Genomic DNA, 114,443 nt, shown 5'->3' with positions numbered 1-114,443 from the left:
TTCGCAGGGGCGGGGTGCTGTTACCACGAAAACCCCTCCTTTTAGTGGCCGCGCTGCCGGCGACTCCCCCCCACCCCGGGGTGATCACTTGAGACCGTGCGCGGCGCACGCATCGGCGTAGGCCGCGGTGCAGATCTCGTCGATCGTGTACAGCTCGTCAGCGACGACGGTGTCCTTGATGTTGTCGACGGTCACCGCGACCGGCTTCAGCAGGAACGACGGGATCGCGTCGCCGCTCCCGGTGTCAGCGGTCGTGTCTGCCTTGGGCGACTCGCCCTTGGTCAGCGCGACAGCCAACTCAGCTGCCTGGTAGGCCTCGGGCTTGAATGCCTTGTATACGGTCATGAACTGGTCCCCGGCGAGGATGCGCTGGATGCCGGCAAGCGAGGCATCCTGACCCGTGACGGGAGGAAGCGGCGTGATGCCGCCGCCCTTCAGAGCCGCGATCGCGCCACCGGCGGTGTCGTCGTTGGCGTCGTAGACACCGGTGATCTGGTCACCGAACTTGGTCACCTGACCGGCGACCCAGTCCTGAGCCTTGGGCGGCTCCCATCCGGGCGTGTCGTACTCGGCGAGGACGGTCAGCCCGGATGCGTCGATGACGCTGTGCGCACCCTTCTTGAACTGCGCGGCGTTCGGGTCGGTCGGCGATCCGTTGACCATGATGATGCCCGAGTCCTCGGGCAGGCCGAGAACGCCCATCTGATCGACGAGTGCCTGAGCCTGCAGTTCGCCGACCTTCTCGTTGTCGAACGAGACGTAGTACGACACATCGGGGCTGTCGATGAGGCGGTCGTACGAGACGACAGGGATGTCTTTGGCCTTGGCCTGGTTGACGATCGCCGCGGCGGCCTTGCCGTCGAAGGGATCGAGCACCAGCACGTCGACACCCTGCGTGAGCATGGACTCGGCCTGCTGCTGCTGCTTGGCGGCGTCGCCGTCAGCGTTCGCGTAGAGCACGGTGCAGTCGGGGCAGAGCTCGGCGACCTTCTCTTCGAAATAGGGCTTGTCAGCGCTGGCGTAACGCTCGGTGACGTTGTCGGGAAGCAGGAGCCCGATCGTCGCGGCGGAGGCATCCCCAGTCTCGGCAGGAGCGGCATCGCCGGTCTGTGTGCCGTTGGAACACGCAGACAGCATGCCCAACGAAAGCGCGAGCGCGGTCGTAGCCACCAGCGCTCGCTTGGTTGTGTTCTTCATTGAAAACCTCCGTAGCTGTGCCGACCACTTTGGCGACATCTGAGCATGACAGGATTCAGCCATTGGCGTCAAGACTTGAATTCAAGCCATGAGAAGATCCGATTCGCGCACATTGGTCTCGTCGATCGCACGGACTGCGGCGCCCCTCGCAGCCGCTCCGATGCCCAGCTGTCCTGGCACGACGTCGGCAACGCCCTGACCGCTGACGATCATGGTGTTCTCCATCACCAGCCTGATCGGCCCGAGCAGCAGCTCCCCTGCGCGCGCGAAGTCGCCGCCGACGATGATCCGCTCCGGGTCGAACAGGTTGCAGAGGTTACCTGTCGCGAGCCCGATGTGCCGACCGGCCTCAGTCAGCGCGCGGATGCAGTCGGGGTCATTCGCCATCGCCCGAACGACGACATCGCCGACCTTGGTGATTCCCCCGGCATCCCCGAGCTTCTCGAGAATCGCAGGTCCCCCAGCGATCGCTTCCAAGCACCCCCGGTTGCCGCACCGGCACAGCGGACCATCCTCGAGAATCACCGTGTGCCCAAGCTCTCCGGCGGTGCCGTTGTGACCGCGCAGCAGCTGTCCGCCGAGCAGCAGGCCGGCGCCGATGCCGTCATCCACGTCGATGAAGACCACGTTCTGCTTGCCGCGCCCCGCGCCCAGTCGCGCTTCGGCGAGCGCTGCGAGATTCGAGGCGTTGTCGAGGAAGATCGGCTGCCGCAGCCGCCGATGCATGACATCCGCGATGTCGACTCCGGTCCAGCCGCGCAGGATGCCGCGCCCCGCGACGCGCCCCGTGGCCCGGTCGATCGGCGCCGAGATCGCCACCCCGACACCGCGCAGCTCATCGATGCCCGACTCGAGGTTCGAGAGGATGTCGGCGAGCAGGAGAGAGGCCCGATCGAGCTCGTTGTCGGCGCGGTGATCGCGCGCGAGCGGCATGTGGTTCTCGCCAAGCACGCTGCCGTTCACATCCGCAACGATGACCCGCAGATGGCGGGCGGCGACATGGATGCCGGCGACGAGACCCACTGCACGGGCGAAGGACACCAGCGTCGCTCGTCGTCCACTGCGAATGCTCGGCGTCGTGCGCAGGATTCCGGCCGCCGCGAGCTCTTTCACGATGTTCGAAACGGATGCTGCCGAAAGCCCCGTGACCGCAGCCAATTCGACCTGCGTGAGGCTGCCCTGTTTCTTGATCGCGGCCACCACACGGCGCCGGTTGGCTTCACGCAGTGAAGACTGTGAGCCCGGAGGACGCCTTTGTGATGTCACGACGACACTTTATCCGCGTCAGGCGCGGATACGCGAGCATCCGGCATTTCGCCACGCGCAAGGAATGTATGACCACACCCGCATGTTCACCTCTGTGATGACTGCTTCAGCCCCCGCTCTGTCCGTGCTCGACCTCGTTCCGGTGCGCACCGGCCAGACCAGCGCAGAGGCGATCAACGCCTCTCTATCGCTGGCCGAGACCGCCGACCGGCTCGCTTATCACCGCTACTGGTTCGCCGAGCACCACAACATGCCGGCCGTGGCATCCACGACCCCACCCGTGCTGATCGCGGCCGCCGCCGCGCGCACCAAGACCATGCGTCTGGGTTCCGGTGGCGTCATGCTCCCCAACCATGCGCCGCTCATCGTCGCCGAGCAGTTCGCGGCGCTCGAGGCCATCGCGCCCGGGCGCATCGACCTCGGGCTCGGTCGGGCTCCGGGCAGCGACCCCGTCATCACTCAGCTTCTCCGCGGCTCGGGGACGACCAGTGACGTGGAGCAGTTCCCCCGCCACGTACAGGACATCACGATGCTCCTCAGCAGCGAGGGTGCGACGGTGCGCTTCACGTCGGGCGGCGAGTACATCGTGCATTCGACGCCGGCAGCCACGAGCACGCCGGAGGTCTGGCTGCTGGGCTCGAGCGACTACTCGGCTCAGCTCGCGGCATCCCAGGGGCTACCCTACGTGTTCGCCAACCATTTCTCGGGCCAGGGGCTGGAGCGCGCGCTGGATCTGTACCGCACGAACTATCAGCCGAGCGAGGCGCACCCGGCACCTCGGACCTTCCTCACCGTCAACGTCGTCGCCGCCCCCACGCCCGAAGAGGCCGAGGCGCGGGCACTGCCGCAGCTGCGCATGATGTCGCGGCTGCGGTTGAACAAGCCGCTGATCGCGCTCGAAAGCGTCGACGAGGCGCTGGCCGCGGCATCCGACCCCGCGACCGATCAGGTCGTCGAGGCCGCCCGCTCACGCTGGTTCGTCGGCACCGGCGCGCAGGTCGCGACCCAACTGCGCGAGTTCGCGACGAAGTTCGGTGTCGACGAGGTCATGGTCTCCCCTGTCGCCGGCGCGTACGAGACAGAGCCGATGGATGCTCCGGCCGGCCGAGCCCAGACGCTCGAGCTCGTCGCCGCCGCGCTTTAGCGTCGGCGGCCGGGCGCGGGGCGCGGCGGGGGCGCGCGGGATGCTTTTCGCGGCTCGCAGGCCGGTTTAGACCCGAGATCCATCCCGCGCGCGCCAACCGACCCGGCCAACCGGCGCGACGAACGAGAACGAGCGGGTCAGGCCTCGGGCTCGCCGGCGATGAGGGCGCGCAGCCAGTCGCGCGCCTCGACGAACACGTCATCGGCGTAGCGCTCGGGGTACTGCACGATCCGGCGATCGGCCCGCGGGTACGACCCGAGGTAGACCACGCGTGGGCTGAAGCGGCGGATGCCGAGCAGCGCATCGGCCATCCGCTCATCGTGCACGTGTCCGTCCGCATCGATCACGAAGCGGTAGCGTCCGAGCGAATCCCCGATGGGGCGGGATTCGATGAGCGAGAGGTTGATGCCACGGGTCGAGAACTGCTCGAGCATGTCGAGCAGGGCTCCCGGCTGATCGTTCGGGAGCTCGACGATGAGCGAGGTCTTGTCTGCCCCGGTCGGATCCGGCGCTGTGGTCGTCCGCGTGACCAGCACGAAGCGGGTGACGGCCGACGTGTTGTCACCGATCTCGGAGGCGAGCACGTCGACGTCGTAGTGCGCCACGATCCCGGGAGGTGCGATCGCCGCCTGCGCGGGGGAGGTTCCCTCGAGCACGCCGATGGCGGATGCCACGTTGCTCGCTGCCGGAACATGGGAGTGGTTAGGCAGATGCTCGCCGAGCCAGGCGTGACACTGCGCGTAGGCCACGGGATGCGCGGCGATCGCAGAGACGTCCTCGAGCTTCGTTCCGCGAGGGGCGACGAGCACGAAATTAACCTTGACCAGGTATTCACCAACGATGCGCAGCCCCGGGAGCGTCGCCAGAGCATCCTGAGTCGTGGAGACGCCGCCCTCGATGGAGTTCTCGATCGCGATCATCGCCGCGTAGCTTCGCCCTTCGAGCACGTCCGCGAGCGCCTCGCCGACGTTGTGCACCGAACGGCGATCGTGCCCCCGAGCCTCGGCCACCTGATCGAGTGCTGCTTCGGTGAAGGTACCCGCTGGCCCCAGGTAGCTGTAAGTACGGCGTTCAGTCACGCGTTTCACCTTAGCCCCGTCCTCCCCTCACCCGCCTCATCATTCAGGATGCGCGCGCGCCCGTATCGGGGCACACTGGAAGCATGACCAGCCGTGCCGGCCTCCCCGCGGAGGAAAAAGACCTCATCGATGTCGACGCACTCATCGCCGCCTACTACGACCGGCACCCTGATCCCGCTGACCCCGCACAGCGCGTGGTCTTCGGCACGAGCGGCCATCGCGGCTCGTCGCTGGCCGGCAGCTTCAACGAGAACCACATCCTCGCCACCACGCAGGCGATCGTCGACTATCGCCGCACTCAGGGCATCACCGGCCCGCTCTTCCTCGGTCGCGACACCCACGCCCTCTCACTCCCCGCCGAGCGCAGCGCGATCGAAGTTCTGCTCGCAAACGGTGTGGATCTGCGCGTCGACTCCCGTGATTCGTACGTGCCCACCCCGGCTCTCAGCCACGCGATCCTCACGTACAACCGTGACCTGCCCTCGGATGCTGCCGAACGAGCAGACGGCATCGTCGTCACCCCTTCGCACAATCCGCCCCGCGACGGCGGCTTCAAGTACAACCCTCCGCACGGCGGCCCCGCCGACACGGATGCCACGAGCTGGATCGCAGACCGCGCGAACGAGCTGATCGAGGCTGGCATGGAAGGCGTGCAGGCCACGAGCTTCGCCGACATCGACTGGGACGCGCTGCAAAACTACGACTTCCGCGACGCGTACGTGCGCGACCTGCCCTCGATCATCGACCTCGACGCGATCAAGAACGCCGGTGTGCGCATCGGCGCTGATCCTCTCGGCGGAGCATCCGTCGACTACTGGGCCCTCATCAAGGAGATGCACGGCCTCGATCTCACGGTCGTGAACCCCGAAGTCGACCCGACCTGGCGCTTCATGACGCTGGATTGGGACGAGAAGATCCGCATGGATCCGTCCTCGCCGAGTGCGATGGCATCGCTCGTCGCGCGTCGCGCAGATTTCGACGTCCTCACTGGAAACGACGCCGACGCCGACCGCCACGGTATCGTCACTCCGGATGCCGGGCTCATGAACCCCAACCACTACCTCGCCGTCGCGATCGACTACCTGTTCTCGCACCGTGCGGAATGGCCGCGGGATGCCGCAATCGGCAAGACCCTCGTCTCGTCGATGATCATCGACCGCGTCGCCGAATCCCTCGGGCGCCGCCTGCTCGAGGTTCCCGTCGGGTTCAAGTGGTTCGTCCCAGGACTCCTCGATGGATCGGTGGCCTTCGGTGGCGAAGAGTCGGCCGGAGCATCATTCCTGCGCCGCGACGGATCCGTCTGGTCCACAGACAAGGACGGCATCCTGCTGTGCCTGCTGGCCGCCGAGATCATCGCGGTAACGGGCAAGTCCCCGTCGGAGCGCTATGCGGAGCTCGAGGCCGCGTTCGGAGCATCCGCGTACCAGCGCGTCGACGCACCGGCGACGCCGGAGCAGAAGGCGACGCTCTCTCGCCTCGCCCCCGAGTCTGTCACCGCGACGACGCTTGCCGGCGAGGAGATCACCGCCAAGCTCTCGAACGCTCCCGGAAACGGTGCGGCGATCGGCGGGTTGAAGGTGCAGACCGAGCACGCGTGGTTCGCCGCGCGCCCTTCGGGCACGGAGGACGTCTACAAGCTCTATGCCGAGAGCCTGCGCGGACCCGAACACCTCGCCGAGGTGCAGGCCGAAGCCCGCGCCGTGGTCTCGGCCGCGCTCGGTTCCTGAGGCAGGCGCCCGTCAGGTCGCCTCGGCGCCCGTCCAGGTCGCGGGCGCTTAACCGTTCGCAGCGCGCTCCGCGAGCGCCTCGCCGGCGGCGCGCAGCCAACGCGCCGGGTCGCGAAGAGCGGATGCTGAAGACCCCGCGAGATCAGTCAGCGAAGCGGATGCCGCGAAAAGCCCCGTGTCGGCATCCTCATCGATGCGTCCTGCGACGAGCATCGGCTTCACGCCGGCCTCCGCAGCAAGCGCAGCGACGAACGACGGCACCTTGCCATCACCGGACTGTCCGTCATAGGCGCCTTCGCCGGTCACGACGACGTCGCTGCCCGCGATCGCATCGGCGAGCCCGATGAGATGCGCGACCTCGGCGGCCCCTGGCGCGAGGCATGCACCCCAGACGATGAGTGCGCCGCCGACCCCGCCGGCAGCTCCCACTCCTGGCCTGTTGCTGTCAAGGCCCAGCAGGTCAGCGAGCTGCGCGAGGGCGGCATCCGTTCGCTCGATTTCGCCGGCGTCAGTGAGCCCCTTCTGTGGGCCGAAGACGGCCGCCGCCCCGCGAGGACCGGTCAACGGATTGGTGACGTCGGTGAGCACGTGCACCTCGGGAGCCGCGCGCAGACCGCTCAGGTCGGCGTGCGCGATGGCGGACAGTCCGCGCGCACCGAGAGGGACCTCCGCTCCGGACTCATCGAGGAATCGCGCGCCGAGCGCGCGCAGCATCCCGGTGCCGCCATCCGTCGATGCGCTGGATCCGATGCCGAGCACGACACGGGAGACTCCGTGGTCGAGAGCCGCGCTGATAGCCTGCCCGAATCCCGTGGAGTCGGCATCCCATGGGCGGAGCTCGTCCAGAAGCTCGATTCCCGATGTGGAGGCCATATCGATCACGGCCGTACCCGCGGGCGCCTCATCCGAGCCGGGCAGGAGCAGCCAGCTGGAGTCGATCGGGCGGCCTGCCGGTCCATCGACGCGCACCGGTATGCGCTGGACGCCCGCAACCGCGGCCTCGAATGCCGCGACGGTGCCCTCGCCGCCATCAGCCATCGGACGCAGAGTGAATTCGGCATCCGGATCGACCCCCAGCCAGCCCTCCGCAAGAGCGGATGCAGCCGCCAGCGCGGTGATCGTGCCCTTGAAACTGTCCGGTGCAAGAACGACCCTCACGAAGCGACTCCCTTCACGGACCACCCGGCACGGGTGTGCGTGGAGGTCATGAGCCGAGCCTACCGAGGTGTCCCGCCCGCGTAAGAACGCAAAGTCGCGGCCTCTGAAGCCAGCAGCGCGGGGTGATCATCTCGCACGAACTCGAGCAGCACCTCGCGCGGCGGTGTCTGCGCCGCGCCCACCGCCTCGAAGAACCGCCGCCACAACGACTCGCGCTCTTCGAGCAGCAGCCGCTGCGTCTGTGGCCACCACGAGAACGCATGCACGGCGCTGGTGTGCGCGGCGACAGCACGGTACTCGTCCAGCGCCGCGGCGTCGTCCGCGCCCACGCTCGGCTGCCAATAGGTCGTGAGCGCCTCAGGCGCCGCACCGACACCCGCGAGCAGGCGCAGCACGGCATCCGGGTTGTCAGCGAGAGTGCCGCGATGGAACTCGAGCGCCAAAGAGATCTGACGAGCGGATGCTTCGGCCACAGCATCCTTCAGCCTGCCGACGACCCGCGCGTACTGAGCGGGGGTCGCATCTCCAGAATCCACATCTCCGGCCCAGATGCGCACCCGATCCGCACCCAGGGCCTGTGCGCTGTCGAGGATCGGGGTGAGAGGCTCATCCGCACCCGCCCGGAAGTATGAACCGTAGGAGCAGACGTCGAGTCCCGCATCCCTCGTCCGCGCAGCGACCTGCGTTGCGCGCTCCGGATCTCCCGGCGGCACGTGCACGTCGCCGCCCCACTCGATGACCTCGAGTCCAGCTTCTGCGGCGAGCGGCACGATCTGCTCTGGCGCGAGGTGGCGAAAAGTCACCGAGCACAGTCCGAGCCGGATCGTCATGAGCTCATCTTCTCGTGCTCGCGCGCTCTACCAGGCGCGTCGGGATCAGTATCGAGGGCGTCGATTCTGCGTGCTCGATACCCGCGATCAGCGCGGCCACCGCGGCCTCGGCGAGCGCGGGAAAGTCCTGCCGGATCGTCGTAAGGGGCGGACGGTAGTTCGCGGCATCCGGAACATCATCGAAACCGATCACGCTGACGTCTTCAGGTACGCGGCTGCCGTGTTCAGCAAGAGCGCGCATGAGCCCGAGCGCCATCTGGTCGTTCGCGCAGAACACCGCAGTCGCGCTCTCGAGAGCGGCCGCTGCGGTATAGCCCGACTCCGCCGACCAGTCACCGCGAACGATCGCTGGCGCATCGATCCCGGCATCCTGCAACGTCTCGCGCCAGCCACGCTCACGCTCGGCCGCGGCGAAGGAGTCCGCCGGGCCCGCCAGGTGATGCACGGTCGCGTGCTCTCCCTGCAGCAGATGACGCGTCGCCTGGGCGGCGCCGCCGGCATGATCGCTGCTCACCGTGCTGACGAAAGCAGGCTCCGAGGCGTCTGACGCACCGTCGACGACCACGAGCCGGAGCCCTGCCGGAGAGTCCGCCGCCCGAGTGAGAGCCGACGCCTCGTTCAGAACGATCGCGCCATCAACGCCCTGATCCTGCAGCCTGTCGAAGGCCTCGGCGATGCTGCCCGCGGCGGTCACGACCAACAGTGCGTAGCCACGGCGTTCAGCCGCTTCGGCTGTGGCCTGCAGCATCCGGGAGTTGCCGACCGTCGCGAGCGTCGTCACGACCAGTCCGATCGTGTGGGTGCGCCCTGTACGCAGCGCGCGGGCGGCGCGATGGGGTCGGTAACCGAGCTCGGCCATCGCCTTCTCGACCCGCGCACGGGTGGCAGGGTCGACTCGGGGGCTGTCGTTGACGACGCGCGACACGGTCTGCCCCGAGACTCCGGCTCGGCTGGCCACCATCGCCATCGAAACGCGCCCGGGCACAGCACTGCGGCGCTTTCGGGGCGGTTTCTGGCCGAGTAGGTCGTCGGTCACCGGCATCCTCCGCTCACGATCTGCTCGCACAACTCCTGAATGTTGACGTTACCACCGCTCGCCGGGTAACGTGTTTACGTGAACATCGAAGAATCTCCGGAGTTGTGCACGCCGACCGAGCTCAGCGCCGGCGTCATCAAGCGCTCCACCCGCCTCGCTGATGGCCGAGAACTGTTTTACTACGACGATCCGAGCACCTCGCTCGGCGCCGAGCGCGCCATCGACGCCCGCGCCCTCGACCCGCGCCCGGACAGCGCGAACATGCGCCTCGATGTGCTCACCGGCGATTGGATCACCGTCGCCGCGAACCGCCAGAACCGCGTCATGATGCCCTCGGCCGACTCCGATCCCCTCGCACCGCAGTCGCCGACGAACCCGTCCGAGGTTCCTTCGCTCTACGACGTCGCGGTGTTCGAGAACCGCTCCCCCGCCTTCGGACCCGCTCTAGCCGAGGCTCTGGGCACCGCCCCCGCCGCATCGAACCCGCCCCGCGGCCTCGACGATCTCGCCGCGCTCAGCCTCGGCCGCACCCGCACTTCCGTCGGCCGCTGCGAGGTCGTGTGCTTCAGCCCTGACCACTCCGGATCTTTCGGAACCCAGTCGGTCACCCGCGCCCGCACCGTCATCGAGGCCTGGGCTGATCGCACGGCCGCGCTGTCGAAACTTCCTGGCATCGAGCAGATCTTCCCGTTCGAGAACCGCGGCGAAGCGATCGGCGTCACCCTTCCCCACCCCCACGGACAGATCTACGCGTACCCCTACGTCACGCCGCGCACGACCCGCGCACTCGAGAGCATCGACCGCACCTCGCCGGATCTGTTCCAGCGCATTCTCGAGTCGGAACGGGACTCCGAGCGCGTCGTGTTCCGGGGCGAGCACTGGACCGCCTTCGTGCCCTTCGCCGCACGCTGGCCCCTCGAAGTGCACCTCATGCCGAACAGGCAGGTGCCCGATTTCGCTGAGACCACCGTCGCTGAGCGCGATGAGCTGGCTCCGCTGTACCTGAAGCTACTCAAGGGCGTCGATGCGCTCTATGACACCCCCACCCCGTACATCGCTGCGTGGCACCAGGCGCCGGTGAACATCGGCCGCGACACGGTCCGTCTGCACCTGCAGCTGACGAGCCCACGCCGCGCTGCCGACAAGCTCAAGTTCCTCGCTGGATCCGAGGCCGCCATGTGGGCCTGGGCCGCTGAAGTCACCCCCGAGCAGGGCGCGGAGCGGATCCGCGAAGCCATCGCACGCGCAGAATCAGGTAACGCATGACCACTCAAGAAGCCGCTCTCGCTCTGTTCGCCGAGCTCACCGACAGTGCTCCCGCCGGCGTCTGGTCGGCGCCGGGGCGCGTGAACCTGATCGGTGAGCACACCGACTACAACGATGGTTTCGTGCTGCCGTTCGCCATCCCGCATCGCACATATGCCGCTGTCGGCATCCGTGATGACGCACGCATTCGCGTCGCATCCACCTTCGCCGAAGCACCCGTCGAAGTCGCCCTTGATGAGCTGAACGCGCTGTTCCCGACAGCATCCGGCACTGAGCCCGCCGTCCCGGAGTGGGCCGCATATCCGCTCGGCGTCGCTTGGGCGCTGCAGCTGGCCGGTGCCACGGGCGCAGGCGTCGACATCGCGATCGCCTCTGAGGTCCCCGTCGGTGCCGGACTGTCATCCTCGGCCGCGATCGAGGGTGCTGCCGCGGGCGCGCTGAACGATCTGTGGAACGCCGGCCTCGACCGGACGGCCCTGGCCCGCATCGGCCGCCGCGCCGAGAACGAGGCAGTGGGCGCACCAACCGGAATCATGGATCAGATGGCCTCCATGCTCGGCGAGCGCGATCGCGCACTGTTCCTGGACTGCCGCACGCTCGAGACGAATCTCGTCACGCTCGGGATGGCTGATGCGGGCCTTGAGATCCTCGTGATGGACACGCAGGTGAAGCACGCACACGCCACCGGCGGCTACGGCGAGCGCCGGGCGTCCTGCGAGCGGGGCGCAGCCCTCATGGGCACCACCTCGCTGCGCGACGTCTCGATCGACGACCTGGCTCGTGCGGAAGAGATCATGGACGACGTCACCTTCCGGCGTGTGCGCCACATCGTCACCGAGAACCAGCGTGTGCTCGACACGGTTCGCCTGCTGGGTGAGAGCGGAGCGCACGCGATCGGCGATCTGCTCGTCGCTTCCCACGAGTCGATGCGCGATGATTTCGAGATCTCGACGCCCGAGCTCGATCTCGCGGTCGCGACGGCGCTGTCAGAGGGCGCTATCGGTGCGCGAATGACGGGCGGCGGCTTCGGCGGTGCGGCGATCGCACTGGTCGAGCACTCGGCCGTCGAGCGCGTGTCGAGCGCCGTGATCGCAGCCTTCTCAGCATCCGGATTCACTGCACCGCACATCTTCTCGGTGGCTCCGGCCGCCGGTGCCCACCGCGACGTATGATCTGCGAACCCGCAACACCACGCCGAGACTCACACGATTCGCCGCCGGTTCGGCGTGGTGTTGCAGTTTCGGGGAGAATATAACGGACCTAGTGGAGGAACATATGTCCTGGATCGTCACCGGCGGTGCCGGCTACATCGGAGCACACGTCGTTCGTGCCCTCGCGACAGCCGGGCTCACCCCCGTCATCATCGACGATCTCTCCAGCGGGCAGACGTCCTTCATTCCCGAGGGCGTGCCGTTCGTCGACGGCAGCATCCTCGACCGCGAACTCGTCGAAAAGACGCTGCGCGACCACAACGCCGAGGGCGTCATCCACGTCGCCGGTTTCAAGTACGCCGGTGTTTCCGTGCAGCGTCCGCTGCACACCTACGCACAGAACGTCGAGGGCACCCGCGTGATCCTCGAGGCGATGGATGCCGCAGGCGTCCAGAACATCGTGTTCTCCTCATCCGCCGCGGTCTTCGGCACGCCTGACGTCGCGCTCGTCGTCGAAGAGACCGCGAAGAAGCCGGCGAGCCCGTATGGCGAGTCCAAGCTGATCGGCGAGTGGATGCTGCGCGACCAGGCGATCGCGACGGCCGACAGTGGGGCGCCGCTGCGCCACACCTCGCTGCGCTACTTCAACGTCGTCGGCTCCGCAGACCCGACGGTCTACGACGTCAGCCCGCACAACCTCTTCCCGATCGTGTTCGAGAAGCTTCTCGCGGACGAGATTCCGCGCATCAACGGCGACGACTACGACACCGAAGACGGCACGAATGTGCGCGACTACGTGCACGTCGGCGACATCGCAGCCGCCCACGTCGAGGCTGCGAAGCGCCTCGCGTCCGGAGCATCCATCGAGGCCGCCTACAACCTCGGCTCCGGTGATGGCCTCTCGGTGAAGCAGATCATGGATGCCATGGTCCGCGTCACCGGCATCGATTTCACGCCCGAGATCGGGCCCCGCCGCGCCGGCGACCCCGACCGCATCGTCGCAACAGGAGAGCTCGCAGCCCGCGATCTCGACTGGAAGATGCGCTATTCGGTCGACGAGATGGTGCGCACGGGCTGGGACGCCCGCCGCAACGCCGGCTGAGCGATGCTCATCCGGCCTGCCGCACTCGCGGATGCCCGCGGCATTGCCGCCGTGCACGTTCGCTCCTGGCAGTCTGCATATCGCGGTCTCATGCCGCAGCACGTACTCAACGCACTCGTCGTCGAGGATCGCGCAGAGCGCTGGCGTGGAATCCTCACTGACCCACACCCGCTGACACTCGGCACGTTGGTTGCCGAAAGCGACGGTGAGATCCTCGGCTGGGTATCGTTCGGCGCGGGACGCGATGAGGGCGCGGATGCCGACGGCGAGGTGTACGGAATCTACAGTGACCCCCGCTCCTGGTCGGCCGGAGTCGGGCACGCACTTCTCGCCGCCGCTGAAAGGGCGCTCATCGAGGCTGGATATCGCACAGCGTTTCTCTGGGTGCTCGATGGCAATGAGCGGGCAGACTCTTTCTACGAGCGCCAGGGCTGGACGACAGATGGCGCGACCAAGATCGAGGAGCGTCCGGAGCTGACTCTGCGCGAGCATCGGCGCATCAAGCCGCTGCACTGATGCCGAACCGGACGCGAGGCTACTCTGACAGAGACTAAGGAGCACGCGTGACCGACTCCCCCATCGTGCAGACCGCTTCCGGACCCGTGCGAGGTTTCTGGCGCGATCACGGAACGCCCGAAGCCTCCGCTGCCTTTCTCGGCATCCCGTTCGCGAAACCGCCCGTCGGCGACCTGCGTTTCGAAGCACCCACGCCGCCGGAGCCCTGGACACAACCGCTGGACGCCACCGCCTACGGCGCGACCGCGCTGCGCATCTCGGGCGTCGACAATCTGATCCCCGAACCCGCGGTCCCGGGCAAGAGCACGCTGAACGTGAACGTGTTCACTCCGGCGCTCGGTTGCTCGCTGCCTGTGCTCGTCTGGATCCACGGCGGCGGCTACACCGAGGGATCCCCCGCGAGCCCCTGGTACGACGGAGCACGGTTCAATCGCGACGGCGTCGTCACCGTAACGATCTCGTACCGGCTCGGTTTCGACGGCTTCGGGTACATCGAGGGCGCACCCGCGAACCGCGGGGTGCGCGACTGGATCGCCGCCCTCGAGTGGGTGCAGCAGAACATCGCCTCCTTCGGCGGCGACCCGTCGCGCGTCACGATCGGAGGGCAGTCCGCAGGTGGTGGTGGTGTCCTGACACTGCTCGGGATGCCGCAGACGCAGCACCTCTTCCATCAGGCGATCTCGCTCTCGGGTGCCCTCGCCGATGTGCCGCTGCCGACAGCCCGTGCACGCGCCGAGCGCATCGCCGAGCTCGGCGATGTCGCGCCCGACGTCGACGGATTCCGCCGTCTCACCGAGCGTCGGATCCGGCAGCTGCAGCCGAAGGCCGCAACGCCTCGCAAAGGCATCGGGATGGTGCGAGATCTACTGACCGATGGACTTCCGTGGGGGCCGATGGTCGACGGGGAGCTGATCACACGCCCGACGGTCGATTCACTCGCAGCAGGCGTCGGCGCCGACAAGCCCCTGCTGCTCGGCGCTACCGACGACGAGTTCACGATGGTCGCCGAGAGAGAAGGCGGAAAGCTCCGGCGTGTGCCCGCGGGCGTTCTGCTGATGCCGTTCTTGCGCAAGCGCACGGTCAGGCGCGCCTACCTCGCTGCCAACGCCGCTCAGCGCAAGAAGGGTGGAGTGGCGCTCGTCGGGCGGTTCATCAGTGATCACGTGTTCCGCGTGCTCATCCCCCGCGTCGCCGAAGCACGACGTGAGGCGGGTGCCGCCACCTGGGCGTACCGATTCTCGTGGGTGTCTCCGGTGAAAGGCTGGGCATGTCACTGCCTCGACGTGCCGTTCTGGTTCGATGGGCTCGACAGGGAGAAGGTCACGAATCTCGCGGGGCCGAATCCGCCGCAGTCGCTCGCGGACGATATGCACGGCGCGGCTGTGCATTTCATCGTGGACGGCGACCCGGGGTGGCCCGCCTGGGCGACTGCCCCCGGCATCGCCCGGGTGTTCGGCGGCGATGGAGCCGAGGTCGCAGAGGATGCTTACGACAGCGTCCTTGCGCTGGTGTGAGCTTCTCTGCGGGGTACGGGAGAAGGTTTTCCCGACTCCAGGTCGACCTGAAGCCGGGAAAACCTTCTGCCATCACCGGGTCACGAGTGTTCGAGCCGCTCGACGATCTCCGCGACCAACGCTTCGGGCGCGCGATCGACGGTCACGTCGAACCCGGCCTCATCCTCGCCCAGGTCCTCGAGTGTCTCCAGCTGCGAGCCGAGGAGAGTCGCCGGCATGAAGTGATCCGTCCGTGCCTCCGCGCGCGACGACAGTCCGGCAGCGTTGCGCTGCCGTCGATTTCTATTTCGTGAACTCCGGCTCGGCCGAGAGGATGCGCCCGCCGATGGAGTCGGTGAGATAGAGCCGTGGTCGACAGGGCTGGAGTGCGGGAGCTCCCCGGTCACGAGGACCTCTCCGGTGGCGGCACCGATTGTGACCATGGTGCTGTTCGCAGCATCGGTCACGTAGACCACGTCGCCATGAGCGGCGATCGCCGGGTGCGGCTGCTGCCACTCGCTCGGGCCCTCCATGCGTCGATCGCGTCGTAGGATGCCGTGATCGCACCGGTCGCCGGATCGATCACGTGCAGCTTGCCGTCAGAACGGCCGCGCGATCAGAGAGTCGTAACCTCAGCGTGCGGCATCCGCTTGCGCATGACCCGCACGGCCTCTGAGCTCTCGTCGACGAGGACGGCGTCGCGGCCGAGCGCCGATGCCACCGCCCCTGTCGTTCCCGAACCCGCGAAAAGATCAAGAACCCGGTCGCCCGGGCGGCTGGAGGCCTGCACGATCCGCCGAAGAATGCCCTCGGGCTTCTGCGTCGGGTAGCCGGTCTTCTCCCGCCCGGTCGTCGGCACGATCGTGTGCCACCAGACATCGGTGGGGAGCTTGCCGCGCGCCGCCTTCGCGGCCGTGACGAGGCCGGGCGCCATGTACGGCTCACGGTCGATATCGTCGGCATTGAACACGTGACCGCCAGGGGTCTTCACGTAGACCAGGATCGTGTCGTGCTTGGTCGGCCAGCGCCTGCGCGACTTCGCGCCGTAGTCGTAGGCCCAGATCAGCTCGTTGAGGAAGCAGTCGCGGCCGAACACGGCATCGAGCATCACCTTGGCATAGTGCGCCTCGCGGTAGTCCAGGTGCAGGTACAGGGTGCCGTCGGCGGCGAGCAGGCGCCAGGCCTCCTCGAGCCGCGGCATGAGGAAGGCGCCATAGTCGTCGAAGCGGTCGTCGTAGGTTCGCAGCATCCCCCGGACACGCTCGTATTCGTGTCCGTGGAACCCGTGCCGGATCTCGCGGATAGGCCGATCCGCGGGCTTCGCGGCGGCCTCGCCCTCGCCACTCGTTGCATAACTCCTGAGCTTTTCTCCAGTTCCGCTTGCTTCCGGCCCCGAATCAGCCGAATCGGCCGATTCTTCAGGAGTTGTGTGCGCGGAAGCAGGCTGATCCGCGTCGGGCTGCGTACGCCGGGCGGTGACGATCTGCCGCTCCTGTGCCCTGCCGGTGTTGAACGGCGGGTCCAGATACACGAGCGTGAACGAGGCCGATGGCAGCGTTCGCGCGACGTCGAGATTGTCGCCCTGGATGATCGATACCGCCCCGATCTGGGGCGACTCTGGTGAAACCTCGCTCACGGCACGCGATGCAGCCACGCATCGGTGGCGAACTTCGACTCCACGAGGGCTTCAGCGTCAGCGTATTCGTCAGAGGTGACCGCGCCATCCTCGGCATCCGTCAGCGAACGGAACGTCGCCTTGAAGCTCTCGATGATCTCGGCGCGGCTGAGGCCGGTCTGCGTGCGCAGCGGGTCGACGCGCTTGGCGGCCGACGCCGTGCCCTTGTCGCTGAGCTTCTCCTTGCCGATGCGCAGCACCTCGGTCATGACCTGACCGTCGATGTCGTACGAGATGGTCGCGTGGTGCAGCACTCCGCCGTTGGCGAGACGCTTCTGCGCTGCCCCGCCGATCTTGCCGGTCGGACTCGCGATGTCATTGAGCGGCTGATAGGTCGCATCGATTCCGACCGAGCGCAGCGCCTGCAGCACCCAATCGTCGAGGAACGCGTAAGAGTCGGCGAAGGTGAGACCCTGCACGAGGGATGCCGGCACGTACAGCGAATATGTGATGATCTGCCCGGCGGCCATGAGCATCGCACCGCCGCCGGAGATCCGCCGGACGACATCGAAGCCGTGCTTGGCTGCCCCCTCGGGGTCGACCTCGTTGCGATACGACTGGAAGGAGCCGATGACGACAGCGGATTCCTCCCACTCCCAGATGCGCAGCGTCGGCCGGCGACGCCCCTCACCGACGCGCGAGGTCAGCACCTCGTCGAGCGCGAGGTTCATGCGCGGAGATACGGCCTTCTCGTGCACGATCTCCCAGTCGAAGTCACGCCATCCCGGCGCGGTCACGAGAGCGCGGCGCACCGCGGTGCCGACGGATTCCGGGTTGAACCCGAGCAGTTGTGCGCCAGCAGGAAGAGCCGCGCGCACGGCATCGGCGATCACCGTGGCATCCGATTCAGCCGGCAGCCCGTTCACCGCCGCATTGATGTCCTCGAGAGCCGAGTCTGGCTCGAGGAAGAAGTCGCCAGCGAGACGGAAGTCGGTCAGCCGACCGTCAGCGACCTCGACATCGACGACGACGAGCTTTCCACCGGGAACCTTATACTCACCATGCACCCCTCCAGCCTACGGCCCGCACGGTCAGCTGGCGGGGATGTGCTTGTCGAGCCAGGTGAGCACATCGGCGCGCACCTCACGCTGCTGCAGCTCGTTGAACACCTCATGGCGGGCGTCGGGGTACACCAGGGTCGTGACGTCGGTGAGACCGGAACGGCTGCGGTAGTCATCGGCGAGCTTGTGCACGCTGATGGCCCCGCCGACCGGATCGTCGCGTCCGACGATGAGCAGCAGCGGGATGTCTCTGCCGAGGTTCTTCGCCGGCCGCCCGTAGAGCTTGAGCGCTTCGATCGGTCCGAACAGCTTGAGCAGGGGGACGTTCGTGGTGAGCGGATCTTCGTCGAATGCCTTCCACACCGCGGGATCACGGCTGAGCCACTCGTAACCGGTCGCGTCCTTGCTCTCCCAGCGCGCGTTGAGCGGCGCGGCGTTCAGCCCGCGCGGCGTCAGATGCGCAGAGCCGGAGAGAATCACGGCATCCCACGCCTCCGGATGCGCGTTCACCAGCTTCTGCGCGAGGAAAGACCCCCACGAGTGTCCGAGCAGCACCAGCGGAAGCTCCGGGTGCTCCTCGCGGATGATGCCGGTCAGCTGCCAGACGGCGTCGACCGCTGCACGCAGACCGCCCTTACCGAGCCTGCCCAGCTTCGCGGGCCCGCCGTGCTGACGAAGGCCTGTGCGCCCGTGACCGCGGTGGTCGTCCGCGTACACGATGTACCCCGCTCTGGTGAGAGCGGCGATCAGCTTGCCATAGCGGCCGGCGTGCTCACCGACGCCGTGGAGCAGCTGCACGACCGCCCGCGGAGTTCCCTCTGCCGCATGGACGTCATAGACGATCGTGACGCCGTATGCGTCAGTGAACTCAGAAGTCTGGGGCATGGGATGAGTCTACGGTCGTACTGGTCGCAGCCCCAGCGCTTCCCGAACTGCGTGCGCAGCATCCCGATCAGTGACCTCATACCCCCCGACGCCGTCGTCCGCAGATCCCATCCGCACACCGCTGTCGGCTGTCATCATTCGCTTCGCCGAGAAGTGCACGGCGTCGACACCGGTGGCGGCGAGAGCCGGGGCGGATGCCGCATTCACGCCGCTGCCCGCCATGACCTCGATTCGGCCTGCGGCCGCGGAGACCATCGCACGAAGAGTGTCGATTCCGTCGATCGCGGCGGATGCTCCGCCCGAAGTCAGCACGCGACGAAGGCCGAGCTCGATCGCCATCTCCAGAGTTGCGACGGGATCGGCAGTGACGTCGATCGCGCGGTGCAGCGTGACGCATGCTCCGCCGGCCGCATCCCGAAGGCGCGCCACGTCGTCGAGGTCCAGAGCGCCGGAGGCATCCAGTGCCCCCACGACGACGCCGGCGGCACCCGCACGCGCCGCGAGTTCGACGTCGCGCACAGCGATGGCGATCTCGTCGCTGTCGTAGTGGAAGCCACCCGCGCGCGGCCGGATCAGTACGTGGATCTCCGGACCGCCATCCCCTGCGGCATCCAGCGCCAGCTCGAGGGTTGCGGGAGACGGCGTGAGTCCGCCGAGCGCGAGCGCCTGGGTCAGCTCGACGCGTGCGGCACCGACTTCCCGTGCGATGCGCACTCCGGCGGAATCCTGAACGGCGAGTTCGAGCGCGATAGTCACAGGATCCATTCTGCTCCTCGTTCTGAGCCGCTCTTCAGCAAACTTAGTTAGACTACCTAAGTAATGACTGAACCTGATCTTCTGCACACCACCGCCACCGATCTGCGCCTGGCGACCTTCCGACTCGCACGCAGACTCCGTCGCGAACGCGCAAGCGACAACATCAGCGATGCGCAGTTCGCTGTCCTCGCCTCCCTGCGCGCGCATGGACGCCTCGCGATCGGCGAACTCGCACAGCGCGAACGAGTGAGCGCACCCACGATGTCGAGCTCGGTGGATGCCCTCGCCCAAGCCGGCCTCGTGCTGCGCGTGCCCGCTGAAGACGACCGACGACGCGTGTACATCGAGATCACGGCTGCCGGGACCGCCATCGTCAGCGCCACCGTGCAGAAGCACGATGCCGCCCTCGCCGCCGCTCTTGCCGAGTTCGACTTCAGCGAGAAGGAACTGCGCACACTCCAGGAAGCGGCGGCTCTGATGCGGAAGGTGGCCGAGCGATGACAGCAATGTTCCGCTCCTTTGCGACGTTCAACTACCGCACCTGGTTCATCGGCGCAGTCGTCTCAAACGTCGGCACGTGGATGCAGGCCACCGCCCAGGACTGGGTCGTTCTCACCGAGCTCACCGATAACGACGCCACCGCGATGGGTGTCACGATGGCGCTTCAGTTCGGGCCGCCGCTGGCGTTGGTGAGCGTGACCGGATGGGTCGCTGACCGGTTCGATCGGCGTAAGATCCTGCTGGTCACGCAGATCACGCTCATGATGCTCGCACTCGCCGTCGCAGCTCTCCTGCTGACCGGTGTGATGACGCTGCCGCTGATGTTCTGCTTCGCTCTCGCTTTCGGTGTGACCAACGCCTTCGACGCTCCCGCCCGACAGGCGTTCGTCTCCGACATGGTGGCGGTGGAAGACGCCTCGAACGCCGTCGCGCTCAACTCGGCATCGTTCAACATGGCGCGCCTGATCGGGCCCGCCGTGGCAGGACTGCTCATCGTCGCGGTCGGCACCGGCTGGGTGTTCGTGATCAATGCGGTCACGTTCCTGGCGATGCTCATCGCTCTGGCCGTCATGCGCACGGGCGAGCTGCTCCCGCGCGTCTCGAGCAAGGGACGCAACGGCCTTGCCGAGGGCTTCCGCTACGTGTGGGCTCGCAGCGATCTCAAGGTCGTCTTCGTCATGGTGTTCCTGCTCGGGGCGTTCGGGATGAACTTCCCGATCTTCGCCTCCACGATGGCTCTGGAATTCGGCCGGGGCGCCGACGGCTACGGGGTGCTGAGCTCGGTGCTCGCGATCGGCTCACTCGCCGGCGCACTGCTGGCCGCCCGGCGCGACCGCGCCAGAGTGCGCGTGCTCATCGTTGCCGCAGGGGTGTTCGGCGTCGCATCCGTCGTGTCTGCGGGGATGCCGAGCTACTGGTCGTATGCGGTCGTGCTCATCTTCGTCGGGTTCTCGACGGTGACCATGCTCACCACGGCCAACGGCTACGTGCAGACCACCACCGACCCCGCTCTGCGCGGTCGGGTGCTGGCTCTCTACATGGCCGTCGTGATGGGCTCGACGCCGATCGGTGCGCCGATCGCTGGATGGATCACCGATATCGCGGGCCCACGCACCGCGATCATGGTCGGCGGCATCGCCGGCCTGCTCGCAATGGCGGTCGGACTCACCTGGATCATCGCATCCGGTCGACTGCGTCGCCACGAGAGCAGCAAGTTCCGTCTCACGCTCGACGAGACCCTGCCGATCTCGGTCGTGCGTCCTGACCCTGTGGAGTTCAGCGACGAAGTCGCCGCTGCAACGACACCGATCCGCCTGCCGAAGCGGCGGTGACCGCGCGCGGCCACCCGCCTCCACCCCGCCGCGACCGCAGGGCCGACACAACGGGGGCCGACACGCCACTTGTCGGACTCTTCTGTCGAATAAGTCCTACATCTGACGTGTCGACCCCCGGAATGACACGAGCGCGAGGCTAGCCCTCCAGGACGAGCCGGAGCTGCTCGAGCGCCCAGTCGATCTCGGTCGCGCGGATCACCAGCGGCGGTGCGATGCGGATCGTCTGACCGTGCGTGTCCTTCACGAGCACTCCGCGGTCCATGAGCTTTTCGCTGATCTCGCGGCCGGTGCCGCGGGCCGGGTCGATATCGACGCCGGCCCAGAGCCCGGCAACCCGGATGCCGGTGACGCCGTGACCGACGAGCTTCTCGAGCCCTTCGGCGAGGTGCGCGCCGAGCAGACGCGCGCGCTCCTGGAACGCGCCGGTCTCGAGCATCTCGACCACGCGCAGCCCGACGGCCGCAGCGAGCGGATTGCCGCCGAAGGTCGAACCGTGCTCGCCGGGACGGATGACCCCGAGAACGTCGCGGTCTCCGACCGCTGCGGAGACAGGCAGGATGCCGCCGCCGAGAGCCTTTCCGAGCAGGTAGAGGTCAGGAACGACACCCTCACGGTCGCACGCAAAGGTCTCACCGACCCGGCCGAGACCCGCTTGGATCTCATCGGCGATGAACAGCACGTTCTTCTCATCGCAGATCTCGCGAATCCGCTTCAGGTAGCCGTCCGGCGGGATGATGACCCCGGCCTCGCCCTGGATCGGCTCCACCAGGACGGCTACGGTCTCTTCCTTGATGGCCGCGGCGATCGCATCTGCATCGCCGTAGGGCACGACATCGAAACCGGGTGCGAACGGGCCGAAACCGTCGCGCGCCGTGTCGTCATCACTGAAGCTGACGATCGTCGTGGTGCGGCCGTGGAAGTTCCCGGCCGCAACGACGATCCGCGCCTTGCCCTCGGCAACGCCCTTGACCCGGTATCCCCAGGCGCGGGCGACCTTGATGCCGGTCTCGACGGCCTCGGCTCCGGTGTTCATCGGCAGCACGAGTTCCTTGCCGCACAGGCGCGCGAGCGCCTCGGCGAACGGTTCGAGCTGATCGTTGATGAACGCGCGGCTCGTGAGCGTCACGCGCCCCAGCTGGCGCGTCGCCGCGCCCACGAGGTCCGGATGCCGGTGTCCGAAGTTCACGGCCGAATAGGCCGCGAGCAGATCGAGATAGCGCTTGCCCTCGACGTCAGTGACCCACACCCCCTCACCGGTGGCGATCGTCACCGGGAGCGGGCGGTAGTTCTCTGCGACGTGCGCCTGCGCACGGTCGGGAGCTGCTGTCATTTCGCGCCGCGCAGCTCGAGGGTGCAGCACTTGATGCCGCCACCGCCGAGCAGCAGCTCGGAGAGGTCGACCATGATCGGGTTGTACCCGCGCTCGCGCAGCTGCGCTTCGAAGCCCTTGGCGCGCGGCGAGATGATGACGTTGTACCCGTCACTGGCGGAGTTCAGCCCGAACACCGAGCCGTCCTCGTCCGAGACGAGGATCGCGTCAGGGTAGCGCTCTTCGAGAATGGCGCGGCTGGCCTCATCGAAAGCACCGGGGAGGTAGGCGATGTTCGCACGCTCGGGTCCGCCATCAGCCACACCCTCGACTGGATCAAGCACTGCGATCGCGGTGTCGAGGTGGTAGAAGCGGGGGTCGATGAGGTTGAGAGAGACGACCTCACGGCCGAAGACCTCACCGACCTCGCGGTGGCTGTCGCCTGTGGAGCGGAAGCCGGTTCCGGCGAGGATCGTGTCTCCGACGAGCAGGAAGTCGCCCTCGCCCTCGTTGACCTCTTCGGGCATGACGGTGTCGAAGCCGTTCGCGCGGAACCACTCGGCGAAGGCCGGTGATTCTCCCTGTCGCTCGACGAAGCGGAACTCCGGAACGTACGCGCGGCCGTCGATGACGAAACCGCCGTTGGCGGTGTAGACCATGTCGGGATAGCCGGCGAGCGGTTCGATCAGCTCGACCTCGTGGCCGAGTTCGAGATACAGGTCGTAGAGCTTCTGCCACTGAGCGACCGCATTGGCGGTGTCGGTGGGCCGTGCCGGCTCCATCCACGGATTGATTTTGTAGCTGACGGTGAAGTGCTCTGGACGGCACATCAGGTAGCGCCGGTGGTGCGCGGTGCGGGTGTTCGAGGGGGCGGTGATGGTTTCAGGCGTCGACATCATTCTCCTTGAGAGGGTCGGGCGGACGCTGTCCAGAGGCCCGGCGGAAGTTCGACCCACCGTGCCCGAGGCTCAGGGGCTACGGCGAAGAAGATGCGACACAGGCACGCCAGCTCTTATTCTCGCATCCGTTCCTGGATCTTCGCCAGCGCTCCGCCCGGAACCATCAGCCTTCGTCGGGCGAGCCGAACAACCCCTGCCCCTGCGAGTGCAGCAGGTTGTATGCGTCAAGGAATGTCTGCGGCAACTCCGACTCGGGCATGCCGGCGCGCGCGAGCAGCAACCCCAACAGGCCCTGCGCAGGCGGCGTCAGCGGCTTGTCTTTGTGCGCGTGAGCGGGGTGCGCGTCGGTCTTCTCGGGATTGAGCGGAGTGAACGTCGGGAATGTCTTCGGCCAGTCCGACGGATGCCGCGGCTTGTCGAGGTTGATGATGCTGAACAGGTCATTCGCCGTCGCGTCCCGTTGCGTGAGCGGCTTCAACCCGTGCAGACGATTCAGCGTCGAGATGACAGCACCGTGATGCATCTCGTCATTGATGACGGTTCCGGACCGCGTGTAGGCCGATACTGCGATCGCGGGCACTCGGCATCCGAGCCGATCGAATTCGAACCCCATCTCGCCTGCCCCGGTCCTGTCCGGCGGCGTGGCGGCCGGGGGCGCGACGTGGTCGTAGCATCCGCCGTGCTCATCGAAAGTGATCAGCAGAAGCGTGTTGACGGCGTTCGATCCCTTGGTGCTCTTACTCGTGCGGACCGCGGAGTAGATGTCGTGGACGAGCTCGTCACCGGCACGCACGTCGGAATACGCACTGTCGAACACCTCCGAGCCCTCGACGTCGCTGACGCGCCGTTGCCCGAACGGCGGGTGGAAGTCGTTGTGGTTGTAAATCATGCGCGGCTCGATGAACGCATAGGCGGGAAGCTCGCCGTGCTCCACGTCCGCATAGAAGTCGTCCATAGTGCCGAAGTGCTCGGTGCGCCAGAACTTCTCGAGAACCGGTGCGTGCAGAACGCCGGTGAACGAGACCATCTGCAGCTCGTCGAAGTAGACCTTCCAGCTGAGCCCGGCGTCTTCGAGCCGGTTGAAGATCGTCGGTGACTCCGGTGCATCCAGCCACTTGTCGTAACCGCCGCCGTGCTTGTTGGTGACGAACCCGTGCGAGGTGGATGCGTGGAAGAACGACCGGTTGCAGAAAGTCTGCGAGGGAACTGCCGCGAACCAGTTGTCGAATACCGCGAACTCTCGCGCGAGCATCGACAGCGTCGGCAGCATCTCGGGCGAGAACGAGCCCATGATGTGCTTCGCCTGGTCGGCCGTTGGCCGCTCGCCCTTCTTCAGCTCGCTGTAGTTGCTGATGTAGTCCTCGAGGAACCCGCCCATCGTGGGCTGCTCACCATGCTGAGGCATGTTGTACGGATGCTGCATCGCCCCCGTCGGGATGCCGAAGTTGCTGGCCGGCTCGATGGTTCCGAAGATCTGCGTGTTGACGTGCGGGTACTCTTCACCGGGATCCGGGTCGGGATAGGTCATGATGCGGTCGGTCGGGCCGTCATACACGTGCGCGGCGACGGTCGTGCCGTCGGATGCGGTGTTCTCGTAGTCGCCGAAATCGAGACCGTCGAAATCCTGCCCCTCGGGCAGATTCTCTTTCGTGTACAGGTAGCCGAGCAGATTGTCGAAGGAGCGGTTCTCGCCCATCACCACGACGATGTGATCGAAGCCGGGTGCGTGGCGCGGCGAGAGTGCGCCGTAGTCGTCAGCGGCTTCGGCGAAGCCCTCCTGCTTTCCGAGGGCGAAGCCTGCGGCAACGCCCGCTCCGCCGCCGATCAGCGCGCCAGCGGCTGCTACTCCACCCAGGCGGAAGAAGTCTCGCCGCGAGCTTTTGGAATCTGCCTGTTCTGCACCGTCTGCCACACTCAAATACTACTGGCGCGCCCAGCGGGCGCTCCTTCCGCGCATGAGCGCCGGGTCAGATGACTTCGGCGCTCCAGTCATCGCGATTGCCGAAGCGGTGCGCGGTGATCGCGATCGCCTGCTCATGCACGAACGGCAGCAGCTCGATACGGCCTGCTGAGGTCACTTCGCCGTCGTAGACCGACAGATCGGGGTCTCCGCCGGTGGCTTCGGCGAGCGCACGGTGCGCAGCCGCCACGGCATCCCGAGGCCCCACCAGCCTCACTCGCGAGGCGCGAGGGGCAGCTCCGGCCAGGACCGCGTCGGCGTCGTCGACGCGCGCCATCCGCGCGTTCCACTCGTCATCACTCTCCACTGCGACACCCACTCGCAGCTCCGACAACGCCCGGCGCACCTCGGCAGGCAGCCCCGTCGGCGTCGACAGGAAGAACTTCGATCCGGTGCGGATGCCGGCGATCACCACGCGGAGCAGCTCGTGCCATCCGGCGTCCCGCACCGCGCGGATCATCACAGGCACCGGTCGGTACCGGAAGAGGTTCCGCTCGATGCCCAACTGCGAGACGTCGCGCACCTGGCCGAACTCGCGGTCCCATGCGATGGCATCCGAGAGCGCGGAACGGCGCAGCCATTCGAAGCTCTCGAAGTCGAGAGAGGGCTGGGCCGATTCGATGAGGTCGGTGATGCGCGAGTCGAGCCCGCGCAGGTGCAGTGTGCTGGAAGCAGGGCTGCCCGCGCGGGCACGCCAGCTGCCGAGGCCGATGAGGTAGTTCGGGCCGCCGGCCTTCGTGCCGGGTCCGACCGAGGAGCGCTTCCAGCCGCCGAACGGCTGGCGCTGCACGATGGCGCCGGTGATGCCGCGGTTCACATAGAGGTTTCCGGCCTGGACCCGGTCGATCCAGGCGCCAAGCTCGTCGGGGTCCTGCGTGTGCAGGCCCGCCGTCAGCCCATAGGGCACCGCATTCTGCATCTCGATCGCACGCTCGAGCGTCGGCGCGTACATGATGCCGAGCACCGGACCGAAGAATTCCTCCAGGTGGAAGCGCGAACCAGACTGCACACCGACGCGGATGCCGGGGTGCCAGAGGCGCCCCGTCTCATCGCCCGCCACGGGTGAAGGCGCGATCAGCCACCGCTCATCGCCTTCCAGATCGTTCAGCGCCCAGGCGAGCTTGCCCTGCGGCTTCTCGATCACCGGACCGAGGTCGGCAAGCGCATCGGTCGGCCAGTCCACGTGCAGCGAGCGCGTGGCGTCGACGAGCTGCCGGGCGAAGCGCTTGGATCGCGCGATCGGACCGACGAGGATCGCCAGCGACGCCGCAGAGCACTTCTGCCCTGCGTGCCCGAATGCGCTCTTGACGAGATCGGCGACAGCGAGGTCGAGGTCGGCCGAGGGCGTGATGACTATCGCGTTCTTGCCGCTGGTTTCGGCCAGGAGCGGCAGGTCGGGGCGCCACGATCGGAAGAGCGCCGCCGTGTCCCACGAACCGGTGAGGATGACGCGGTCAACCGCCTCGTGCGAGATGAGCTGCTGACCGAGTTCACCCTCTTCGAGGTCGACGAGCGCCAGGACATCGCGCGGGATGCCGGCCTCCCACAGCGCCTCGGCGATCACGGCTGCGCAGCGGCGTGCCTGCGGCGCGGGTTTGAAGATGACGCCCGACCCTGCAGCGAGCGCGGCGAGTACTCCCCCGGCGGGGATCGCCAGCGGGAAGTTCCACGGGGGCGTGACCACCGTGAGGACTGCGGGTTCGAAAGCGGCACCGGTCACGGCATCCAGCTCGCGTGCCTTCGCACCGTAGTAGCGCGCGAAGTCGACCGCCTCGCTGACCTCGATGTCTGCTTCGGCGAGCACCTTGCCGGTTTCGGATGCAGCCGCCTCGATCAGCTCAGCGCGCCTCGACTCGAGGGCGGCGGCGGCACGCAGCAGCACCTCGGCGCGTTCTGCTGCCGGGCGAGCTCCCCAACCGGGGGCGGCAGCAACGACGCGGTCGATGGCCTCATCCAGCAGCGCCGCATCATCGATGAGCGCAGCGCGCAGTGTCTCGTCGCCCGCTGTCGAGGTCGCGATGCGGGAGCGGATCTCGCGCGCCCATTCCCGGTTCGCCGGCAGAGCGGGGTCGCTGTCTGCGGTGTTGCGGAAGCCGGGAGCGCCAGCGGAATCGACATCGAGCTCACGTCGCGAGTACACGGCGGTCTCGACGAACGCGTCGGTGCGGCTCTCGGCGCTCGAGCCTCGAGCGATGCCGAGCACCATCTGGGTGAGGTCGCCGTCGTCCGCCTCGGCGTGCTGTGCAGGGCGCAGCGATTCGTGCACCGGCTGCTGCCTATCCTGCATGCGGAACGACACCGAGCGGAGCGTCGGATCATCTGCACGCTCGAGGGCACGCAGGAACCGGTCGCGCTCGCGGATGAACAGGGATTCATCGTCGTGCAGATGGAACGCCGCAGAGAGGAAGTTGTCGTGCTCCGCATTCTCTTCGAGACGGCGCACGAGGTAGCTGATGGCAACGTCGAACTCGGCGGGTTTCACGACCGGAACGTACAGCAGCACCGGACCGACCTCCCGAGAGACGGCCTGCACCTGCCCCTGAGCCATCCCGAGCAGCATCTCGAACTCGATGTCGTCGCGCACCCCGCGCTCGCCCGCCAGCAGCCAGGCGTAGGCGATGCCGAACAGGTTGTGCCCGGCGATGCCGATTCGGACGGCGGCCGCGTTCTCAGGACGCAGTGCTTCATCCAGCAGGCGAAGATAGTTCGCGTCGGTATCGAGTTTGCTGTCGTAGGTGGCCAGCGGCCACCCGTGAATCGCGGCATCCACGCGTTCCATCGGCAGGTTCGCGCCCTTGACGAGGCGGATCTTGATCGCCGCGCCGCCGTGCTCGACACGATCCTTCGCCCACGCGGTCAGTTCGCGCAGCGCGCCGAGCGCATCGGGGAGGTACGCCTGGAGGACGATGCCTGCTTCGAGCAGGGGCAGGCGGTCATCTTCGAGAATGCGGGTGAAGACCGCGATCGTCAGGTCAAGATCGCGGTACTCCTCCATATCGAGATTGATGAAGGTGCCCGTCCTCGCCGCGGTGAGGTAGAGCGGGGTGAGGCGCTCGACGACGGACTCGACGACCTCGTCGAACGCCCACATCGACAGGTGACTCATCACGGACGAGACCTTGACCGAGACGTAGTCGACATCGTCGCGTCGGATGAGTTCGTGGATGCCCTCCAGGCGCCGCTTCGCCTCGTCGTCACCGAGCACTGCCTCGCCGAGCAGATTGAGGTTCAGGCGTGCGCTTCCCGACGCGCGCAGCTTCTCGATCGCCTCGCCGAGTTTCGCAGGTCTCGCGTCGACGACGAGGTGCCCGACCATCTCGCGCAGCACGCGGCGAGCGATCGGCACAACCGGTGATGGCAGAACCTGCGCAACTCCGCCGCCGAGGCGCACAGCGCCGCGCAGATACCAGGGCAGGAAGTCCGGCACGATCGGGGCGATCCGGTGCAGTCCGGATGCCGCAGCCGACAGGCTCTCCGGACGCATCACTGAGTCGACGAATCCGAGAGTGAACGGCAACCCGTTCTTGTCCTGCAGCACGTCGGCAAGGCGGGCAGCAGCAGGATCCACTTCGATCTCGGATGCTTCGGCGACCCAGCGCCGCGCGAGCTCTACCGATTGCTCGGCGAGCGGAAGGGAACCCGAAACGGGCGACTCAGACATGCATTCAGCCTAAGAGCGCGGAGTGCTTCTCAGGCGGTGACACAGCGGAGGGAGGCGACTACTTCCACTCCCAGCTGTCGATAATCTGCTGCAGCTGGTCTTCACCGTTCGAGTACGGCGTGACGAGGCTGATCACGAACAGCTGCGCCTGGGTGCCGGCGATCGGATACGGCTCCGGTGAGAAGACCGTGAGGAAGGCCTTGGTCTTGGTGTCAGCCGCATCGCTGTCGTAGCGGATGAGACGCGCCTCGGCCCCGTCGAGGGTCACCGTCTCTTCACCGATGGCTTCGCCGCCCTGCTGGCTGAAGAACGGTCCCTGCAGCCCCTCGACAGCGGCATCGAGGTCACCCACGGGGCCGTAGGCATTGGAGGCGTCGAGGTTCAGCGGCATGACACCGATCTGGCCGGCGATCATTCCGACACCGGTGGGGTAGAAGTTGCCCTCGTCGTCGTACTCGCCCCAGAGCTCGAGATTGCCCGCACACGCGTCGGCATCGCCGGACGAGATGTTGTTCGTGAAGTACAGCGGACCGTCATAGGACCAGCATGGTGTCTCGATGAACTGTCCGGAGACAGCGGCGAATAATGCTTCGTCGAAGATGCTCTCCCCGAGATCCGACTCGTCTTCTTCCGCCCACAGCTCGGTGCTCTCGTCGTACCGCTGGACTTCGCTCTCGATCGCGGCGGGGACGACCCAGAACGTCACCAGGAGCATGATGATCCCGGTGAGAGCGGCAAGGGCAGACAGTACGATGGCCGTGATTCCGAGGCCCTTGCCGCGGGGCGCCCGCAGCGCCAAGATGCCGAGCACGAGGCCGACGATGGCCAGGATGAGTCCGACGAACGGCACCCAGCCGCTCAGGAATGCGACGATGCTGACAATCAGCGCGGCGATCGCGAGGCCGCCCACGCCCGGGTTCGGTGCCGGCGGGTAGCCTGTCGGACCGCCATAGCCGGGGTACTGCCCGGGAGCGGGCTGCCCAGGATACTGAGGTTGCCCGGGGTACTGCTGAGCCGGGTACTGGGGCTGCGCCCCATACGGAGGCTGCGCCGGGTGACCTGGGTGACCGCCGTACGGGGGTTGACCTGGGTGACCGCCATACGGAGGCTGCGCAGGCGGCTGATACGGCGGCTGCGGGGGTGCTGCCCCCTGCGTCGGATCAGAGTTCTGAGATTCGTTCGACATGTGCTCTCCTCCAGCGTTGTGACGCTGCGCCCCCCGGCGTCTATCGGTCTTCGAGCCTATCGCCCTCGGGCTCGACCCCGCGTCCTCACCGCGTTCACTTCCAGACGCTTGGCGCGTGTGCTCGCGTCGAAGGCAGCGCGGAGGCCGCGGCCCAGTCGCGCACCCATTCGTCGACTTCGGGAAGCCCGTCGGGGCGCCCGATCGCAGCGAACAGCTCCTCATGGGAGAGAGTGCCACCCGAACGCTTCAGCATGCGACTGCGGATGATGGCGCGAGCGTAGATCTCACCATCGATGACGGCGCGATGCTCGAGATAGATCGCCTTGTCGTCATGACCGATCAGGCGTGATTCGATATCGAAGCGCTGCCACAGCTCGAGGGACTTGCGGAAGGTGATGGTCTCGGCGACGACCACCCCGTACCAGCCGTGACTCTTCATGGCCCCGGCCATTCCGGTGCGGGTCAGCAGATCCCACCGTCCGAGGTCGAACAGTGACAGGTAGCGGCCGTTGTTCATGTGGCGGAGCACATCGATATCCGTCGGCAGCGTCGTCACACGGATACAGCTGAGCTCCGTCGGGGCGATGAGTCCGTCACGGCGCAGACGGCGGCGCGCACGCCACATCACGAAGAGAGTTCGCCAGATCACATTCACGAGATTCGATGGTAGCCACCGCCTTATGATCCGCGCAGTCGATTGTAGGAACCTCACATCTGTGCAGCCTGGCCATCGCCTCGGCATCGCTCGATTTCCGGTAATCGGAGTGCGCGCGTAGAGTCGCGGCATGAGCGCCGAAGCCCAGCCTGAAGTCATCGTCCGTCCGGTCCGCGATGTGGATGCGGAGGCCTTGGGTCGCGTGCACGCACAGTGCTGGCACCAGACCTATGACCACCTGATCAGCAAGGCCGCACTCGAGCGGGTCTCACCTCGTCGCATGGCAGAGCTGTGGACGAACTGGGCCGCGCAGGGTGATGATTTCAAGATGAGCGCAGCGCTCATCGACGGTGAGATCGTCGGCTTCGTCGGTTCGGGTCCTGCCCGCGACAAGGATGCTCCGGCCTTCCGCGAGCTGTACTTCATCTATCTGCTCGGCGAGTACCACTCCACTGGACTCGGCCAGAAGCTGTTCGATGCCGCTGTCGAGAAGGACGAGCCGCTGTACCTCTGGGTCGCAGAGGACAATCCTCGCGCGCACCGCTTCTACGACCGCAACGGCTTCCGCCTCGATGGCACCAGCCACACCGAGCCGTTCCTCGGCGAGACGCTCACCGAAGTACGTTTCGTGCGCCCCTGATCGAAGCGAACCCATTTCACGCTGAGACCCCTGGCTGCTTATCGCGGCCAGGGGTCTCGTGCTGGGGTCAGCGGCTGCTGACGGTGCCGAAGAGCTTCGCGATCGGTGCGAGCACGAGGGGCCTGGCGGCGACCCACGCTGCGACGATGACGACGAGGGATGCGACGAGGAACCAGAACCCCGTCCAGTTGTCGGCGTAGGCGTTCGGGTCGACCGAGCCCTGGGCTGCGTACATGTGGTTGAGGTTGCGCAGTGCACCCGTCGCGAAGACGAGGAACACGTGCACCGCGATGAACGCGACGAAGTACAGCATCACCGGGAAGTGCAGCGCGCGCGCCCACTCGATCGGGTACGCCTTGTTGAGCTTCTCGGCGTTCTTGGGCCACATGCCGCTCATCCTGTATCCGGTGACAGCGGCGAGAGGGGCTGCGATGAAGATCGTCACGAAGTACGCGATCTGCTGGATCGAGTTGTAGTTGACCCAGCCGTTCTCGGTCGGCCAGTCCAGCGAGATGTACTGCAGGACTGCGGTGAAGGCGTTCGGGATGACCTCCCAGCTGGTGGGGATCACCCGCATCCACTGGCCGGTCACGAACAGCAGCACGATGAAGACGACGCCGTTGACGAGCCACAGGATATCGAGGGCCTGGTGGAACCAGATCGTCAGGCTGACCTTGCCCTTCGGGTCGTTCCGTGGCGTCCAGAACGCGGTCGGGCGCTTTTCACCCCGGATCCGGAGACCGGACCGGATGATCAGCACCATCAGGAACACGTTGAAGAAGTGCTGCCAGCCGAGCCATGCGGGGAACCCGACCGGTGCCCCTTCGGGCAGGTGGTACTCGCCCGGGTAGGTGGTGAGGAAGTCCTGCATTCCCGAGAGGCTCAGCAGCCAGCGCACGAACAGCACGGCCATCGCGGCAGCGCCCAGTAGCGCGATGCCGCCGACGATCACGGTGCCGGCCCACTGGCCCTTCGTGAACGGACCGTACCGCTTCGGCTCTGGCGCGGGTGACTGGGGGACGAAGGCGTACTTGCCCGGGAAGACCGTGCGCGGGAACGGCAGCGGTATGCTCACATCGATCGTCGAGACAGCAGCGGATGCCGGGATGTCGGATGCGTCGATGAGATCGAGAGCCGCAGAGTCGACGCCTGAGCCTGTCGAAGGGCCGACGGGCTCGATCGCGACGGCAGCGGCTGCGCCCGCGGGAGGCCAGGGCTCGCCGCCCGGCCTGCGCGGGAGACCACGGCGCAGGGCTACGCCGGTTGCGGTTGCTTTCACGGCTGCGACAGGCGCTCCGGAGGTTGCGACAGGCGCTGCGGCGGCTGCGACAGGCGCTGCGGCGGCTGCGACAGGCGCGGTTGCTGCGGTGGCTGCGACAGGCGCAGCGGTGGGTGCGACAGGCGCAGCCTGCGCAGCATCGGCCGGGGGCCAGGGCTCGCCGCCGGGAGTGCGCGGCAGACCGCGACGCAGCGTCACACCGGCCGCGGAGCCCGTCGAAGGGCTCGGTGCCACTTCGGCCGCGTGGGGCGCTTCGACAGGCTCAGCGGTCGCAACCGTCGGTGCGGGTTCAGCCGCCGGAGCCGCCTCAGCGACCGAGCTCTCAACCACAGTAGATGTCGCAGCATCCCCCACTTCGACCTCGCCTGCAGGGGGCCAGGGGTCGCCGCCGGCCACGCGCGGCAGGCCTCGCCTGAGCATCGGTCCCTGAGCCTGTCGAAGGGCACCCATGGCTACTTCTTCCGTGCGTCGAGAGCTTCGACGACCTGCGGCACGATCGTGAACAGGTCACCGACGATGCCGAAGTCGGCGACGTCGAAGATCGGCGCGTCAGCGTCCTTGTTGATCGCGACGATGTTCTTCGCCGTCTGCATACCCGCACGGTGCTGGATCGCACCCGAGATCCCCACCGCGACATACAGCTGCGGCGAGACCGAGACACCGGTCTGACCGACCTGATGGGCGTAGGGGATGTAGCCGGCGTCGACGGCGGCGCGCGACGCGCCGATGGCGGCGCCGAGCGCGTCGGCAAGCTGCTCTACGAGCACGAACTGCTCCTTCGAGCCGAGACCGCGACCACCTGCGACGACCTTCGCCGCACCGCGCAGCTCCGGACGAGAAGATTCGACCTCGACGACCTCGATGGCCCCGCCCTTTGCCGCTGCCGCCCCTGATGCGGCGACCTCGAGAGCTTCAACCGAAGGAGAGGCGACAGCCTCAGCCCGCTCATCGACTGCACCCTGGCGAACCGTGATGACCGGCGCGCCGAACGTCGGCGCGGAGTCGGTGAGGAACGCGCCACCGTATACAGAGTGATGCGCGATGACACCCTCGTCGTCACGGGCGACGCCGACCGCGTCGACCGAAAGCGCGAGCTTCTCGCGCACCGCGAAACGACCAGCGACGTCACGACCAGCGATCGAGTTCGAGACGAGCACGGCACCCGGCTGCACCTTCTTGTACGCGGCCTGGAGCGCATCGACCAGCGGAACCGTGAGCGCTTCAGCATCAGCATCCGCCGTCAGCACGACGCCAGCGCCAGCGGCGGCCGCGGCATCCACGGCGCTCATCGAGCCGCCGGGAACGAGCGCGACCGGGGAGCCGATCTGCGCAGCCGCGCCGATCAGTGCTGCCGTCGAGCTGGCAGCGTCGCCTGACGGAGTCACGTCAACGAGGACGAGGATGGAATCTGCGGGGTAGCTCATCGTCACACCAACCTGTTCTGCACGAGGAACTCGACCAGCTTCGCGCCGGCATCGCCCTCATCGGTGATCTTCACGCCCGCCGCGCGCGGGGGCTTCTCGGACACAGTCGTCATGATCGTGCGGGGTGCTGCGGCAGGATCCGCAGAGACGCCGAGATCAGTCAGCGAGAGCACCTCGAGCGGCTTCTTCTTCGCCGCCATAATGCCCTTGAAGTTCGGGAAGCGCGCGTCGGGAAGCGCCTCGGTGATCGAGATCACCGCAGGGAACGACACCGAGACGGGCTGCGAACCGTCATCAGCGGCACGCGTGCCAGAGACACCGTCAGCGGTGATCTCCAGCGCACTCAACGCCGTCGCCTGTGCGTATCCGAGGTGTTCGGCGAGCATCGCCGGGATCATTCCGCCCGAGCCGTCTGTCGAGAGGTTGCCGGTGATCACCAGATCCGGCTCACCGCGGCGAATCGCCGCAGCCAGCACCTCAGCGGTCAGACCCAGGTCCGCGCCGGCGAGCTGCTCATCCACCACGTGCACCGCCGAGCCCGCACCGATCGCGAGGGCCCGACGGATTGATGCCGTCGAGGTCTCGGGAGCCATCGAGAGAGCAACCACCTCGACGTCACCAGCCTTGTCGGCATACGAGAGCGCAACCTCGAGAGCGCGCTCGGCGATCTCGTCCAGGACCACATCACCGGCGGCACGATCGGCTAGACCGGTCTCCAGATTTAGTTTGCGATCGCCATAGGTATCAGGCACCTCTTTGACAAGGACGAAGATCTTCATCGAATGCTCCTCACGACAGGGCGAGTCTATCTACGTTGTGGACAGTGTCACTAATCAATTGGGTTTCACACCAATGCAGGCGCACTGAATGAGCCGCAATGTATACATACTGCACTATCCGCGACGATGCGGAACGGTGCCCGAGCAGGTTCCTCCGCACCCGATACCGTAGAGACGTGGCCCGCCCCCGTCCGCTCCCGATCGATCCGCTCGCCGAGGCGAAGCGGCAGTGGATCGCGCATGGCTGGACGGATGCCGCAGACGGCATGACCGCGGTCATCTCCGTCATGCGGGCCCAGCAGCTCCTCCTCGCCCGCGTGGATGCTGCGCTGAAACCCTTCGGGCTCTCGTTCGCGCGCTACGAGATGCTGCGATTGCTCGCTTTCAGCCGATCCGGAAGCCTGCCGCTCTCCAGCGTGGTCGCCCGCCTGCAGGTGCACGCCACGACGGTGACGAGCACGGCAGAGCGCCTGGTGCGCGACGGGCTGATCGCGCGCGAGCCGCATCCTCACGACGGTCGTGCAGCGATGCTCGTGCTCACCGAGACGGGGCGCGATCTCGTCGAGCGCGCAACGGCCGCACTCAACAGCCAGGTCTTCAGCGCACCGGGGATGAGCAGCGAGGACACCGCAGGCCTCGTCGGAATCGTCGCGCGGCTGCGCCGGGATGCCGGCGACTTCACCGAGCCGCGTCCCCAGCCGGACCCGCTCTGATGGCGGAATTCTGATGGCGGAATTCATCCTCGAACGAGTGATCCCCGCAACCCCAGCGGCAGTGTTCGCGGCATCCCTAGATCCCGAGCTGCACGTCGAGTCAATGGCCCGCTATGGCGAGACGATGGTCAAGGGTCCCGCGGGAGGATCATTCACCGAGGGCTCAACCGTGACCTGGCGAGCGCGGCACTTCGGCATCCCATTTCATCTGACGACCATGGTCTTCGACATCGACGAGCCGCATCGCTTCTGCGACAGGCAGATCAAGGGGCCGTTCGGCGCCTTCCATCACGAGCATGTGTTTCTCGAGCATCCCGATGGCACGCTCATACGCGACACCATCACCTTCCGCTCGCCATTCGGGCCCATCGGCGCGCTCGTGGACCGGTTCTTCATGCGCGAATACCTGCGGCGATTGGTCGCCGAGCGCAACGACGTTATTGCCGTTTCTCTCCAGCCCTGACGCGCGTAGCCTGATCGGCATAGTCATCCGTTCGAGGCTGCGGCCTAGCGATTCGTGAAATTCGGCGCGCGCTTCTCTCGGAACGCCGCCATGCCCTCTTTCTGGTCTTCGGTGTCGAAGAGTGCGGCGAAAGCCTGCTTCTCGTGCGCGAGTCCTTTGGCGAGGGTCGTCTCCATCGCGGCATCCAGCGCAGCCTTAGCGGCGTAGATGCTCGGCAGCGACTTGGACGCGATCGCCTCGGCGAGCTTCGTCGCTTCACCCTGAAGATCGGCTGCCGTCACCACCCGCGACACGAGACCCGCACGCTCTGCTTCGTCCGCCCCCATCACGCGCCCCGACAGGATGAGCTCGGCGGCCTTGTAATAGCCGACGGCGCGGATGAGTCGCTGCGTGCCGCCCATTCCGGGAATCACTCCGAGATTGATCTCCGGCTGACCGAACTTCGCAGTGTCGGCGGCGAGGATGATGTCGCACATCATCGCCAGCTCGCACCCACCGCCGAGGGCGAAGCCGCTGACCGCCGCGATGACAGGCGTTCGGACGGCGGCGAAGTCGTTCCACGCGCCGAAGTGATCGGTCGCACGCATTTCCGCGGCCGACATCCCTGCCATCTCTTTGATGTCAGCCCCCGCGGCGAACGCCTTCTCAGAGCCGGTGACGACGATAGCGCCGATGCGTTCGTCATTGTCGAAGGCGACCGCGGCTGCGGTGACTTCTTCGGCCACCTGCGAGTTGAGGGCGTTGAGCGCTTGTGGCCGGTTCAGAGTGATCCATCCCACCCGTCCGCGCTGCTCGACCAGGATGGTCTCGTACTCGGTCATCGGAATCCTCTCAGTAGGTGTGAGTTCAGTCTGCCTGAGGCCAGGGTGCGTCAGACGCTCCCGTCGCGGATATCGGTGATGATGCCGGAGAAATCCCGCCCCGCGCCGTCGCCCGCGGCGAAGTCCGCATAGAGCTGCTGCGCGAGCCGCCCCATCTTCGCATCGGTTGCGGTCTGCTCGATCGCCTGCAGCGCGAGCCCCAGGTCCTTGGCCATCAGGGCGCCTGCGAATCCCGGCTGATAGTCGCGATTGGCCGGACTCGTCGGCACGGGGCCTGGAACCGGACAGTTCGTCGTGATCGACCAGCACTGCCCGGACGCCTGCGAGACCACGTCGAACAGCGCCTCGTGCGAGAGCCCCAGCCGCTCCCCCAGCACGAACGCCTCACCGACCGCGATCTGGGATACCGCCAGGATCATGTTGTTGCAGACCTTCGCCGCCTGCCCGAGTCCTGGACCACCGCAGTGCACGATCCGCTTGCCCATCGCTTCGAGCAGCGGCAGCGCCGCCGCGAAGTCGTCATCCGACCCACCGACCATGAATGCCAGGGTGCCGTTCTCTGCCCCGACGACACCGCCCGAGACCGGAGCATCCACACTCCTATGCCCCGCCGCGATCGCCAGCGCATGCGCGGCCTGCGCTTCATCCACGGCGATCGTCGACGATTCGATGAACAGCGTCCCAGGGGCGGCAGCCGCGAGCAGCCCGCCCTCGTAGGCGTCGAGAACATGCTTTCCGGCCGGGAACATCGTGATCACGACATCCGCATCTTTCGCGGCATCCGCACCGCTATCGGCGATAGGGATACCAGCGGCACGGGCCGCCTCGACTGCCGCGGGCATCAGATCGAAGCCGTGCACCTCGTGCCCGGCCTTCGTCAGGTTCACGGCCATCGGCAGGCCCATGTGCCCCAGGCCCAGGAACGCGATTCGGGTCATGATGTGCTCCTCATCGAAACGGATCCCGCCGGTCGCAGCATCTCGCGGCCGACGATCAGACGCATGATCTCGTTGGTCCCCTCGAGGATCTGGTGCACGCGCAGGTCGCGCACGACCTTCTCGATTCCGTAGTCCTGAAGGTAGCCATAACCGCCGTGCAGTTGAAGGGCGCGATTGGCGACGTCGAATCCCGCATCCGTCGCGAAGCGCTTGGCCATCGCGCAGCGCATTGTGGCATCCGGCGCCTGCTCGTCCACGGCGAGCGCGCCATCTCGCACCATCAGCCGCGCCGCGTGCAGATCCGTGCGCATGTCGGCGATCGTGAACAGGATCGACTGCTTCTCGGCGAGCGGCTCGCCGAAGGCGACGCGCTCGTGCACATATGCCACGGCACGGTCAAGGGCCCACTGCGCGCCGCCGAGCGAACAGGCGGCGATGTTGAGTCGGCCGCCGTTGAGCGCCGACATCGCGATCGCGAAGCCCCTGCCCTCGTCGCCGAGCATGGCGGATGCTGCAACCCGAACCCCATCGAAGCTGACCTGACGGGTGGGCTGAGCGCGCCAGCCCATCTTCTTCTCGAGCGCACCGAAGCTGAGGCCCTCCGCTCCTGCCGGAACGAGGAAGGCGCTGATACCGCGAGCTCCCGAGTCCGCGGCGCCCGTCCTGGCCATCACGACGTAGATGCCCGATTCGCCCGCGCCGGAGATGAACTGCTTGACGCCGGTGAGCACGTAGTCGTCGCCCTCACGGACCGCACTGGTGGCGATCGCGGCTGCATCGGATCCGGCCCCTGGCTCGGTCAGGCAGTAGCTGCCGAACTCGCTCATGACCGTCAGCTTCGGGAGCCACTCGCTCCGCTGCGCGTCGTCGCCGTAGATGTCGATCATCCAGGCGACCATGTTGTGGATCGAGATGTACGACGCGATGGTCGGGTCCGCTTTGGCGAGTTCCTCGAAGATCGCGACGGTGTCAGTGCGGCTGAGCCCCGTCCCTCCGGACTCCTCGCGCACGTAGATGCCACCGAGTCCGAGTTCGCCGCCGCGGTGCAGCGCCTCCCTGGGGAACAGATGCTTCTCGTCGCGCTCGATCGCGAAGGGTGCGAGGGCGGTTTCGGCGTAGTCGCGGACGGCGTCCAGGATCGCTTCGCGCTCTTCTGCAGTGGTGAAAGTCGATGTCATGGTCATGTCGGCCTCCTAGTGCATGGTCGGGATGACGAAGCTGGCGCCGTCGCGCACCCCATGCGCCGGCCAGCGGCTGGTCACTGTCTTGGTCTTCGTGTAGAAGCGGAACGCGTCGGTGCCGTGCTGGTTGAGATCGCCGAAGCCCGACTTCTTCCAGCCGCCGAACGTGAAGTACGCGATCGGCACGGGGATGGGCACATTGACGCCGACCATCCCGACATTCACACGTGCGGTGAAGTCGCGGGCCGCGTCGCCGTCACGGGTGAAGATGGCAACGCCGTTGCCGAACTCGTGATCGGACGCCATCGCAAGAGCCTCTTCGTAATCCGCAGCGCGGGCGATGACGAGCACCGGCCCGAAGACCTCTTCGCGGTAGATCGACATGTCGGTGGTGACGTGGTCGAACAGGGTCGGGCCGAGGTAGAAGCCTTCTTCATGGTCTTCGACTGAGAAGCCTCGCCCGTCGGCGAGAAGCGTCGCCCCGGCATCGACGCCCTGCTGGATATAGTCGCTGACCCGCTCGACCGCCGCGGCGCTGACGAGGGGGCCATAGTCGAAGCCGTCCGCGAGCGCTGGGCCGACCCTGAGCTGGGCGACGCGTTCGGTGAGCTTCGCGGCGAGCGCATCGGCGGTCTCTTCGCCGACGGGAACAGCGACCGAGATTGCCATGCAGCGCTCGCCCGCTGAGCCGTAGCCCGCGCCGATCAGTGCGTCGGCGACCTGGTCGAGGTCAGCATCGGGCATGACGACCATGTGGTTCTTGGCCCCACCGAAGCACTGGGCGCGCTTGCCGTTCGCGATCGCCGTCGTATAGATGTACTCGGCGATGGGCGTGGAGCCCACGAAGCCGACGGCCTTGATCCGGTCATCGGTGAGCAGGGCGTCGACGGCTTCTTTGTCGCCGTGGACGACATTGAGGATGCCTGCGGGCAGCCCCGCCTCGAGGAACAGCTCGGCGAGCCGGACAGGAACAGAGGGATCGCGCTCGCTGGGCTTGAGCACGAAGGCGTTGCCCGCCGCGATCGCCGGGCCGATCTTCCACAGTGGAATCATCGCGGGGAAGTTGAACGGCGTGATGCCCGCCACGACACCGAGCGGCTGACGCATGGAATATACGTCGATCCCGGTACCGGCGGCCGTGGAGTACTCCCCTTTGAGCAGATGCGGCGCGCCGGCGGAGAACTCGATCACTTCAAGGCCGCGCTGGATGTCTCCACGAGCATCGTCGAGGGTCTTGCCGTGTTCACTGGACAACAGCCGCGCCAGCTCATCCATATCGCGGTGGACGAGTTCGAGGAAGCGCAACAGCACGCGAGCGCGCTTCTGCGGATTGGTCGCTGCCCACGCCGGCTGCGCGGCTTCGGCGTTCGCGATCACCTCGCGCACCTCGTCGGCCGAGGCCAGCGGCACCTGTGCCTGCACCTCGCCCGAGCTTGGGTCGTAGACCTCGTTGAAGCGGCCAGCATCCGGGGTGAGGAGCGATCCGCCAACAAAATGTGGAATGGTACGAATCATTGTGTGATGTCCCTTCGTGCCTTCATTGGCACGATGTTCACATTACGCGGATCTCCTGAGATTTACTAGGGCGCCCTTGTATATGTCGCCGGCGTCACAGGTAGTCATCGGGGTGCAGTTGGCGCACACCGCGCGAGTGCACGACGAACTGGGCGCGCAGGGGGATCTCCATCTCGGCCGCTGCTTCTGCCATCGCTCGCGCCCAGGAGCGATCAACGTCGACCACCGCGCTGGGACCGCGACGCTCCCAGGCGAGGATCACGCTAGCGTTCCCGGTCGCTTCCAGCATGAGCCCTGCCCGATTCATGAGCAGATAGGCGTTGGTGACAGTGCCGAGGTCGGCGAGTTCGACGACGGCGTTCGGGTCCACGGGGTAGTCGCTCATCGGCACGAACGGATCGCCGAGGCATCCGCGATCATCCATGAACATCAACCACATCTGCCTCTGATTCGCGCGCTGCAGCAGGCGCTCCAGAACATCGCGCAGGTCGTCGTCACTGTCGAGGACTCGGTCTTTGAGGTGCGGGGTTGTATTTGTCATGCCCCGATGATGACTGTTCTGCACCGAGGACGAGCCCGGAATTCCGCGGCCTGTGCACAGATCGCCACCATCCGACGATTGTGCATAGCAAGTCGCCGTCCTTTCGTTGAGTGCTGTTCACCATCCGGACATGTGCGCCGATTACAACTGCAGATGTGCGGAAGGTTCAGACCGGATCGGGTAGTCGTACACGTCCCGCACAACGGTGAGCACAGCTCCCCCCGCGGTCATCAGACCGCGAAAGGACCCCCGCCGAATCGGGTCGGCGGGGGTCTTCCTCTTTCGGCGGGTGCAGCCCCGACTACCGGGCTGCTGCCGCAGCAGCAGCAGCCAACAGCGCCGGCACCCCGACCTCCAGCGTCGGGCCGAAGGCGTCACCGGGGCGCTCGCCGTCCAGCCAGCGCGTGTAGATGGCCTCGCAGAACACGGCGGCCTTCCACAGCGCGAGCACCTCGTACCAAGACAGCGCCGAGACGTCCGCGCCGGTGCGGGCGACGTACCGCTCGACCAGCTCCGCTCGTCGCGGATACCCCTCCCCGCGGGTCACGGTCGTCAGCTCGAGCGGCGTGGGCGCGGCATCCGGGCTGGCATACGTCGCAACGAGATAGCCGAGGTCGGCGAGCGGGTCGCCGAGCGTCGCCATCTCCCAGTCCAGGATCGCCTGCACCTCCGCCGGCCCCGAGCCCCGGAACATCAGGTTCCCGATGCGGTAGTCGCCATGCACGACGGATGCCCGCGCCGAGACCGGCCGGTTGTCCCGCAGCCACTCGGCGATGCGGTCCACCTCGGGAAGCGTCCGCCGCGACACCTTCGGCCACAGAGATGCGAAACGCTCCACCTGCCGGATGAGATACCCGTCCGGGCGGCCAAGCCCGGCCAGATCGCCCGCGCTGACATCGAGCGCGTGGAGCCCGGCGAGTGCGTCGACGGCCGCGAAGGGAAGCGCCGTACGACCCTCATCAGTGTCGAGGTGCGCCGGCATCAGATCGGTGACGACCTCTCCGTCGAGATGCTCCATGACGTAGAACGGCACACCCAGCACGCTCTCGTCATTGCACACGTCGACGATCGTCGGCACGGGCGCCCCCTCCGCGGCGAGCAACCTCTGCACCCGCGCCTCGCGCAGCATGTCGTGCGTTGACGGCGGGAGCGGGGGCCGCGGACCCCGGCGCAGCACGAGCCTGCGGCCGGCAAGCTCGAGCAAGAAGGTCACGTTCGAGTGCCCCTCGCCGATCCGGGCCCAGCGGATCTCGCCCCCACCGAGTCCGACCAGCCCCAGCCCGACCGAGGCGAGACGCTCGCCGAGCGGTTCGAGCACGAGCAGCGGGGGCCGATCCAGCAGGGCCGCTTCATCCCACGTGCGCACCACCTCGAGGTCGGTGGCGTTCATGGTGCACCTCCGACGATGTCACGGCGGGGCTCCCCGGCATCCACAGCCCGCTGCCGAGCCTTCGCGGCCCGTCGCGCGATCGCCCAGCGATGCGTCTCGCTCGACCCGTCGTAGATCCGGAACGGCCGCACCTCGTTGAGGTACTGGATCAGCGGCAGGCCGGAGCTCACTCCGTCGCCGCCGCACAGCTGGACTGCACGATCGATCACCCGGAACACCGCCTCCGAGCAGTGCACCTTCGCAATCGATGACAGCGCGGCACCGGCACGCGGCTCGTCGTCGAGCACCACCGCGGCACGGTCGATGATCGCGGCGGACGTCTCGATGTCAATCGCACTGTCCGCGATCATCGCCTGCGCGACGCCGAGGTCGGCGAGCTGCGCTCCGAAGAGTGAGCGACCGTTGGCGCGGTCGAGGCTGATGTCGAACGCCCGCCGCGCCAACCCCAGCCAGCGCATGCAGTGCGTGAGACGTGCGGGCCCGAGCCTCACCTGCGCGTATCGGAAGCCCGCGCCGGGTGTGCCGAGCACGTCGGCGTCGGGCACGAACACATCACGGAAGACGACATGCGGATGCCCGCCGGCGATCGCCGCCTCGATCGTGCGGATGCCGGGACCGATGCGCACGCCGTCAGCCGAGAGCGGCGTCAGCAGCATCGTCGCCCCGGCCGGATGCTCGCCGTCCGCGGCCGTGCGCGCCATCACGATCGCGAAGCTCGCGCCCTCGGCCCCGGAGATGAACCGTTTCTCACCGCTGATCCTCCAGCCACCGTCGACGCGCTCGGCGACGGCGGCCAGGGCATCCGGGTCGGACCCGGCGCCGGGGTGCGGCTCCGTCATCGCGAACGACGAACGGACACTGCCGTCCACCAGCGGGCGCAGGTACCGCTCTTTCTGGTCGTCGGTGGCGACGACTTCGAGCAGTCTCATGTTGCCCTCATCGGGCGCCATGCAGTTGAGAACAGCTGGCCCGATCAGCGAGTATCCGGCCTCCTGGAACACCGGCGACCATTCGGGCAGCGACAGCCCGAGACCGCCGTACTCGCGCGGCGCGTGCGGCGCGTACACCCCGGCGGCTTTCGCCTGGGCGCGCAGGCCCTGCAGCGCGGCACCCGACAGTATCTCGCCCCAGCCGGGTTCGGCGGGGATGACGACGCCCCGGACGAAGGCGCGCGTGCGCGCAACCAGGTCGTTCATGCCGTGCCTCCGGCGTTCAGCAGTCCGCCGTCGAGGTTGAGAACCTGCCCGGTGACCCACCCCGAGCCGTCGACGCAGAGATAGGCGACGGCATCCGCCACGTCTTCCGGCGTGCCGAGCCTGCCCATCGGATAGTCGGCGGCGATCTCGCCCTCGCGTCCCTCGTACAGCGCGCGGGCGAACCGCGTCTTCACGACCGCAGGTGCCACCGCGTTCACCCGGATGCGCGGTGCGAGCTCGACCGACAGCGTGCGGGTGAGGTGACTGACGGCCGCCTTGGTCACGCCGTACCAGCCGATGCCGGGAGAGGGCACCTCACCGGTGACGGAGGAGAGGTTGACGACAACGCCGGCGTTCGACTGCGCACCGAGGCCGGCACCCACCGCCTCCTGCGTCCAGGCGAGAGTGCCGATGACGTTGACCTCGAGCACCTTGCGCGCGGCATCGAGGTCGAGGCCGGCGAGCGGACCGTAGACCGGATTGATCCCGGCGTTGTTGATGAGGATGTCGAGGCGGCCGAACTCAGTCGCGATCCGTTCGAACACCTCAGCGCGGTGCACCGGATCGTCGGCAGCCCCGGCGACGCCGATCGCGCGGTCTCCGAAACCGTCGACCGCTTCGGCCAGCTGCTCCTCGCGGCGGGCAGTCAGGCACACCGAGGCGCCGTCCGCGATCAGGCGCTGCGCAATAGCCAGCCCGATCCCCCTACTGGCGCCGGTGACCAGCGCCGTGCGCCCGGTCAGCGGTCCATCGACGTGCGTCATGAAGATCTCCCTCGATCAACTGGATTTCTCTAATCTTCATTAAACTTCCCTCCTTGCGCAAGCTGTTCCTGATTGGATTACTCGGGCTTGACTCCTAAAATTTTGAATGCATAATAAAAACTGTGACCGCGACGACGCGGAGAAGGAGAGACGGCGATGGCGCTGACACGAGACCTGTACGACGACGACCACGAAGAGTTCCGCAACATCGTGCGCGAGTTCGTCGAGCGCAACGCCAAGCCCAATGCCGAGCGCTGGGATGCCGAGGGCGTCGTCGACCGCGAACTGTTCACCGCGGCAGCTGAAGCCGGCATTCTCGGGTTCTCGATCGATGAGGCGTACGGCGGCGGCGGCACCGACGACTTCCGATTCAACGCGATCATGGCCGAGGAGCTGGCGAGCAACCCGGTCTCAAGCGGCATGGCCGGCATCGCCCTGTCGAACGACATCACCATCCCCTACTTCACCGACCTCACGAATGACGAGCAGAAACAGCACTGGCTGCCCGGCATCGCCGCGGGCGAGCTCATCACCGCGATCGCGATGACTGAACCCGGCACCGGCAGCGACCTCGCCGGCATCCGCACCACCGCCGTGCGCGATGGCGACGACTACATCGTCAACGGCTCGAAGATCTTCATCTCCAACGGCCAGAACGCCGATCTGATTGCCACGGCCGTGCGCACCTCGCCCGACCCGCACAAGGGCCTCAGCCTGATCGTCATCGAGCGCGGCATGGCCGGGTTCTCACGCGGCAAGAACCTCGACAAGGTCGGCCTGCACGCACAGGACACCAGCGAGCTCATCTTCGAGGACGTGCGGGTACCGGCATCCAATCTGCTCGGCGAAGAGGGCGCGGGCTTTCTCGGCCTCATGAAGAACCTGCCTCAGGAGCGCCTGTCGATCGCTGCGGGAGCTGTGGCATCCAGCGAGGGCGTGCTCGCCCGCACCCTCGACTACGTGCGCGACCGCACCGCCTTCGGAAAGCCGATCGGCTCGTTCCAGAACACCCGATTCGAACTGGCCGAGATGGTCACCGCGACGCAGGCCAGCCGCTCGTACGTCGACCAGGCGATCAAGCAGCACAATGAGGGTGCACTGTCGGCGGCGGATGCCTCGGCGGCGAAGTTCTGGACCACCGAGCAGTACGTCGACATCGTGAACCGCTGCCTGCAGCTGCACGGCGGATACGGCTACATGCAGGAGTACCGCATCGCCCAGGACTACCTCGATGCGCGAATCACCACCATCTACGGAGGAACGACAGAGATCATGAAGGAGATCGTCGGTCGGGACCTCGGCCTTTAGTCATCCCCGCATAGGAGCAGGAGAAGGAACATGACAGACGCGTACATCTACGACGCCGTGCGCACGCCCCGTGGCAAGAACCGCGGCGGCGCCTTGCACGGCACCAAGCCTGTCGACCTCGTCGTCACGCTGATCGACGCGATCCGCGACCGCAACCCGGAGTTCGACACGAGCAGGGTCGACGACATCGTGCTCGGCGTCGTCTCTCCGGTCGGCGAGCAGGGCGGCGACATCGCCCGCACCGCCGCACTCGTGGCGGAGCTGCCCGAGACCGTCGCCGGCGTGCAGATCAATCGGTTCTGCGCCTCAGGCCTGGAGGCCGTGAACCTCGCAGCCCAGAAGGTCGCCTCAGGATACGAGGACCTCGTGCTCGCCGGCGGCGTCGAGTCGATGTCGCGGGTGCCGATCGGATCGGACGGCGGCGCCTACGCGCAGGATCCGACCACCGCCTACGACAACTACTTCGTGCCGCAGGGCATCGGCGCCGACCTCATCGCCACGATCGAGGGCTTCAGCCGCGAGGACGTCGATGCCTTCGCCGCCCGCTCGCAGCAGCGCGCCGAGACCGCGTGGCAGGAGGGGCGCTTTGACAAGTCGATCGTGCCGGTGAAGGACTTCAACGGTGTCGTGCTGCTCGACACCGACGAGCACCGCCGTCCGGAGTCGACCGTCGAATCGCTCGGAAAGCTGCCCGCGAGCTTCGCCACTGCCGGCGTGCAGGCCGGCTTCGACGCCGTGGCCCTGCAGAAGTACCACGCCGTCGAGCGTATCGAGCACGTGCACGGCCCCGGCAACTCGTCGGGGATCGTGGATGGCGCGGCTCTCATGCTCATCGGATCGGGTGAGGCCGGAGAAGCCGCAGGGCTGAAGCCCCGCGCCCGCATCGTCGCCACGGCCGTCATCGGCTCCGAGCCGACCATCATGCTCACCGGCCCCACCCCGGTGACACAGAAGGCCCTGGACCGCGCCGGACTGACGGTGGACGACATCGACCTGTTCGAGCTGAACGAGGCATTCGCGGCCGTCGTCATGAAATGGCAGAAGGATCTCGGCATCCCGGACGACAAGGTCAACGTCAACGGCGGCGCCATCGCGCTCGGCCACCCCCTGGGCGCCACCGGCGCGATGATCCTCGGCACCCTGCTCGACGAGCTCGAGCGACGGGACCTCAAGCGCGGCCTCGCCACGCTCTGCGTCGGCGCCGGCATGGGAATCGCCACCATCATCGAGCGGGTCTGAGACGAAAGGTCTGAGAAGAATCATGAGCATTGCAGAGAACGTCGCAGAAACCACTGACGTCTACACCGGCTACGCCTGGGATCTGGATACCGACAGCATCGTCACCGTCACGATGGATGACCCGAACGCCGCGGTCAACACCATGAACCCGCATTTCGTCGCATCCCTCGAGGCGACCGTCGGCCGGCTGGAGGCCGAACGCGAGAACATCGCCGGCGTCATCCTCGCCTCAGCGAAGAAGAGCTGGTTCGCCGGCGGAGACCTGAACCTGCTGCGCGCGGCGGATCCCGCGAAGGCAACGGAGGAGACCGCGCACATCGATCACGTGAAGGCGCTGCTGCGCCGGATCGAGCAACTGGGCAAGCCGGTCGTCGCCGCCCTCAACGGGACCGCGCTCGGCGGCGGCCTCGAGGTCGCCCTCGCCGCGCACCACCGCATCGCGGCGTCAGACGCCCACGGCGCCCAGTTCGGCCTCCCCGAGGTCTCGCTGGGCCTGCTTCCCGGCGGCGGCGGTGTGACCCGCACCGTGCGGATGCTGGGACTTCAGAAGGCCCTACAGGAGGTCATCCTCCCCGCCACCCGCTTCAGCGCCGATGGCGCTCTCGCCGTGGGGATCATCGACGAGGTCGCTCCGCTCGCGGAGCTGGACGCCCACGCCCGCGCCTGGATCGCCGCGAACCCCGCACCGGTCAAGCCCTGGGACGAGAAGGGCTTCCGCCTCCCGGGCGGCGCCCCGACCTCCCCGGGCGTCGCCGCGCTCCTCCCGGGGATGCCGGCCCTGCTGCGCAAGCAGCTCAAGGGCGCTCCGATGCCCGCGCCTCGCGCGGCGATGGCTGCGGCCGTCGAGGGCGCCTACGTCGACTTCGACACGGCATCCCGCGTCGAAACGCGGTACTTAGTGAGCCTTACCCACGGTCAGGTCGCGAAAAACATGATCAAGGCGTTCTTCTTCGACCTGCAGGAGATCAACTCCGGCGGCAGCCGCCCTTCGACAGGCGCAGGGAACGGAGAGGCGAACGGCGAGCCGTTCCCGAAGTTCACCGCCACGAAGGTGGGCGTCGTCGGCGCGGGCATGATGGGCGCCGGCATCGCCTACGTCTCGGCGAAGGCCGGGATCGAGGTCGTGCTCAAGGATGTTTCCGCCGAGGCCGCTGAGAAGGGCAAGGACTACTCGCGCCAGCTCGAGGAGAAGGCGCTCGCGCGCGGCAAGACCACGCCGGAGAAGTCCGAGGCACTGCTGGCGCGGATCCACCCGACCGGCGATGCCGCCGACTTCGACGGCGTCGACTTCGTCATCGAGGCGGTGTTCGAGTCGGTGCCGGTGAAGCAGGGCGTCTTCCAGGAGATCGAGGATGTGGTGAAGCCGGATGCTGTGCTCGGATCCAACACGTCGACGCTGCCGATCACCGAGCTCAGCGAGGGTGTGAAGCGGCGCGAAGACTTCATCGGCATCCACTTCTTCTCCCCCGTCGACAAGATGCCGCTCGTGGAGATCGTGCGCGGCGAGAACACCGGCGACGAGGTGCTCGCGAAGACGTTCGACTACGTGCAGCAGATCCGCAAGACGCCGATCGTCGTCAACGACTCCCGCGGATTCTTCACCTCGCGGGTCATCGGCAAGTTCATCGCCGAGGCGGTCGCCGCGGTCGGCGAGGGCGTGGAGCCGGCTTCCGTCGAGCAGGCGGCTCTCCAGGCCGGATACCCAGCGGGCGCCCTGCAGTTGTTGGACGAGCTGACGATCTCGCTGTCGCAGAAGATCCGGCAGGAGACCCGCGCGGCCGTCGAGGCCGAAGGCGGTGTATGGGTCGAGCACCCCTCCGAAGCGATCATGGACTGGATTGTCGACGAACAGAAGCGCCCGGGCCGCAGGGCCGGCGGCGGATTCTACGACTACTCCCCCGAGGGCAAGCGGGGCGGCATCTGGCCCGGTCTGCGCGAAAAGTACGACTCGGGGCGCACGGTGCTGCCGCTTGTGGATCTGCAGGAGCGGATGCTGTTCGCCGAAGCGCTTGACACCATCGACTGCCTTGACAACAACGTGCTCACCTCGGTCGCCGACGCCAACATCGGCTCGATCTACGGCATCGGCTTCCCCGCCTGGACCGGTGGTGTACTGCAGTACGTGAACCAGTACGAAGGCGGGCTGGCTGGCTTCGTCACCCGCGCCCGAGAACTGGCAGCCGCCTATGGCGAGCGCTTCGCACCGCCCGCGTCACTCATCGCCCGCGCGGAGTCCGGGGAGGAGTACCGATGAGCGAGACACGGACCGTGCCCAGCCTGCGCACCCCGTTCACCGAGGCGCTCGGCATCGAGCATCCGGTCGTCCAGGGCGGCATGATGTGGGTCGGCCGTGCCGAGCTCGCCGCGGCCGTCTCGGAGGCCGGCGGTCTCGGGATGATCACCGCGCTCACGCAGCCGACGCCGGCCGATCTCGTGAAGGAGATCGAGCGGGCACGCACGCTGACTGACAAGCCGTTCGGGGTGAATCTGACGATCCTGCCCTCGATCAACCCTCCGCCCTACGACGAGTACCGGCGAGCGATCATCGATGCGGGCATCACGATCGTGGAGACCGCGGGCTCCAGCCCCGAACCACACATGGACATCTTCAACACCGCAGGCGTCAAGGTCATCCACAAGTGCACCTCGGTGCGCCACGCTCTCAAGGCACAGGCGGTCGGCGTGGCCGCGGTCTCGATCGACGGCTTCGAGTGCGCCGGTCATCCGGGAGAGGACGACGTCCCCGGACTCGTACTGATCCCGGCTGCGGCCGATGCGCTGGAGATTCCGTTCATCGCCTCCGGCGGTTTCGCGGACGGACGCGGTCTCGCCGCCGCTCTCAGCCTCGGCGCACACGGTGTGAACATGGGCTCGCGCTTCATGAGCACGATCGAGTCCCCGATCGCGCAGGCCGTGAAGGAGCGGATCGTCGAGGCGTCAGAGCTCGACACGAACCTCATCTTCCGGAGCCTGCGCAACACCGCGCGGGTCGCGAAGAACGCCATCTCCGACGAGGTCGTGCAGATCCTCGCCGATGGCGGGCAGTTCCCCGACGTGCAGCCACTCGTCGCCGGCGCTCGCGGACGCAAGGTCTTCGAGGATGGAGACCTGGATGCCGGAATCTGGACTGTCGGTCAGGTCCAGGGCATCATCCGGGACATTCCGAGCGCGGGAGATGTGGTGCGTCGCACCGTCGCACAGGCACACCGGGTGCTCACCGAACGTCTGGCGATGTTCGGCTGACACTTCCGCCCGTCCGCATGGTGCTCGGCGCCCTGCGGACGGGTATTCTCACGGCTGGGCGAATGTCCCGAAGCGGACCATATCCTGCGTACTCCGGACGAGGTCGTCCAGCGATCGCGTCCGGGGGTTCCACCACTCCACCGCCCAGTTCATGGAACCGAGCAGCAGCAGCCGGAAGACATTGATGTCGAGTCCGTCGCGCAGCTCACCAGCATCCTGCGCGGCGAGGAAGAGCTCGCGCCAGTAGCGGCTGTACGCCCCCTCCTCCGCAGCCGGGCGCACGCGCAGATGCTCCGGAACCTGTCCGGCGTTGCGCACTGAAGCGGTCGTGTAGTCGGAGATCTGCAGCTCGTAGCGCAGGTGGGCGTCGACGCCAGCAAGGATGCGGTCGCACGCAGTAGCGTCATCAGGGAGCGCCTCGAGCGTCTCCTCGACGTGCACGCGCACACGGTGAGCCCCCGCCCACATGACCTCCTCGACGAGCTCGTCGCGTGAGGAGAAGTAGTAGTAGATCGCAGGCGCCTGGACGCCGGCCGCCTCGGCGACATCGGTGAGCCGCGTGCCGGCATAGCCTTTGCGGCTGAGCACCTGAGCTGCGGCATCCAGAATCCGCTGGCGGGTACGCGCCGACTTCGATGTCTGCTCCATCGTCATTCGATCATTCTAACCGTCATTCGAAAAGTGTCGCCGCCTCTTGCCCTGCGAACACAACGCCGCTAACGTGAATCTTGATTAACTTTTTCTCAATGAAGAGCAAGAGGTGCCCAACATGACCACCACCCGTGAAGAAACGTCCACCGGACTCGTCACCCGCGATCCGCGCGATGAGCGTGTGATCGCCGAGTACGCCCTCGAAGACGACACCCGCGTCGTCGAGCGCGTCCGCATCGCCCGCGAGGCCGCCGCCTGGTGGTCGCACCAGGGCTTCGACGGTCGCAAGCGCACACTGCTCGCTTGGAAGGGTGCGATCGCCCGCGGCGCCCAGGATCTCGCCGCGATCATCTCTCGCGAGACCGGCAAACCATCCGGCGACGCCCTGCTCGAGGTAATGCTCACGCTCAGCCACCTCGACTGGGCCGCCAAGAACGCCCACCGCGTACTCAAGCCGCGTCGAGTCAAGGCCGGAATCATCAACTACAACCAGAAGGCCACGCTGCGTTACGAACCGCACGGCGTCGTCGGCGTCATCGGCCCGTGGAACTACCCGCTCTACACACCGATGGGATCGATCTCGTACGCACTCGCCGCGGGAAACGCCATCGTGTTCAAGCCCAGCGAGCTCGCCCCGGGCACCGCTCGCTGGATCGAAGCCCGCTGGAACGAGGTCGCCGACCGCCCCGTGCTGCAAGTGACCACCGGCGATCGCACCACGGGCGCCGCACTCGTGCGCGCCGGCGTCGACAAGGTCGCCTTCACAGGATCCACGGCGAGCGCGAAGCGCGTCATGGCCGCATGCGCCGAGACGCTCACCCCATTGGTCGCGGAGTGCGGCGGCAAGGATGCCCTGATCGTCGCGGCAGATGCCGACCTCGACTCCGCCGCGGACTTCATCGTCTTCGGCGGCCTGGGCAACGCCGGCCAGACCTGCGTCGGCGTCGAGCGGGTCTACGCGGTGCGTTCGGTCCGTGACCCGCTGGTCGAGAAGGTCATCGAGCGCGCCAAGCGCCTGCGTCTGGACGGAGAGGACCCGTCCTACGGCCCACTCACCCTCGCCTCACAGTCCGCGATCATCGCCGATCACGTGGCGGATGCCGTCGCCAAGGGCGGCCGCGCGGTGCTCGGAGGTCCGGAGTCCGTCGGCGGTCGCCGCGTCGCCCCCATCGTCCTCGTCGACGTGCCGGAGGATTCTGATGCCGTGCGCTGCGAGACCTTCGGGCCGACGGTCGTGATCAACGCCGTCTCCGACCTCGATGAGGCCGTCACCCTCGCGAACGCGACGGAGTTCGGCCTCGGAGCCGCGGTCTTCACGAAGAGTGCGAAGACCGGCGAGGCCGTTGCCGCACGGCTGAAGTCCGGCGTCGTCACGATCAACTCCGTCCTCGGCTTCGCCGCGATCCCCGCGCTCCCCTTCGGCGGCGTGAAGGGCTCGGGCTTCGGTCGCATCCACGGCGCCGATGGCCTCCGCGAGTTCAGCGTGCCGAAGTCGGTCGCCCGCCAGACCGGTAAAGCGGCTCTCAACCTGCTGACGATGGAGCGCAGCGACCGCGACATGCACCTCGTGGCGAAGATGATCCCACTGCTGCACGGACGCAGCCGCTGAGCTTCGCGTTCACAACTCCTGAGGAATGGTCGCTCTCAGCACGTCGCGGTGCGAGATGGCGCGGCTCCATCGCGCAGGCGCAACGGAATCTCAGGAGTCGTGAACGTACGGGGGCTCAGCCGATCCCGAGCACGGTCTCCATGAACCCGGCGAGCCGTGCGGCGGCGGCCTCATCGCGCGCGGACAGCAGCGGCATCTCATCCGTGATGACACTGAAGCCCGCATGCACGAGCACCGCGGCCTCGCGGCCGCCGAGCTCCGGGCGGACGGCCTGCAGCAGCGCGGTCCAATCCGCGACGTGCGCGCGCTGCATGGCGCGTAGGCGGCGCTGATCCTCGGGTGCGAGGTTGCCGAGCTCGGAGAAGTAGATGCGCATCAGCGCGAGGTTGCGGAACGAGTGGTCGACATATGCCCGGCACAGCCGGCGCAGCGCCTCATCCGGTGCCACCGATGACTCGCGCACGCGTAGCACCGCGCGCTCGAGCGCCACGGCCGCACGGTCGCAGGCAGCCAGGAGGACGGCGGGCTTGCCATCGAAGTGCCGGTAGACGCCGGAGGGGGTGAGGGAGACCTCGGCGGCCAGATCCTCGATCGTGACCTCGTTATAGCCGCGTGCGGCGAACAGCCGGATCGCAGTGTCCACGAGCTGCTCGCGGCGCCCAGTGGGGGCATCCGACTCCTCGACGAAGTCGCCCCCGGCGGGAACGGATGAGGTGATCGCCGGGTCGATGTCGAGCATCCGCCAAGCCGCTTCCCTGAGCAGAGCCCGGAGGCTCCGCGCCGCGACGACCGTGCGGTGCGCGGTGATGCTGGCCACCACGCTGAGAGCTGCGAGCACGATCAGCCGGCGCTCGGCGTCGTCGACGTCGGGACGGTAGATACGGTGCGGCGCCTCGAAGCGCTCACGCAGCAGGCGGAACCGGCCGGTGAGCTGTTCCCGGTCCCCTCGTTCGAGGTAGCGCCCCTCCCAGCGATAGATGCCGCCGATCGCGCGCAGCTCGACAGTCGTAGCGATGATGTCGTCGAGCAGCTCATCCAGTGCAGCGCGCGCGTCGGTCGCGGTCTCCACCGGCTGCGCGGCGGCATCGTCCGTCGCCTCGATCAGCTGCTGCACGAGCGCGAAGGCGGTGCGCATGAACAGGGCGTACTTGTTCGGGAAGTGCCGGTACAGCGCCGGGGCCGAGATTCCGACGGCATCCGCGATGTCCTGCATCCCGACCGCGTGATAGCCGTTGCGCGCGAACGCGGACGCCGCCGCCTCCTGAATGTGGCGCTTGCGATCGCGCGGACGCGTGCGATTCGCGGGGAGGCCGGCGGATGAGGGCATGTCCCACAGCCTACCGGGGCGCCGCCGACCTCCTGATGTGATTACTCATTAACTTCTAGCGACGCGCGGATGTGAATGTCTATTAACAAAACGCGTGACAACCGGCGCGGACGATGGCATACTCATGGCAAGCCCCGCCGCGACGATGCGGTGAAGATACACAGACGTATGAAAGGGACCAGCCCGATGTCCGAGCAGAACGCCACCGCGATTCCCGCGGCGGTGCGCCGCAACCACTGGATGAACCAGGTCGCAACGCACGCCGAGATGAAGCCAGACGAGACCGCCTTCAAGTTCCTGGGCGAGGTGACCACCTGGCGCCAGGCCGCCGACCGGGTGGATTCCTTCGCCGCAGCCCTCGCCCGCCGCGGAGTCGGCTTCGGTGACCGCGTGCTGCTGCTGACTCTGAACCGTCCGGAGGTCGTGCTCTCCGTCTTCGCAATCAACCGTCTCGGCGCGATCGCTGTGCCGATCAACATCCGCCTGACCCCACCCGAGATCGCCTACATCGCGGATGATGCCGATGCCGACGTGCTGATCGTCGAGGCGCCACTGGCGCCGCTCGTCGGCGCTGTCGCCCAGGTCACGGACCGCATCAAGAAGGTCATCGTGATCGGCGGTCCTTCGACAGGCTCAGAGACCGGGGATGCTGAGTCCTGGGCTGACCTCGTCGCCGAGGACCCGGAGGGATTCGAGTACCCCGACGTCCCCGAAGACACCACGGCCCTGATCATGTACACCTCGGGTACGACCGGTCGCCCGAAGGGCGCGATGCTCGACCACGTCAACCTTTTCGCGCAGTCGCTCACCCTGTTGCGCGTGAACCAGGTCTTCGGCGAGGACGACATCGCGTTCATGACCGCTCCGCTGTTCCACATCGCGGGCCTCGGGTCGATCGCACCGAACTTCGTCATCGGCATCCCGACCGTCATCCACCCGCTCGGCGCGTTCAACCCGACGGAGCTGCTGGACGCCTGGGAGACGGAGAAGGCGACGATCGTCTTCAACGTCCCGCAGCAGTGGCAGGTTATCTGCGCCGACCCGTCCATCCCTGACCGCGATCTGCACCTGCGCATCATCAGCTGGGGTGCGGCCCCGGCGTCCGACACCCTGCTGAAGCAGATGTCCGACTGCTTCCCGAAGGCGACGAATGTCGCGGTGTTCGGCCAGACCGAGATGACGCCGATCACCTGTGCGCTCAGCGGCGAGGACTCGCTGCGCAAGCTCGGCAGCGTCGGCAAGCCCATCCCGACCATCCAGTACCGCGTCGTCGACGAAGACTTCAACGACGTCGCTCGCGGCGAGGTCGGCGAGATCCTCTACCGGGGCCCGAACCTCATGAAGGGATACTGGCGAAAGCCCGCCGAGACGGCTGAGGCATTCGAGCACGGTTGGTTCCACTCCGGAGACTTGGTCCGCCAAGACGAGGAGGGCTTCGTCTGGGTCGTCGACCGTAAGAAGGACATGATCATCTCGGGTGGCGAGAACATCTACTGCGCTGAGGTCGAGAATATCCTGGCAGGGCATCCGAAGATCCTCGAGGCCGCCGTGTACGGCCGCGCTGACGAGCGTTGGGGTGAGATCCCGGTTGCGGCCGTGGCGGTGCGTCCCGGTGAGGAGCTCAACCTCGACGAACTGCAGGGATGGCTCGGCGACAAGCTCGCGCGCTTCAAGCAGCCCAAGGCGCTCGTCACCGTCGACGCTCTGCCCCGCAACGCCGGCGGCAAGGTCAACAAGGTCGCGCTGCGCAGCGCCGACCGCGAAGAGGCTGTGATCTAGACAATGAATGCAGCTGTGGCCGCGCTCGTCCGGGAGCGCGGCGGACCCGTCGCGCTCTCGGAGGTCTCGGTGCGCGAGCCCGGCGCGGGCGAGATCCTCGTCCGCATCCATGCCTCCGGGGTGTGCCCGACCGACCTGTTCGGTATGTCCGGCGGTGCCGGCGATCGCTTCCCGGCCGTTTTCGGCCATGAGGGCGCAGGAACTGTCGAGCGCGTGGGTCCGACCGTCGAGAACCTGCGGGTCGGGGATCGGGTCGCGCTCAGCTTCGACGCCTGCGGCGGGTGCGCCCGGTGCGATGAGGGGCACCCTGCGTACTGCGAGCGCTTCGCGGAGCGCAACTACGACCCGCGGTCGGATGCCACGAGCAGCGACGAGTCCGTCACGACGGGCTGGATGGCGCAGTCGTCCTGGACGACCCTCGCCCTGGCCCGGGCATCGAACGCCGTGCGGATCCCGGACGACGTTCCGTGGGAGGTCGCCGCTCCCCTGGGCTGCGGCATCCTCACCGGTGCCGGCACCGTACTCAACGTGCTGCGCCCCGGCCCCACTGACTCTCTTCTCATCATCGGCGCCGGCACGACCGGACTCGCCGGCGTCATGGCCGCCGCCCACCGCGGCGTCGGGCGGATCATCGTCAGCGACCCTGATTCCGAGCGGCGGGCGCTCGCGCTCGAACTTGGCGCCACCGAGGCGTTCGCCCCCGACGGGCTCAACCCCCGTCGGCTCGGCGTCACGCACACGCTCGACACCGTCGGGCGCCAGGAGACGATCGATGCGGGTCTCGCGGCCCTCGCTCCGCTGGGCGTCTGCGCCACCGTGGCGCTGCACGCCGGATCCAACCGGGTCACCCTCTCGCAGTCGCAGCTGCTGTGGGGCCGGACCCTCACCGGCGTGATCGAGGGCGACGCGCAGATTCACCGCGACATCGCGCTGCTGATCGTCCTGTGGCGTGCGGGTCGTCTGCCTGTCGAGAAGCTCATCCGCCGCTATCGCTTCGACGAGATCGGCACCGCCATCGACGACGCCTGCGCCGGGCGCGCGATCAAGCCCGTGCTCATCATGGACGACGCGGATGCAGCCGCCGAGGTGCCGGTGGCGGCGGTGGAGCTCATCGAGCTCCTACGCGCGGGGCGCATGGGCGCCGAAGATCTCTCGCTGCTGTGGCGCTCGCTGCCCCCGGTGGCGCCGGACGAGCTACGCGGACTTTGGCGGGGTGTCGGCCTCAGCCCCGCCCATCGCACGCACCGGATGCTGCAGCGCACCGGCTGGTTCGGCAAACTGTTCCGCTCCGATGACGATGTCGTCCCGCTGGTCTGCGAAGGGTTCGACGGCGTCTTGTCTGCGAACGTCGCGCTCGCCCACGGCGGTGCGATGCTGCGAACAGTCGAGCACGACGGCATTCGCACCGCCGCCATGTCGTACGACGGGATGCCGGTCATCGACCTGTTCACCCGCATCTCCCCCGACGCCGTCCTCGGCGTCATGACTGGCCGAGGCGCCGCCGATGACGACGGCGCCCTGTACTTCTTCGCGCTCGAGAAGGTCGGCGACCGCGAAGTCCTCATCCCCGACCACATCCCACACAGCACCTGAATCACCAGCACCTGATCATTCGAGGAGGAATGATGTCCACACTGCGCAGCACCCGAAACCGCGCGCTACCGATCGCTCTCGTCGGCACCCTGGCCGCGGGCCTCATCCTGTCCGGATGCGCCGGACGAGGCGACGACGCCACCGCCGACACGGCCCCGGCCGACGGCGCAGCAGCCTGGGCCGCTTGCAGCCCCGGCTTCACCGACACCACGGTGACGATCGGCACCAGCATCCCGCTTTCCGGTCCCGCCGCCACCTACGGCGCCATCGCGCAGACGATGAAGGCCTACTTCGACGACATCAACGCCGCAGGCGGTCTCGAGTTCGCCGACGGCAACAAGCGTGAGGTGACGATCGAGATCATCGACGACGGCTACGACCCGGCGAAGACTGCGACGAACGTGCGCACTCTCGTTGAGCAGAGCGAGGTCTTCGCGCTCGCCGGCGTCCTCGGCACGGGCGCGGCCATCAGCGTCGCCCCGTACGTCGAGGAACAGGGCGTGCCGAACCTGTTCACCGGAACGGGGTCCGACGCGATCCTCACTCTCCACGAGGAGCAGCCCTCGCTGACCACCGGCTTCATGCCCCAGTACGGCTTCGAGGTGAAGGCGCTCTCGGAGTACCTCATCGAGAACTACCCGGGAGCGAAGGCAGCGATCCTCTATCAGAACGACGACTTCGGCGAGAGCATCCGGGCCGGCTTCGAGACCGCTTTCGAAGGCACCGACATCGAGATCGTGGCCGCAGAGCCCTACGAGCTCACCTCGGCGACCGTCGACAGCCAGGTCACGAACCTTGCAGCATCCGGTGCGGACGTGTTCTTGAACTGGGCCGTCGGCGCCTTCGCCACCCAGTCACTGAAGAAGAAGCTCGAACTCGGCTGGGATGCGACGACTGTGATCAACGCACCCGCCGCCGACGCGACCTTCTTCCTCAAACCCGCTGGCCCCGGAGCTGCCGATGGCGTCGTGTCGATCGCGTACACGAAGGACATCACCGATGCGTCGCTCGCCGGAGACGCCGGCTTCGATGCCTGGACAGAGTTCGCCGCCGCTCACCCCGATGAGGTCAACGCACTGTCCGCCCCGGCTGCTGCCGGTTACCAGACAGCGCAGCTGCTCGAGGCGGCACTCCTGGGCCTGGAGGACTGTACGCGAGAAGCGCTGCTCGAATCGGCATCCTCATTCGACGCCGTCGAACTCGACCTCTCGCCGGTAAGCATCACGACCACCGCGGACTACCCGTTCGCGTTCCGCGAGCTGGGCATCCAGATCTTCAACGGCGACAACTGGGATCTCACCGAGGACACTTACACGGTCGGCTAACGATGTCGGTGGGTCCCGAACGGGAACGGGGACCCACCGACTCCACCTGGGAGGTGACATGGACGCGCTGCTCGATGTGCGCGACGTCCGACTCTCGTTCGGCGGACTGCAGGCTCTGGATGGTCCGAGCTTCCAGGTTTCCGACGGCGAAGTCGTGGGACTGATCGGTCCCAACGGTGCTGGGAAGACCAGCCTGTTCAACTGCATCGGCGGGCTCTACCGCCCGCAGAGCGGCAGCATCAGAGTCGCGGGCACAGAGGTGACGCGCATGCCCCGGCACCGCATCAGCGGTTTGGGTGTGAGTCGCACCTTCCAGAATCTCGGGCTCCTGCCGTCGCAGACGGTCCGCGAGAACGTGCTCGCCGGCGGATACCACACCACTCGCGGGGGCTTCTGGGCAACTGGCCTCGCGCTCCCGCGCATCGCCGAAACCGAGCGAGCGCTGCGCGCCGGGGCCGATGCGCTGCTTGATGAGCTCGGGCTCTCCGCCGTCGCGGACCGGGTCGTCGCAGCATTGCCGTTCGGCACGCTCAAACGCGTCGAGCTCGCGAGGGCCCTGCTGAGCGCCCCGCGACTGCTGCTCATCGACGAACCGGCGAACGGTCTGATCCACAGCGAGGTACATGAACTGGGCGAGACGCTCCGGCGTCTGGCGACCGAGCGCGGCACGGCGATCCTGCTCGTCGAGCACCACATGGGCCTGGTGACCAGCGTCTGCGACCGGGTCGTGGTGCTGAACTTCGGCCGCCTCATCGCCGAAGGCGACCCGCAGACCGTTGCGCGTGACCCCGAGGTCGTCGCCGCCTATCTGGGGAGCGTCGCATGAGCCTGCTGAGCGTCGAGCTCGATGCAGCCGGGTACGGTCCGGTGACGATCCTCCGCGATATCCGCTTCGAGATCCCCGATGGCGGACGCCTCGTCATCCTGGGCGCGAACGGAGCTGGCAAGACGACCACCCTGCGCACACTCTCCGGGATGTGCCGGATGGAGGGATCGATCCGGTTCGACGGCCGCGAGCTCGCCGGTCTCCCCCCGTACCGCGTCGCCGCCGCAGGCATCGCGCATGTTCCGCAAGGGCGAGGGACCTTCGGCGACCTCACCGTGCGCGAGAACCTGTTGGCCGGCGCCACGATGCGCAGGGCCACGGATGCCGCGGCCGACGCCAACCGCTGGCTGGACAGGTTCCCTCGGCTCGGCGAGCGCAGCGCGAGGCCGGCATCCGGACTCAGCGGAGGCGAGCAGCAGCTGCTCGCGATCGCCCGCGCCTTCATGGCCGAGCCGCGACTGGTACTCCTCGACGAACCTTCGCTGGGGCTGGCACCCAAGATCACGACCGAGCTGTTCGCCACGCTCGACGAGCTGTCCCGCGAACGCGGCACGGCGCTGCTGGTGGTCGAGCAGAACGCCAAGCTCGCACTCGAGATCGCCGAGGAAGCCCTGGTGATCGAGAGTGGTGAGGTGACGCTGCGCGGCGCGGCATCCGATCTGCAGAACGACGACAACGTGCGCCGCGCGTATCTGGGAGTGTGAGATGTTTCTGCAGCAACTCGTCGACGGCATCGCCACCGGTGCGATCTACGGCACGCTCGCCCTGGCGATCGTGCTCGTCTACCGAGCATCGCGCACGCTGAACTTCGCGCAGGGCGAGATGGCCCTCCTCGGTGCCTACGTCTCCTGGCAGCTCACCGCCTGGGGGATGCCGATCTGGGTCGCGCTCATCATCTCGATGCTCGCTCTCGCCGCGTTCTCGGCAGGGATCGAGCGGGTGATGTTCCGTCCGCTGGTCAGACGACACCAGCACCTGGCTCTGATCATCGTCAGCCTCGGACTCATGATCGCGCTGAACGCGCTGATCGGCTGGGGCTGGACCTATCAAACCAAGGAGGTGCCAGCCCTGTTCGGGTCGGGTTCCTTCTCGATCGGTGCCGTCTCGCTGTCTCGTCAGGATGTCGGGATCGTCGTCTGCGTGAGCATCGCGGCGATCGCGCTGGCGCTGCTGCTCGGCCGCACCCGGGTCGGACTGCGGATGCGGGCGGCAGTGTCGGCGCCGGAATCCGCAGAGCTCAGCGGCATCTCCACCGGGCGCACCATGTCGATCGGCTGGGCCATCGCCGGCGCGGTCGGCGCACTGGCAGGCACGCTCATAGCGCCCGAACTGTTCCTGCATCCCGGGATGATGGCGCCGGTGCTCATCTACGCCTTCGCCGCAGCGACCCTCGGCGGTCTGGACTCGCCGCTCGGCGCCCTCCTCGGCGGGGTCACGGTCGGTGTGATCGAGAATCTGGCCGGAACATACATCCCCGTCATCGGCGCAGAGCTGAAGCAGGTCGTGGCGCTGCTGATCATCGTGGTCGTGCTGCTGGTGCGGCCACAGGGAATGTTCGGACGACGAGAGCTGGTGCGCGCATGAGCGTGGTGACCTCCCCCATCCGCAATCTGCTGGCCGCGAAGACGCAGCGCACCTCGGTCGGCGAGTGGCTGCGCCGCCCGCGCCCGCCGCTGAACCTGCCCCGTCCGCTACTGATCGTGCTGACGGCCCTGCTGCTCATCGCGCTCGCGATCGTGCCGCTGGTGAACCCGAGCTACATCAACCTCACCGTCACGCTCGTGATGATCTGGACAATCGTCGGGCTGGGGCTCAACCTGCTGGTCGGCTTCGGCGGACAGATCTCCCTCGGGCACTCGGCGTTCTTCGCGATCGGTGCGTATTCGGTGGCCGTCGCCGGCGAGGCGGGGTGGGCGCACCCGCTCACGCTCGTGATCGCTGGCGCCCTGCCCTTCACCGTCGGCTACATCATCGGCCTGCCGGCGCTGCGACTGAAAGGGCTGCAGCTGGGACTTGTGACGCTGGCGATGGCGATGGCGACGCCTGCGGCGATCCGCGCCTTCGAGCCGTTCACGCATGGCAGTCGCGGCATCGCGATCGATGGAGACGCGCCGGCCTGGATCCCTCTCGCGCACGATCAGTGGGTCTACTACCTCGCGCTCGTGATCGTCGCCGGCGCCTATCTCGTCACCCGTCGCCTCGGCCACGGACGACTCGGCCGCTCGTTCATCGCCGTGCGCGATGCCGAACTCGTCGCGGAGACCCTGGGCGTGGACGTGTGGCAGACCAAGACACGATTGTTCGCGGCATCCGCCGCCTTCGCCGGTGTCGCCGGCGGCCTATATGCGATGCTGCTGGAGTTCGTAGGTCCCGAGAATTTCGGGCTCACGATGTCGATCTCCTTCATCACGCTGATCGTCGTCGGCGGGCTCGCGACCGTGCCGGGCGCGGTGCTGGGGGCGATCTTCATCCAGTACGTGCCGACGTTCACCTCGAGCATCAGCCCTGCCGCGACCGGCGCCGCCTACGGCATCGTGCTGATCCTGTTCGCGTTCTTCATCCCGTTCGGACTCGTAGGTCTGCTGCGCGGCGCGCTTGCGTCGCTGGTGGATCGGCTGCCCGGTCGCCGGTAGCCACCTCCTCCCCTCCCCGTTCGAATCGCGCAAAGTGCGCCATTTCCGCCGAGATAAAGCACTGTGAGCGATTCGAACCGGGGCTGTGGACAACTCCGACGGCATCGACGGGAACTGTGGCACCGCGTGCACTATGGGACGACGTCAGCCACTTCCAGACGAGTTCGACGGCGCGTTCTCGGTGCGCATCGCGAAGGCCCGCGGCGTGGGCCGCGGGCGGTTGCGCGGCACCGATCTGGAGAGGCCCTTCCACGCTGCGGGCTGGACCGTCATCGAGGTGACCGCACCGCTGCTGAAGCGCCCTGCCGACCTGGCCCGTCGTGTTTCGGCGGCGCTCGGCCGTTGACGCGGCGTTCGACAAGTCGGAAACGGACGCGAAACATAGCCCACGTACACTCGGGGTCGCCACAAGCAACTTCTTCCCGAGGGGCCACCCATGTCCAGCGCACCCATCACCGTTTCGATCCGCCGCGAGGTCGATCCTGCACACATCTCCGAGGCGACGACCTGGGTGCAGACCGGAGTGAACCTCGCCCACAAGTACCCCGGTTTCCTCGGCTCAGGGTGGGTGCGCGCCGGCGACGATTCCCAGGTCTGGCACATGCTCTACCGCTTCGCCAGCACCGAGACGCTCGAGGCCTGGGAGCAGTCGCCCGAGCGGACGTGGTGGCTGTCGATGGGTCAGGGCTTCATCCGCAGTGAGCGTTCGAGACGCCGCACCGGGATCGAGGGCTGGTTCGACGAACCGCCGACCGGGTCGATCAATCTGCCGGATGCCACCACCGTCGAGAGCGTCTCGCCGGCGCCAGAACGGTGGAAGCAGGCTGTGACGATCTGGCTGGGTTTCTTCCCGGTCAATCTGCTGTTCAGCCTCGCGATGACGCCGGTACCCGGATGGGGCGAACTCCCCCTCTGGCTGCGCGTGCTCGTGACGACGCTCGTACTGACGCCGATCATGACCTACTGGGTCCTCCCCTGGGTCACGCGGGGTCTGCGCAGCTGGCTCGCCCGCTGAGCGCGGCGGCATTCAACAGGCGCTTGTCGAACGGGCGCGGCGAGGCAGCGGTCAGATCGCGGTGAACCGCCAGGATGCCGCAGCCTCGGCGCCGGGCTCCAGAACAACCAGGTCCACACCAGAATTGAAGGCATCGGGCGGGCAGGTCATCGGCTCGACGGCGAGGCCGATCCGATGATTCGCGGCATCCGCGGGAAGATCGGCCGTGTGCACCTGCACCCAGGGGCAGCTCTCATCCCAGCTCAGCGCCACCCCGCGCCCGTCCGCTGCCACGACGCGCACCTCGGCGGCACCATCGACGCGTGAGAGCTCGGTGAAGGCGTGGTCGATGAAAACGTCGCCGATCGCGCGCGCCTCGCGGAAGTCCCATTCCGGATGCTGCTCGACAGACTCCACCGCGACCGGGCTCAGCCGATCGGGGGTGACCGTGAGCACCTCGGATGCCGGAAGTGTGAGTGTCCAGGCGTCGACGCGCCCGTCACCTCCCACCAGGTACGGATGCGGTCCGGTGCCCCAGGGCGCAGCGTCCGCCCCGAGGTTTCGAGCGGTCACCGTCTGATTCAGACCGTCTGAACCGAGGCGGTACTCGACCTCGACCTCGACGCGGAACGGGTATCCGAGCTGCGGCTCGATCGTGGCCACGAGCGCAACCCGGTCGTCCTCGACGACGCGGTCGGCGAACTCGGTCCACGCCAGCAGTCCGTGCAGCGCGTGCCCGCGAGCAGGCTCTGTGAGCGCGAGCTGATGTTCTTCGCCGCCGAACGTGTACCGGCCGTCGACGACCCGGTTCGGCCACGGCGCGAGCGTCGCGCCTCGGTACGCGGGTCGCACCTCATCGGCGTCGAAGGGCACGACGAGGTCGCGGCCGTCGTGACGGAGCACTCGGAGAGACGCTCCGACGCTCGCGATGACCACCTCGTATCCGTGCGCTGAGATGCGTAGCTGACGACCGGATGCCGGGGAAGAATCGTTCATGTATTCGACGATAGCTGCCCCGCTCACAGGCCCTGTGCGAGACGGTAGTACGCCTGGTTCCAGCGCACCTGCTTCTGGAACTCGGGCAGCGTGGTCTCCTCGTCGATGACGAGCAGCTCGACCTCGGCCATCTCCGCGAAGTCGCGGAACGCTTCCAGGCCCACCGCCGTCGACATGACCGTGTGGTGGGCGGCGCCCGCCGTCAGCCAGGCAGCAGCGCTGGTGTGGAAGTCGGGCTGCGGCTTCCAGACAGCGCGGCCGACCGGAAGGTTCGGCAACGATGCCCGCGGCTCGACGTTCTCGACGACGTTCGCCGTCAGGCGGAACCGGTCGCGCATGTCGCTCAGCGCGACGACGATGGCGGGGCCAGAGTCGGCGGTGAAGACCAAGCGCACCGGGTCCTCCTTGCCGCCGATGCCGAGCGGGTGCACTTCGAGTGTCGGCTTCGCCGTGCTCAGCGACGGCGACACCTCGAGCATGTGCGCCCCGAGGATCAGCTCGTCGCCGGGGGTCATGTCGTAGGTGTAGTCCTCCATCAGGCTCGCACCTCCCGGGAGCCCCGCACCCATCACGTTGGCGATGCGCACGAGCACCGCGGTCTTCCAGTCGCCCTCGGCGCCGAACCCGTAGCCCTCTGCCATGAGTCGCTGCACTGCCAGGCCCGGCAGCTGCTTGAGCGATCCCAGGTCTTCGAACGACGTGGTGAAGGCGCCGAAGCCGCCCTCTTCGAGGAACGAGCGCAGACCGATCTCGATCGCAGCCCCATCGCGCAGCGACTGGTGTCGCTCGCTGCCCTTGCGCAGTTCCGGGGCGACCTCGTAGAGCTCCTCGTACTCGGCGACGAGGGCGTCGATGTCGGACGAGGATGCAGCGGTGACAGCATCCGCCAGGTCGTTCACGCCCCACGTGTTGACCTGCACGCCGAAGCGCAGCTCGGCCTCGGTCTTGTCGCCCTCGGTGACGGCGACGAAGCGCATGTTGTCGCCGAATCGGGCGAGCTTGAGCGAGCGGGATGCCGCAAGTCCTGCTGCCGCACGCTGCCAGGTGCCGAGCTCCCGACGCACGCGCGGGTCGCTGGCGTGACCAACGACCGTCTTGCGCGGGATGCCGAGACGCGTCTGGATGTAACCGAACTCGCGGTCGCCGTGGGCGGCCTGGTTCAGGTTCATGAAGTCGAAGTCGATGTCAGCCCAGGGCAGTTCGACATTCGCTTGGGTGTGCAGGTGCGCGAGGGGCTTCTGCAGCGCGTCGAGCCCGGTGATCCACATCTTGGCCGGGCTGAAGGTGTGCATCCAGCACACGAGGCCGATCACGCGGTCGTCGGCATTCGTCTCGAGGACCGTGCGCTTGATGCTGGCGGTGTCGGTGAGCACCGGCTTCCAAACGATCTTCACGGGAACCTCGGATGCAGCATCCAAAGCCTCGGCGATCGCACGCGACTGGTCGGCGACCTGAGCGAGGGTCTCAGGTCCATAGAGGTGCTGGCTGCCGGTGAGGAACCAGACCTCGTACTCGTCGAGGCTCGTCTTCAGCGGTGTACGTGTCATGAGCGGTCTTTCTTCTTGTTCAGGTCGCGATTTACGCCGGTATGACGGATGCTTTGCGGCATGTTTTGCGACCTGAGCGGGCTAGATGGACGAGACTGCGGCGGCCTCGATGGCGAGGCCGGCGCGGTAGCGATCGAGGAAGGTCGTGAAGCCGACAACGTCAGCGGGATCGGGGTCGGCCGTGGCGAGGGATGCCGCGGCGAACACCTGATCCTCGAGATAGCTACCGAGGTCACTCTGTGCGGAATGAGCGAGGTACGACGCAAGGACGGCGATCCCCCACGCTCCGCCCTCGGCGGCGAGTTCGCCGACGGCGACGGGTGCGTTGAGGGCCCCGGCGAGGAAGCGCTGTGCGACGCCAGCGGTGCGGAACATGCCACCGTGCGCGAACATCCGGTCGATCTGCACGCCCTCACCCTCGAGCACCTGCATGCCGAGGGCGAGCGTGCCGAAGACGCCGTACAGCTGAGCGCGCATCGCGTTGGCGAGAGTGAACGAGCTGTCCGGGGTGCGCACGAACAGCGGCCGCCCCTCGGTGAGGCCCGCGATCGGCTCTCCGGCGAGGTGGTTGTACGCGAGAAGTCCCCCGGCATCCGCATCGCCTGCGAGCGCCTCACGGAAGAGCACGTCGAACACAGCGTCGTCGTCGAGCGGGCTGCCCGCTGCGGCCGCGAAGCGTGCGAACATTCCGGCCCAGGCGGCCAGTTCGCTTGCGCCGTTGTTGCAGTGCACCATCGCGACCGCGTCACCGGCGGGAGTGGTGACGAGGTCGAGTTCGTGGTGGCTGCCGCTGAGCGGACCCTCGAGCACGACCATCGCGAAGATGCTGGTGCCCGCGCTCACGTTTCCGGTGCGCGGCGCCACTGAGTTCGTCGCGACCATGCCTGTTCCGGCGTCACCCTCCGGCGGGCACAGCGGGATGCCGGGGCGCACCGCACCACTCGGATCCAGCAGGGCCGCCCCCTCGGCGGTCAAGGTCCCGGCGACCGTGCCAGCTGGAAGGACGGCGGGGAGGAGGTTCTTCAGCGGCGCGGGAAGCCGGTCGCCGACCAGGGAGTCGTAGGCGTCCACCATCCGCTGGTCGTAGTCGCCCGTGGCGGAGTCGATCGGGAACACGCCAGAAGCATCTCCCACGCCCAGCACTCGTTCTCCGGTGAGTCTCCAGTGCACGTATCCGGCCAGCGTCGTGACGAAGTCGACCTGCGGGACGTGCGCCTCGGCATCGATGGCGGCCTGGTGAACGTGCGCGATCGACCAGCGCAGCGGGATGTTCATCCCGAACAGCTCAGAGAGCTCTTGCGCAGCTCGTCCTGTGCTGGTGTTGCGCCAGGTGCGGAAGGGCACGAGCAGATCGCCTGCCGCATCGAAAGCGAGGTAACCGTGCATCATCGCCGAGATGCCGATGGCCCCGAAGGTTTCAGGCCGAGTGCCGTGGCGCTCCTCGGCGTCGGCGACGAGATCGGCGAATGCTGCCTGCAGTCCCTGCCAGACCTCATCCAGCGCATAGGTCCAGACGCCGCCCTCGAGGCTGTTCTCCCACGCGAACGAGCCGACAGCCAGCACCTCAGTGGCGTCAGGTCCGATCAGGCACGCTTTGATGCGGGTCGAACCGAACTCGATTCCGAGGCTCGTGCGCCCCTCGGCGATGTCATCCCGCCCGGTCCCTGAGCTCTCCCGCCCGGTCCCTGAGCTCTGTCGAAGGGTCACCGGCGCGCATCCGAACTCTGGCCGTACACGTTCTGGTACCGGTCGTACAGGCTGTCGATCGCGTCCTGCGGAATCGGGATCAGCGGGCCGGCCTCACGTGCGTAGTGCACGGTGCGCGCGACGTCTTCGACCATGACGGCTGCCTTCACCGCGTCCTTCGCGTTCGTGCCGATCGTGAAGGGTCCGTGGTTCTGCATGAGCACTGCGCGCGAGCGGTGTCCGGTGAGCGTGTCGACGACGCCGCGGCCGATCGAGTCGTCGCCGATGATCGCGAAGGGGCCGATGGGAATCGGGCCGCCGAACTCGTCGGCCATGGCCGTGATGACGCAGGGGATCTCTTCGCCGCGCGCAGCCCAGGCGACCGCGAAAGTCGAGTGAGTGTGCACGACGCCGCCGACCTCGGGCATGTGCCGGTACACGTAGGCGTGGGCTGCGGTGTCACTCGAGGGCGAGCGTTCACTGCCCGGGCTTCCGGGGATGACGTTGCCATCGAGATCGCACAGGATCATGTTCTCGGGCGCGAGGTCATCGTACGAGACGCCGGACGGCTTGATGACGAACAGCTCGGCTCCCGGCACGCGACCGGAGACGTTGCCACCGGTCCAGACGACGAGGCCGTTGCGCACCAGCTCGTCATGCAGACGTGCGACGTCTTCTCGCACAGCGTCGATGGCGTGCTGGATGCCATCAGGGAAGTTCGTCATTGAGGTCCTCTCGCGACTGTGACCGGTCACGGCAATTGTGTCAGGGGTTGCCCTGGCGCGCAATGCCGCTCCGGCGCCGCAGCGCGTGGATGGACGCACGCTCGACGAGCACCGGCGCGACCGGCTCACGCGACACGAGGCCCTCGCCGGTGACCGCCGCGACAGCGCGGCGAGCGAGCTCCTCGAAATCCTGGCGTACCGTGGTCAGCGGTGGCCAGAAGAACGCGGCATCCGGGGCGTCGTCGAAGCCCACGATGCTGACGTCCTCCGACACACGCACCCCCCGCTCGCGGAGGCCGCCGATGAGCCCGAGCGCCATCTGATCGTTGCTTGCGAATACCGCGGTCGCACCGGATTCATCGATCGCGGCGGCGGCACGATGCCCGGAGCCGGCCGTCCAGTCACCGCGGACGATCGCGACCGGATCCAGTCCGTGTGCGGCGAGCTCGGCGACGAAACCGGCTGTGCGTGCGCTGGCCTCCATCCACTCCTCGGGTCCGGAGATATGGGCGATGTGCCGGTGCCCTGCACCGACGAGCGCTCTGACCGCCAGCCGCGCACCGGCGACCTGATCGACGGACAGCCCGCTCTCCCCTCGCCCTCCTGCGTGCAGCATGGCGACGGGTACACCCACGTCGAGGCCGTCGAGCGCGTCGAGCGCGCTCGCGTGCGGGGCGAACACGATGAGCCCGTCCACGGCCTGCGCCTGCAGGTGCGCGACCGCCGAGCGCACCGAGTCCGCATCGCCGGAATCGGCGAACGCCGCTGACACCCAGAACCCGGCCGCGCGGGCGGATGCCTCGATCGCGGCGATGCTGCGGGACGGTCCGTACTGCAGGGCATCGGATGCCACCACGCCGATCGTCCGCGTCCGCTTGGTGCCGAGCGCGCGTGCCGCGTTGTTCATGCGGTAGCCGAGGTCGGACATCGCCGCACGCACGCGCTCTTTGGTCGCCTCCGCCACATCGGGATGCTCGTTGAGCACACGCGAGACGGTCTGCCTGGAGACTCCCGCGGCCGCTGCGACGTCACGCACGCCGACGGGGCGTCGCGGGTCGCTGATCATGTCGCTCACGCCGACGAGTGTATGCCGAATGAGCCACTCCTCCCGCGCTCGTGCCAGTCTGAAGGCATGCGCATCGCACTCACCGGAACATCGGGCACGCTCAGATTCGAGCCGCAGCACTCCTGGCGCGACCACGTCTGACGAACCCGCCCGACGCCCCGCCTGAGCGGGGGCTTGCATCTCAAGCCGCTTGAGGTCCCAGAGTGGAGGACATGAACGAGACACAAGAAGAACTGCACCTCATCGGTGACGTCGCCCGCCGCACCGGCCTCAGCGTCAGCGCCATCCGCTACTACTCCGACGAAGGGCTCGTCGAGCCCACCGACGAAACCGACGGCGGCCACCGCCTCTATGACGCGGAAGCGATCGCACGCCTGGAATTCATCCGCACCCTCCGCGACCTCGAGACGGGCCTCGATCAGGTCAGGCGCGTACTCACCGGCACCGTCGCGCTGCGCGACCTGCTCTCCGAGCACCTCGAGGTCGTCGAGACCCGTGCGCGCGATCTGCAGGCCAAGCGCGCGGTGCTGCGTGCGCTCGTGCGCAACGAGAGCACCCAGGAGCGCACCCGGCTGCTGCAGAAGCTCGTGGCGATGTCAGACGAGGAACGCCAGAGCCTGGTCGACGACTTCCTGACCGAGGTGTCGCGCGGCATGCCGGCCGATGTGGCCGACCGACTCCGCGAGGCGCATCCGCGACTGTCCGTCGATCCCTCGCCCGAACAGCTGGACGCGTGGATCGATCTCTCCGAGCTCCTGCAGGACGACCACTACCGTCAGGCCACCCGCGAATACCTGCGCGAGACGTACGCCTCCGAGATCGGGCGGAAGATGGCGGAGCCCGACATCCAAGCCTTCATCTCCCGCGCTGGCGAAGAGCTGATGCCGAAGCTCATCGCCACGCACAGCGCCGGGCTCGCCCCCACCGATTCCGCTGCGCGGAATCTGGCCGAGCAGTTCGTTCAGCAGGCAGCCGCCGCAGGCGGAGCGATCGTCGACGATGATCTGCGCGCCCGGTTAGCGGCCCGGTATCGGGAGGTCGACGAACTGCTCGTTCACGCGCTGGAAGACGATGGCTATCGGGCGTCAGAGGGCCGTTACCTCGAGCTGGTCGCCGTCATCAACGGCACGCCCGGCCCCGAAGCATCCGCTCGTGGGGGGATCGACCTCCGCAGCTTCGGTGAGTGGCTCTCGCGAGCGATCCTGGCAGTGTGACGGCCAGCGGGCGACCGGAAGGGGTGACCAGTGCGGCGTCAGAGTCCCAGTCGAGAGAGGTACTCGTTGCCCAGCCGCCGCTCGGGATCGAACCCTGCGCGCAGCGCCGCGAAGTCGTCGAACCGCGGGTACCGGCTGCGCACTTCGGCCCCGTCGAGCGTGAAGACCTTGCCCCAGTGCGGGCGCGCGGATGCGGGCAGAGCCGCTTCCAGCACAGGAAGGAACGCGCGGATCGCGGCTTCGTCCGGCTTCCAGGTGAAGTGCAGTGCGACGGCATCCGCTCCGTAGGCGGGACTGAGCCACAGCTCGTCCGCCGCGACCGTTCGCACCTCGTTCACCAGCAGCAGAGGCGCGATGCGATCGGCGAGTGAGCGGACCGCACCGATCGCGGCGAGCGCATCGGTGCGCGGAACCAGATACTCGCTCTGGAGCTCGGCGCCGGCGGACGGCGTGAACTCGAGCCGGAAGTGCGGCAGGCGCTGGAACCACGGGCCCGCCACCCCGCGCTGGACGCTGGTGGCGACCGGATCGACACCGAGGATCGGATGCCGTTCGCCGTCGGATGCCACCGCCCCCAGACGTGCGGCGAGCGCGGCGCGCTCCTCGCCGCGCTGCTCCGGCAGCCGCTGCTTGATCCAGAGCATGTCGGCGACATCCGTGCGCTGCCAGGTCGTGAAGATGCTCACGCTCGTGCCCGCGCCGGTGACCGCGTCGAGGTCGGCGAGGATCGCATCCCATCGGGGTGCGTCGAACACGTGCTGCGCGACCTCGTAGGTGGGTTCGACATCGAGGGTGACGTCGAGCACGGCTCCGAGCGCGCCGAGCGAGACGACGGCGCCGTCGAAGTCGGCGTCGCCCCGCGCGAGCCGCCGGATCTCGCCGTCGACCGTGAGGATCGTGAGTCCGCGTACAGCGGATGCGAGCGAGCCGATGCGGTCGCCCGACCCGTGGGTGCCTGTTGCGACGGCGCCGGCCACGGAGATGTGCGGCAGCGATGCGAGATTCGCCAGCGCGAGGCCCTGCGCCTCCAGCTCGGGGGCGATATCGCCATAGCGCAGCGCGCTGGAGACTCGCACGGCGTCTCCAGACTCGTTCACCTCGATCTCACGCGGCATCCGGTCGAGGGCGATGAGGACCCCGGGGGTGTCGGCAATATCGTTGAAGCAGTGCCTCGTGCCGAGGATGCCCACCAGACCGCCCGCCTTGAGCAGGCCGCGCAGCTCATCGATGGTCGACGGATGCGCGATCTCGGCCGCCGTGTATGTGAGGTTGCCCGCCCAGTTCTTCTGCATGTTCTCATCCTGCCTCGTTCCGAGGCCTCATCGATGCTGTGCGTCTCCGAGGCGATGACGCCCCCGCTCACCCCAGCGAGATCAGTGGTCGAACTCGAGATCGAAACGGTCACGGGCGCGAGTCACGTCCCCCATGTGAGCCGATGTCCACCGCAGCAGTGCGTCGATCAGATCCTGCAGTGTCTGGCCGAGATCCGAGATCCGGTACTCGACGGCGAGCGGACGCGTACCGAGGATGACGCGATCCACCATGCCGTTGCGCTCGAGCCGGCGAAGGGATGCCGTCAGCGACTTCTGCGAAACCGCGGGGATCGCGCGCCTCAGCTCGTTGAAGCGCCGCGGCTGCTCGCAGAGTGTGTCGAGGATCAGCAGCGACCATTTGTCCATCACCTCGTCGAGCAGCTCGCGGTGCTCGTCAGATATCTGAGCCGGAAGAGCGGTGAGCGCGGTTTCGTTCATGAAACCTAGTTTCGTTGAAGTTGCCTTTGAATACTAGGTATAAAAAGTACACCTAGATAAAGACCACGAAAGCGAGCCTGATATGACCGTTGAACTTCTCACCCCAGAGGGCATGTTCCAGCCCGTTCCTTACCACCACGTCTCCGTAGCATCCGGCCAGCGCCTGATCAGCGTTGCGGGTCAGATCGCCCGGGACGAGCACGCGAACAGATTGTTCCCGGGCGACCTGTCGGGCCAGCTCGCCCATGCGCTACGGAACACCGCACGAGGGTTGGCGGGTGCCGGTGCGAGCTTCGCAGATGTGGTGCGCCTGCGCTTCTTCGTCGCCCGCTGGGAGCCGTCGCGATACGACGACTTCATCGCCGGTCTCGAAAGCGTCATCGAGGAGCTCGGCATTCCGCAGCCGCTGCCTCCGCTGTCGGTCATCGGCGTCGACTACCTCTTCGAGCCCGACGTGCTCGTTGAGGTCGAGGCCGACGCCGTCACGGACTAGTCGTCACGCGCAGAGGCCACTCAACGGTGGCTGAACTCCGGTGCGCGCTTGTCGCGGAAAGCAGCCATGCCTTCTGTCTGGTCATCGAGCGCGAACGTCGCGGCGAACGCCTGCTTCTCGAAGCGAAGCCCCTCGGCGAGCGACGTCTCCTGGGCTGCTTGGAGGGCGGCCTTCGCCGCGTAGACCACCGGCAGCGACTTGGATGCGATCGCTTCGGCGACTTTGCCCGTCTCTGCGAGAAGCTGATCGGCCGGCACCACACGCGAGACGAGGCCTGCGCGCTCAGCCTCTTCGGCGCCCATGGTTCGCCCGGTGAGGATCAGCTCCGCTGCCTTGTACTTGCCAATCGCGCGCGGCAGGCGCTGAGTCCCGCCGATCCCGGGGATCACACCGAGGTTGATCTCAGGCTGCCCGAACTTCGCGGTGTCTGCGGCAAGGATGATGTCGGCCATCATCGCCAACTCGCAGCCGCCACCGAGGGCAAAACCGGCCACTGCCGCAACCACGGGGGTGCGCAGACGCTCGAACTCGGCCCAGCTCGCGAAGGGGTCGGCAAGGTACATATCGACATAACCGCTGTCAGCCATCTCCTTGATGTCCGCTCCTGCGGCGAAGGCCTTGGCCGAACCCGTGATCACGATCGCGCCGATTTCGGGATCCGCATCGAAAGTTCTGCTCGCCGTGACGATCTCACGAATGAGGATGGAGTTCAGCGCATTGAGCGCCTCCGGTCGGTTCAGTGTGATCCAACCCACGCGCCCCTTGGTCTCGACGATGACAGCTTCATAACTGCTCATGTCCGCTCCGCTCACGAATCAGCCACCGTGCTTTGGGCGCGGATCGAGTTGATGATGCCGGAGAAGTCCTGCCCGGCCCCGTTGCCATCGGCGAACGTCTTGTAGATCTCCCGTGCGTGACGCCCCAACTGTGCGTCGACACCGGTGAGGGCGATCGCTGATTCAGCGAGCCCGAGGTCCTTCGACATAAGAGCCCCTGCGAACCCGGGCTGGTAGTCGCGATTAGCGGGGCTGGTGGGAACGGGCCCTGGAACCGGGCAGTTCGTCGTCAGCGCCCAGCATTGGCCGGAGGCATTGGACGCCACATCGAAGAGCGCTTGATGGCTTAGCCCGAGGCGCTCGCCGAGGACGAATGCCTCAGCGACGGCGATCTGGGAGATGCCGAGGATCATGTTGTTGCAGACCTTGGCCGCCTGGCCGAGTCCGGAGCTGCCGCAGTGCACGATGCGTGCGCCCATGACCTCGAGAATCGGGCGGGCTGCCGCGAAGTCCTCATCGCTCGCGCCGACCATGAACGCCAGCGTGCCTTTCTCCGCTCCGACGACGCCACCGGAGACCGGCGCATCCGCCGCGCGGTGGCCTGCGGCGAGGGCGAGGTCGTGAGCCTGTCGGGCCTCGTCGACCGCGATGGTCGAGCAGTCCAGGAACAGGGTATTCGGCTTTGCGGAGGCCAACAGGCCCGGTGTGTTCTCGTCGCCTTGGTAGGCGGCAATCACGTGACGGCCGCTGGGCAGCATCGTGATGACGATATCGGAGGCAGCAACGGCGGAGTTCGCGTCCGGGGCGATCTCGATGCCGTTCTCACCTGCAACGTCCAAAGCCGTGGGCATCGGATCGAACCCGATCACGCCATGACCGGCCTTCACCAGGTTGGCGGCCATCGGACCGCCCATGTGTCCGAGGCCGAGGAATGCGATGTCAGACATTGTTACTCTCCTTCAGTCCTAATTCGTCGCCAAACGGCTGAAAGTACGTGTCGATGGCGGTGGCATCCAGATCGTTCACGGACTGCCACTGCGGGTTGCGATCCTTGTCGATGACCTGTGCGCGCACCCCCTCGGCGAAGTCCGCCCCAGCATGGGCGCGGCGCGAGACACGGTACTCCTGATCAAGAGCCTGCTCGAGGCTCGTGAAACCAGCCGCCCGGCGAAGCGATTCCAGAGCGACTGCGAGCGCAGTGGGGGACTTCGCCATCATGGCGGCAGCGGCCTTGTCGGCATCCGCATCCCCAGCGGCGCGGAGCCGGTCGAGGATCTCGGTGACCGACTCTGCTGAGAACGCATCATCGATCCAGTCGCGCGCGGCCAGCAACGGTGATTCACCGGGCTCCGCGGCGAGGAGCGTGACAGCCTCGCCGGCCCCGGTGCGCTCGAGTGCGCCGAGGAGTTTCGGGATGCTGCTCGCAGGTACGAAGGTGTCACTGAGGCCGATCGCGATGGCATCCGCTGCTCCCACTGAACCTGCGGTGAGGTCGGCTAAGGTGCCGAGCTCGCCCGGAGCGCGGGAGAGAAGCCAGGTGGCCCCGACGTCAGGGATGAAGCCGATGCCGACTTCGGGCAGTCCAAGCTTGCTGCGTTCGGTGACGATGCGGTGCGAGGCATGCGCCGAGATCCCGATGCCACCGCCGAGGACGATGCCGTCCTGGATCGCGACGACCGGCTTCGGATAGCGGGCGATCTGCGCATTGAGGTGGTACTCGTCGAACCAGAACGCCGCCGACGCAGAACCGTCACCGGAGACGGCGTCTTCGTAAAGACTGACTATGTCGCCGCCGGCGCACAGTCCTCGCTCACCCGCTCCCGTGATCGCGACGGTTTCGATCGCCTCGTCACCGGCCCATCGTGTGAGCGCATCGCTCATCGCTCGAATCATGTCATGGTTCAACGCATTGATCGCGCGCGGACGGTTGAGCGTGATCACTCCGAGCCGGCCCCGCTTCTCGAAGAGGATCTCCGGCTCTGCAGTATCCGTCATCGCACACCCGCCAGCAGCTCGCGGCCGACGATGAGCTTCATGATCTCGTTCGTGCCTTCCAAGATCTGGTGCACGCGCAGGTCGCGAACGACCCGCTCGATGCCGTACTCGTGGAGATATCCGTACCCACCGTGGAGCTGGAGCGCTTCGTTGGCGACGCGGAACCCGGCATCCGTCGCAAATCGCTTCGCGAGAGCGCACGCGGATGCCACATCCGCCGCTTTCTCGTCCATTTTCACAGCCGCGCGCTGCAGCAGCGCACGCGCTGCCTGCAGATCGGTCTCCATGTCGGCGAGGGCGAAGACGATCGATTGATTCGCGGCCAGCGGCGCGCCGAAGGCTTCTCGCTCCTGCACATAGGAGGTCGCACGGTCGAGAGTCCACTGCGCACCGCCGAGTGAGCAGGCACCCATATTCACGCGTCCGCCGTTGAGGCCCTTCATAGCGATGCCGAAGCCATCGCCTTCTTCGCTGAGACGGTTGCCGACGGGCACCCGCACGTCTTCGAAGATGACCTGACGGGTGGGCTGCGCGTTCCAGCCCATCTTCTTCTCGTTCGGCCCGAAGCTGAGCCCCGGAGCGTCGGCGGGGACGAGGATCGCACTGATGCCCTTCGGCCCGGCAGGTCCGGTTCGTGCCATCACGAGGTAGACGGCTGACGAGCCCGCGCCCGAGATGAACTGCTTCGTGCCGTTGAGCACGTACTCGTCACCCCCGCGCCTGGCACTCGTCGTGATCGCCGCGGCGTCAGATCCTGCTCCGGGCTCGGTGAGACAGTAGCTGCCGAGGTCGGTCATCGCGACCAGGCCAGGCAACCAGCGCTCGCGCTGGTGCTTGTCACCGAACTCGTCGATCATCCAGGCGACCATGTTGTGGATCGAGATGTACGCCGCGATCGTCGTGTCGCCCTTGGCAAGCTCTTCGAAGATCGCGACGGCATCGAGGCGGGACAGGCCGGAGCCGCCGACGTCCTCTCGGACGTAGATGCCGCCGAGGCCGAGTTCGCCCGCCTCCTGCAACGTGTCGGTCGGGAAGTGCTTCTCGGCATCCCACTCCGCCGCATTCGGCGCGAGCCGAGCGGTCGCGAAATCGCGGACTGCATCGACGAGCGCCGCGCGGTCTTCGTCAGTCAGTGATGCGTACATGGTGTCAGTGCATCGTCGGGATGACGAAGCTCGCACCTTCCTTGAGGTCGTGCGAGAGCCAGCGGCTGGTGACCGTCTTCGTCTTCGTGTAGAAGCGGAACGAGTCGGGGCCGTGCTGGTTGAGGTCGCCGAAGCTGGACTTCTTCCAGCCACCGAACGTGTGGTACGCGATCGGCACCGGGATCGGGACGTTCACTCCCACCATGCCGACCTCGACACGTGCCGCGAAGTCGCGGGCCGCGTCGCCGTCGCGGGTGAAGATCGACACACCGTTGCCGAACTCATGGTCAGTGGCCATCGCGAGGGCCTGTTCGTAGCCGTCAGCACGGGCGATGAACAGGACGGGGCCGAAGACCTCTTCCTTGTACACGGTCATGTCAGGGGTGACGTCATCGAACAGGGTCGGGCCGAGGTAGAAGCCGTTCTCGTAGCCCCCGACCATGTAGCCGCGACCGTCAGCGAGGAGAGTGGCGCCCTCATCGATGCCGGTCTGGATGTAGCCCTCGACGCGCTTCAGCGCATCCGCCGTGACGAGCGGACCATAGTCGACCCCTTCGCCGAGCGCGGGGCCGATCTTCAGCGCCTTCACCCGCTCGGTGAGCTTCGCCGCTAGCGCGTCGCCGGTCTCCTTGCCGACCGGGACGGCAACCGAGATTGCCATGCAGCGCTCGCCCGCGGAGCCGTAGCCTGCGCCGATGAGAGCATCCGCGACCTGGTCGAGGTCAGCATCCGGCATCACGATCATGTGATTCTTCGCACCACCGAAGCACTGCGCTCGCTTGCCGTTCTGCGCCGCAGTCTCGTAAATGTACTGCGCGATCGGGGTCGAGCCGACGAAGCCCACCGCCTTGACGCGGTCATCGTGCAGGATGGCGTCGACCGCTTCTTTATCGCCGTTGACGACGTTCAGCACACCGGCCGGGAGGCCCGCCTCGAGGAAGAGCTCCGCGATGCGCAGCGGAACGGAGGGATCGCGCTCGCTGGGCTTGAGGATGAACGAGTTGCCTGCGGCCAGCGCCGGGCCCAGCTTCCACAACGGAATCATCGCGGGGAAGTTGAACGGGGTGATCCCGGCGACGACGCCGAGGGGTTGACGCATCGAGTAGACGTCGATGCCAGTGCCGGCAGCGGAGGAGTACTCGCCCTTCAGCAGGTGCGGAGCGCCGATGGCGAACTCGATGACCTCGACCCCGCGCTGGATGTCGCCGAGCGAGTCTTCATAAGTCTTGCCGTGCTCGCGAGAGAGGGTCTTCGCGAGTTCGGGGGCGTCAGCGTTGATCAGCTCGACGAACTTCATCAGCACGCGGGCGCGCTTCTGCGGGTTGGTTGCGCCCCAGCCGACCTGCGCGGCCTCGGCGTTGGTGATCGCGGCCTCGACCTCGGCCGTGGTCGCCAGCGGCACACGGGCCTGGACCTCGCCTGTCGAAGGGTTGAACACATCAGCGAAGCGGCCGGATACCCCGGAGACACGCTTTCCGCCGATGAAGTGAGTGAGTTCACGAGCCATTGTGAAGTCCTTTCGCGCCATTGATGAAGAATTTCCAGTCCCGTACGCGCCGGCCGCCGTTGCGCACCGTGTTGTCGAATGCAATAGTAGTAATCGAATGGTCGGTTGGTAGACGGGAACACAATGAACAGTACAGCACGGATCACGCGCATCGATCATGACGGCGTCGCTGTCCTCACGTTCGACTACCCTGATCGGTCGATGAACGTCGTCGACGAATCGGTTTTCATCGACCTCCGTGGGCACGTGGATGCTGTGGCGAATGACGATTCCGTCTCCGCTGCGGTGCTGATCTCTGGCAAGCCAGGCGCCTTCGGTGCCGGGGTGGATGTCTCCTGGCTACCCGAGCTCGTCGCACGCCCGGATGCCGAGAGCTTTCTCGAATCCGTGCATGAGCTCATGCTCAAGATCTCCGACTCTCCCAAGCCCTATGTCGCTGCCGTACACGGCGCGGCGCTCGGCGGCGCGCTCGAAGTCACCCTGTCGATGCATGCGATCGTGGCGACCCCAGATGCAACTCTCGGCCTCCCCGAGATCACGCTCGGCCTGATCCCGGGGGGCGCCGGCACCCAGCTCATCCGACGTTTCATCGACACCGAGACCGCACTCGATCTCCTTCTCCAGGGCGGAGGGATCAGCGCAGCCAGGGCGCGAGAGATCGGCCTTGTCGCCGCCATCGCAGAGGGTGAGCTGCTCACCTCGGCGCTCAACGCGGCCCGGAGCCTGGTGGCCGGCGAACTGCCCCGCGCGGGCGTCGCTGACGATGCCTCGACCGCTCTCGCTGCGGTGTCCGCACGCGAGAGCGATGCAGCATCCGAAGCAGCGCAAGCCATCATCAACGCCGTGCGCGCTGGCGCAGCTGGAGGCTATGAGGAAGGCTGCGCCGCAGAGCGCACAGCCTTCCTCACCCTGGTCGACAGCTCAGAGGCCAAAGCCCGCATCCACCTGTTCGAAGCCGAGAATGCCATAAAGAAGAGCAGTCGCGGCAGCGGCGCGGCGTTCAACCGCATCGGAGTCATCGGTGGAGGCCAGATGGGCTCCGGCATCGCCGCCACTGCCGCGAGCCGCGGACTATCCGCGGTCGTGCGCGACGTCACCGAAGACAAGCTCGACGGAGCCCGCGACTACCTCGACCGTGTCCTCACCCGCAGTGCGCCCGCCCGCAAAGATGAGCTCGGCGCGAACTGGGCGGGCACGACGGAGTGGAGCGGTTTTGAAAGCGCGGACGCCGTGATCGAAGCCGTCTTCGAGCTGCCCGAGGTCAAGCGCGAAGCGCTCGGCCTGGTGAGCGATGTCGTCTCGGCCGCGACGCTCATTGCGACAAACACCTCCGCGATCCCCGTGGGCCGCCTCGCGACCGCGGTCACCGCACCAGAGCGATTCCTGGGAATGCACTTCTTCTCGCCGGTCGAGCGGATGCCGCTGGTCGAACTCGTCCCGCACGATGGCACCTCGCCCGAGACCGTCGCGCGCGCCAGCAGCCTTGCAAGAGCCCTCGGGAAGCTCCCTGTGGTCGTCGCCGACAAACCCGGATTCTTCACTTCCCGCGTCTACGCCCGGTGGCTCATCGAAGGGGTCCTCCTTCTGCTCGACGGCGCCCCCGTCGAAGCGGTCGACGCGGCCGCGAAGGCTGCCGGCTTCCCGATCGGGCCCCTCCAGGCACACGACGAGGCCACCCTCGATCTCGTCGTCAAAGCGAGTATCGCTCAGGTTGCAGAGCCCGTGTTCGCCGGGCGCCTCGATGTCGCCGCCGTGCGCCGAGCCCTGGAGTCTCTGATCACCGCTGGCGTCGCCGGTCGGCGTTTCGGAGCAGGTTTCTACGTGTATGAGGATGGCAAGCGCACCGGCGCGAACCCAGCTGTTGCGCAGACCCTCGGAGCAGCCGCGAATGACCTCGATCAGCAGACCATTGCGGATCGACTGCTGCTCGCCTTCGCCACAGAGTGCTTCCTCTGCTGGGAAGACGGCACGATCAGCAATCCTGCTGACGGCGACGTCGCTGCGGTACTGGGAATTGGCTTCCCGCGCGCGCTGGGCGGACCGTTCCACTGGGCAGACGCACAAGGCCGCTCCCGTATCACGGAGCGCTGCGCCGAGCTCGGCGCAGAGGCCTTCCCGGTGGCTTCTGCTTACGCCAACAGGTAGGACTTCACACCGTCGGACGCCTGCGCGTCGGCCGCGCCACGGTCGACGAGAACGTCCAGGTGCGCAACCGTCTCGAGGACAGCAAGCATCTGGTTGAACTCGTCGAGCTCGCCGAAGTGGCGCTGCCGCCTCGTCCACCCGATCGCGCGCGCGACATCCAGCGCGCTGGACGCACCGCCGCGCACGGCTGCCAAGCTGTCGTCCAGTCGCTGCTCGTGATACTCGATGAGCTCACGCGATCGTGCATGGAGGCTGTCAGTGACCATGCCATGCGCGGGGAGCACACGGAGGTCTGCCAGTGCGAGCATCGCCTCCTGCGATTCGAGGAAGCGTTTGAGCGGAAGCCCGTTGCGCTGTGCTTCGAATCCGATAGAGGGTGTGATGGTAGGCAGAACGTGGTCACCCGTGACGATGAGGCCGGCATCCTCATCGGCGAAAACGAGGTGCCCGCGGGTGTGCCCTGGCGTCGCGATCGCACGCAGCCGATAACGCCCCAACGCAATGACCTCTCCGCCCTGCAACCAGCGGTCCGGCAGTTCGAAGAACTCTTCCGCCATACGCTCGGCGTCAGGGTTTGCCTCGACACGTGCCTGCATCGCGTCTGCGACGCTGCCGGCTCCCGCTGCGCGGAGGCGCTCGAAGTTCAGCTTGAAGCCGTTGGACCAGTGATCCATGACGGCTCGGATATTCGGCTCCTCATCCTTGCCGATGCTCAGCTTCATGCCGAATTCCGCACGCAGCTGCACACCCAGCGTGATGTGGTCGCTGTGGGAGTGCGTGATGAGGAACTCATCGATCGAATCAAGGCCGAGTCCGATGCTCTGCAGCGCCTCTTCCAGCTGCGCGCGCGCCTGCGGGACAGCCCATCCGGAGTCGACGATCGTGACGCGATTGCCGTCACGGAACGCGTACACGTTGACCGCGCGCAATCCGTTGTTGGGCATCGCGAGCGGAATTCGATAGAGATCGGGCGCGATCTCCCAGGCTCCTGGAGCCGTCCAGTCCTGCATGACTAATCGTTCTCCTCGTCAGTAGAGCTGCGCTGCCGGACCGCCGCCGTCGACGACCAGCCGCTGACCGGTGATGTAAGAATCCGGCGCGGCGAGAAATGCCACAGCATCCGCAATATCTGCCGGTCGACAGACCCGTCCGAACGGATAGGTGTCGTCGAGAGCGTCGAGCGTGCTGTCTACGCTGGCGCGGATCAGGCGCTCGCCCATGTCGGTCGCCACGAGCCCTGGAGCGATCGCGTTGACGCGGATGCCGTGAGCGCGCTCTTCCAGAGCCAACACGCGCATGATCGCCTCAGCCGATGTCTTCGCAACGGCATAAGGAGCGGTGTGGGGCGGCAAGGAGATCGTCACATTGCTGGTGACGACGATGATGCTGCCTGACCGCGCCTCTCTCATCGCAGGGAGCACGACTTCCGCCATCTCCACCACGGAGAACGCGTGCATCTGCAGCATGTCCTGGTACTCCCGGCGAGTGGAATCGGTGACGGAGTCGCCACGAGAGGCCATACCCGCGTTGCTCACCAGCACAGAGATCGGACCGACCTCGTCTACTGCTCGACGGGCGAGGTCACCGGCCGCACCAGGGGCGCGTAGATCACCGACGATCGGCACCGCGCGACCGCCGAACGCCTCTACTTCGGCAACGACCTCTTGCGCAGCATCGCTGTCTTTGCGATATGAGAATGCGACGGTGGCACCTTCGCGGGCAAGCTTCGTGGCGATCGCGCGGCCCATCCCTCGAGAACCACCGGTGACGAGCGCGGCACGCCCGAGCAAAGTCATACTGTCCATCCGTACCCCCTACATCTGCTGGTTTGACCATACACGTTCGACCGTGCGTTTGGTCGAATAAGGTGTATCCTTAGAGCATCCACTCGATGAGGAGCTACCGGATGATCGAACTGATGCGCCGCTACGCGTACGGATTCGTGAACAGCCACGACTTCGCCGTGCCTCGAGAGATCATGAGCGAGGACTACACCCTTCATGTCGGGACAGCGACGCTCGTTGGGCGCGACGAAAGCTACCTTCCTGCCGTGCAGCAGCAGATGGATCAGTTCCCCCAGCTCGGGTACAGCATCCATGAGCTCATCACCGACCAAGACCAGACCGCGGTGCTCTTCAGCGAGCACGGTCGCTCTGCTCGCATGCCCGATCGTGAGGCCTCATGGATTGGCGTGGGGATCTACCGCGTCGCGGAAGGACGGCTCGTCGAGTGCTGGGTTGAACAAGACCACTACGGCAAACGTCGCCAACTCTCCTCAGCGGTGAGCAACCAAGTACCACTCGTCGCCACGGATCCATGGTCCGGGCACGAGGACGCGAACCCCGCCGCCTCGCAAGCGGCTGAGCTGATCGTGCGCGCATGGCTGGATGGGCTCGAGACCTGGCCGCCGGCCGACTCTCGCCTCGACCCTGGATTCGCGGATGCTGAACAGCCCCGCATTCGAATCACGGAGACAGAGCTGATCACGATCGTGGCCGAAGGATCTCGGGTCGCATTCAACGCGCGAATCGTGGGGGGCTACGAAGGCGGCCTGCCCGGCTACGACGGACAGATCGGCTTGCCAGTCGAGACCTGGGTCTGTGCGATCGGCGATGCGACAGACGGAGCAGTGACCGGTCTGCGCGGCGCCAGCAATCGCGTCGCCATCGACCGACAGCTGCGCACCGCGGGCGAAGACGAAGAGCAGTCGTGAGCACATCCCCTCCAGTGATCCCCCTCGGCGATATCGTCGACCGCCAGTCGGCCGTCAACGGCGGGACGGCACTCGTCATGCCGACAGGCGTGCGGTTGAGCTATCCAGAACTTGCGCAGCGGTCGGATGCGTTCGCATCGAGCCTCATCGGACTTGGTGTGAGCCACGGCGACCATGTCGGCATCCTGATGCACAATTGCGCGGACTTCGTGATCGCACTCATCGCCATCGCAAAGACGGGTGCGGTGAGCGTGCCGGTCAACGGCAGGTTCAAAGCGGCCGAGGCCAGCTACATCATCGGTCACGCCGATCTCAGCATCCTTCTGGTGAGCACTGACGATGCAGCCCCTGACTATCCTCGACTCGTTCATCACGCCATGAACCCACAGTCCGGCGACACGCATGAGCCCACTGGTGACACCCTTCGACATGTCGTCGACTTCTCCGGCCGCGTGGAGCCTTTCCTAACGCGCGCACAGTTCGATGCGGCCGCGACCGGAGTCTCACCCGAGGTACTCCGGAGTCGGCAGGCGAACGTGGACCTGGACGACATCGCGCTGCTCATGTACACCTCGGGAACCACCTCGCTGCCCAAAGGATGCCTTCTCACCCACGAATCGATCTCTCGCCACGGGCCGAACGTCGCACAGTCGTTCTTCTCTCTTACCAAGGAAGATGCATTCTGGGACCCGCTCCCCCTGTTCCACTGCGGCGGCATCGTTCCGATGTTCGCGTGCTTCTCGATCGGCGCCACGTACTGCCACGCGGGCCACTTCGAGCCAGGCGAGGCACTGCGCACGATCAGAGATGAGAGATGCACCGTGCTCTACCCCGCCTTCGAGGCTATCTGGCTCCCGATTCTCGATCACCCCGACTTCGACGCCGCCGACCTAGCCCACGTGCGCGTTATCCAGAACATCGCGACCCCCGAGCGCATGGCGCAGTTCGAGGACCGGATTCCGTGGGCTCCTCAAGTAACCTCGTATGGGGCCACGGAGACCGCCAGCAATCTGACGTTGGGACATCCGGAGGATCCGCTCGAGATCCGCGTCAACACGCTAGGACGCCTCGTGCCAGGGATGGAGGCGAAGATCGTCGACCCGGAATCTGGCGAAGAGGTTCCACCCGGCGTCTTCGGTGAGCTCTGCTACCGCGGATACGCCCTCTTCAAGGGCTACTACAAAGCCCCTGAGATCAACGGCGCCGTGTTCGACAACGACGGATTCTTCCACTCGGGCGACCGCGCCGCACGGCGCCCAGACGGCAACTTCATCTACGGCGGGCGCTACAAAGACATGCTCAAGGTCGGGGGCGAGAACGTCGCCGCTATCGAGATCGAAGACCTGCTCGTGCGCCACCCGGCTGTGCGCGTCGCTCAGGTCGTCGGCGTGCGAGATTCTCGCTACGGCGAGGTTCCCGCAGCTTTCATCGAACTGAATCCCGGAGCGGAGGCGACCGAGGCCGATATCATCAAGTTCTGCATCGATCAGATCGCAACGTACAAAGTTCCGCGATACGTGCGCTTCGTGGTCGAATGGCCAATGTCGGGAACGAAAGTGAAGAAGTTCGAGTTGCAGAACCATCTGGTCGCTCAACTTGATCGCGACGATATCCGCATGGCGCCGCGCCCGGCTGCGCGGGTCACGACAGACTGACAGCACGGAGGAACACATGGCGAGCACGACGACTACGGATTCCGACCCCTCACGGAACTCCCCACGTACGGCAAAGGGCATCGAACGCGCTCAGCAGATCATGGAGATCGCCGAGAGCCTCTTTCATCGCCAGGGGTACGCCCAGACTTCGATGGATGACATCGCACGTGCGACAGGGCTACTCAAAGGGAGCCTCTACTACTACATGAAGTCGAAGGAAGACCTTCTCTACCGAATCGTGGAAGATGTCCACGAGGTCTCCCGTGCGCAACTCGACGAGGCCCGCCAGCAGGAAGATGTCCCAGCTCTGCAGCGGCTGCTGAACTTCGTCGACGCGCAGGTCACGTATCTCGCTCTCAACGTCACCCGGGTAGCGGTTTACCACCACGAATGGCACAGGCTCGAAGGCGACCGGCTCAAGAGCGTGCGCGAAGCCCGCCATGCCTACGACGATGCACTGATCGCGCTTCTTGAAGAGGTAAAGGCCGAGGGCTCTCTCGCCCAGAGTGCCAATACTCGACTCGTCGCCAACATGGTGCTGGCTATCATCTGCTGGCCGTACACGTGGTACCGCTCAGGCACCATCTCACCCGCTGAGCTGTCGAAGACTTGCACCGACTTCGTGCGTGCAGGCCTCCCCGGCATGTAGCCGATCAGCGAAGTGCGACGCCCTGGGAGTCATGATGGACACGACCACGCTTCGCGTCACGCTCGAGATCCAGGATCTTCTCGTCCGCTACGCGACTGGCATCGACAGGCGAGACTGGGCGCTGTTCCGCTCGTGCTTCACAGAGCAGTGCGAGGCAGACTACCGCCCATTCGGTCGTTGGCGCAGCGCAGCCGAGATCACCGACTGGATGATTTCAGCGCACGAGGCGTACGGACACACTTTGCACCGCATCACCAACATCACGCCCGATATCAAGGGCTATTCTGCGACGTGCCGCTCCTATGTTGATGTCATCCTGCAGCTGCGCGACAGTGTCGACTTTCACCACGGATACGGCATCTACGACGACGAGCTCGTGCACAGCTCAGAGGGCTGGAAGATCGCCCGACGCCGCTATACCCTGGTGAAGTCGGGGCGTAACATCGAGCACTAGAGGACGCTGGCTTGTGGAATCCTCACCGAGCGATCGAACGCCCAACAATCTCCTTCATGATCTCGTTGGTGCCGCCGTAGATGCGCTGCACACGCGCATCGCGCCAGCGCCAGGCGATCTCGTATTCATTCATGTATCCGTAACCGCCGTGCAGCTGCAGGCAGCGGTCGAGCACGCGCCATTCGAGTTCGGTGGCCCAGTACTTGGCGCCGGCCGCCTCCGCGTCGCTGAGGGCGCCGGCGACCTGACGACGGATGCAGTCGTCGACGTAGACGCGCCCCACGCGCACCTCGGTGACCATCTCGGCAATGTCGAAGCTGTTGGCCTGGAAGCTCGAGATCGACTTGCCGAAAGCGGTCCGCTGCTCGGTGTACTCCGTCGTGAGCTCCAGCGCACGCTCCGCATCAGCGAGTGCAGTGACCGCCATCGCAAGGCGCTCGGAGGCGAGATTGCGCATCATGAGACCGAGACCCTTGCCCGCTTCGCCGAGCACGTTGGAATCCGGGACTGCGACATTTTCGAAGAAGAGCTCAGCAGTGTCCTGAGCCTCGCGGCCGATCTTGTCGAGTTTGCGCCCGCGCTCGAAGCCCGCAGCACCGCCTTCGACTACGAAGAGCCCGAGGCCCTCGATGTCGTCTCGCTCGACGCGAGCCGCGACGATCACCAGATCGGCCTGTATTCCGCTGGTGATGAAGATCTTCGATCCGTTCAAGACCCACTGCTCACCCTCCCACCGGGCGGTGGTTCTGATTCCGCGCAGGTCGGAGCCTGCCCCAGGTTCGGACATGGCGATGGCCGGCACGATGTCACCGCTGGTGACACCGGGCAGCCACCGCTCACGCTGCTCTGGGGTGGTGAGGTCGATCAGATAGGGCACGAGGATGCTGTTGGTCAGCTGGAACGCGTCTGTCGCAGCCCCGGCGTAGACAACCTCTTCCTCAATGATCGCGTTGTACCGGAAGTCGCGAATGCCCAGCCCGCCGTACTCGGGGTCAGCGGCGAAGCCCACGAAGCCGCTCTCGGCAGCACTGCGCCAGAAATCGCGGTCGATGATGCCATCGCGTTTCCACTGCGCAACCTTGGGCAGCGCTTCGCGTGCGAGGAACTCACGGACCGCGCTGCGGAACTCCTGGTGCTCGGGCTCGAAAATCGACCGTGCGGGCCGCGTGAATGCCATGACAGACCTTCCGATCACCTTGATTTCTACCAATCAGTCGGTATAGTATCACAAGGGTCCTCCCGTGCTTCGTCGGGGACCTCTCAACGAAGAGACCGGAGCATCCATGGCCGAGATAGACCTTCCAGAGCGTCTTCGAGACCTGCCTGGTACCGAACTGACTGCAGGCAGCATCAGCATTCCGGCGTCCGAAGCCGCGATGCTCACTGAGGCCCTGGGTACGGAGACGCCCGCAGATGAACTGCACCCCGTTTACGCCTACCTCGCCACCCAGCGCGGCATCGGCATGAGCGTTCGAGAGGTGTGCGCCCTGGCCGATTTCGACATCGACGACGGGCCGATGCTCGGCAGCGTCGAGTTCGGGTATCAAGCACCAATGCGGGCAGACACCGACTACGGCGTCGAAGGCACGATCCTCGGCATCACTCGCAAGCAAGGCAGAGGAGCTGGCGTGTTCGATCTCCTCGATTTCGAAGAGCGCCTCATTGGCGACGGCGGCGAGACCATCGCATCCGCCCGGCTCTCCTTCGTGCTGCCACGAAAGGATCTGTCATGACCAAGTACTCTCCCGGAGACGCCCTCGTCCCCCATCGGGTCACGACGGTCACCGCGGGCGCGATGAAGACGATGTCAGTCCTGCTGGACGATCCGAACCCGATCCACCTCGACACCACCGCCGTGCGCGCGCTCGGGCTCGGCGACCGACTTATCAACCAGGGCCCCACCAACCTCGCCTACATCATGGACATGGTGCGCAGGAACTTTCCCGCTGCGCGTCTGCAGAACTTCCAGACGCGACTGCTGTCGAACGTCTTTGAAGGCGATGTCGTCACCGCGGGCGGGAGCATCGAGAGCGTAGAGCGCCGCCCCGATGGCCTGCACATCATCAGTCGCGTCTGGCTCGACACCGAGGAAGGAGTTCGGACGGTCGATGGAATCGCGAACGTGGTGATCCTGTGACGGCCTATTCCACGATGCTCAGCCCGTTCCGGCTGGGGTCGGCAACCGTTCGCAACCGCACGATGATGGCCGCGATGTCTTCGGGACTGTCGGACCCGGGTGGCCACGTGTCAGAAGCCCAGATCGCCTATTACTCGGAGCGCTCGTACGGCGGCGTCGGTCTCATCGCCGTCGAATTCGCCTGCGTCGACAGCACATACGGCGTATCAGAGGAGCGTCAGCTCATCTTCGATGACGAACACGCGGTCCCTGGCCACGAACGACTGGTCGCCGCGATCCGCGCTGGCGGAGCGACTCCCGCATTGCAGCTTCAGCTGCCTGGCCAATTCGCCGTCCCGAGAGAGAATGAACTGGCTGTGGCGCCCAGCGAAGTCCGCTCACGCCGTGACGGCAGCTTGCTCGCCCGCGCTTTGACCGGCGATGAGATCGCCGGTCTCATCGTCAGCTTCCGCGACGCTGCGGTTCGCGCGCTACGCGCGGGCTACGAAGCGATCCAATTGCATGGCGCGCACGGATACTTGCTCATGGCGTTCCTCTCCCCCGCGATGAACTCGCGGGACGATGAATGGGGTGGAGATGAAGAGCGCCGGCTCGCGTTTCCCACCGCCGTCATCCGCGCGATAAAGGCTGCCATCGGCGAGGTTCCACTGCTGTACCGCATCTCTGCCGACGACTTCACACCAGGCGGCCTCGGCATCGACGACATGGTGCGGATCGCTCCACGCTTGGTTGCCGCAGGAGTAGACGGCATCGATGTCTCGACGGGATCGCTCACCGGCTCACTGGAACGCACGATCGATCCCATGTCCGAAGAGGGCTGGCGCTTCGGGATGACCCGGCGCGTCAAGGATGCCGTGACGGTCCCAGTTGCCGGCATCGGTTCGCGCACTCCGGAAACCGCGGAGGCTGCGCTCGTTCGCGGAGACATGGATCTGGTGGCTCTAGGACGCCCGCTGCTCGCCGATGCCCGCTGGGTTGCCAAAGCGGCGCAGGGACGCGGCGCGGATATCCGCCCGTGCACGAGCTGCAACTGGTGCGCGGATCGCGTTTTCCAGCACCTCCCGACCGGATGCGCCGAGAACCCGCGGACCGGACGAGAGCGCGTGCCGTTGCTCTCCCGAGACGTCGGCCGCGGCCGACAGATCGTGATCATCGGCGGCGGCCCCGGTGGCATCGCTGCCGCGGTGCAGGCCGATTCGATCGGCTTCGCCACGACGCTGTTCGAAAGCGAGCTGCGGCTCGGCGGGGGGATCATCGCATCGGCGGCACCACCGCATAAGGATCAGCTGCTCTGGTACCGGGACTATCTCGAACGCCGTCTCGCTGCCACACAGGTCGAGGTGCGGCTAGGCTCTCGCGCCACCCTCGATGATATTCTCGCGCTCGACCCATTCGCGGTGATTCAAGCGCAGGGAACTCAGCCAATGAATCACGGCATTCCGGGAACCCATCTGCCGCACGTCGTCTCGGCCTACGACCTGCTCCTTCGCCGTGGACCGTCTCCCGCGAAGTGGCATGGCCCCGTGCTCGTGTACGGCGGCGGCGAGACCGGTTGCGAAACAGCGGAGCTCATGGCTGCGCACGGACTGGACGTGGTGCTCGTCTCACGCTCGAATGAGCGTCAGCTCGCCCGTGCTGCCGAGCCGCTGTACCGCAAGGTTCTGCTCGCCCGCTTGCGCACGAATCCCCGCGTCACGATCCGCACCGGCACGCATCTTGTCTCGATCGATCAGGACGGCGGCATGCTCGACGACGGCGCTGAAGCCACGCACGTCGCCGCGGCTATGGTCATCATCGCGCAGGGCCGCCGCAGTGACGACAGCCTTGCGGCAGAACTCGCCGAACGCGGCATCACCTCCATCCTGATCGGCGACGCCCGTCGGATCAGTCGAATCGGTGACGCGGTCCACGATGCCAATGCCGCCATCGGCGAGCTCGTCGGGGGCGGCGCGGACGCACCGCCGGCCTGAATACCAACCATCCCCGACCCAGAGGTAGCCATGACAGAGATTCGACTGGACGGTCAAAGCGTCATCGTCACCGGAGCCGGACGTGGCCTTGGCCGCGCGTACGCTCTTGAACTCGCCCACCGCGGTGCCGCGGTCGTCATCAACGACGTGGCGGTGAACGAAGACGGCAAGCCACGGGCGGACACTGTGGTTGCAGAGATCGACGCTGCTGGGGGGCGTGCGGTCGCTGACGACTCCGATATCGCGACCTCCGCTGGTGCCGAGAGCCTCATCGCCACCGCCGTCGAATCGTTCGGCCGCATTGACGCTGTGGTCAACAACGCGGGGTTCCTGCGCACCGGAACGATTGAGGAGCTCAGCGATGAAGACATGGAGTCGGTGGTCGCCGTGCACCTCCTGGCTGCGATGTATACGACACGAGCTGCCTGGCCGCACATGAAGATGCAAGGGTACGGCCGCATCGTCTTCACCAGTTCCAGCTCCTCCTTCGGGCACGCCGGAAACGGCAACTACGGTGCAGCGAAGGGCGGGTTGATCGCCCTCGCACGCACACTCGCTCTCGAGGGAGCTGATCTCGGGATTAAGGTCAATTCTGTGCTCCCCTACGCAGTCTCCGAGATCTCCACGGGGACTGCTCATGTCGGCGATGATCCGGCAGGCGTGCGTGCGCTCCTCAACGCACTCACGCCGCGGCGCTCACCAGAGACCGTCGCGCCGCTGACTGTTTATCTGGCAAGCAACGACTGCCGAGTGAGCGGAGAGGCGTTCTCCGCTCTCGCCGGCCGCTACGCACGCATCGTCTACGGGCTGACCGACGGGTGGATCTCACCGAACGCCGACGCCACAGCCGAGGACATCGCCGCGCACCTCGATGAGGTTCTCTCCCTCGACTCCTTCAGCATCCCGACGATGATCCGCGACGAGATCACCGATGTCGCCGACCGCCTGCGTACGCGCGGCCTGATCTGAGAGCACATGATGGAATCTATGACCAGTGCACGCATCCCGGCGTTCGGACTCCTGTTGCGCGACTACGCCTTTGCGTACACGGCCAGTCACGACTTCGGTGTCTGCGATCGGCTGATGATCGAGGACTACGTGCTGCGCATGGGCGAGTTCGAGATCCGCGGGCGTGACGATGCGTACAAACCGGCTACCGAGAAGCAGTATCGACAGTACCCAGGACTCGGGTTCACCGTGCACGATTTCATGACCAACGGTGACCGTGCCGCGCTGCGCTTCAGCGAGCACGGCAAGTCGCTCCTCACGGGAGCACTCACCTCGTGGCGGGGCATCAGCATGTATCGCTGGGACGGCGAGCGCCTCACCGAATGTCGCGTGGAGCAGGACTACTTCTCGCGACGTCGCCAATCAGAAAGCGCCGCGTCCCACGAGGTTCCCTCGCCCGGCGCTGACCCATGGACGGACTCCTTTTCTGAAGCATCACGGGACACCGAATCAGCGGTGCGTGCCTGGCTGGAGCGCGGTGATCTCTTCACGAGCAACACTGTCGAGTTCGACGACGAGCTCGAAGCCGGGCACCAGCGCGCGCGACTCGAGGAATTGACGGTCGACGTTCTAGACCTGTTCAGCTGCGGCGAGCAGGCAGCCTTCCACATCCGCGCAGAGGGCGTGTACACCGGCGGACTTGGATCCGAATCCGATGCACTGATCGGCGTCTACGGTGCGCTGTACGCAAGCGGCTATGTGAATATCGCGTCGGGCCGCATCTCCGGTCACGTCGTGACAGACCGACTGAGTTATACGCGCCGCCTCACGGCGAGGGCGTAGCAAGGCACGCCGATCACGCGACTCCGAGGAACGCCTGGGTGACGCGGTCGTCTGCTCGCAGTTCCTCCGGGGTGCCGCGCACAGCAACCATGCCCTGCTCGAGCACCGCGGCCTGATGAGCCACATCCAGCGCAGCCGCATTCTGCTCCACCATCAACACGCCGATGCCTCGTCCGGCGATCTCGACGACCGCTTCGAGCACCCGGTCGACCATGATCGGCGCCAGTCCCATCGACGGCTCATCCAGCAGAATCAGCTTCGGTTTCGCCATGAGGGCACGCCCGAAGGCGAGAAGCTGCTGCTGTCCACCGCTGAGGAGTCCGCCAAGGCTGCGTCGGTGCTCGGCGAGCATCGGGAAGATCTCGTAGACCTCTTCCTCCCCCTCGCGAACCGCGCTCGCAGAGCTCCGACCGAATGCTCCGAGTCGCAGGTTCTCCGACACCGTGAGCGGCCCGATGATGTGGCGCCCTTCCGGAACGAGCACAAGGCCGGCTCGAGAGATCTTCCACGCCGGCTTACGTGTGACGTCGACTCCGTCGAAGACGATCCGGCCGGATCTAGGCTTGACGGAGCCTGCAATCGCATTGAGCGCGGAGGACTTCCCCGCACCGTTCGCGCCGAGCATCACCGAGATCTCACCGGGCTGGACGGTGACATCAAGGTGACGGAGGCCGATGAGCGGTCCGTATCCGACTCGCAGGTCATTCACCTGCAACAGATCATGCGTTCTTTCGACCAAGGTAGGCCTCCCTCACTCGCTCGTTACGAATCGTTTCCAGCGGATCGCCTGTCGCGATCACCTTGCCGAAATCAACGACGACGATCCTGTTCGACACTCGCGTGACAAGTCCCAGATCATGTTCAATGAGCAGCTGGGTGAGGCCTTCGGAGCGCAGGTTCATCAGGAGTTCAGAGACTTCCTCCCGCTCGCGCGGGTTCATTCCCGCGACCGGCTCGTCCAGTAGGAGCAGTTCTGGCGAGCTCGCCAGGGCCCGTGCGATCTCGACGCGACGCTGGAAGCCGTAAGGTAGGGCCCCAGGCAGCAGCTCCGCGAACTCTGCCATCCGCACACGATCCAGCGCCTCGAGCGCCGCAATGCGCGAACGCCCCTCTGCCTTGACTGCACGAAAAGGGCGGAAGGCAACATTGAGCGGATGCCCACCGTCATCGGCGCCCAGCATGACGTTCTCGACGACAGTGAGATCGGGAAGCAGCCGAATCGACTGGAAGGTGCGACGCACGCCCAGTCGCGCGACGCGAGGCGCGCCGAGCTTCGTGACCACCTCGCCATTGACCCGAATCTCACCTGCGGTGGTGTGCGTCAACGCCGTGATCGCGTTGACCAGGGTTGTCTTGCCCGAGCCGTTGGGGCCAACGATCCCGACGAGCTCACCCGGCCAGACCTCGAAGGAGACGCCGTCGACGGCACGCACGCCACCGTAATGGACCTTGACGTCTTGGACTCCGAGAACCGGATGCGACCCCTGCAGCATCATGACTTCTGCTCCCTCTTGCTCGGGACTCGGATCGCCGTCGTAGCTGGTGCTTCTGGAGCATCCGGCAGTCTTCGCTCCCGAGCCCGTTGCCACAGCTGCCGGACGATGCCCCAGATGCCTTGGGGGGCGAAGATCACCATGACGATTATGAGCAGGCCGTACACGACATCCGTCCACTCGCGGACGAACCCGATCCAGCGGGGCAGCATCGTCACAATGAATGCGCCGATGACAGCGCCCATCCAGGAAGAGGTCCCTCCAAGGACGACGATCGTCAGCCCTACCACGACGAGAGAGAACCCTGAGTCGGTCGGCCCTAGAACTCCGTAGCTCAGTGCGGACATGCTCCCAGAAAGGGCACCGAGCACGGCGCTGAACATGAAAGTCGCGATGCGGATCTTGAAGGTATCGATCCCGAGGGACATAGCGAGCGGCTCGTCGGTGCGCAGCGCATCGGCGAAGCGTCCGCCGGAACGGGACTGCCACAGCGCCACAGAGGCGACGGCGACGACCGCAAGACCGATGGCCACCGGCAGTGACATCGTCATCGGAATCCCGAAGAGCCCAGTCGCACCACCGGTCACCGGCGTCCAGTTGAGCGCAACGGCGACGACGAGGAGGTTGAAGGCAATCGTTCCCATGCCCAGATACAGGCCGCGCAGTCGTGTGAGCAGCAGGGCGAGCAGGCCGGATGCCACCGCACACACGACGAGCCCGACGAGGATCGCCAACGGCCACGGGATGAGCTTTGAGAGGATGCCCGTCGCGTAGGCACTGATACCCCAGAAGCCTGCGCTCGCGAGCGAGAAGACGCCCGCGCGCAGCACTACCTGGACGCTCAGACCGAGCACGACGTACATCATCAGCGTCTTGAGGAGCAGATCATTCTGCTGCAGGAATTCGATCATGCGCGCTTCCATGCTTTCTCGCCGAAGAGACCCTGCGGTCGTACCAGCAGCACGATGAGGATGAGAGCGAAGGCGATCGCGTCGCGAAGGCTGCCGCCGACGAACACGACGGCAGCCGTCTCGGCAAAGGCCAGCACAAAGGCGCCCAGTGCCGCACCCGGAATGGATCCGACCCCGCCGAGGATGATGATGGCGAAGGCTTTGAGAAGAAGATGTTCACCCGAGTGGGCATCCACGGCGTTCGAGTTGGCGGCGAGCAGAAGTCCTGCCGCTCCCGCGAGAGCTCCGCTGACCGCCATGGTCAGCGCCGACATCCGCGCAACGGGGATTCCGAGCAGCTCTGCTGTCTTCGGGTCCTGCGCGATCGTGCGCAGTGCGCGCCCGCCTTGAGTGCGCGAAACCCACCACCAGAGAACGAGCGTGGAGATGATGCCCACCAGGATTATCGTGATTTGGAGATCAGAGATCGTGATTCCGGCGAACTTGTGGATCGGCGTCTGAGTGATCTCCATGGGGAGGTTCACGACCTCCGCCTTGGCGAAGTTGAGTGCGATCGCGACAGGAATGAGGCTGGCACCGATACTGGCGATCAGGATGGCGAGCTCAGCCGCATGCTGGTCGGCTGCTCGACGCATGATCGGCTGGAAGACGAGAAGCTGCAGGATCACTGAGAGCACAGCACCTACGACCGCCGCGAGAATAACCAGCACCCACAGCGGTGTCTCCGGGGCGATGTCACGCGTGACGATGTAGGCGCTGAACGCGCCGAACATGAAGATCGAGCCATGCGCGAGGTTCAGAACTTTTAGCACGCCCCAGGACAGCGAAAGCCCGAGGGCGAACATCAGGTAGAGCGAACCGAGGATGATGGCGTTGACGAACTGGCCGAGCATGTCGTCCCTCCTTTCATAGTGCGGTGGGAGTCATTGAAGGTTGCGGGAAAAGGGGTGGCAACGGTGGTCCGCGCCACCCCTTTCCCTGGATGATCAACTGACGACGTTCACTGCTCCGTCACGCCATTCCACGAGGATGCCGTCGATGCGGGCGTCTCGATCATCGAAGCTGATCGGGCCCACTGCTCCGTCGAATCCGGCCGAGGTGACTTCGCGGATGCCTTCCAGCACCGACTCACGGTTGTCGGGTTCGGCCGCGTTCGCGATGCCATAAGCGAAGAGGAGCACAGCGTCCCAGGTCTCTGCCGCGAAGGCACCGGGAACGTTACCCGTCTTGTCCTTGTAATAGGTCACGAAGTCCTGGGTTGATTCAGCCGGTCCGTCGACGCTGAAGTCGGTGGGCCAGGTGAACCCGTCCGCGCTGGCACCCAGCGGCTCGAGAACGCCGTTGGCAAAGCCGGCTGAGCCTCCCACAAACCCGTCATAGCCCTGATTGAGGATTGCAGTCGAGATCGTCACGTTCGGGGTTCCCTGACCGAACAGCAGCACCAGGTCGGGGTCGGCGCCGACGACCTTCGATGCGAGAGCGGTGAAGTCCGTGTCGGTGCCCAAGAAGGTCTCGTTGGCGACGATCTCGACGCCCGCCTCTTCGAAAAGGGGCGGGTACACCGTCTCGGCCACCTCGACGAGTGTGGGGTTGTCTGACTGCGTCACGAGTGCCACCGATTTGATGCCTTTGTCGATGTAGTACTCCGCCTGGCTGTTGTGGAACGTCGACTGGGGCGCCGTGGCCCGGAAGATGTGGTCACCGGCGTCGATAACTGCCTGGCTCCCGGACTGCATGGCAACGATCGGCAGGCCGACGCTCTGCGCTGCGGCAGCAGTCGCCTGCGCCACCCCGGAAGCACAGCCGATCACGGCGCCTACCGAATCGGTCGAAGCGATCGATTGAACTTCAGTTGCAGCGACCTTCGGATCAGTCTGCGTGTCACGAATATCGGCCTTGATTGTGACCCCACCGGCGAGATCGTTCTCGTTGACCCAATCGATGGCCGCTTCGAAGCCGGTCTGCGCTTCGCCACCGCAGAACGCTGCGGCGCCGGAGATATCACCCAGGAACGACAGCGTCACCTCGCTCACCTTGCTGCCGGCATCACCGCCGGTGTCGCCGGCGTTTCCGCCACCCGATGTCGCACTGCATGCCGCGAGCACGAGCGCGAGCGGTGCCGCGATCGCGATCGCCTTGATTGTGTGCTTCATTGCACTCTCCTCTTGTGTACGGATATCGATGGTCAATTCGCAGACGGATCGGGACTCTCCGCCTTGCAGGAACTTGTCAATAAATCTAACAACTGGTTGTTCTATAGGAAGTCTCAGGGCAGAACGAGGAAATGTCAACCAAAATCCCCGAGGCCTCGGTTGTGGGCATGATTGAAGATGGTCCGACAGTCCGGCCACACAGCGCATGGCGACAGCGGAAGTGTTTTCGCACGTTAAATCTCTTGAACTTTGTTTCTAACAACCGTATGGTTGTAACTGCGTCAAGCATCCTCAACGCACCACGATGAAGTGAAATGAAGGAGTCGTCGTTACCGTGAATAGGTCCACGCATCACAATACGATTCCCGCGCTCCTGTTCCGGGGCGTGGATAAGTTCGCTGATCGAGACGCCTTCGTCTTCGACACCGGCAGCGACATCGTCCGTGAGACATACCAGGAGCTCTTCGATCGGTCGCTCGAATTCGCGCGCGCACTCGTAGGTTTCGGCATCCGGCCCGGTGATCACGTCGGGATCGCCATGCATAACTCCCTAGATCTCATCCATGCGCTCTTCGGCAGTGCGCTGGCGGGTGCCGTCGCTGTCCCCCTGAACACCCGCTTGGCTCCTCGCGAGTCCGCCTACGTCATCCAAGACTCGGGTGTGCGGATCCTGTTCATCAACGACATAGCGCGTGAGCACGTCGACCTCGTCGCGCGCTGCCACGAGGCGCTGCCCGGCCTGTCCGAAGCCGGAGTCGGAATCTCGGGAACAACGGCGGAAGCACCCGATCTTCTTGGCACCTTCCTCTTCGGATCCGGCACGGCCGCGGGATTCGGCACTTCCGAGAGCTTCTTCGCGCACGCAGAGGGAGTCTCCGCTGAGGTCGTCCTCGACGCAGCGCTTGAGACCGACCCCGAGTCGACCTACATGATGCTGTACACCTCTGGCACCACTGCACACCCGAAAGGATGTCGACTCCCACACCGCTCGATCGTGGCAACCGGTATTCAGCTGGGCCGAGAGCGCTTCGGCCTCACCATGGAAGACAAGCTGTGGAATGCGCTGCCATTCTTCCACGTCAGCTCGCAGGCACCGATGACGGGCGTGCTCGACGCAGGCGCGACCTACATCTCGATGGTCTATTTCGATCCAGGACGTGCGTTGGACCTCATCCGCGACGAGGGCGCTACCGTGCTCTATCCTGCGTACCCCGCACTGACCCAGCCGCTGCTCAACCACGCCAAGGACGTCGAGTCGACGTTCGCGCAAGTCCGTGCGGTCCTTACCGTGGGGCCGGCTGAGCTGCTCCGCAAGTACTCCGAGCAGTTCCCGAAAGGCACGAAACAGGTGAGCTGCTACGGTTCGACGGAGCTCGGTGGCGTTGCCGTGATGGGCCGTCTCGATGACAGCCCGGAAGAGCGCTCGACAGCAGGGCGCCCTCTCGAGGGCATCGAGATGCAGGTACGAGATCTGGACACCGGCAAACCCGTCGGCCCTGGCATCGGCGGCGAGCTCTGGTTCCGCGGGTTCAACCTTTTCACGAACTATCACAATGACCCGGCGAAGACCGCTGAAGGCTTCGATGGCGACGGCTGGTTCAACTCCGGAGACAGCGGCAGCGTGGACGAGCGCGGCAATTTGACCTTCCTAGGGCGCGTGAAGGACATGCTCAAAGTCGGCGGCGAGAACGTCGCCTGCGTCGAGATCGAGGCATATCTGATGTCCCACCCTGCGGTGGCGGTCGCTGCAGCGGTCGGCAAGCCCGATGACAAGTACGATGAGGTTCCCGTCGCGTTCGTCGAGCTGCGGCCGGGTCACGAGGTCGAGCCTCAGGAGATCATCGACTTCGCTGCCAGGGGCCTGGCGAAGTTCAAGGTGCCTCGCGAGGTGCATATCGTCACTGAGTGGCCGATGAACGCCGGGATGAAGATCCAGAAGTTCAAGCTCAAGGAGAAGTACTTCGCCTGATCTCGTCTTCGACGAATCCCGGTCTTCCCAGCACGAAGACGGCCGGCAACGCAAGCAGCACGGCCGCCATGAGGAATCCCAGCGGCACCGCCCAGGTGCCCGTGAGCTCGTGGAGGATACCCACGGCGAAAGGACCAACGGCGGCGAGGACGTAGCCGACGGCCTGTACGAATCCACTTAGCCGCAGAGCCACCGCAGCCGACCGCGTGCGCAGTCCGATGAGCGTGAACGCGAGTGGATAGGGCAGCGAACCCACACCGAGGGCGAGCACCCACAGGATCGGTGCAGCGCGTGGAGCGATGAGGAGCCCCGAGTATCCGACGATGAAACTGGCCATGCCCACGACGATGATCGGAACGATGGCCGACGGCATCCGAGCCACGATCGGCGGCACGAGAACGGCGATAGGGAACCCGCACACGGCGAACAGCGAGAGAAGCGAGCCGGCCGCCGCGGGATCGACTCCCGCTGTCTCGACGAGGATCGTTGGCATCCAGGCCAGCATCGCAAAGCCACCGAACGAGCACATCGCGAACAGACCGACCAGTGACCACGCAATCCAGCTCTTCGAGATCTGTCCGTCCACGCTCTCATGTGAGACAGTGCGGCCCAGACCGGCCTCGGCGAACGCCTCCCCTCCCTCTGGGCGCCGCCTCGAAACGCGGAGCTCCACCAACCACGGCAGCAGCGCGATGGCTGTCGCCACGCCCCATACGCCCAATGCGGCCCGCCATCCGATCAGCTCCGCCATGGGAACTGCCACCAGCGCCGGAACGGCGCTGCTGATGGCGAGGCTCGCCACGTACACGGCTGTGACGACACCGATCTGCTGAGGAAAGTGTCGTTTGATCAGCGGCGGCACAAGCACATTGCCGACTCCGGACGCGAGCAGCGTCACGACGGTCGCCATGAGGAGCCAGACCGGCTCTGTCGCTACTGCACGCACGGCGTGCCCCAGGACCATGACGAGCAGAACCAGCGTCACGGTCCGCTCGAGCCCGATCCGGCGAGCGACCTCCGGCGTGATCACTCCGCTCAAGGCGTAGGCCAGCGTCGGTACCGCCGCGATGATGCCCAGTGTGAGCCCATCCAGCGGCACCTCCACTGAAACCACTTCCAGCAGTGGCGAGATGGAGGTGATGACGGTACGCAGTGAGAGTCCGACGAAGAGAATGCCCAGAAAAGCGGCAACTGCTGCCGGCGCGACGCTTTTTCTTCGAGGACTCATGGACGCAGCGCCAGATTCTCGGTTCAGAAGGATCGAGGCAGGCCGAGCCCCTCGGCGATCGTGTTGCGTGCCATCTCGTTCGTGATAGGCCCGATGCGGAACAGTCGCACATCGCGCCAGTACCGCTGCATGTTCGTCTCGGCCGAATAGCCCATCCCACCCAGGATTTGCAGACCAAGGTCAGCCCCCTGCCCTGCAAGCTCCGATGCGACCACCTTCGCCATATTCGAGGCTTGACCGGCGGGTTCGCCGCGCGACTGCAGCCAGGCTGCCTTGAACACCATGAGCTCGGACTGATCCCGCCACATGGCGATGTTGGCGACGTGGTGCTGCAGAGCCTGGAACCTGCCGATCTTGCCGCCGAACGCCTCACGCTCGTTCATGTAGCGAAGGGCGTCCTCAAGCACACCGTCGAGGATTCCGACGCAGAAGGAAGCGAGCATGACGCGCTCGTTGTTGAGCGTGGGAATCACCTGACGCCATGCGTTATTCGGCTCACCGAGCACGTTCTCGTCGGGCACGAATACGTCATCGAGGAACACGTCGCATGAGCCCAGGGCACGCATTCCGAGCTTCGGGATCTCACGGATCGTGACGCCCTCGGACTTCGCGGGAAGGATGAAGAGCGTCAGACCCTGGTGACGCTTCTCGACCTTGTCGTCGGTGCGCGCCAACAGCAGAATGTAGTCGGCGACGTGCGACATCGAGCTCCACGTCTTCTGTCCGTTGATCACCCAGCCGCCGTCGACCTTCTTGGCAACTGTGCGCATCGCTCCGAGAACGTCAGTTCCGCCGCCCGGCTCGGTGAAGCCGATCGCCCATTTGTCTTCTCCAGAGCAGATCCGAGGGATGTACTTCTGCTTCTGCTCTTCCGAACCGTATAGACCCACCGACTTGCCGCCGGCGAATGAGGTGATGCCCCAGACCCAGGTGAGTCCCGCAAGGTTTCGTGACAGCTCACGAGCAAGGATCATCTGTGTAACGATGTCACCGCCCTGGCCGCCGTACTCCTCCGGAATGCCGATCCCGTGGAAACCGGCAGCACTGAACTTGTCCCAGAGCTCGAATGGGAAATCGTGCTCGTTCTTCTCCCATTCCAGTGCTGCCGACTTCGGCGCCTCCTTGTCGACCCACTCGCGGACGAATGCGCGAAAGTCTTCTTGCTCTTCGGTGAGATTGAAATCCACTGCCCTACTCCTTCGTGATTTTGCTGCCGACCCTTCGCCCGTCGGGGCTCAGGGCGTGATGACGACCTTGCCGACCGCTTCGCCTCCGGCCAGGCGCGCAACGGCTGCAGCAGCGTCGTCGAGCGCAAAGGTCGAATCGATAAGCGGCTGGATGCCGGCGCGTGCGACGAAACGAACGAGGGCCCGGAGATCTTCGATCTCCCCCAGGGACGTTCCGACGATGGACACGTGATTGAGGAAGATCCGGTTGAGATCGACGTTCACCCGGTTACCCGTCGTCGCACCGGCGACGACCACTCGCCCACCGGGGCGCACCGAACGCAGCGAGTGCTCGAACGTCGCCTCCCCCACGGTCTCAAGGACTAGGTCCACCCGTTCTGGCAGGCGTGCTCCGGATTCGAACGTGTCATGCGCACCCAGTTCACGGGCACGCGCGAGACGCTCCTGGTCACGTCCGGCGACCCAGACGCGTACTCCGGATGCTGCGGCGAGAGAAATCAGCGCGGTCGCAACGCCTCCGCCTGCCCCCTGCACCAAAACGGTATCGCCAGGGCGGACGCCGCCGGCACTGAACAGCATCCGATATGCCGTCAGCCATGCAGTGGGCAGGATCGCCGCCGAGACGAAATCGAGCTCGACAGGCTTGGCGATGAGATTTCGCTCTGGGACGAGCACCCATTCGGCCGCCCCTCCTGTACTGGCCTCAGCCAGCATGCGGCGCCGCGGGTCGATCAGTTCGCCCCCTGGCCCGGAGGGCGAAGGACTCACGAGCGAGTGCACGATGACCTCTCGTCCGTCGTCGGTCACGCCTGCGATGTCTGATCCGATTCCCAGGGGGAACTGTTCGGGCGTCGTGCCGACGCCCTTAATGGACCACAGATCGTGCTGATTCAACGACGCAGCTCGCACGTTGACCCGCACGAAGCCAGGTGCCGATTCGGGGAGAGGTGAGTCGATGACCGATATGACGGATGCCGGGTCGGCCGATATCTCGGTCGCAACCGCACGTTTCACCATGCACTCATTCCTTCCACAGCTCAAGGATCGTGGCATTGGCCATGCCGCCGCCTTCGCAGATCGTCTGCAGGCCGTATCGGATGCCGTTGCGCCGCATGTGGTGGACGAGGTCGGCCATAATCCGAGCGCCCGAACCGCCCAGGGGATGTCCGATGGCGATCGCGCCGCCGTTGGGGTTGACGAGCTCAGGATCGGCGCCGATCTCTTTCTGCCATGCTCCGAGGACAGACGAGAACGCCTCGTTCACCTCGAACGCGCCGATCTCCGACAGCGGGATCCCGGAGCTGTCGATCACCTTGCGCGTCGCCGGGATGGGTCCGGTGAGCATCGTGATGGGGTCGACTCCGACCACAGCGGAATGGGCGATCTTAGCGATGGGCGTGAGTCCCAGCTGCTTCGCCTTCTCCGGGGTCATAATGAGGAGCGCGCCGGCACCGTCGGAGATCTGCGACGCGTTCCCCGCCGTGATGCGGCCATTCTCTCGGAACGGTGCGGACAGGCCGGCAAGTATCTCCAGAGTCGTGCCGGGGCGAACGCCCGAATCGACAGCGAAGATCTCTGCCTCGTGCTCCTCATCGGCGGGAACCGAGATCGGCACGATGTGACCCTCGTGGCGGCCATCCTCGATGGCGGCCGCCGCGCGCTGATGTGACCGGACGGCGATCGCGTCGAGATCCCCGCGACCGAGGCCCCACTGCTCAGCGATCATCTCGGCGCCTACGCCCTGCGAAACCAGCGAATCACCGTAGCGGGCGGCGATTCCAGCCGCGGAGTTAGGGTTTCCCGGCCCGTTCTCGACCGACGAGAACATGGGCACACGACTCATCGACTCGACACCGCCCGCGACGACGACGTCGTAGTACCCGGCGATCACACCAGACGCCGCGAACATCACCGTCTGCTGCGAGGAACCGCACTGGCGGTCGACCGTAGTTGCAGGTACAGTCTCCGGCCAACCAGCAGCCAGCACCGCATAGCGGCCGATGTTCATCGACTGCTCACCGACCTGGCTCACGCAGCCCCAGATCACATCCTCGACAATGCCGGGATCGATGCCGGTGCGGTCGACGAGTGCGGTAAGGGTGGCAGCGGCGAGATCGATCGGATGAACCCGCGAGAGCGGGCCGTTCTTTCGTCCGACGGGGGTGCGGACGGCTTCGACGATGACAGCTTCACGCATGAGTACTCCTTCAGTGAGTCGAGTGCTCGGCCAGGGCAGAGCGGGTCGCGAGGTTTCGGAAAGGTGAGGCGACCTGCCACAGCGGACCCGCTGCGGAGTCATACTCGCGCAGTGAGCCACGCTCAAGAGCGTGCAGGTCAGAAGCAATGTCACGCGGTTCCAGCACAGGGCTGACACAAGTGTCATCTTCTACCAGCAGTTCGACCCAATGCGCCTGTGTTTCACCGGCGATCACCGCGGCGAATTCTGGCACGAGCGCAGGATCCTGCTGCCGCGAGATCCACTCCGTCCGCCCCATGAGCTCAAGGGTGCGCTGCCAGAACTTCGACTCGATCGCAGCAACTGCCAAGGATCGTCCGTCCGCGCAACGGTAGACCTGGTAGCAGGGTGCCCGGCCGTCCAGGGGTGTCTGCACGTCGACCCCGAGAGAGTGCGAGGCGAGGGCCTCAGCCGCTTGAATGCCTCCCAGCGCAAGTGCCGCGTCAGCCAGCGACAGGTCCACGTGCGCTGGCGTTCCGTCTTGGCGTGCGCGCGCAACGCCGGCAGCGATGGCGAGCGCGGCAAGAGTCCCACCGCTCACATCAGCCTGCAGAGCTCTGGGTACGGATCCGGAGAGAAGACCGGCATATCCGATGAAGTTGAGGTCGTGCCCGGCAGCGGCCACGCGCGGGCCAGTCTGGCCGTAGCCGGACAGCGACACGTAGACAAGCTTGTCGTTGAGGGCGACGAGATCGCGGAAGCCGATGCCCAGGCGATCGGCCACTCCGGGGCGGAAGCTCTCGATCACAGCATCCGCCTCTCTTACGAGTTCGAGGATGCGCGCAAGATCATCGGAGTTCTTCAGGTCTGCCCTGACCGATCGCTTTCCGCGGTCCATGTACTGATGCTGCGCCGATGAGTCCGCGCCCACTTTCGGCTTGAGATGACGAGTGTCATCGCCACCGACCGGGTGCTCCACTTTGTAGACCGTCGCCCCGAGATCTGCCAACAGCAACGTGGCCGTACCACCGGGCGCCATGCGGGTGAAATCGACAACGGTGACTGCTTCGAGCGGACGCCAACCATCGAACGCCATAAGCCGACCTCCTTGTGCACCTCTGTGTTCTTCTACCGATCATACGGTAGATTTACTCCGAATCAACCCACGGCCCATTGATCACCCATAGCGAGAGGACAGGATAGATGACCGAACGGATCGAGCCCGCGCGCTTCGCCGGCCAGACGGTGATCGTCACGGGGGCTGGGTCTGGCATCGGCCGGGCCACTGCGCTGCGCATCGCACGAGAAGGAGGGCGTGTGATCGCCGTCGACATCTCGCCGCACAACCTCGTCGACATGCCCGGGGCCGCCGCCGGAGAGTTCGTCCCGATCGTCGCCGATGTCACCAGTGAGGTGGACATCTCGCGCGTGATCGACGCAGCAGGAGACCGGATCAATGCGCTCGCGAATGTCGCGGGCGTCATGGATGACATGACCCCCGTCGGCGAAGTATCGGATGCCGTGTGGCAGCGCGTCTTCACCGTGAATGTGGACGGCGTGATGAAGCTGATGCGCGCCGTCATCCCCCACATGATCGAGCAGGGATTCGGAACCGTGGTGAATGTCGCCTCCGAAGCGGCGTTGCGGGGCTCAGCAGCAGGCGCCGCGTACACAGCGTCCAAGCACGCCGTGGTCGGCCTCACCGTCAGCAGTGCATATATGTATGGCCCGAGCGGCATCCGGGTGAACGCGGTGGCTCCCGGGCCTGTGCGCACGGGCATCGAGACCACCTGGGGCTCCGAACTGGGCAAACAACGCGTCCGAGCGTCGCACTCGATCATCCCGAAAAGTGTGGATGCGAGCGTTCTCGCAGCATCCATCACCTTCCTGCTCAGCGAAGACAGCGCCAATATCAATGGAGCTGTCCTCCCCAGCGACGGCGGCTGGTCTGCCGCTTAAGTCTCACCACGCAATCGAAAGGAACTCCATGGGCAACGTTGCCTTCGACTTCACTGGACGCACTGTCATCGTCACCGGCGCTGCCCGAGGCATCGGCTTGGAGGTGAGCCGTGCGTTCACCGCAGCGGGCGCGAGCGTGGTGATGACCGACTTCGATGGCGACGTTCTGGCGACGGCAGCCGCGGCGGTCGGTGGCATCGCCGTGCGCGGTGATGTCAGCAGCACTGAGGACGCCGAGCACGTCGTGCGGACGGCGATAGAGAAGACAGGATGCATCGACGTTCTCGTCAACAACGCCGGGATTCTTCGCGACCGAATGCTGTGGAAGCTGACCGATGATGACTGGGAGTCGGTGCTGGCCGTCCATGCCGGTGGGACCTTCCGCTTCACCCGAGCCGTCATCCCCACAATGCGCGCGCAGGGCTACGGCCGGATCGTCAACGTCACTTCATACACCGGGTTGCACGGCAATCTCGGACAGGCCAACTACGCAACGGCGAAGGCCGGCATCGTCGGGTTCACCAAGACCGCAGCCAAGGAGCTCGCTGGTTTCGGAATCACCGTCAATGCGATCTCGCCTCAGGCCGCCACCCGGATGACCGCCTCGATCCCGGAGGACCGGATCCCCGAGCTCACCGGCCCGATCGCACGGTTCGCAGATCCCGCAGAAATCGCCGGAGCGATCGAGTTCCTTGCCGCCGAAGAATCCGGATTCATCACCGGAGCTGTACTCCCCGTAGACGGCGGGATCTCGATCTGAGCCATCGGCTCGCCCCCTACCCGCGTTTCAACAGCGCCGCAAGCGCCTGTCCCCCACCGATGCACATCGTGACGATCGCGTACTCTCCGCCAGTCCGCTGCAGCGTCAGCGCTGCGCGCACGGTGAGGATCGTGCCGGTCGCACCGACCGGGTGGCCGAGCGCGATCGCGCCGCCGTAGGGGTTTACCTGAGCGGGATTGAGATCGGTGTCGCGGATCACGGCAAGGGCCTGCGATGCGAAGGCCTCGTTGAGTTCGATTGTCGAGATGTCCGAGGGTGAGAGCCCCGTCTGAGCGAACAGCTTCCGCAGAGCGAGCGTGGGCGCGTACCCCATGATCTCGGGTTCGAGCGCAGCGGTGGCCACCGCTTCCAGAGTCGCGAGCACCGGCGCGCCCTCCGCACGGGCATCCACCTCGCGCATGAGAACTGTCGCCGCTCCGCCATCGTTGATGCCGGAGGCGTTACCCGCTGTCACCGTGCCGCCGTCGACGAACGCGGCGGGCAAACCCGCCAGAGTCTCCAACGTCGACTCCGGGCGCGGATGCTCATCGCGAGCGACCTCGACGGGCTTCCGCCCCGACGTGGTGACGGCGACGATCTCTTCGGCGAACGCGGCCTGCGCCTCCGGAGTCGCCGCTCGGCGCTGCGACTCGAGCGCGAAAGCATCCTGGTCCTCACGGGTCACACCGAATCGCGAAGCGACATTCTCGGCCGTCGTGCCCATGTGCCTGTTCGTGAACGGATCCGTCAGCATCGAGATCGTGCCGTCCAGCAGCTGCCGGTGCCCGAGACGATCGTTGAACCGGGCGTTGAAGTCGTAGAACGGCATCCGCGTCATGTTCTCGGCGCCGCCAGCGACAGCGACATCGATCCCGCCCCACAACAGTTCCTGCGCGGCCGACCAGATCGCCTGCAGACCAGAGCCGCACAGGCGGTTCACCGTGAATGCCGGGGTGTTGTCGTCGAGGCCGGCAGCCAGAGCGATCCGGCGCGAGATATACGCATCGCCCCCGACCTGTCCGATATTGCCAATCACGACTTCACCGACGCGAGACGGATCGATGCCGGAGCGCCGCATCGCCTCGATGGCTGCAGCGGCACCCAGTTCGTGAGCGGGCGTCTCCTTGAACGCCCCCGCGAAGCGTCCGACCGGAGTCCGCGCCCCGGCGACGATCGCGATCTTGTCCGGAGACGCTGACATCAGCCCGCCGCCTCTTCCGGTCGCTCCTGCACATCAATCGCCGCGGTATCCGGCTCATACTCGGCGATATGCCGCTCATCCGGACCGTTGTACGCCGACAGCGGCCTGATCAGTGCGTTGGACGCCTGCTGCTCGATGATGTGCGCCGTCCACCCGGTGATGCGCGACGCGATGAACAGCGGCGTGAACGTCAGTGTGTCGTAGCCGATGAGGTTGTACGCCGGGCCCGACGGGTAGTCCAGGTTCGGGTAGATGCCCTTGCGAGAGACGAACTCGCTCTCAAGAGTGTTGTAAAGATCCGCAACATCCGGACGGTCATAGTGCTCGACAAGAGTGTCCAGCGCGGCCTTCATGGTCGGCACGCGCGAGTCGCCGCGCTTGTAGACGCGGTGCCCGAAGCCCATGATCTTGCGCTTCTCCGCCAGCGCGGTATCCAACCACGACGAGACCTCTGACGCCGCGCCGATCTCATCGAAGATGTGCATCACGGCCTCGTTGGCACCGCCGTGCAGCGGACCCTTCAGTGCGCCGATCGCACCGACGACGGCGGAGTACAGGTCGCTCAGCGTCGACGTGATCACGCGCGCCGTGAAGGTGGATGCGTTGAAGGAGTGCTCCGCATACAGAATCATCGAGCGGTTGAAGGCATCCACCACCTCGGGCGCGGCCTCTTCACCGAACGTCAGCCAGAGAAAGTTCGCCGCGTAGTCGAGGTCATCCCGCGACTCGACAATCCCCTGCCCGCGCCTGCGCCGCTGACCGTAGGCCACGATCGCGGGCAGTACCGCGAACAGTTTGAGGCTTCGCTCAAGATTCTCCTCAGGTGTGCCGACGGCGTCCAGCACATTGCTGATTCCGGCTGTCTCGATCGCGCCGATCACGCTGACCGCGGTGCGCACCTCGTCCATCGGGTGCGAGTCCAGCGGCAGGCGGTCGATGGCTTCCTTGACCTCGGGCGCGAGCGCACGATTCGCGCGCTCGGTCGCGCGGAAGTCCGCCAACTCGGAAGCCGTCGGCAGCTCCCCGTGCCAGAGTAGATACGCGACAGCCTCGAAGGGCTGCGTCGCTGCGAGCTCCTGCACCGGGTACCCGCGGTAGAGCAGACTGTTCGTCTCGGGATTGACCTTGCTGATCGCCGTCTCATCCGCGATGACTCCGGCAAGGCCCTTCTTGATGTCGTTGTCAGCCATTGCTCACTCCTTCGTGATGGTGAAGTTGAAGACGCCCGAGTCGAAGTGGTTGTACGACTCGTAGTCGATCAGGTCATAGAGGTCGGCGCGATGCTGCATCTCACCGAGCTTCGAGGTCAGATGCCCCTCATCCAGAAGCGTATCGAGTGCACGGCCGGTCGCCCCCATTGCGATGCGCAGCATCGACACCGGCCAGATGACGATGTTCACACCGACATCCCGCAACTGGTCGACGCTGAAGAGGTCGCTCTTGCCGAACTCGGTCATGTTCGCGAGGATCGGCACATCGACGGCCTCACGCATCGCCGCGAACTCCTCGAGCGACCGCATCGCCTCCGGGAAGATCGCGTCGGCCCCGGCATCCACCAGCGCCTTCGCGCGGTCCTTCGCGGCATCGAGCCCATCGACAGCGGCGATGTCGGTGCGCGCCATGACGAGGAAGTTCTCATCGCGACGCGCGTCGACCGCGGCCCGGATGCGCTTGGCCGCGGTGCCGAGATCGACAACGGCCTTGCCATCGAGGTGACCACAGCGCTTCGGGTTGATCTGGTCCTCGATGTGAGCGCCGGCGAGTCCGGCATCTTCGAGCTCCTGGATCGTGCGGGCCACGTTCATCGGCTCGCCGAACCCGGTGTCGGCATCGATGATCGCCGGCAGCTCCGTCATGCGTGCGATCTGCTTGCCCCGACCAGCAACCTCGGTGAGCGTGGTCAGCCCGATGTCGGGCAGGCCGAGGTCGGCCGAGAGCACGGCGCCCGAGATGTAGACACCCTCGAACCCCTTCTGCTCGATGAGGCGCGCGGAGAGCGGGTTGAACGCGCCCGGAAACCGCAGCAGCTCGCCAGAAGCGAGCCGCTCGCGGAACAGCCGCCGCTTCTCAACAGGAGTGGTGCCGGAGTACAGCATCAGAACAGTCCCGTGGTGGTGGGCTCGGATGCTACGACGCCGGGCCTCGCGATGATCGAGAGCTCTGCGACCTCGGCCGCGGTGAGCTCGGGAAGACGCTGAACCAGCGACAGGAAGCGCTCGATCTCCTCGGGCGCGAGCACGGGCTCTGCGAGCAGGCGGAACTTGGCGATGTAGTTGTCGCGGGCGAACGGCCGGGCACCCAGCGGGTGAGCATCCGCGACGGCGATCTCATCGACGAGCGTCGTGCCGTCGGTGAACGTGATCTCCACGCGACCGCCGAAGGCCTTCTCCGAGATGTCGTTCGAGTGGTAGCGGCGCGTCCACTCGGCATCCTCGAGCGTGGTCACCTTGTTCCACAGCTCGATGGTGTCGGCCCTCGATGCCCGGGAAGGGGTGTACGAGTCGACGTGGTGCCAGGAGCCGTCCTGCAGAGCAACGGTGAAGATGTACGGAATCGAGTGGTCGAGCGTCTCGCGCGAGGCGGTCGGGTCGTACTTCTGCGGGTCGTTCGCGCCGGAACCGATCACGTAGTGGGTGTGGTGGCTGGTGTGCAGAACCACGGACTCGATGTCGTCCCACCCTTCCGCTCCCTGAGCCTGTCGAAGGGCGTGCAGCTTGCGCGCCAGATCGATCCAGGCCTGCGCCTGATACTCCGCGGAGTGCTCCTTCGTGTACGTGTCGAGGATCGCCCGCTTGGCCTCGCCGGCGGCGGGCAGCGGCACCTCATATGCAGCATCCGGGCCATCCAGCATCCACGCGATGACGCCGTCCTCGCCTTCGTAGATGGGCGAGGGACTGGTCTGGCCGCGCATGGCGCGGTCGACAGCCTCGACGGCCATCTTGCCGGCGAAGGCCGGGGCGTGCGCCTTCCACGTGGAGATCTCACCCTTGCGGCTCTGACGCGTGGCGGTCGTGGTGTGCAGGGCCTGAGAGACGGCCTGGTAGATGGTCGCTGAGTCGAGGCCGAGAAGCGTGCCGATGCCGGCTGCGGCCGAGGGCCCGAGGTGGGCGACGTGGTCGATCTTGTGTTTGTGCAGGCAGATCGCCTTCACCAGGTCGACCTGGATCTCGTAGCCGGTCGCGATGCCGCGAACGAGCGCACGGCCGTCGCTGCCTGCGTGCTGGGCGACCGCGAGGATCGGCGGGATGTTGTCACCGGGGTGTGAGTAGTCCGCCGCGAGGAACGTGTCGTGGTAGTCGAGCTCGCGCACGGCGACGCCATTGGCCCATGCCGCCCACTCGGGGCTCGTGCGCTTCTCCAGCGGAGCACCGAAGACGGTTGCTCCCTTCCCCCCGGTGGAGACCGGGTGAGCGAACGCCTGGTCGCGGGCAGCGATGATCGGCCCACGAGTGAGGGACGCCGCGGCGACCGATGCGTTGTCGATGATGCGGTTGATGATCATCTCGACGACGTCCTGCGGGACCTCGACGGCATCGGTTGCGACTTCGGCGATCTTCCAGGCCAGCTGCTCTTCGCGGGGCAGGCCCTCTTCGCTCTTGTAGACACGGACGTGGTGATTGACGGTCATGATTGCCCTCTGCTGTCGGTGATTTCAGGGTTCTGGATGCTGTCGAAAATGCTCGTGAGGGCGTTCCGCAGGTGCACATGGGTGGCGTGCGCGGCGAGATCACCATCACGCTCGGCGAGCGCTTCGGCGATGAGCCGGTGCTCTGCGACGGATGCGGCGAGACGCTCCCGGTTATCCCGCGCCATCCGCCGCACTCGCACGAGGTGCGTGCGGACGGTGCGCAGGGCCGCGGCGATGTAGTCGTTGTCGACGGCGGCATCGACCGCCGCGTCGAAGCGCGCGATGAGCGCGTAGTAGTCGTCGCGTCCGGTGGCGGCATCGAGGGAGGCTCCGGCCACCGCGAACTCGGCCGCCAGCCCCGCGAACAGCTCGGCATCGCCGCGTTCTGCGGCGAGGCGAGCCGCGGACTCTTCCAGTGCGCGGCGGATCTCGAACAGCGAGCGGATGTCGCCTGCGTCGATGCCGGAGACCACGGTGACGCGCGGAGACTGCTGCTCGACGAGCCCGTCCGCACTCAACTGGTGGAGCGCTTCGCGCAGCGGCGTGCGGCTGACGCCAAGGCGTGCCGCCTGTTCGACCTCGGCGAGAACTGCGCCAGGGGCGAGGGCGCCGGACTGGATCTCCTCGAGCAGTGTCGCGTAGGCGCGATCACTCGCCCGCGCCCTTTCGACGGGCACCGTCTTCTCGACGGGGGTGGTGCGCTCAGCAGTGGTGCTCACACTGGCAGTGTATACATAAATCGCCGCTGTGGGCGCCGTAGTTCACTCGAAGGCGCGGAACGTATACAGATCGACCTCTGGCGCCGGGTCAGAACAGACCGGAGTCGTCGTCCTCATCTGCGGGCGAGGTCGGCTGGTCGTCCTGATTCGACTGCTCTGCGTCATAGGGGCGCCAGCCGATGGCACGATCGAGCAGCGTTCCATGCCGGGACGAACGCGGCTCCACACCCTCGACGTCGCGGTCGCTGATCACGAGGATCGGATCGATCGTGAGCGGGGCGATGACCATCTGATCGACGATCGTCCTCTCGATGGCGACACGGAGATCACGCGCCCGGTACTGGTCGGTCTCCACCTCGAGCTGCGCGAGCAGATCATCGCGGGCACCGTCGGTCGCATCCGAGTAGTTCTCGGCGCCACCTGTCCCCCACTGCGCGCGGAGCTCGTCAGCAGTCTCGGGAAGCTCCTTCATGCCCAGATAGATGTCCCAGTCATCGCTGCTGGCGACCACTTCTTCGGGCATATCGCTGCCGCAGTCCGTGGCGATCCAACCGGCCTCTCCTACCTGCGCCTGGAACGATGCGAACATCCCGGCGGCGAGAGCGGAACCGCGATCGTAGAGCACACAGATGCGGATGCCCTCTGGCACCCCTGCGGCAATGCGCAGATCCGCCGCATCGCCTCCGCTGCGGAACTTCGCCGTGAAGCCCGTGTCTTCGACTGCCACCTGGTAGCCGTCGGTCCCCGGTGCGAAGACGACGGAGGATACACCGGGATAGATGTCGCTCCAGGGGCCTGCTCCGGCTTCCACCACGTCGCCGCGGTCGAAGCTGCGCATGAGGACGCCCCGCACCGCACTATCGCTCAGGGGTCGGGATGCCGCGGTGTTCGCCTGAGCCACCCACACGACCCCGTGATCGATGTCATCGACGCCGTAGTCGTCTCGTTCGAGCTGACGGATGCTTTCGAAGTTGTCTGCGCGCGGTACGACCTGCACCAGGTCGTACTCGGCGCCGACGGCATCCGAAAGATTTTCGCCATCGTCATGCTGCAGGACGATGCGTTCGTAGCTGGCGGTCTTCTCAGCGACGTATGCGGCGTTCACCACAAGCGTGACCCGCTGCGCAGGATCGTCCGACTCGCCATCCACCGTCTCGACACGATACGGACCACTCGAGAGCATCAGGTCGTCGCGAGAGAGCTGGTCCTCGCCGAGAGCGAATCCGCTGTTCCACAGCGCGGCGACCTTCGCCAATGCCGCGGTGTCCGAACCTGTGATCGCCTCGATGACAGCAGTCTTCGCCGCCATCGGGTCATCGATGCCGAGGGCATAGCGGCCCACGACATGCGCGGGAACAGCGACATCGAGCGCGGACTCCCACCCGTTGAATGGACGCGCGAAGTGCACGTCGATGCGACGCTCGAACTCGTCATACGTGGGTATCTCGTCGCTGAGTGCCATCCCCGTCGGGATGGAGTCGAAGCGCAGCTCGTCCTCTGGCGCTTCGCTGTCCGGCGCGAAGAAGTTGGAGCCCGCGGCCCACGCGAGAAGCAGATCTGCCGCGTCGAGAGCGATCCCATCAGACCACAGCGGCTGCTCGAGATCGTAGGCGAGAGCGAAAGAGTCCTCGGCCTCCTCTTCGATCGTGACGGTTCCGAAAGTCGGATTGAACTCGATCTTCCCCGCGCGTTCGCGCACGAACTGCGAGCGGGTGAGCTGCTCGACGTCGAGATTCCCGCCGGTGGCTCCTGCAACGCTTGCGACATTGACGCTCGAGAGCGAATCTCCCCACGCCACGTCGACTTGACTGCCTTCTATGACTGACGGCGGGTACCCCTTACCTGTGCACGCGACGAGGGACAGCGAGATGACGACCGCTGCAACCCCGCCCAGTACGCGCGTGATCGCCGTCATGGCTGCGTGGCCACCCAGCGCAGCGTGGATATGCAGGCGTCGTAGAGCAGCTTCGATGCGGCCACCTGCTCATCATCGGCGCCGGCCTCGGCCGGGCGCGCGACCGTTGCAGTGAAGTGGAGTGCACGGCGACGCCGGGTCGTCGGAATCGGCGTGAGGTATTCCACGGTCGTCAAGCCGATGGATGCTTCTCCGACGGAGACGATCTCGTCGCGCTCGAACCGGATGAAGCGCTTGTCTCCGAGCAGTGGCTGCGCATCGAACTCGCGGATCGCGTGCGACACCATCTGGTCGAGTGAGACATCGGCGGTCGCCGTGCGCGTCGACACGATGATCGAGCCCGGGATCCAGAGCGTGTTCTCGTCGCCCGTCGTCGCCGCGTAATATGCGACCGCGCCCGCAGAGCTCATGGCGGTATAAGAATCGTCCACCATCGCATGAACGGCTGCGTAGAGGTCAGGGCGCTGCACGCTGAGGAACTTCTTGCGCAGCGCGGCTTCAAGAGCAGCACGGTCGTCGTCACCGACGTTGCGGCGCTCCCACCCAGCGGGCAGATCGATCTCGAAGTCTGGTTCTGCACTCATACCCAGCTGCTCGCGCAGGGTCATACCGCTTCCGCTGTTCATGAGTCCTCCTTGATGTGCAACCGCCCCAACGGCCGCGCTTTGAGCACCTTGATGTCGACATCGGGAAGCAGCCGACGCTCCGCAAGGGCGTCGATCGCATCGTTGCGCTCCTGCATGACGTACCGCATCGCCTTCTCGTCCAGCTCGTCGATCGGTATCGCCTGCGTCTCCACGATAGGGGCCTGCGGAGGGGACACCGCAATGACCACGAACACGACCACCGCGAGCGCCATCATCACGTACGCCGGAAGCATCATCAGCCCCGTATCGGCGCCGCCCTCCGCCGCGAGCTGAAAGGCGATGAGCACACCGAGCACACCGAATCCGATTGTCAGGCCGAGAAGGATCAGCAGCGATCCGTTCCTTCGGCGGCCATCGACGAACCAGCGGATGAGGATGAGGACGACCCCGAATGCCGCGACACCGTATGAGAGCATCGCCCACGGAATGCTGCCCATATCCGGCGCATCCGTTCGCCCGATCGCGATGTCGCGGGGGCTGCCGAAAACTGCGGCGAACCCGCCGATCGAGGCGAGCAGTGCCAGCAACGGCGCTATGCTCCACGCAACGCGCCATTTCGGCGTCTTCACGATCTCATCCGCCCTGCCCGTCCATGCGAGCACATGGGCCTCGAGCACATCCAGCCCGTGCGGTTCGTAACGCGATACCTGGCGAGCCCAACGGGACGGTGGTGGCGAGTTCGCGGGGAGTTCAGGCAACGACATGCAACCCAATATTCCACGAGTCGATGCCATCCCATGAGTCGACGTCGGTATCGGGCAGTTCAGCGCGACGCGCGCCCACGAATGTCCGGCCGTCCTCGAACTCGAGCGTCAACGATCCGACGATCTCGATCAGGCCCTCCTGCATCCGATCGAACACCAGCGCAGCGGTCGGCTCGATGAACACCGCAATGTCCAGATCACCGTCGGTGAAGATGAACACGGTCTGGTGGGCGACGAGACGCTGCTCCTCGACCACCTCCTCGAGTGTGCGCGTTGCGAGCATGCCGTGGCCTGCACCCGCGGCGTGAATCGGTGAGAGCGCGAAGCCGTGGCCGCGCCACCAGTCGACCGGCGCCGGAGTGATCATGAACACCCGTACGGTCGCCACGATCGGACGAGCAGTGGGCATGAAAGCCATCA

General features: G+C 66.2%; 105 protein-coding genes (1 of these 105 only partly in view). 41 read left to right on the top strand and 64 right to left on the bottom strand.

The features are described from left to right. Positions 1-84: 84 nt before the first annotated feature. Together ACTU6U_RS08485 and ACTU6U_RS08480 are read right to left on the bottom strand one after the other, a co-directional pair. Positions 85-1,197 carry an ABC transporter substrate-binding protein gene (locus tag ACTU6U_RS08485; protein ID WP_443468688.1) on the bottom strand — a complete coding sequence of 371 codons (1,113 nt, stop codon included), beginning with the start codon at positions 1,195-1,197 and terminating at the stop codon, positions 85-87. An 81-nt stretch (positions 1,198-1,278) separates the two neighbouring features. Further along, entirely contained in the window at positions 1,279-2,463 is a 1,185-nt protein-coding gene (locus tag ACTU6U_RS08480) for an ROK family transcriptional regulator (protein WP_443468687.1), read from the bottom strand. A 97-nt stretch (positions 2,464-2,560) separates the two neighbouring features. On the opposite strand from ACTU6U_RS08480, the gene ACTU6U_RS08475 reads away from it, so the two are divergent. Further along, positions 2,561-3,607, top strand: coding sequence for an LLM class flavin-dependent oxidoreductase (locus ACTU6U_RS08475; RefSeq protein WP_443468686.1), 1,047 nt, complete (start codon positions 2,561-2,563; stop codon positions 3,605-3,607). Between the two features lie 137 nt (positions 3,608-3,744). Here the strand turns inward: ACTU6U_RS08475 and pheA are convergent, their stop codons facing one another. Next, entirely contained in the window at positions 3,745-4,695 is a 951-nt protein-coding gene (pheA, locus tag ACTU6U_RS08470) for a prephenate dehydratase (protein ID WP_443468685.1), read from the bottom strand. 74 nt (positions 4,696-4,769) lie between these two features. Here pheA and pgm point away from each other — a divergent pair, with 74 nt between their 5' ends. Continuing rightward, on the top strand, positions 4,770-6,413 hold the full coding sequence (pgm, locus tag ACTU6U_RS08465) for a phosphoglucomutase (alpha-D-glucose-1,6-bisphosphate-dependent) (RefSeq protein ID WP_443468684.1): 1,644 nt from the start codon (positions 4,770-4,772) through the stop codon (positions 6,411-6,413). A gap of 48 nt (positions 6,414-6,461) precedes the next feature. Here pgm and ACTU6U_RS08460 read toward each other — a convergent pair whose 3' ends face one another. The 3 genes from ACTU6U_RS08460 to ACTU6U_RS08450 are packed head-to-tail and all read right to left on the bottom strand — an operon-like array spanning position 6,462 to position 9,368. Then, positions 6,462-7,571, bottom strand: coding sequence for a glycerate kinase (locus tag ACTU6U_RS08460; protein ID WP_443468683.1), 1,110 nt, complete (start codon positions 7,569-7,571; stop codon positions 6,462-6,464). A gap of 59 nt (positions 7,572-7,630) precedes the next feature. After that, complete coding sequence (locus ACTU6U_RS08455) at positions 7,631-8,401, bottom strand: sugar phosphate isomerase/epimerase family protein (protein WP_443468682.1); 771 nt, start codon at positions 8,399-8,401, stop codon at positions 7,631-7,633. A 4-nt stretch (positions 8,402-8,405) separates the two neighbouring features. Further along, on the bottom strand, positions 8,406-9,368 hold the full coding sequence (locus tag ACTU6U_RS08450; protein ID WP_443468861.1) for a LacI family DNA-binding transcriptional regulator: 963 nt from the start codon (positions 9,366-9,368) through the stop codon (positions 8,406-8,408). A gap of 153 nt (positions 9,369-9,521) precedes the next feature. Between ACTU6U_RS08450 and galT the strand changes: the two genes are divergently transcribed. The 5 genes from galT to ACTU6U_RS08425 all read left to right on the top strand — a co-directional run bounded on the left by galT (position 9,522) and on the right by ACTU6U_RS08425 (position 14,986). Continuing rightward, a complete protein-coding gene (gene galT, locus ACTU6U_RS08445) occupies positions 9,522-10,703 on the top strand; it encodes a galactose-1-phosphate uridylyltransferase (RefSeq protein ID WP_443468860.1) in 1,182 nt (393 codons plus the stop codon). Next, a complete protein-coding gene (galK, locus tag ACTU6U_RS08440) occupies positions 10,700-11,875 on the top strand; it encodes a galactokinase (RefSeq protein ID WP_443468681.1) in 1,176 nt (391 codons plus the stop codon). Before galT ends, galK begins: the two co-directional genes overlap by 4 nt. Before the next feature lie 103 nt (positions 11,876-11,978). Next, positions 11,979-12,956, top strand: a complete 978-nt coding sequence (gene galE / locus ACTU6U_RS08435) for a UDP-glucose 4-epimerase GalE (RefSeq protein WP_443468680.1) — start codon at positions 11,979-11,981, stop codon at positions 12,954-12,956. A gap of 3 nt (positions 12,957-12,959) precedes the next feature. Next, positions 12,960-13,472, top strand: a complete 513-nt coding sequence (locus tag ACTU6U_RS08430) for a GNAT family N-acetyltransferase (protein WP_443468679.1) — start codon at positions 12,960-12,962, stop codon at positions 13,470-13,472. Positions 13,473-13,519: 47 nt separating this feature from the next. Further along, the gene (locus tag ACTU6U_RS08425; RefSeq protein ID WP_443468678.1) at positions 13,520-14,986 is read left to right on the top strand and encodes a carboxylesterase/lipase family protein; all 1,467 of its coding nucleotides are present in this window, start codon (positions 13,520-13,522) and stop codon (positions 14,984-14,986) included. Between the two features lie 80 nt (positions 14,987-15,066). Here the strand turns inward: ACTU6U_RS08425 and ACTU6U_RS08420 are convergent, their stop codons facing one another. From ACTU6U_RS08420 to ACTU6U_RS08400, 5 genes are all read right to left on the bottom strand, one after another. After that, on the bottom strand, positions 15,067-15,498 hold the full coding sequence (locus ACTU6U_RS08420) for a hypothetical protein (RefSeq protein ID WP_443468677.1): 432 nt from the start codon (positions 15,496-15,498) through the stop codon (positions 15,067-15,069). Between the two features lie 83 nt (positions 15,499-15,581). Beyond that, a complete protein-coding gene (locus ACTU6U_RS08415) occupies positions 15,582-16,619 on the bottom strand; it encodes a DNA-methyltransferase (RefSeq protein ID WP_443468676.1) in 1,038 nt (345 codons plus the stop codon). Beyond that, positions 16,598-17,647 (bottom strand): lipoate-protein ligase LplAB, encoded by a 1,050-nt coding sequence (lplAB, locus tag ACTU6U_RS08410; protein WP_443468675.1) that lies wholly within the window; start codon positions 17,645-17,647, stop codon positions 16,598-16,600. Before lplAB ends, ACTU6U_RS08415 begins: the two co-directional genes overlap by 22 nt. A gap of 24 nt (positions 17,648-17,671) precedes the next feature. Next, on the bottom strand, positions 17,672-18,526 hold the full coding sequence (locus ACTU6U_RS08405; protein WP_443468674.1) for an alpha/beta fold hydrolase: 855 nt from the start codon (positions 18,524-18,526) through the stop codon (positions 17,672-17,674). 9 nt (positions 18,527-18,535) lie between these two features. After that, positions 18,536-19,291 (bottom strand): copper homeostasis protein CutC, encoded by a 756-nt coding sequence (locus ACTU6U_RS08400; RefSeq protein ID WP_443468673.1) that lies wholly within the window; start codon positions 19,289-19,291, stop codon positions 18,536-18,538. A gap of 54 nt (positions 19,292-19,345) precedes the next feature. Between ACTU6U_RS08400 and ACTU6U_RS08395 the strand changes: the two genes are divergently transcribed. Both ACTU6U_RS08395 and ACTU6U_RS08390 read left to right on the top strand, forming a co-directional pair. Then, positions 19,346-19,783: a MarR family winged helix-turn-helix transcriptional regulator gene (locus ACTU6U_RS08395; protein ID WP_443468672.1), complete on the top strand. Its 438-nt coding sequence runs from the start codon at positions 19,346-19,348 to the stop codon at positions 19,781-19,783. A 5-nt stretch (positions 19,784-19,788) separates the two neighbouring features. Then, a complete protein-coding gene (locus tag ACTU6U_RS08390) occupies positions 19,789-21,114 on the top strand; it encodes an MFS transporter (RefSeq protein ID WP_443468859.1) in 1,326 nt (441 codons plus the stop codon). Positions 21,115-21,253: 139 nt separating this feature from the next. On the opposite strand, the gene rocD is transcribed toward ACTU6U_RS08390, so the two are convergent. From rocD to ACTU6U_RS08360, 6 genes are all read right to left on the bottom strand, one after another. Further along, positions 21,254-22,447, bottom strand: a complete 1,194-nt coding sequence (rocD, locus tag ACTU6U_RS08385; protein ID WP_443468671.1) for an ornithine--oxo-acid transaminase — start codon at positions 22,445-22,447, stop codon at positions 21,254-21,256. Beyond that, positions 22,444-23,322, bottom strand: coding sequence for a dimethylargininase (gene ddaH, locus ACTU6U_RS08380; protein ID WP_443468670.1), 879 nt, complete (start codon positions 23,320-23,322; stop codon positions 22,444-22,446). The genes rocD and ddaH overlap by 4 nt, the downstream gene beginning before the upstream one ends. Positions 23,323-23,488: 166 nt before the next feature. Continuing rightward, the gene (locus ACTU6U_RS08375) at positions 23,489-25,237 is read right to left on the bottom strand and encodes an alkaline phosphatase family protein (protein ID WP_443468669.1); all 1,749 of its coding nucleotides are present in this window, start codon (positions 25,235-25,237) and stop codon (positions 23,489-23,491) included. Positions 25,238-25,292: 55 nt separating this feature from the next. Beyond that, positions 25,293-28,946 carry a proline dehydrogenase family protein gene (locus ACTU6U_RS08370; protein WP_443468668.1) on the bottom strand — a complete coding sequence of 1,218 codons (3,654 nt, stop codon included), beginning with the start codon at positions 28,944-28,946 and terminating at the stop codon, positions 25,293-25,295. Positions 28,947-29,004: 58 nt separating this feature from the next. Then, positions 29,005-30,132 carry a DUF4190 domain-containing protein gene (locus tag ACTU6U_RS08365; protein WP_443468667.1) on the bottom strand — a complete coding sequence of 376 codons (1,128 nt, stop codon included), beginning with the start codon at positions 30,130-30,132 and terminating at the stop codon, positions 29,005-29,007. Positions 30,133-30,226: 94 nt separating this feature from the next. Beyond that, on the bottom strand, positions 30,227-30,787 hold the full coding sequence (locus ACTU6U_RS08360) for an acyl-CoA thioesterase (RefSeq protein ID WP_443468666.1): 561 nt from the start codon (positions 30,785-30,787) through the stop codon (positions 30,227-30,229). 130 nt (positions 30,788-30,917) lie between these two features. Here ACTU6U_RS08360 and ACTU6U_RS08355 point away from each other — a divergent pair, with 130 nt between their 5' ends. After that, positions 30,918-31,427, top strand: coding sequence for a GNAT family N-acetyltransferase (locus ACTU6U_RS08355; protein WP_443468665.1), 510 nt, complete (start codon positions 30,918-30,920; stop codon positions 31,425-31,427). 67 nt (positions 31,428-31,494) lie between these two features. Here the strand turns inward: ACTU6U_RS08355 and ACTU6U_RS08350 are convergent, their stop codons facing one another. From ACTU6U_RS08350 to ACTU6U_RS08340, 3 genes are read right to left on the bottom strand one after another with little or no spacing between them, the layout of a single operon-like run. Then, positions 31,495-33,156, bottom strand: coding sequence for a cytochrome b/b6 domain-containing protein (locus ACTU6U_RS08350; RefSeq protein WP_443468664.1), 1,662 nt, complete (start codon positions 33,154-33,156; stop codon positions 31,495-31,497). 2 nt (positions 33,157-33,158) lie between these two features. Continuing rightward, positions 33,159-34,130, bottom strand: a complete 972-nt coding sequence (locus ACTU6U_RS08345) for an electron transfer flavoprotein subunit alpha/FixB family protein (protein ID WP_443468663.1) — start codon at positions 34,128-34,130, stop codon at positions 33,159-33,161. A gap of 2 nt (positions 34,131-34,132) precedes the next feature. Further along, the gene (locus ACTU6U_RS08340) at positions 34,133-34,909 is read right to left on the bottom strand and encodes an electron transfer flavoprotein subunit beta/FixA family protein (protein ID WP_443468662.1); all 777 of its coding nucleotides are present in this window, start codon (positions 34,907-34,909) and stop codon (positions 34,133-34,135) included. Positions 34,910-35,085: 176 nt separating this feature from the next. Between ACTU6U_RS08340 and ACTU6U_RS08335 the strand changes: the two genes are divergently transcribed. Together ACTU6U_RS08335 and ACTU6U_RS08330 are read left to right on the top strand one after the other, a co-directional pair. Further along, on the top strand, positions 35,086-35,622 hold the full coding sequence (locus tag ACTU6U_RS08335) for a MarR family winged helix-turn-helix transcriptional regulator (RefSeq protein WP_443468661.1): 537 nt from the start codon (positions 35,086-35,088) through the stop codon (positions 35,620-35,622). Positions 35,623-35,635: 13 nt separating this feature from the next. Next, positions 35,636-36,085 carry an SRPBCC family protein gene (locus ACTU6U_RS08330; RefSeq protein WP_443468660.1) on the top strand — a complete coding sequence of 150 codons (450 nt, stop codon included), beginning with the start codon at positions 35,636-35,638 and terminating at the stop codon, positions 36,083-36,085. Positions 36,086-36,129: 44 nt separating this feature from the next. On the opposite strand, the gene ACTU6U_RS08325 is transcribed toward ACTU6U_RS08330, so the two are convergent. From ACTU6U_RS08325 to ACTU6U_RS08290, 8 genes are all read right to left on the bottom strand, one after another. Continuing rightward, positions 36,130-36,906, bottom strand: coding sequence for an enoyl-CoA hydratase-related protein (locus ACTU6U_RS08325; protein WP_443468659.1), 777 nt, complete (start codon positions 36,904-36,906; stop codon positions 36,130-36,132). 50 nt (positions 36,907-36,956) lie between these two features. Continuing rightward, on the bottom strand, positions 36,957-37,844 hold the full coding sequence (gene mmsB, locus ACTU6U_RS08320; RefSeq protein WP_443468658.1) for a 3-hydroxyisobutyrate dehydrogenase: 888 nt from the start codon (positions 37,842-37,844) through the stop codon (positions 36,957-36,959). After that, positions 37,841-39,028: an acyl-CoA dehydrogenase family protein gene (locus ACTU6U_RS08315; protein WP_443468657.1), complete on the bottom strand. Its 1,188-nt coding sequence runs from the start codon at positions 39,026-39,028 to the stop codon at positions 37,841-37,843. Before ACTU6U_RS08315 ends, mmsB (ACTU6U_RS08320) begins: the two co-directional genes overlap by 4 nt. Before the next feature lie 9 nt (positions 39,029-39,037). Then, complete coding sequence (locus ACTU6U_RS08310) at positions 39,038-40,540, bottom strand: CoA-acylating methylmalonate-semialdehyde dehydrogenase (protein WP_443468656.1); 1,503 nt, start codon at positions 40,538-40,540, stop codon at positions 39,038-39,040. A 94-nt stretch (positions 40,541-40,634) separates the two neighbouring features. Beyond that, positions 40,635-41,081, bottom strand: a complete 447-nt coding sequence (locus ACTU6U_RS08305) for a hypothetical protein (protein ID WP_443468655.1) — start codon at positions 41,079-41,081, stop codon at positions 40,635-40,637. Positions 41,082-41,382: 301 nt separating this feature from the next. After that, positions 41,383-42,471 (bottom strand): phosphotransferase family protein, encoded by a 1,089-nt coding sequence (locus tag ACTU6U_RS08300; RefSeq protein WP_443468654.1) that lies wholly within the window; start codon positions 42,469-42,471, stop codon positions 41,383-41,385. Continuing rightward, entirely contained in the window at positions 42,468-43,667 is a 1,200-nt protein-coding gene (locus ACTU6U_RS08295; RefSeq protein ID WP_443468653.1) for an acyl-CoA dehydrogenase family protein, read from the bottom strand. The genes ACTU6U_RS08300 and ACTU6U_RS08295 overlap by 4 nt, the downstream gene beginning before the upstream one ends. Beyond that, the gene (locus tag ACTU6U_RS08290) at positions 43,664-44,431 is read right to left on the bottom strand and encodes an SDR family oxidoreductase (protein ID WP_443468652.1); all 768 of its coding nucleotides are present in this window, start codon (positions 44,429-44,431) and stop codon (positions 43,664-43,666) included. The genes ACTU6U_RS08295 and ACTU6U_RS08290 overlap by 4 nt, the downstream gene beginning before the upstream one ends. Positions 44,432-44,587: 156 nt before the next feature. Here ACTU6U_RS08290 and ACTU6U_RS08285 point away from each other — a divergent pair, with 156 nt between their 5' ends. From ACTU6U_RS08285 to ACTU6U_RS08270, 4 genes are read left to right on the top strand one after another with little or no spacing between them, the layout of a single operon-like run. After that, positions 44,588-45,739, top strand: a complete 1,152-nt coding sequence (locus tag ACTU6U_RS08285; protein WP_443468651.1) for an acyl-CoA dehydrogenase family protein — start codon at positions 44,588-44,590, stop codon at positions 45,737-45,739. Between the two features lie 30 nt (positions 45,740-45,769). Then, the gene (locus ACTU6U_RS08280) at positions 45,770-46,978 is read left to right on the top strand and encodes an acetyl-CoA C-acetyltransferase (RefSeq protein ID WP_443468650.1); all 1,209 of its coding nucleotides are present in this window, start codon (positions 45,770-45,772) and stop codon (positions 46,976-46,978) included. A 22-nt stretch (positions 46,979-47,000) separates the two neighbouring features. Next, a complete protein-coding gene (locus tag ACTU6U_RS08275) occupies positions 47,001-49,232 on the top strand; it encodes a 3-hydroxyacyl-CoA dehydrogenase NAD-binding domain-containing protein (RefSeq protein ID WP_443468649.1) in 2,232 nt (743 codons plus the stop codon). Next, positions 49,229-50,221, top strand: coding sequence for an NAD(P)H-dependent flavin oxidoreductase (locus ACTU6U_RS08270; protein WP_443468648.1), 993 nt, complete (start codon positions 49,229-49,231; stop codon positions 50,219-50,221). Before ACTU6U_RS08275 ends, ACTU6U_RS08270 begins: the two co-directional genes overlap by 4 nt. A 48-nt stretch (positions 50,222-50,269) precedes the next feature. Here ACTU6U_RS08270 and ACTU6U_RS08265 read toward each other — a convergent pair whose 3' ends face one another. Then, complete coding sequence (locus ACTU6U_RS08265; protein ID WP_443468647.1) at positions 50,270-50,875, bottom strand: TetR/AcrR family transcriptional regulator; 606 nt, start codon at positions 50,873-50,875, stop codon at positions 50,270-50,272. A 115-nt stretch (positions 50,876-50,990) separates the two neighbouring features. Between ACTU6U_RS08265 and ACTU6U_RS08260 the strand changes: the two genes are divergently transcribed. Further along, the gene (locus ACTU6U_RS08260) at positions 50,991-52,481 is read left to right on the top strand and encodes an aldehyde dehydrogenase family protein (RefSeq protein ID WP_443468646.1); all 1,491 of its coding nucleotides are present in this window, start codon (positions 50,991-50,993) and stop codon (positions 52,479-52,481) included. A 115-nt stretch (positions 52,482-52,596) separates the two neighbouring features. On the opposite strand, the gene ACTU6U_RS08255 is transcribed toward ACTU6U_RS08260, so the two are convergent. After that, positions 52,597-53,808: a TetR/AcrR family transcriptional regulator gene (locus tag ACTU6U_RS08255; protein WP_443468645.1), complete on the bottom strand. Its 1,212-nt coding sequence runs from the start codon at positions 53,806-53,808 to the stop codon at positions 52,597-52,599. A gap of 186 nt (positions 53,809-53,994) precedes the next feature. On the opposite strand from ACTU6U_RS08255, the gene ACTU6U_RS08250 reads away from it, so the two are divergent. The 9 genes from ACTU6U_RS08250 to ACTU6U_RS08210 all read left to right on the top strand — a co-directional run bounded on the left by ACTU6U_RS08250 (position 53,995) and on the right by ACTU6U_RS08210 (position 62,979). Beyond that, on the top strand, positions 53,995-55,587 hold the full coding sequence (locus tag ACTU6U_RS08250; RefSeq protein WP_443468644.1) for a long-chain-fatty-acid--CoA ligase: 1,593 nt from the start codon (positions 53,995-53,997) through the stop codon (positions 55,585-55,587). Positions 55,588-55,590: 3 nt separating this feature from the next. Continuing rightward, a complete protein-coding gene (locus ACTU6U_RS08245; protein ID WP_443468643.1) occupies positions 55,591-57,180 on the top strand; it encodes an alcohol dehydrogenase catalytic domain-containing protein in 1,590 nt (529 codons plus the stop codon). A 32-nt stretch (positions 57,181-57,212) separates the two neighbouring features. Beyond that, a complete protein-coding gene (locus tag ACTU6U_RS08240; protein WP_443468642.1) occupies positions 57,213-58,505 on the top strand; it encodes an ABC transporter substrate-binding protein in 1,293 nt (430 codons plus the stop codon). Between the two features lie 58 nt (positions 58,506-58,563). Further along, on the top strand, positions 58,564-59,331 hold the full coding sequence (locus ACTU6U_RS08235) for an ABC transporter ATP-binding protein (RefSeq protein ID WP_443468641.1): 768 nt from the start codon (positions 58,564-58,566) through the stop codon (positions 59,329-59,331). Then, entirely contained in the window at positions 59,328-60,035 is a 708-nt protein-coding gene (locus ACTU6U_RS08230; RefSeq protein ID WP_443468640.1) for an ABC transporter ATP-binding protein, read from the top strand. The genes ACTU6U_RS08235 and ACTU6U_RS08230 overlap by 4 nt, the downstream gene beginning before the upstream one ends. 1 nt (position 60,036) lies before the next feature. Next, positions 60,037-60,915, top strand: coding sequence for a branched-chain amino acid ABC transporter permease (locus tag ACTU6U_RS08225; RefSeq protein WP_443468639.1), 879 nt, complete (start codon positions 60,037-60,039; stop codon positions 60,913-60,915). Next, positions 60,912-61,964 carry a branched-chain amino acid ABC transporter permease gene (locus tag ACTU6U_RS08220; RefSeq protein ID WP_443468638.1) on the top strand — a complete coding sequence of 351 codons (1,053 nt, stop codon included), beginning with the start codon at positions 60,912-60,914 and terminating at the stop codon, positions 61,962-61,964. Before ACTU6U_RS08225 ends, ACTU6U_RS08220 begins: the two co-directional genes overlap by 4 nt. A gap of 133 nt (positions 61,965-62,097) precedes the next feature. After that, positions 62,098-62,310 (top strand): hypothetical protein, encoded by a 213-nt coding sequence (locus ACTU6U_RS08215; protein ID WP_443468637.1) that lies wholly within the window; start codon positions 62,098-62,100, stop codon positions 62,308-62,310. Positions 62,311-62,400: 90 nt separating this feature from the next. Then, positions 62,401-62,979, top strand: coding sequence for an antibiotic biosynthesis monooxygenase (locus tag ACTU6U_RS08210; RefSeq protein ID WP_443468636.1), 579 nt, complete (start codon positions 62,401-62,403; stop codon positions 62,977-62,979). Positions 62,980-63,030: 51 nt separating this feature from the next. Here the strand turns inward: ACTU6U_RS08210 and ACTU6U_RS08205 are convergent, their stop codons facing one another. The 5 genes from ACTU6U_RS08205 to ACTU6U_RS08185 all read right to left on the bottom strand — a co-directional run bounded on the left by ACTU6U_RS08205 (position 63,031) and on the right by ACTU6U_RS08185 (position 68,978). Continuing rightward, the gene (locus tag ACTU6U_RS08205; RefSeq protein ID WP_443468635.1) at positions 63,031-63,954 is read right to left on the bottom strand and encodes an aldose 1-epimerase family protein; all 924 of its coding nucleotides are present in this window, start codon (positions 63,952-63,954) and stop codon (positions 63,031-63,033) included. 23 nt (positions 63,955-63,977) lie between these two features. Beyond that, positions 63,978-65,501 carry an L-arabinose isomerase gene (araA, locus tag ACTU6U_RS08200; RefSeq protein ID WP_443468634.1) on the bottom strand — a complete coding sequence of 508 codons (1,524 nt, stop codon included), beginning with the start codon at positions 65,499-65,501 and terminating at the stop codon, positions 63,978-63,980. 81 nt (positions 65,502-65,582) lie between these two features. Further along, the gene (locus ACTU6U_RS08195; protein WP_443468633.1) at positions 65,583-67,208 is read right to left on the bottom strand and encodes a xylulokinase; all 1,626 of its coding nucleotides are present in this window, start codon (positions 67,206-67,208) and stop codon (positions 65,583-65,585) included. Next, a complete protein-coding gene (locus tag ACTU6U_RS08190) occupies positions 67,205-67,912 on the bottom strand; it encodes an L-ribulose-5-phosphate 4-epimerase (protein WP_443468632.1) in 708 nt (235 codons plus the stop codon). The genes ACTU6U_RS08195 and ACTU6U_RS08190 overlap by 4 nt, the downstream gene beginning before the upstream one ends. Before the next feature lie 40 nt (positions 67,913-67,952). Further along, on the bottom strand, positions 67,953-68,978 hold the full coding sequence (locus ACTU6U_RS08185; RefSeq protein WP_443468858.1) for a LacI family DNA-binding transcriptional regulator: 1,026 nt from the start codon (positions 68,976-68,978) through the stop codon (positions 67,953-67,955). Positions 68,979-69,190: 212 nt separating this feature from the next. Between ACTU6U_RS08185 and ACTU6U_RS08180 the strand changes: the two genes are divergently transcribed. Beyond that, positions 69,191-70,192 (top strand): helix-turn-helix domain-containing protein, encoded by a 1,002-nt coding sequence (locus tag ACTU6U_RS08180; RefSeq protein WP_443468631.1) that lies wholly within the window; start codon positions 69,191-69,193, stop codon positions 70,190-70,192. A 38-nt stretch (positions 70,193-70,230) separates the two neighbouring features. Here ACTU6U_RS08180 and ACTU6U_RS08175 read toward each other — a convergent pair whose 3' ends face one another. Further along, on the bottom strand, positions 70,231-71,484 hold the full coding sequence (locus ACTU6U_RS08175) for a D-arabinono-1,4-lactone oxidase (protein WP_443468630.1): 1,254 nt from the start codon (positions 71,482-71,484) through the stop codon (positions 70,231-70,233). 81 nt (positions 71,485-71,565) lie between these two features. Then, positions 71,566-71,943: a winged helix-turn-helix transcriptional regulator gene (locus tag ACTU6U_RS08170; RefSeq protein WP_443468629.1), complete on the bottom strand. Its 378-nt coding sequence runs from the start codon at positions 71,941-71,943 to the stop codon at positions 71,566-71,568. A gap of 82 nt (positions 71,944-72,025) precedes the next feature. Here ACTU6U_RS08170 and ACTU6U_RS08165 point away from each other — a divergent pair, with 82 nt between their 5' ends. Further along, positions 72,026-72,436, top strand: a complete 411-nt coding sequence (locus ACTU6U_RS08165; protein ID WP_443468628.1) for a RidA family protein — start codon at positions 72,026-72,028, stop codon at positions 72,434-72,436. A gap of 20 nt (positions 72,437-72,456) precedes the next feature. On the opposite strand, the gene ACTU6U_RS08160 is transcribed toward ACTU6U_RS08165, so the two are convergent. Genes ACTU6U_RS08160 through ACTU6U_RS08140 form a run of 5 tightly spaced genes read right to left on the bottom strand, consistent with a single transcriptional unit; the run spans position 72,457 to position 77,859 of the window. Next, positions 72,457-73,233 carry an enoyl-CoA hydratase gene (locus tag ACTU6U_RS08160; RefSeq protein ID WP_443468627.1) on the bottom strand — a complete coding sequence of 259 codons (777 nt, stop codon included), beginning with the start codon at positions 73,231-73,233 and terminating at the stop codon, positions 72,457-72,459. A gap of 11 nt (positions 73,234-73,244) precedes the next feature. Further along, the gene (mmsB, locus tag ACTU6U_RS08155) at positions 73,245-74,159 is read right to left on the bottom strand and encodes a 3-hydroxyisobutyrate dehydrogenase (protein WP_443468626.1); all 915 of its coding nucleotides are present in this window, start codon (positions 74,157-74,159) and stop codon (positions 73,245-73,247) included. Beyond that, on the bottom strand, positions 74,152-75,207 hold the full coding sequence (locus tag ACTU6U_RS08150; RefSeq protein WP_443468625.1) for an enoyl-CoA hydratase/isomerase family protein: 1,056 nt from the start codon (positions 75,205-75,207) through the stop codon (positions 74,152-74,154). The genes mmsB (ACTU6U_RS08155) and ACTU6U_RS08150 overlap by 8 nt, the downstream gene beginning before the upstream one ends. After that, positions 75,204-76,352 (bottom strand): acyl-CoA dehydrogenase family protein, encoded by a 1,149-nt coding sequence (locus ACTU6U_RS08145; RefSeq protein WP_443468624.1) that lies wholly within the window; start codon positions 76,350-76,352, stop codon positions 75,204-75,206. The genes ACTU6U_RS08150 and ACTU6U_RS08145 overlap by 4 nt, the downstream gene beginning before the upstream one ends. 4 nt (positions 76,353-76,356) lie before the next feature. Continuing rightward, positions 76,357-77,859 (bottom strand): CoA-acylating methylmalonate-semialdehyde dehydrogenase, encoded by a 1,503-nt coding sequence (locus tag ACTU6U_RS08140; protein ID WP_443468623.1) that lies wholly within the window; start codon positions 77,857-77,859, stop codon positions 76,357-76,359. A 123-nt stretch (positions 77,860-77,982) separates the two neighbouring features. Between ACTU6U_RS08140 and ACTU6U_RS08135 the strand changes: the two genes are divergently transcribed. Beyond that, positions 77,983-80,004, top strand: coding sequence for a 3-hydroxyacyl-CoA dehydrogenase NAD-binding domain-containing protein (locus tag ACTU6U_RS08135; RefSeq protein WP_443468622.1), 2,022 nt, complete (start codon positions 77,983-77,985; stop codon positions 80,002-80,004). Here ACTU6U_RS08135 and ACTU6U_RS08130 read toward each other — a convergent pair. Next, complete coding sequence (locus tag ACTU6U_RS08130) at positions 79,989-81,014, bottom strand: MBL fold metallo-hydrolase (protein WP_443468621.1); 1,026 nt, start codon at positions 81,012-81,014, stop codon at positions 79,989-79,991. The two genes, ACTU6U_RS08135 and ACTU6U_RS08130, sit on opposite strands and share 16 nt — an antisense overlap. Before the next feature lie 18 nt (positions 81,015-81,032). Continuing rightward, entirely contained in the window at positions 81,033-81,809 is a 777-nt protein-coding gene (locus tag ACTU6U_RS08125) for an SDR family NAD(P)-dependent oxidoreductase (protein ID WP_443468620.1), read from the bottom strand. 101 nt (positions 81,810-81,910) lie between these two features. On the opposite strand from ACTU6U_RS08125, the gene ACTU6U_RS08120 reads away from it, so the two are divergent. The 4 genes from ACTU6U_RS08120 to ACTU6U_RS08105 are packed head-to-tail and all read left to right on the top strand — an operon-like array spanning position 81,911 to position 85,475. Further along, positions 81,911-82,717 carry a nuclear transport factor 2 family protein gene (locus ACTU6U_RS08120; protein WP_443468619.1) on the top strand — a complete coding sequence of 269 codons (807 nt, stop codon included), beginning with the start codon at positions 81,911-81,913 and terminating at the stop codon, positions 82,715-82,717. Next, positions 82,714-84,372: an AMP-binding protein gene (locus ACTU6U_RS08115; protein WP_443468618.1), complete on the top strand. Its 1,659-nt coding sequence runs from the start codon at positions 82,714-82,716 to the stop codon at positions 84,370-84,372. The genes ACTU6U_RS08120 and ACTU6U_RS08115 overlap by 4 nt, the downstream gene beginning before the upstream one ends. Before the next feature lie 16 nt (positions 84,373-84,388). Then, positions 84,389-85,021, top strand: coding sequence for a TetR/AcrR family transcriptional regulator (locus tag ACTU6U_RS08110; protein ID WP_443468617.1), 633 nt, complete (start codon positions 84,389-84,391; stop codon positions 85,019-85,021). Between the two features lie 31 nt (positions 85,022-85,052). Further along, positions 85,053-85,475: a nuclear transport factor 2 family protein gene (locus ACTU6U_RS08105; protein WP_443468616.1), complete on the top strand. Its 423-nt coding sequence runs from the start codon at positions 85,053-85,055 to the stop codon at positions 85,473-85,475. 22 nt (positions 85,476-85,497) lie between these two features. Here the strand turns inward: ACTU6U_RS08105 and ACTU6U_RS08100 are convergent, their stop codons facing one another. Next, positions 85,498-86,652 (bottom strand): acyl-CoA dehydrogenase family protein, encoded by a 1,155-nt coding sequence (locus tag ACTU6U_RS08100; RefSeq protein WP_443468615.1) that lies wholly within the window; start codon positions 86,650-86,652, stop codon positions 85,498-85,500. 64 nt (positions 86,653-86,716) lie between these two features. Between ACTU6U_RS08100 and ACTU6U_RS08095 the strand changes: the two genes are divergently transcribed. From ACTU6U_RS08095 to ACTU6U_RS08075, 5 genes are read left to right on the top strand one after another with little or no spacing between them, the layout of a single operon-like run. Then, positions 86,717-87,208 (top strand): hypothetical protein, encoded by a 492-nt coding sequence (locus ACTU6U_RS08095; RefSeq protein WP_443468614.1) that lies wholly within the window; start codon positions 86,717-86,719, stop codon positions 87,206-87,208. Further along, positions 87,205-87,612 (top strand): MaoC family dehydratase, encoded by a 408-nt coding sequence (locus tag ACTU6U_RS08090; protein WP_443468613.1) that lies wholly within the window; start codon positions 87,205-87,207, stop codon positions 87,610-87,612. The genes ACTU6U_RS08095 and ACTU6U_RS08090 overlap by 4 nt, the downstream gene beginning before the upstream one ends. After that, positions 87,609-89,582 (top strand): oxidoreductase, encoded by a 1,974-nt coding sequence (locus ACTU6U_RS08085; RefSeq protein ID WP_443468612.1) that lies wholly within the window; start codon positions 87,609-87,611, stop codon positions 89,580-89,582. Before ACTU6U_RS08090 ends, ACTU6U_RS08085 begins: the two co-directional genes overlap by 4 nt. A gap of 30 nt (positions 89,583-89,612) precedes the next feature. Continuing rightward, positions 89,613-90,551 (top strand): SDR family NAD(P)-dependent oxidoreductase, encoded by a 939-nt coding sequence (locus ACTU6U_RS08080; protein WP_443468611.1) that lies wholly within the window; start codon positions 89,613-89,615, stop codon positions 90,549-90,551. Between the two features lie 18 nt (positions 90,552-90,569). Then, positions 90,570-91,373, top strand: coding sequence for a nuclear transport factor 2 family protein (locus ACTU6U_RS08075; RefSeq protein ID WP_443468610.1), 804 nt, complete (start codon positions 90,570-90,572; stop codon positions 91,371-91,373). 13 nt (positions 91,374-91,386) lie between these two features. On the opposite strand, the gene ACTU6U_RS08070 is transcribed toward ACTU6U_RS08075, so the two are convergent. The 5 genes from ACTU6U_RS08070 to ACTU6U_RS08050 all read right to left on the bottom strand — a co-directional run bounded on the left by ACTU6U_RS08070 (position 91,387) and on the right by ACTU6U_RS08050 (position 95,930). Continuing rightward, on the bottom strand, positions 91,387-92,082 hold the full coding sequence (locus ACTU6U_RS08070; protein ID WP_443468609.1) for an ABC transporter ATP-binding protein: 696 nt from the start codon (positions 92,080-92,082) through the stop codon (positions 91,387-91,389). Positions 92,083-92,092: 10 nt separating this feature from the next. After that, positions 92,093-92,869 carry an ABC transporter ATP-binding protein gene (locus ACTU6U_RS08065; RefSeq protein WP_443468608.1) on the bottom strand — a complete coding sequence of 259 codons (777 nt, stop codon included), beginning with the start codon at positions 92,867-92,869 and terminating at the stop codon, positions 92,093-92,095. Continuing rightward, a complete protein-coding gene (locus tag ACTU6U_RS08060) occupies positions 92,866-93,777 on the bottom strand; it encodes a branched-chain amino acid ABC transporter permease (RefSeq protein ID WP_443468607.1) in 912 nt (303 codons plus the stop codon). The genes ACTU6U_RS08065 and ACTU6U_RS08060 overlap by 4 nt, the downstream gene beginning before the upstream one ends. After that, entirely contained in the window at positions 93,774-94,670 is an 897-nt protein-coding gene (locus ACTU6U_RS08055; protein WP_443468606.1) for a branched-chain amino acid ABC transporter permease, read from the bottom strand. The genes ACTU6U_RS08060 and ACTU6U_RS08055 overlap by 4 nt, the downstream gene beginning before the upstream one ends. A 93-nt stretch (positions 94,671-94,763) precedes the next feature. Next, entirely contained in the window at positions 94,764-95,930 is a 1,167-nt protein-coding gene (locus ACTU6U_RS08050) for an ABC transporter substrate-binding protein (RefSeq protein ID WP_443468605.1), read from the bottom strand. A gap of 385 nt (positions 95,931-96,315) precedes the next feature. Here ACTU6U_RS08050 and ACTU6U_RS08045 point away from each other — a divergent pair, with 385 nt between their 5' ends. Further along, positions 96,316-97,899, top strand: a complete 1,584-nt coding sequence (locus ACTU6U_RS08045; protein WP_443468604.1) for a class I adenylate-forming enzyme family protein — start codon at positions 96,316-96,318, stop codon at positions 97,897-97,899. On the opposite strand, the gene ACTU6U_RS08040 is transcribed toward ACTU6U_RS08045, so the two are convergent. The 5 genes from ACTU6U_RS08040 to ACTU6U_RS08020 are packed head-to-tail and all read right to left on the bottom strand — an operon-like array spanning position 97,877 to position 103,586. Beyond that, a complete protein-coding gene (locus ACTU6U_RS08040; RefSeq protein WP_443468603.1) occupies positions 97,877-99,127 on the bottom strand; it encodes an MFS transporter in 1,251 nt (416 codons plus the stop codon). The two genes, ACTU6U_RS08045 and ACTU6U_RS08040, sit on opposite strands and share 23 nt — an antisense overlap. 23 nt (positions 99,128-99,150) lie before the next feature. Continuing rightward, entirely contained in the window at positions 99,151-100,314 is a 1,164-nt protein-coding gene (locus tag ACTU6U_RS08035) for an acyl-CoA dehydrogenase family protein (RefSeq protein WP_443468602.1), read from the bottom strand. Positions 100,315-100,362: 48 nt separating this feature from the next. Next, positions 100,363-101,331: a zinc-binding dehydrogenase gene (locus tag ACTU6U_RS08030; RefSeq protein ID WP_443468601.1), complete on the bottom strand. Its 969-nt coding sequence runs from the start codon at positions 101,329-101,331 to the stop codon at positions 100,363-100,365. Positions 101,332-101,335: 4 nt separating this feature from the next. Further along, positions 101,336-102,511: a thiolase family protein gene (locus ACTU6U_RS08025; protein WP_443468600.1), complete on the bottom strand. Its 1,176-nt coding sequence runs from the start codon at positions 102,509-102,511 to the stop codon at positions 101,336-101,338. Positions 102,512-102,521: 10 nt separating this feature from the next. Then, the gene (locus ACTU6U_RS08020; RefSeq protein WP_443468599.1) at positions 102,522-103,586 is read right to left on the bottom strand and encodes a CaiB/BaiF CoA transferase family protein; all 1,065 of its coding nucleotides are present in this window, start codon (positions 103,584-103,586) and stop codon (positions 102,522-102,524) included. A 107-nt stretch (positions 103,587-103,693) separates the two neighbouring features. On the opposite strand from ACTU6U_RS08020, the gene ACTU6U_RS08015 reads away from it, so the two are divergent. Together ACTU6U_RS08015 and ACTU6U_RS08010 are read left to right on the top strand one after the other, a co-directional pair. Next, complete coding sequence (locus tag ACTU6U_RS08015) at positions 103,694-104,449, top strand: SDR family NAD(P)-dependent oxidoreductase (protein ID WP_443468598.1); 756 nt, start codon at positions 103,694-103,696, stop codon at positions 104,447-104,449. A 28-nt stretch (positions 104,450-104,477) separates the two neighbouring features. After that, complete coding sequence (locus ACTU6U_RS08010; protein ID WP_443468597.1) at positions 104,478-105,209, top strand: SDR family oxidoreductase; 732 nt, start codon at positions 104,478-104,480, stop codon at positions 105,207-105,209. A gap of 16 nt (positions 105,210-105,225) precedes the next feature. On the opposite strand, the gene ACTU6U_RS08005 is transcribed toward ACTU6U_RS08010, so the two are convergent. The 9 genes from ACTU6U_RS08005 to ACTU6U_RS07965 form a co-directional block, all read right to left on the bottom strand. Further along, the gene (locus ACTU6U_RS08005; RefSeq protein ID WP_443468596.1) at positions 105,226-106,410 is read right to left on the bottom strand and encodes a thiolase family protein; all 1,185 of its coding nucleotides are present in this window, start codon (positions 106,408-106,410) and stop codon (positions 105,226-105,228) included. Then, the gene (locus ACTU6U_RS08000) at positions 106,410-107,600 is read right to left on the bottom strand and encodes a bifunctional 2-methylcitrate synthase/citrate synthase (RefSeq protein ID WP_443468595.1); all 1,191 of its coding nucleotides are present in this window, start codon (positions 107,598-107,600) and stop codon (positions 106,410-106,412) included. The genes ACTU6U_RS08005 and ACTU6U_RS08000 overlap by 1 nt, the downstream gene beginning before the upstream one ends. Positions 107,601-107,603: 3 nt before the next feature. Beyond that, the gene (gene prpB / locus ACTU6U_RS07995; protein ID WP_443468594.1) at positions 107,604-108,506 is read right to left on the bottom strand and encodes a methylisocitrate lyase; all 903 of its coding nucleotides are present in this window, start codon (positions 108,504-108,506) and stop codon (positions 107,604-107,606) included. Next, a complete protein-coding gene (locus tag ACTU6U_RS07990) occupies positions 108,506-110,038 on the bottom strand; it encodes an MmgE/PrpD family protein (protein ID WP_443468593.1) in 1,533 nt (510 codons plus the stop codon). Before ACTU6U_RS07990 ends, prpB begins: the two co-directional genes overlap by 1 nt. Continuing rightward, complete coding sequence (locus ACTU6U_RS07985) at positions 110,035-110,757, bottom strand: GntR family transcriptional regulator (protein ID WP_443468592.1); 723 nt, start codon at positions 110,755-110,757, stop codon at positions 110,035-110,037. Before ACTU6U_RS07985 ends, ACTU6U_RS07990 begins: the two co-directional genes overlap by 4 nt. Before the next feature lie 88 nt (positions 110,758-110,845). Continuing rightward, the gene (locus ACTU6U_RS07980) at positions 110,846-112,672 is read right to left on the bottom strand and encodes a periplasmic substrate-binding domain-containing protein (protein WP_443468591.1); all 1,827 of its coding nucleotides are present in this window, start codon (positions 112,670-112,672) and stop codon (positions 110,846-110,848) included. After that, positions 112,669-113,298, bottom strand: a complete 630-nt coding sequence (locus ACTU6U_RS07975) for a hypothetical protein (RefSeq protein ID WP_443468590.1) — start codon at positions 113,296-113,298, stop codon at positions 112,669-112,671. The genes ACTU6U_RS07980 and ACTU6U_RS07975 overlap by 4 nt, the downstream gene beginning before the upstream one ends. Further along, entirely contained in the window at positions 113,295-114,023 is a 729-nt protein-coding gene (locus ACTU6U_RS07970; RefSeq protein ID WP_443468589.1) for a hypothetical protein, read from the bottom strand. Before ACTU6U_RS07970 ends, ACTU6U_RS07975 begins: the two co-directional genes overlap by 4 nt. Then, positions 114,010-114,443, bottom strand: partial view of a hypothetical protein gene (locus ACTU6U_RS07965; protein WP_443468588.1) — the 3' portion only. 214 nt of this gene lie beyond the right edge of the window; the window shows 434 of its 648 coding nt (coding positions 215-648); the start codon falls outside the window, past its right edge; the stop codon is at positions 114,010-114,012. Before ACTU6U_RS07965 ends, ACTU6U_RS07970 begins: the two co-directional genes overlap by 14 nt.

Origin of the sequence: Microbacterium zouquanmingi (assembly GCF_052266695.1) — a bacterium.
Taxonomy (GTDB): domain Bacteria; phylum Actinomycetota; class Actinomycetes; order Actinomycetales; family Microbacteriaceae; genus Microbacterium.
This window is presented reverse-complemented; position numbering and strand designations above follow the sequence as displayed.

Coding starts and splice junctions, on each gene's coding strand:
- ACTU6U_RS08485 (WP_443468688.1), bottom strand. CDS start 1,197: ATGAAGAACACAACCAAGCGAGCGCTGGTGGCTACGACCGCGCTCGCG.
- ACTU6U_RS08475 (WP_443468686.1), top strand. CDS start 2,561: ATGACTGCTTCAGCCCCCGCTCTGTCCGTGCTCGACCTCGTTCCGGTG.
- pgm (WP_443468684.1), top strand. CDS start 4,770: ATGACCAGCCGTGCCGGCCTCCCCGCGGAGGAAAAAGACCTCATCGAT.
- ACTU6U_RS08455 (WP_443468682.1), bottom strand. CDS start 8,401: ATGACGATCCGGCTCGGACTGTGCTCGGTGACTTTTCGCCACCTCGCG.
- ACTU6U_RS08450 (WP_443468861.1), bottom strand. CDS start 9,368: ATGGCGATGGTGGCCAGCCGAGCCGGAGTCTCGGGGCAGACCGTGTCG.
- galK (WP_443468681.1), top strand. CDS start 10,700: ATGACCACTCAAGAAGCCGCTCTCGCTCTGTTCGCCGAGCTCACCGAC.
- galE (WP_443468680.1), top strand. CDS start 11,979: ATGTCCTGGATCGTCACCGGCGGTGCCGGCTACATCGGAGCACACGTC.
- ACTU6U_RS08430 (WP_443468679.1), top strand. CDS start 12,960: ATGCTCATCCGGCCTGCCGCACTCGCGGATGCCCGCGGCATTGCCGCC.
- ACTU6U_RS08420 (WP_443468677.1), bottom strand. CDS start 15,498: ATGGAGGGCCCGAGCGAGTGGCAGCAGCCGCACCCGGCGATCGCCGCT.
- ACTU6U_RS08405 (WP_443468674.1), bottom strand. CDS start 18,526: ATGCCCCAGACTTCTGAGTTCACTGACGCATACGGCGTCACGATCGTC.
- ACTU6U_RS08400 (WP_443468673.1), bottom strand. CDS start 19,291: ATGGATCCTGTGACTATCGCGCTCGAACTCGCCGTTCAGGATTCCGCC.
- ACTU6U_RS08395 (WP_443468672.1), top strand. CDS start 19,346: ATGACTGAACCTGATCTTCTGCACACCACCGCCACCGATCTGCGCCTG.
- ACTU6U_RS08390 (WP_443468859.1), top strand. CDS start 19,789: ATGTTCCGCTCCTTTGCGACGTTCAACTACCGCACCTGGTTCATCGGC.
- rocD (WP_443468671.1), bottom strand. CDS start 22,447: ATGACAGCAGCTCCCGACCGTGCGCAGGCGCACGTCGCAGAGAACTAC.
- ddaH (WP_443468670.1), bottom strand. CDS start 23,322: ATGTCGACGCCTGAAACCATCACCGCCCCCTCGAACACCCGCACCGCG.
- ACTU6U_RS08370 (WP_443468668.1), bottom strand. CDS start 28,946: ATGTCTGAGTCGCCCGTTTCGGGTTCCCTTCCGCTCGCCGAGCAATCG.
- ACTU6U_RS08365 (WP_443468667.1), bottom strand. CDS start 30,132: ATGTCGAACGAATCTCAGAACTCTGATCCGACGCAGGGGGCAGCACCC.
- ACTU6U_RS08355 (WP_443468665.1), top strand. CDS start 30,918: ATGAGCGCCGAAGCCCAGCCTGAAGTCATCGTCCGTCCGGTCCGCGAT.
- ACTU6U_RS08350 (WP_443468664.1), bottom strand. CDS start 33,156: ATGGGTGCCCTTCGACAGGCTCAGGGACCGATGCTCAGGCGAGGCCTG.
- ACTU6U_RS08345 (WP_443468663.1), bottom strand. CDS start 34,130: ATGAGCTACCCCGCAGATTCCATCCTCGTCCTCGTTGACGTGACTCCG.
- ACTU6U_RS08340 (WP_443468662.1), bottom strand. CDS start 34,909: ATGAAGATCTTCGTCCTTGTCAAAGAGGTGCCTGATACCTATGGCGAT.
- ACTU6U_RS08330 (WP_443468660.1), top strand. CDS start 35,636: ATGGCGGAATTCATCCTCGAACGAGTGATCCCCGCAACCCCAGCGGCA.
- ACTU6U_RS08325 (WP_443468659.1), bottom strand. CDS start 36,906: ATGACCGAGTACGAGACCATCCTGGTCGAGCAGCGCGGACGGGTGGGA.
- mmsB (WP_443468658.1), bottom strand. CDS start 37,844: ATGACCCGAATCGCGTTCCTGGGCCTGGGGCACATGGGCCTGCCGATG.
- ACTU6U_RS08315 (WP_443468657.1), bottom strand. CDS start 39,028: ATGACCATGACATCGACTTTCACCACTGCAGAAGAGCGCGAAGCGATC.
- ACTU6U_RS08310 (WP_443468656.1), bottom strand. CDS start 40,540: ATGATTCGTACCATTCCACATTTTGTTGGCGGATCGCTCCTCACCCCG.
- ACTU6U_RS08305 (WP_443468655.1), bottom strand. CDS start 41,081: ATGACAAATACAACCCCGCACCTCAAAGACCGAGTCCTCGACAGTGAC.
- ACTU6U_RS08300 (WP_443468654.1), bottom strand. CDS start 42,471: ATGAACGCCACCGACCTCGAGGTGGTGCGCACGTGGGATGAAGCGGCC.
- ACTU6U_RS08295 (WP_443468653.1), bottom strand. CDS start 43,667: ATGAACGACCTGGTTGCGCGCACGCGCGCCTTCGTCCGGGGCGTCGTC.
- ACTU6U_RS08290 (WP_443468652.1), bottom strand. CDS start 44,431: ATGACGCACGTCGATGGACCGCTGACCGGGCGCACGGCGCTGGTCACC.
- ACTU6U_RS08285 (WP_443468651.1), top strand. CDS start 44,588: ATGGCGCTGACACGAGACCTGTACGACGACGACCACGAAGAGTTCCGC.
- ACTU6U_RS08280 (WP_443468650.1), top strand. CDS start 45,770: ATGACAGACGCGTACATCTACGACGCCGTGCGCACGCCCCGTGGCAAG.
- ACTU6U_RS08275 (WP_443468649.1), top strand. CDS start 47,001: ATGAGCATTGCAGAGAACGTCGCAGAAACCACTGACGTCTACACCGGC.
- ACTU6U_RS08270 (WP_443468648.1), top strand. CDS start 49,229: ATGAGCGAGACACGGACCGTGCCCAGCCTGCGCACCCCGTTCACCGAG.
- ACTU6U_RS08265 (WP_443468647.1), bottom strand. CDS start 50,875: ATGACGATGGAGCAGACATCGAAGTCGGCGCGTACCCGCCAGCGGATT.
- ACTU6U_RS08260 (WP_443468646.1), top strand. CDS start 50,991: ATGACCACCACCCGTGAAGAAACGTCCACCGGACTCGTCACCCGCGAT.
- ACTU6U_RS08255 (WP_443468645.1), bottom strand. CDS start 53,808: ATGCCCTCATCCGCCGGCCTCCCCGCGAATCGCACGCGTCCGCGCGAT.
- ACTU6U_RS08250 (WP_443468644.1), top strand. CDS start 53,995: ATGTCCGAGCAGAACGCCACCGCGATTCCCGCGGCGGTGCGCCGCAAC.
- ACTU6U_RS08245 (WP_443468643.1), top strand. CDS start 55,591: ATGAATGCAGCTGTGGCCGCGCTCGTCCGGGAGCGCGGCGGACCCGTC.
- ACTU6U_RS08240 (WP_443468642.1), top strand. CDS start 57,213: ATGTCCACACTGCGCAGCACCCGAAACCGCGCGCTACCGATCGCTCTC.
- ACTU6U_RS08235 (WP_443468641.1), top strand. CDS start 58,564: ATGGACGCGCTGCTCGATGTGCGCGACGTCCGACTCTCGTTCGGCGGA.
- ACTU6U_RS08230 (WP_443468640.1), top strand. CDS start 59,328: ATGAGCCTGCTGAGCGTCGAGCTCGATGCAGCCGGGTACGGTCCGGTG.
- ACTU6U_RS08225 (WP_443468639.1), top strand. CDS start 60,037: ATGTTTCTGCAGCAACTCGTCGACGGCATCGCCACCGGTGCGATCTAC.
- ACTU6U_RS08220 (WP_443468638.1), top strand. CDS start 60,912: ATGAGCGTGGTGACCTCCCCCATCCGCAATCTGCTGGCCGCGAAGACG.
- ACTU6U_RS08215 (WP_443468637.1), top strand. CDS start 62,098: ATGGGACGACGTCAGCCACTTCCAGACGAGTTCGACGGCGCGTTCTCG.
- ACTU6U_RS08210 (WP_443468636.1), top strand. CDS start 62,401: ATGTCCAGCGCACCCATCACCGTTTCGATCCGCCGCGAGGTCGATCCT.
- ACTU6U_RS08205 (WP_443468635.1), bottom strand. CDS start 63,954: ATGAACGATTCTTCCCCGGCATCCGGTCGTCAGCTACGCATCTCAGCG.
- araA (WP_443468634.1), bottom strand. CDS start 65,501: ATGACACGTACACCGCTGAAGACGAGCCTCGACGAGTACGAGGTCTGG.
- ACTU6U_RS08190 (WP_443468632.1), bottom strand. CDS start 67,912: ATGACGAACTTCCCTGATGGCATCCAGCACGCCATCGACGCTGTGCGA.
- ACTU6U_RS08185 (WP_443468858.1), bottom strand. CDS start 68,978: ATGATCAGCGACCCGCGACGCCCCGTCGGCGTGCGTGACGTCGCAGCG.
- ACTU6U_RS08180 (WP_443468631.1), top strand. CDS start 69,191: ATGAACGAGACACAAGAAGAACTGCACCTCATCGGTGACGTCGCCCGC.
- ACTU6U_RS08175 (WP_443468630.1), bottom strand. CDS start 71,484: ATGCAGAAGAACTGGGCGGGCAACCTCACATACACGGCGGCCGAGATC.
- ACTU6U_RS08170 (WP_443468629.1), bottom strand. CDS start 71,943: ATGAACGAAACCGCGCTCACCGCTCTTCCGGCTCAGATATCTGACGAG.
- ACTU6U_RS08165 (WP_443468628.1), top strand. CDS start 72,026: ATGACCGTTGAACTTCTCACCCCAGAGGGCATGTTCCAGCCCGTTCCT.
- ACTU6U_RS08160 (WP_443468627.1), bottom strand. CDS start 73,233: ATGAGCAGTTATGAAGCTGTCATCGTCGAGACCAAGGGGCGCGTGGGT.
- mmsB (WP_443468626.1), bottom strand. CDS start 74,159: ATGTCTGACATCGCATTCCTCGGCCTCGGACACATGGGCGGTCCGATG.
- ACTU6U_RS08150 (WP_443468625.1), bottom strand. CDS start 75,207: ATGACGGATACTGCAGAGCCGGAGATCCTCTTCGAGAAGCGGGGCCGG.
- ACTU6U_RS08145 (WP_443468624.1), bottom strand. CDS start 76,352: ATGTACGCATCACTGACTGACGAAGACCGCGCGGCGCTCGTCGATGCA.
- ACTU6U_RS08140 (WP_443468623.1), bottom strand. CDS start 77,859: ATGGCTCGTGAACTCACTCACTTCATCGGCGGAAAGCGTGTCTCCGGG.
- ACTU6U_RS08135 (WP_443468622.1), top strand. CDS start 77,983: ATGAACAGTACAGCACGGATCACGCGCATCGATCATGACGGCGTCGCT.
- ACTU6U_RS08130 (WP_443468621.1), bottom strand. CDS start 81,014: ATGCAGGACTGGACGGCTCCAGGAGCCTGGGAGATCGCGCCCGATCTC.
- ACTU6U_RS08125 (WP_443468620.1), bottom strand. CDS start 81,809: ATGGACAGTATGACTTTGCTCGGGCGTGCCGCGCTCGTCACCGGTGGT.
- ACTU6U_RS08120 (WP_443468619.1), top strand. CDS start 81,911: ATGATCGAACTGATGCGCCGCTACGCGTACGGATTCGTGAACAGCCAC.
- ACTU6U_RS08110 (WP_443468617.1), top strand. CDS start 84,389: ATGGCGAGCACGACGACTACGGATTCCGACCCCTCACGGAACTCCCCA.
- ACTU6U_RS08105 (WP_443468616.1), top strand. CDS start 85,053: ATGATGGACACGACCACGCTTCGCGTCACGCTCGAGATCCAGGATCTT.
- ACTU6U_RS08100 (WP_443468615.1), bottom strand. CDS start 86,652: ATGGCATTCACGCGGCCCGCACGGTCGATTTTCGAGCCCGAGCACCAG.
- ACTU6U_RS08090 (WP_443468613.1), top strand. CDS start 87,205: ATGACCAAGTACTCTCCCGGAGACGCCCTCGTCCCCCATCGGGTCACG.
- ACTU6U_RS08080 (WP_443468611.1), top strand. CDS start 89,613: ATGACAGAGATTCGACTGGACGGTCAAAGCGTCATCGTCACCGGAGCC.
- ACTU6U_RS08075 (WP_443468610.1), top strand. CDS start 90,570: ATGACCAGTGCACGCATCCCGGCGTTCGGACTCCTGTTGCGCGACTAC.
- ACTU6U_RS08065 (WP_443468608.1), bottom strand. CDS start 92,869: ATGATGCTGCAGGGGTCGCATCCGGTTCTCGGAGTCCAAGACGTCAAG.
- ACTU6U_RS08060 (WP_443468607.1), bottom strand. CDS start 93,777: ATGATCGAATTCCTGCAGCAGAATGATCTGCTCCTCAAGACGCTGATG.
- ACTU6U_RS08055 (WP_443468606.1), bottom strand. CDS start 94,670: ATGCTCGGCCAGTTCGTCAACGCCATCATCCTCGGTTCGCTCTACCTG.
- ACTU6U_RS08050 (WP_443468605.1), bottom strand. CDS start 95,930: ATGAAGCACACAATCAAGGCGATCGCGATCGCGGCACCGCTCGCGCTC.
- ACTU6U_RS08040 (WP_443468603.1), bottom strand. CDS start 99,127: ATGAGTCCTCGAAGAAAAAGCGTCGCGCCGGCAGCAGTTGCCGCTTTT.
- ACTU6U_RS08030 (WP_443468601.1), bottom strand. CDS start 101,331: ATGGTGAAACGTGCGGTTGCGACCGAGATATCGGCCGACCCGGCATCC.
- ACTU6U_RS08025 (WP_443468600.1), bottom strand. CDS start 102,511: ATGCGTGAAGCTGTCATCGTCGAAGCCGTCCGCACCCCCGTCGGACGA.
- ACTU6U_RS08020 (WP_443468599.1), bottom strand. CDS start 103,586: ATGGCGTTCGATGGTTGGCGTCCGCTCGAAGCAGTCACCGTTGTCGAT.
- ACTU6U_RS08015 (WP_443468598.1), top strand. CDS start 103,694: ATGACCGAACGGATCGAGCCCGCGCGCTTCGCCGGCCAGACGGTGATC.
- ACTU6U_RS08010 (WP_443468597.1), top strand. CDS start 104,478: ATGGGCAACGTTGCCTTCGACTTCACTGGACGCACTGTCATCGTCACC.
- ACTU6U_RS08005 (WP_443468596.1), bottom strand. CDS start 106,410: ATGTCAGCGTCTCCGGACAAGATCGCGATCGTCGCCGGGGCGCGGACT.
- ACTU6U_RS08000 (WP_443468595.1), bottom strand. CDS start 107,600: ATGGCTGACAACGACATCAAGAAGGGCCTTGCCGGAGTCATCGCGGAT.
- prpB (WP_443468594.1), bottom strand. CDS start 108,506: ATGCTGTACTCCGGCACCACTCCTGTTGAGAAGCGGCGGCTGTTCCGC.
- ACTU6U_RS07990 (WP_443468593.1), bottom strand. CDS start 110,038: ATGACCGTCAATCACCACGTCCGTGTCTACAAGAGCGAAGAGGGCCTG.
- ACTU6U_RS07980 (WP_443468591.1), bottom strand. CDS start 112,672: ATGACGGCGATCACGCGCGTACTGGGCGGGGTTGCAGCGGTCGTCATC.
- ACTU6U_RS07975 (WP_443468590.1), bottom strand. CDS start 113,298: ATGAACAGCGGAAGCGGTATGACCCTGCGCGAGCAGCTGGGTATGAGT.
- ACTU6U_RS07970 (WP_443468589.1), bottom strand. CDS start 114,023: ATGTCGTTGCCTGAACTCCCCGCGAACTCGCCACCACCGTCCCGTTGG.